The sequence below is a fragment of the Paenibacillus sp. FSL R7-0163 genome, from assembly GCF_037969975.1.
In the GTDB taxonomy this organism is placed as follows: domain Bacteria; phylum Bacillota; class Bacilli; order Paenibacillales; family Paenibacillaceae; genus Paenibacillus_AQ; species Paenibacillus_AQ odorifer.
In genome coordinates, this window is the sequence record NZ_CP150224.1 from 692058 (window position 1) to 807400 (window position 115343).

Genomic DNA, 115343 nt, shown 5'->3' on the forward strand with positions numbered 1-115343 from the left:
CGGGGAGTGAAGGGCATGACGCGTTATTTACCCATAATGCTGGATTGTGAAGGGCAGCACTGTGTGGTTATTGGCGGTGGTGTCGTGGCTGAACGTAAGGTGAGCGGGCTGTTGGAAGCTGGAGCGGCGGTTAAGGTGATTAGTCCTTCTTTGACAGATCCGCTTGATTCTCTAGCTGAAAAAGGTCTTCTGATCTGGATGGACCGTACTTATGCTCCCGGAGATCTCCGTGGGGCCTTTCTCGTATATGCAGCCACTAACGATAGGGCGGTTAATGAAGAGGTTGCGCGGGAGTCTAGACGGCTTGGAATTCATGTGAATGTGGCCAGTCATGCGGAAGCGGGAAACTTTATCACGCCCGGAGTGGTTCGGAGGGGACGTTTGACGGTAGCTGTATCTACTTCGGGTGCTGGCCCGCTTGCGGCAACGAAGATCAAAAATGTGCTTGAAAAAGCGCTGGATGCGGCGTATGAGCCATATTTGGATTTTGTGCATGCCATGCGTACCCGGATTAAGGAAAAAGAACCTTCTACTGAAGTTCGTGGAAGGCTTTTGCGGAAGCTTGGCACGCTGGATGTGTTGAACGAGATGAGTAAGGGTACCTTCATAGCGTGGAGCCCGGAGGATATGGACGCTTGGATTGCTCAGCAACGGGTGGAGTAAAAGTGCGCGTGGACACTGTAAAGATTAGAAAATTGGGTTAGATTAAGATATGAAGTGATGAGCGGTTGTTTGGGTAACCATAATGAATAGCTGAATTGGCTCGTAGTGGCTAGCATGGCGAAATGTACGGTATAAATACTGTTAAATTGGGATGAAGTAGCTGGAATGGCGGAATGTGCGGTATAAATACTGTTGAATTGGCTCGTAGTGGCTAGGATGGCGAAATGAGCGGTATAAATACTGTTGAATTGGGTTGAAGTAGCTAGTTTGGTGAAATGAACGGTATAAATCCCGTTGAACTGGGTTGAAGTAACTGGAATGGCGAAATGAGCGGTATAAATACTGTTGAATTGGGTTGAAGTAGCTAGTTTGGTGAAATGAACGGTATAAATCCCGTTGAACTGGGTTGAAGTAGCTGGAAGGGCGAAATGAACGGTATAAATCCCGCTGAATTGGCACGTAGTGGCTAGGATGGCGGAATGAACGGTATAAATACTGTTGAATTGGCTCGTAGTGGCTAGGATGGCGAAATGAGCGGTATAAATACTGTTGAATTGGGTTGAAGTAGCTAGTTTGGTGAAATGAACGGTATAAATCCCGTTGAACTGGGCTGAAGTAACTGGAATGGTGAAATGAACGGTATAAATCCCGTTGAATTGGGTTGAAGTAGCTAGTTTGGTGAAATTAACGGTATAAATCCCGTTGAATTGGGCTGAAGTAACTGGAATGGTGAAATGAACGGTATAAATCCCGTTGAATTGGGTTGAAGTAGCTAGTTTGGTGAAATGAACGGTATAAATACTGTTGAATTCGGCTGAAGTGGCTTAGAGGGTGGAATGAACGGTATAAATCCCGTTGAATTGGACTTAAGTAGCTGTGATGGCGGAATGAACGGTAACAATGCCCTCTAAACGAGCCACAGTCGCCGAAGGAGCCAAATGAAAGGCAAGAATGCCTCAGGTTGGTGGGAGTCATCCGAAGTAGCGAATTCAAAGGCAATAATGCCTTTTTTAGAGTGAGAGTAGTTAATTGGTTAGTTTGGGTTTGGATTTCTAGTGCAAGGTTCTGTGGTGAAGAGTAAGAGGCGAACGTTACCAGGAGGAATGGACAATGCGTAAGGTTATAGTGGGGAGTAGACAGAGCGCGCTTGCGTTGACGCAAACGGGACATGTGATTGCTGATTTGGAGCGACTTAGCGAAGAGCATGGTTTTGGATTTACTTTTGAAGTGAAAAAGATCGTCACCAAAGGTGACCGCATTCTTGACGTTACTTTATCCAAGGTAGGCGGCAAAGGGTTGTTCGTGAAGGAAATCGAGCAAGCGATGCTGGAAAAAGAAATCGACATGGCGGTGCACAGCATGAAGGATATGCCATCCGAGTTACCGGATGGGCTGATCAATGGTGCTGTGCCGAAGCGTGTCGATCCGCGTGATGTTTTGATCTCTAACGGAGGCGTCTCGCTAGACGAGCTGCCTCGGGGTGCACGCGTAGGCACAAGCAGCCTACGCCGATCCAGCCAGCTCGCTGCGCTGCGGCCTGATCTGGTCATTGAGCCCGTGCGCGGCAACATTGACTCGCGGCTGCGCAAGCTGGAGAGCGGCGAATACGACGCAATCCTGCTGGCAGCGGCGGGGCTGTCGCGCATGGGCTGGCAGGATCGCGTGAGCGCCTACCTGCCGCCGGAGGTTTGCCTGCCCGCAGTAGGGCAGGGTGCACTCGGCATCGAGTGCCGCGCAGATGACGCTGACCTGCGGAAGCTGCTGGCGTTATACAACGATGCCGATACGGCGTTGACGGTAGCGGCGGAGCGCACGTTCCTTGGCGTGCTGAATGGCGGCTGCCAAGTGCCGATTGGTGCTCATGCGGTGCTTGACGCAGCCGCCAAAGCTGCTACCGCTGAGCACAAAGTAATCTCGTTAACGGGGATGGTGGGAACACCGGACGGTTCAACGATTTTGAAAGAAACTTGCACGGGGGTTGACCCGGTACAGCTCGGCGAAGAAGTCGCTAAAAAGCTGATTGCAAGAGGAGCGGAGAAGATACTGTCAGACGTTAGGGGATGAGTGAATTGACGGGGAAGGTTTATTTGGTAGGTGCAGGTCCCGGGGACGCAAAGCTGATTACTGTGAAAGGCCTCGAGTGTATCCAAAAAAGCGACGTACTGGTGTATGATCGCTTGGCAAGTCCTAGATTGTTGAAATGCATGAAACCCGGCGGGGAGAAGATTTATGTAGGCAAGCTGCCGGATCGCCACACGATGAAGCAAGAACAGATTAATCAATTGTTAGTTGATTTGGCTTTACAGGGGAAAACAGTGGTGCGGCTTAAGGGTGGGGACCCTACGATTTTTGGCCGAGTGGGTGAAGAAGCGGAGCTGCTGCGCAAAAATGGGATCTATTACGAAATCGTACCAGGCATCACGTCAGCGATCAGTGTACCTGCCTATGCGGGTATACCTGTTACGCACCGCGATCATGCCTCTTCCCTGTCGATTATCACCGGGCATGAGAGTCCGGATAAACTGGATCATTCCATACATTGGGATAAAGTAACGAACGCCACAGGCACGTTAGTGTTTCTGATGGGCGTAGCTAAAATAGGTTATATCAGCGCTCAGCTGATCAAGCACGGGCGGCCGCCAGAAACACCAGTGGCACTTGTGCGCTGGGGCACCCGCGCGGATCAGGAGACGCTGACGGGAACCCTCGCCGATATTGAGGCGAAGGTGAAGGCGGCGGATTTTCAGCCGCCGGCAGTCATCGTCGTCGGCGACGTGGTGCTGCAGCGTGAGCAGCTGAAGTGGGTCGAGGCGATGCCGTTATTCGGCAAACGCATCGTGGTGACACGGGCTCGCAGCCAAGCAAGCGAGCTGGTGGATAGAATTGAAGAACTCGGCGGGGAACCCTACGAGTTCCCGGTGATCGAGACGATCATGCCGGAAGGGGCAGAGAAGAAGGCGAAGATTGCAGCGGCGTTTGGCGCGCTGGAATCGTACGACTGGGTATTCTTCACTAGCCCGAATGGCGTGGAGTTTTTTTGGCGCCACTTGGCGGAGCTGGGGGCGGACATTCGCGGGCTACATCGCGCGCGTATTGCAGCGGTGGGGCCAGGCACAGCCGCCGCGCTGGCGCAGCGCGGGGTGATCGCTGAGGAACTTCCGGCGAAGTTTCAGGCGGAAGGTCTGATTGAGACGTTCGGTCCCCAGCTGCTGCCGGGGCAGAACGTGCTTTTGCCGCGCGGCGATCTGGCGCGGGACTGGCTGCCGGACAAGCTGAGAGAGCTTGGCCTTCAGGTGACAGACGTGGATACTTATGAGACGGTTGTCACTGGTGAGGATGACGACGAGTTGTTGAAGCTGCTAGAGGAAGGTCGCGTACACGCGGTAACCTTCACCAGCTCGTCAACCGTGCGTAATTTCTTACACATCCTGAAACGGATGGGACTTGTAGATCCGCTCCCGCTACTTGCAAACGTGAAAATCGCCTGTATCGGCCCGTTAACGGAGCAGACTGCGGTAGACGCGGGACTGACACCAGGACTCTTGCCTGAAGAGGCAACCATAGATGGTTTGGTGCAGGAGCTCTGCCGCTGGAATGCGGAGACTCAGCTGCAGTAGCGCTCGGATCGAGGATAGAACGAAGCAATAGTTTACTGGTGAGCTTGGCTTGTTTAGCTTACTTTCTGGTGGGAAGGTAGAAGCTGATTACTCTGCGGGGAGAGTAGTAGCTGTTCAACGGAGAAAGGCAGTGCCTGCTTAGAAATATAGCGCTCAGCTTATAATTAGTTACATTACAGGCTAGAGTTTTGTTCGTAGTTACTAAATAGTTCGTAGTTACATGTGAGTTGGTAGTTACTAAATAGTTGGTGGTTACATGTGAGTTGGTAGTTATTAATGAGTCTGCGCTTACATTTACTAATTGCATGTGTTGGTTTGCTCGCCGTTATATCTACGCTCAAAAGTGCCACATCGCAACCTTCAAGTAACATATAAATTGAACTCCGAAAGTAGTTACTTATGGAGTTCGGAGTATAATATTTGGTTGTAAACTAACTGGTATGTAGAGAATATGTCGGTAGGTTAATTTGAACAGGTCTGCTTGAGGTTTAGGTTTAGTTGTACTTCATACAATTAAATTTCCTATATATCAGCTAAAGTCGAGTTTAGTTGTAGTATGTACAATTAATTATCCGCTAAATGAGGAATCTTCGCTCTTTTGTAATAAATAACTGTAGAGAATGCAACTAAAGCTTACAATTAGGACAAAACATCGAGATAGTTGCACAAACTACAACTATACGCAGTTAGCCAGTGGTCGGCGGTTTGGTTGCGGCTAATTTGGACTTGGCTGCGGCTAGTTGTGGTTTGCTGCCAGACACATAATTTGGTTTTATATTTTATTTTTCAGGAGGATGAACAAATGAGCTTTCCAATTACACGTCACCGCCGTTTGCGCGGTTCTGCTGGAATTCGTGGCATGGTGCGGGAGACGATACTGAATGTGCTGGATATGGTACAGCCTATTTTTGTGACTTATGGAACAGGTGTGAAGAATGAGATTAGCTCGATGCCGGGCGTGTATCATTTTTCGCTGGATACGTTAAAAGCAGAAGTGGACGAGATCGCCGCACTAGGCATCCCGGCTGTATTGTTGTTCGGGATTCCTGAGACGAAGGATGCTATCGGTTCTTCCGGTTTTGCAGAGGATGGAATTGTGCAAGAGGCTACTCGCTTGATCAAGCACTGGTACCCAGAGCTGTTGGTCGTTGCAGATACCTGCCTTTGTGAATTTACGGATCACGGACATTGTGGAATGGTGCATACGCATACGGTGAATGGTGTGGTACATGGCGATGTTATCAACGATGCTTCGCTGGAGCTTTTGACTCGTACGGCGGTATCCCAAGCAAAAGCTGGAGCAGATATTATCGCCCCTTCCAACATGATGGATGGATTCGTTCACGCGATTCGTGCGGGACTTGATGAGAACGGTTTTGAGCATGTGCCGATTATGTCGTATTCGGTCAAATATGCTTCGGCATTTTATGGCCCTTTCCGCGAAGCAGCGGATTCAGCGCCACAATTCGGGAATCGCAAAACGTATCAAATGGACCCTGCCAATCTGCGCGAAGCGCTCCGTGAAGCAGAATCCGATGTGTTGGAAGGCGCGGATATGTTAATGGTGAAGCCAGCCCTGGCTTACCTAGATGTGATTCGTACGATTCGTGATCAGTTTGATCTTCCTTTGGTGGCTTATAATGTGAGTGGAGAATATTCCATGGTAAAAGCAGCGGCATTACAAGGCTGGATCGACGAGCAAGCCGTTGTGCTGGAAATGCTGACGGGCATGAAACGCGCTGGTGCGGACATTATTATTACTTATTTTGCAAAAGATGCAGCCCGCTGGCTGCGCGGCTAATCTTCATCACACCGACATCGCGGCAGCTAATATATGTTTGTACAAGCTTGTGTAACCAAGAAGAGAATAGGAGTGAAGATACATGAGTAATGTGCCAACGGCGCGTAAAGAGGAAGCGTCCCGGAAGGCTTTTGATGAAGCAAAACAATATATTCCCGGCGGGGTGAACAGCCCTGTACGGGCGTTTAAATCCGTAGGTCTGACTCCGATTTATGTGGATCATGGGATCGGTTCGCGTATTTTTGATATCGACGGCAACAGCTTTATCGACTATGTGCTCTCATGGGGACCACTGATTATGGGTCATGCGCATCCTGAGGTTGTGAAGGCATTGCAGGAGACGGCGGTAAAAGGGACAAGCTTTGGCGCCCCAACGCTACTCGAAACGGAAATGGCAAAAACCGTTGTTGAACGTGTGGCATCTGTAGATATCGTGCGCATGGTTAACTCCGGAACGGAAGCTACGATGAGCGCGATTCGTTTGGCACGTGGTTACACTGGACGCAGCAAGATCTTGAAGTTCGAAGGCTCCTACCACGGTCACGCGGATAGTTTGCTTATTAAGGCTGGCTCTGGTGTAGCTACATTGGGATTGCCGGATAGCCCGGGTGTCCCAGAAGGCGTTGCAATGAATACCATTACGGTTCCTTACAATGATTTGGAGTCCACTCAGATTGCTTTCGAACGTTTTGGCAATGAGATTGCGGCAGTGATCGTAGAGCCAATTGCCGGCAACATGGGCGTTGTTCCACCGCTTCCAGGCTTCCTGGAAGGGCTTCGTAAATTAACCTCTGACAATGGTTCGCTGCTTATTTTTGATGAGGTTATGACAGGCTTCCGTGTTAATCGCGGCTGTGCTCAAGGCTTGTTCGGGATTACTCCGGATATTACTTGTTTTGGCAAAGTTATCGGCGGCGGACTTCCAGTGGGTGCTTATGGCGGGAAAAGAGAGATCATGGAGCAAATCGCTCCTACTGGACCGATTTATCAGGCGGGCACACTAAGTGGTAATCCATTAGCGATGGCAGCCGGATATACTACGCTCAAGCTGTTGACACCGGAAGTATATGACCGACTGGAACAGTTGGGTGCACGTCTGGAAGCGGGTTTGAGAAAGAATTCAATCGAGACTGGCATTCCGCTCACGATCAACCGGGTAGGATCAATGGTTTGTCCATTCTTCACTGAAGGACCTGTAATCAATTTTGAAACGGCTAAGACGAGTGACACGGATCTTTTCCGTCGTTATTTTGGTCATATGGTGAGCCAAGGCATCAGTGTGCCACCTTCACAGTTTGAGGGGATGTTCGTATCGGCTGCACATAGTGAGCAGGATATTGATGATACCATTGAGGGCCATTATAATGCCCTGAAGGCCCTTTGAGCATCGGAGCCGGAGAAACAACCGGTGGTGGCGCTTGGACTCGGCGTGGAGAATGGCTGGAGGTAACACCCGGCAAAATCATTACTGGAGCTGAGGATACGCAGGCGACGATTGATAAGTGGCTGCGAGAAACTGTGGGCATGCCCGAGAAACTTCATCTGCGGTTACGCCGCGAGGGAGGCATTCAGTGGAAAGGTGACCGGCTTCGGCTGGCACTTTTTCCCGATCGTGAAGTGGGGATTGAACCGATATGGGAAGAGCTTGAGGTGCTGTACGAGGATGATTTTTGCCTGGTAGCTCATAAACCAGCTGGGATGGCGGTTCATCCAGATGGCAGTGGAACAGGTGTAACTCTGGATCACCTCGTAGCTGCGCATTATATCACTTCCGGCGAGAGTGTGGCTGTGCGCCATATTCACCGCTTGGACAAAGATACAACGGGTCCGGTGATGTATGCGAAAAATGAGTTCGCACAGTTAGTTCTGGACGAGAATATGCGTGAAAAAAGCATCTCACGGCACTACGCCGCGATCGTCGAAGGCACAGTGCCGCCTGTACTTAAGGTGATCGATGCCCCGATTGGGCGCGATCGGCATCACGCTGCGCGCAGACGCGTCTCGCCCGGCGGACAATCTGCCGTGACGCGAATCATCGAGCGCGAGGCACTGCATGGCGGAAGCCTGGTGCATGTGCAGCTGGAGACCGGGCGGACGCATCAGATTCGCGTCCATCTCAGCCATATGGGTCATCCCTTGTATGGGGATGAACTATATGGCGGCCCGGTTTGGGCTTCCAGCGCTGCCGGCCGCCATGCCCTGCATGGTGAGTCGTTGTCCTTCCGCCATCCTTGGAGCGGAGAACAGCTGGAAGTCAGCGATCCGTGGCCGGAGGATATGCTGCAGCTGCGAGAGCTGCTGTCTGAAGCACCCTGACGGATACGTAAGCAACTAAAGAACAGTAGAATCAGCAAAAGCTGGTTCTGCTGTTCTTTTTCTATTTTTTTCAGAAAAAAAACATCTATCCATGTCTTATTAATAAAAGCAGCATATAATACTTTGTTCTTACGAAGTAGTGCATCTATCAGCAGGCTGAAGGTTTGATGAGCTCTTAAATTCATGAAATTTATTAGCATCCTGTCCGGTTAGTACTACCAAAGTTGTCATGCCTCTCTGTTTGAAGCATATACATGTGGGGAGTAACATTTTGGGCTTATGCTCTGGGCCTGTCTCAGGGTTAGATTATGCCAAGAAGGAGGACATATCCCGTGTTTGATCAGTCCCACGGCTTGCGGTTTGATATTTACGAACGCATTCACCTTTCGGAAGAGCTTCCGGGAATAGCTGAGCTGGAGGAGGTTGAACTACTTCCGGAAATTCAGGTGATTCAGCGGGAGGATCGGGCCGAGTTATATGGTCAGCTGTTGCTTACCGGGCTTTACCGGAGTGAAGATGACCGAACACAACGTCTGGAGCATGCCATTCCCGTCGAAATCACTGTTCCGCTTACACGCGTCAGCTCGATTGAAGATATTGGGGTGGAGATCGAGAATTTTGATATTGATCTGCTCACGATGCGCACTGTGAATATAACAGGCGTACTATCGCTGCGGGGGATCGGTAGTACGGATCCTCAACCTCAACCGGCCTGGCAGCAAGAGGAGTATACAGTCGCCTATTCTCCTGTTAATGATGACAGGGTGATAGAAGCAACTGCTGAGCACCAAGAACACGAAAATGATACCCTTTATGAAAATTCACAGTGGACCTTTGGTGAAGATGCATCACAGGTTGCTGTAGAAGAACATGAACAGGCCGATGCGGCTGAGGACGCACAGGAGTTACTAGTCTCAAGCGGAGCGGCTCATACGTCCCCTGTAGTCAATTTCTCATCCGCTCAGGAGAAGGACAAGGGCGCAAAAGCCCGGACACATAGTCTAGAGTCACAAGCAGAGGATGCCAAAGCGGGTTTATCCGATTACTGGTTTAAAGCCGAGCCACAGATCAAGGAAGCTGAAGTGTCCCAGCTGAATCAAGCAAGTTATGTGAGCGAAGAGAAGCAGCAGCCGGAAGAGGAATATTCTTTTGCTTCTAGAGAGACCGTTGTTCCAACGGCTAGTGCAGAAGCGAATCAAGATATACCTGTATTTGCTTCTGAGAGTGAGGCTAATCATGAGCTTCATGAACAGGATGAGAATGCTGAACCCATCCATGAGAATGTGAACGAAGTTTTTGTTTCACAAGAGAGTGTGGCTTCTCATGAGGAGAAACAAGATCTTAAGATCGCCTTGGGCAGTAAAAAAGAAGCAGAGGTTCCGGAAAAAGAACATCTCACCTTCTCCTCTTTACTAAGCTCCAGTCGTGTCCGTAAAGAGCAGGAAGCTCTGCAGTCGGAAGGAAACACATCTGCAGCAGTGGACGTTCCAGAGGTTGGTAATAATACGGAATGGAAGAGCAGATTCATTGCCAGCGCGGACGGAGCTAACATGTTCCGCAAAGTTCGGCTGTGTATTGTACAGCGTGAAGAAACACTGGATACCATTGCAGAGAAGTATCAGCTAAGTGCGCGGGAGCTGGTGATGTATAATCGCTTGTCCGGGCAGAGTGTAGAGGAAGGCCAAGTGTTGTACATCCCGTAATCGAATCGTGATGCGTACACACATGAATAGGTGAATCCCGATCAGGTATTAGGGTCGGGATTTTTGCTGTTTCATTGTTGGAATGAATGCTTCAGAAGAAATAAGTCGAAATTCAGCCTAAAGTCCCGCTGCAAAGGCGTATCCAGGTTGACTAGGGGGGGCTCAAAATGTATTATGGAGTAAGCAATATCTAAGTAAAGACTGGGAACGGGAAGAGTAGGCGGTCAGCCCTTCAGAGAGCGGAATTGCAAGTGCTGTGACATTCCGTAGGAAACAGCCCCCGAAGTCGCCCCGGAGTCGCCCTTCTGAGCTTATCTTCATATCTATGAAGGATAAGTTAGGTTGTGGCCGGTAGCAGCCGTTATCTGTACGAGTGTCGCGCTAAGCTTCTGAATCCGTTGGGTAAGAAGTGTAGTTTTATTTTTCATTGGCGCGAAACAAAGGTGGTACCGCGAAAGAATGACCTTTCGTCCTTTGAGACGAGGGGTCTTTTTGTTTTTTTCAGAGACCTGTGCGCTCTATACAGCAACTTTATTAACAACTATAAGCAACTACAAGTAAACTAGTGGAGGTATCAGAGAATGGCTGACCAAAACCATCTAACAGCGGCAGATGCTGCCGCTACGAATGAATCTAAAAACGAGATGCCAACAACGTATGATCCGAAGGCAGCAGAACAGAAATGGTATTCCTACTGGACAGAGGGCGGATATTTCCGTGCAGGCCAGCGTCCGGATGCTCAAGCCTATAGCATTGTGATCCCGCCGCCAAACGTAACAGGAATGCTGCACATCGGGCATGCGCTCGATTTCACATTACAGGATATCCTGATTCGTACCAAACGGATGCAGGGCTTCGATACGCTTTGGTTGCCAGGTACGGACCACGCAGGTATTGCAACACAAACGAAGGTAGAGCAGAAGCTGCGCGAGCAGGGGATTTCTAGACATGACCTCGGACGTGAGAAGTTCCTGGAGCAGGTGTGGGATTGGAAAGACAAATACGCAAACACCATTCATGAGCAGTGGGCTAAAATGGGACTTTCCCTTGACTACTCCCGCGAGCGTTTTACCCTCGATGAGGGTTTGTCGAAGGGAGTTCGCGAGGTATTTGTTAAGCTTTATAATAAAGGCTTGATCTACCGCGGTAAACGTATCATCAACTGGGACCCGGCGGCTCGTACGGCGTTGTCGGATATCGAGGTTGAATATAAGGAAGTTAACGGTCATCTGTACCATCTGCGTTACCCACTTAAAGATGGCAGCGGACATATCACTGTAGCGACCACACGTCCGGAGACGATGTTGGGTGATACGGCAGTTGCTGTTCATCCTGAGGATGATCGTTATAAAGATCTGATTGGCAAAACGCTGATCCTGCCGATTATCGGCCGGGAGATTCCAATTATCGCTGACGAGTATGTAGATAAAGAGTTTGGCAGCGGTGCAGTTAAGATCACGCCAGCTCATGATCCAAATGACTTCGAGGTAGGTCAACGTCATAATCTGCCGCAGATCAACGTAATGGATGAGAGCGGCACAATGAACGAAGAAGCAGGACCTTACCAAGGTCAAGACCGGAGTGAATGCCGTAAGGCCATCACGGCGGATCTGAAGGAGCAAGGCGTTCTGATCTCTATTGAAGATCATGTGCATCAAGTTGGACACAGTGAACGTTCAGGAGCGGTTGTTGAGCCGTACCTGTCCACACAATGGTTCGTGAAGATGCAGCCGCTCGCCGAAGCTGCCATCAATGCACAGAAGGATGGTAATGGGGTTAACTTTGTACCTGAACGGTTCGAAAGAACCTACCTGAACTGGATTGAAAACGTACGCGACTGGTGTATTTCCCGTCAGCTTTGGTGGGGACATCGTATTCCGGCTTGGTATTCTGAATCTACCGGTGAGCTGGTTGTGGCGAATGATGAGGAAGAAGCGCGCCGGATCAGCGGCCTAACCGACTTGAAACAGGACGAGGATGTTCTGGATACTTGGTTTAGCTCCAACCTCTGGCCGTTTGCAACCCTAGGCTGGCCGAATGAAGACAGCGCAGATTTCAAACGTTACTATCCGAACGATGTGCTCGTAACGGGCTACGATATTATTTATTTCTGGGTAGCGCGGATGATCTTCTCGGCACTGGAATTCACGGGAGAGAAACCATTCTCCGACGTATTGATGCATGGTTTGGTACGGGATGCTGAAGGACAAAAAATGTCCAAATCACTCGGCAACGGCGTAGATCCGCTTGAGGTTATCGAGAAGTACGGGGCAGATGCTATGCGTTATATGATTTCTACCGGCAGCACAGCGGGTCAGGATTTACGATTCCGTTGGGAAAAGGTAGAGCAGGCGCGTAATTTCGCTAATAAGATCTGGAATGCGTCACGCTTCGCCCTTATGAATCTTGAAGGAGTTAGCTTCGAGAATATTGACATTACTGGTGAGCTAAGTACGGCTGACCGTTGGATTTTGCACCGCCTGAACGAAACTTCTCGTGAAATTACGCGTCTAATTGACTCGTACGAGTTCGGCGAGACCGGCCGCCAGCTGTACAACTTCATTTGGGACGATTTGTGTGACTGGTATATTGAGTTCGCGAAGCTGTCGCTTTACGGAACGGATGCCGCAGCCAAAGCGAAGACACAGTCCGTACTTGCTTATGTACTCGACCGCACGATGCGCTTGATTCATCCGTTTATGCCGTTTATTTCGGAGGAAATCTGGCAGCATCTGCCGCATGAAGGAGAGACAATTACTCTGGCTGCATGGCCTGAGTATGATGCTGCTCTGGAGAACCCGCAAGCGGTAGCGGAAATGAACCTGCTGATGGATGTAATCCGGGCAGTTCGTAATATCCGTGCTGAAGTGAACGTACCGATGAGCAAGAAGGTTGAATTGATTATTAAAGCGAGCAATGAAGAAACGCTGAGCATCATTACTCGTAACGACAACTACATTGGACGTTTCTGCAATACCTCTTCTTTCGAAGCTGGTCTGAATCCGGAAACGCCAGACAAGGTAATGTCCGCTGTAGTAACGGGAGCGGAACTGCTTCTGCCTTTGTCGGGGCTGATTGATATTGAACAAGAAATCGCTCGTCTGGAAAAAGAAGTGCAGACGCTGAACAGCGAAGTAGAACGCGTAGAGAAAAAGTTGAGCAATCAGGGCTTCGTAGCCAAAGCTCCCGCAAAAGTTATCGAAGAGGAGCAGGCGAAGCAGGCGGATTACTCCGCCAAACGTGAGAAAGTACTTGCCCGCATAGCAGAGCTGAGAGGATAAGAGACATGGATGACCTAAATCGGGGCGGGAGCACCGCCCCTCTTGCGACATATACCGAAGCGGTTAACTGGATCAAGGGCCTGATTCCGTTTGGAATCCGGCCAGGTTTAGACAGAATTGAGATGTTGATGGACAAGCTGGGAAACCCGCACCGTCGGCTGAAATTTATTCATGTGGCGGGTACGAACGGCAAAGGCTCTACCTGTGCCTTTTTGACAAGCGCACTTTTGCAAAGCGGCTATTCCGTCGGCACCTTCACGTCTCCGTATATTACGAAGTTCACGAACAGGTTCCAATATAATAATACGGACATTCCTGAAGAAACTCTTCTTGAGCTAGTGAATACCCTTCGTCCTTTGGTAGATGAGATTGCAGAAACGGAATTTGGCTCACCAACGATGTTTGAGGTAACTACAGCTGTGGCTATTCTATTTTTTGCGGGTGTTTCTTGTCCGGATGTTGTCGTATGGGAGACTGGGCTTGGGGGAAGGCTGGATGTAACGAACATCGTTACTCCGATCGTGTCGGTGATTACAAATGTTGGCCATGACCATATGGATATTTTGGGAGATACGCTTGAGAAGGTTGCAATGGAGAAAGCCGGAATTATCAAACCCGGTGTACCCGTTGTTAGCTGCGTAAATCAACCGGAAGTCGTGGCTGTACTCAAGGAGAAAGCGGCGGCTTGCCGCTCTACTCTTTATCTTGCCGGAGAAGATTTTAGCTATGAAGCTACTGGAATCCATGCGGATGTGCAGACTTTTAACTTTAAGGGTCCCTTCCGTTCGCTTGAACTTGGGATTGTGATGAAAGGCGAACACCAGATTAGCAATGCGGCGGGAGCCATGATGGTTCTTGAAGTTTTGCGCCAGTATATGGCGTTCATGCTAGAGGATGAAGATGTTTTGGAAGGATTGCGTCATGCATTTTGGGCTGGAAGGCTGGAAGAGGTAAGTAAATCTCCGAGGATCGTACTGGATGGAGCACATAATCCGGAAGGCGCGGAGAGCCTTGCCAAAAGCCTGCCACAGCTCTATAAATACGGTAAATTAAATTTACTTATGGGAATGATGGCAAATAAGCATCATGAATCCTACTTTAAGCATATACTGCCTATAGTGGATACGCTCATCCTGACCGAACCGGATTTCCAGAACAAAATGGACGCGGAGCATCTGCAGGTTATCGCAGAAAGTCTGCGGGATAAATATGCCAAGGAAAACTTGGTAATCATAGTAGAACATAATTGGGGAAAAGCGCTGCAACAACTGAAGTCGATTACAGCGGAGGATGACCTTGCCGTCGTATCTGGTACGCTGTATTTGATTTCTGACGTGCGCGGTACACTTTTGCAGCAACCCGATACTGAAAAAGGCTGGTGACGACTGTTGGATACTACTGAACGTGTGCATTTTATAGGGATCGGCGGCTACGGTATGAGCGCGATTGCCCGAGTAATGCTAGAAATGGGATATACGGTTACGGGCTCCGATGTGGCTGCCCAAGAATTGACGGATAAATTGATTGCTAAAGGTGCCAAGATTTATATTGGGCATACAGCAGAACAAGTAAAAGGTGCGGATCTGGTCGTGTACTCTACGGCTTTGTCCAGCGATAATGTGGAATGGGTGGAAGCAGAGCGTCTTAAGATTCCAATTCTGCACCGCTCACAAATGTTAGCCCGTTTATTGAACGAACGTAAAGGGGTAGCCGTTGCCGGAGCGCATGGTAAAACAACTACCTCCTCCATGATCGCGCTTGTAATGGAAGAGTGTGAAGTTGATCCTACGTATATTATCGGCGGAGAGATTATGAATGTCGGTACGAATGCAAAGGCAGGACAAGGCGATTATGTAGTGGCGGAAGCGGATGAGAGCGATGGCTCTTTCTTGCACTATCATCCTTGGCTTGGAATTGTCACGAATGTGGAAGCAGATCACTTGGAGAATTACGGCGGAGATTTTAACCGTCTCAAGGCTGCTTACGTACAGTTTATGAACCAGACACGTGAAGACGGCACTGCGATTGTGTGTGCAGATGACGAGAACGTGATTTCTTTATTGCCTGAAGTGTCAGGTAAGGTGATTACTTACGGCATCAAGTCGAAGACAGCAGATTATATTGCAACAGACATCGTTCTTGGCGACCGTCAGGTTTCGTATACGATGAACCATAATGGCGTAGTATTGGGACAAATTGAACTGTCCGTGCCAGGTCAGTACAATCTGTATAACTCAATGGCTGCGGTTATCGCTTGTTTGAAATCAGGAATCTCTTTTGAGAAAATCGCTGAAGCGATAGTGAAATTCCATGGTGCGAAGCGCCGTTTTCAAGTGCTCGGAGAAGTCGATGACATTCTGGTCATCGATGATTATGCGCATCACCCAACTGAAATTCAGGCGACAATCAGTGCTGCTAAGGCAACGGGGAAACGGATTATTGCCGTATTCCAGCCTCAGCGGTATACACGTACGTTCTTCCTGCTAGATGCCTTCAGCCGCGCCTTTAGCGAAGCAGATGAAGTGATCATTACCGACATCTACTCTCCGGCAGGTGAGAAGCAGATTGAGGGGGTTACATCTGCGAAGCTGGTTGAGCTTATTGTGCAGAACAGTAACGCTGGCGCAAGACATCTGCCAACCAAAGAAGATGTGCTTGCTGATCTGAAACCTCGTATTGCCCCAGGTGACCTGGTGATTACGATGGGCGCAGGCGATATCTGGAAGGTTGGATACGCATTGGCGGACGGCTTGAAGAAGCGTTAATACAAACACAGGCCTACACGAGAATATTCATATTCTCTTGACCATAGCACTTCCCCCGAGCTCCGTGCAGGGGGAAGTGCTTTTTTGTATACTTAAGCGGTGTATGTACATTCTAAAAAATGAAATAAATAGGGTATTTGCTGAACCGGCCATTGAGTGCTATAGTGCTGTCAGTAGAGGATCAATTTTTCCGTGTAGGTGGTGACTCATGGACTCCCAGCTTGATATCAAAACGTTAGTGTATTTATTTATTTTTGGAAACCTATTTATATTGGTGCTGATAACCAATTACCGGAGGAGCGCTCCTAAAGACAGGGCATCCACATTATTCATACGCTCTAAGGCGGTGCAGCTGCTCTTCTGGTGTTCATTATTATTATGGGGCCATATTCCCCGTGCGTTATCCATTCCACTTAGCAACGCTTTGATTCTTCTAGGCTGCTGTCTGGAGATTATTGCTTTACTGCTGATGATGGGCATTCTTGGGCAGCGGATAAAGTTGTATTACATAACGCTTTCCATACTTAGTTCGATTACTTTTAGTATTGTTGCCGTCTTCTTCCATCATTCCAGCTGGCGCATAGCCTGCACCTCACTATGGTCGATACTTTTTATTGTCTATCCAGCTTACCACCTCACGGTGAACCCCAAAGGCACCCCTCTTCAGAAGATACTCGGAATATTATTTTACGCTTTTGCAGGGATTATGCTGCTCCGCGCGATTGTTGCACTGATCTGGGAGCCAGAGATGAACGTGTTCACAACTAATCTTTCGCAGTATTTATATTACCTGGGGATGTATTTATTATTGATTGTGGGAGCCGCAGGCTTTATTCTACTTTCTAACGAGCATTCCTTTGTAAAACTGAAACGAATCGCTAGCTACGATGATCTGACTGGAATCCTTAACCGTGGAGCATTTCTTTAGGAAGCTGAGGTACGGCTTGAGAAGGCAGTTGCTGAGCAGGAGTACTTTTCGTTTATGCTGCTGGATTTGGATCACTTCAAAGAAATCAATGATACATACGGCCATGATACCGGTGATGTTGTTCTGGAAGAATTCGCATTGACGATTAAGGACAACCTCGAAAACAGCGATTTATTCGGCAGGCTTGGCGGCGAGGAATTTGCAGTTATACTTTGCGGGCTTGATGAAGCTAGCTGTGACCGGAAAGCTGAAGCGTTACGAGAGGCAGTAATGAAGACGTCCACACAAAAACTCTCACAAGGTTATACAGTTAGTATAGGTGTAATTACGATCATGCCGGATCAGGAGATCTGGATAAATAAGCTGTACAAGCTGAGCGATAAAGCGTTATACCAAGCCAAACAAGAAGGAAGAAACCGAGTGGTCAGATACAATTATATTTATTGAGCTTAGAGAATACAGGGGGTGAAATTCACTAACATGCATCTGGATCTCAAGACACTGCTGGTCTGCCTCTTTATGTGGCAATCATTCACGGTATTGCTTATTGTTGTCTATCGTTTGCGTTACGCGCAGGAACGGACTTCTACCTTGTTTGTCACGGCAAAATATTTGCAGCTGGCAGCTTTAATTCTCCTTTTGCTGAACGATTTCACAGACTCGCGACTTCCCATTCCAATCAGTATGCTGCTTGCTTTAGCTGGAGGTACGCTGGAAAGCTTAGCGCTTCTGATGCTTCTCAGGGTTTTTGGGAGCTGGGTTGAACGATATTATACGATCCTGTTCGGAGTGTCCATTGTCGTTGTAGTCCTACTGCATTTAATTATGCCAGATGAGCGGTTCGTTATGGCTGCAACTTGTCTATTTGGGATTATGATCATAGCTTTACCTGCTTACATATTAGCTGTGAAGATTAGAGAGACCTCTCTCCAGCAAACCATGGGATTGTTGTACGGTGTTGTGATTTTAACGCTGGTTGGCAAGGGACTTGAACCGTTATTCGATGTTAGGACTGAATGCACTGACCTCTCACTGGCTGCAGATATTTTTTTATCTGGGGATTTATTTGCTTATGTTTTTAGGAACTGCGGGAATCATGCTGCTATATAGAGAGGAGTCCTTTACAGAATTGGAGCGGGTGGCCACTTATGATGTGCTGACAGGTATTTTGAATCGCAGATCCTTTGTTCAGCGTGTCCGACCTTTAATAGCTGCCTCAGCGATGAAGAAGCTGCCATATTCTTTTTTACTGCTGGATGTTGATCACTTTAAACGTATAAACGATACCTACGGCCACAATACCGGCGACCACGTTCTGAAGGATCTGGCTCATAAAATAAAACAGCAGCTTGGCAATGGCGATCTGTTCGGAAGATTCGGCGGTGAGGAGTTCACTGTGCTGCTGCATAGAGCCGATGAACAAAACAGTGATATGATTGCAGAGCGGATGCGCACAGCGGTTACAGGGGCGATCATTCATGGTGTACCTCTGCATTACACGATAAGTATTGGAGTCATCACGGTGGATTCAGGTGAACGATACTCATTGAGCACTCTTTACAAACTTAGTGACATTGCATTGTATCAGGCTAAGAAAAAGGGCCGGAACTGTGTAGTTAGAAGCTACGACAACTAAAGTGTCTTCCTTTCGACATTATACGAGGGAGACGCTTTTTTTGTATGCAAAGAGGATTAGTACATAATACCTAACGATTACAACTTCTATTAATAGAGCAATTCATGATTATGTATGTCGTGAAAAAAGGGGGATTAGTCTGTTTTTTAGAAAAAGCGGCGGTTTATAAGGGAAAATTGTAATCGAATTCTGAGGAACCAGAAAAAAACTTAAAAAAATTTAGACTTCCCCTATAAATCGACAAAACTTTTAAGTGAAATGAGTTACTATTGAACTGCATCTAAAGTTTCAGTTGGTAGATGGGGGTTTTTATTACAAAATACAAGGAGCCAGAGTCATGCGAGAAAGAATGCTGTTCCTATCAGCCCAGAATCAAAGCGCAGAGGATCTAGAAGGAGAAATGAGAACAGGGAGTATTCTCGAGATTTTGCTTGGGAAATTTGATATAGATTTGCTGACGTACGGAAGTGCCAACCAAACCGTGTCTATAAATGAGCGGACGGCACTTACGGTTCATAACATTAACGAAGATTATACGACCTGGAGGCCAATGTTGCGCCCCTTACATAAACTGCGGAATTTCTCAAATTTAAGTCATATAGATAAAGATATGAAAAACACTATTTTGGAGCTTTGCCGTTCCAATAATTATAAGCATGTATTTATATCGCATGTCCTATTGGGAAAATGTATTGATATGGTGAGGAACTTGCTTCCAGAAGCCAGTGTGATCACAGATACCTATAGTTTTGCAAACGGAAGCGGAGGATCTTCCGGAGAGACAGGGAAGTTAAGCAGGAAGAATCCTTATAATAAACTCAATGCTGCATGGGATCGTAGGAATAAACGGCGATTAATGAATAAAACGGGTCTGCTTTTAGCAACCTCGGAATGGGATGCACTAGCGTTCAAATCTCTATCATTTGCCGATGCCCGTAAGGTTCATGTTGTCCCCCATTTCATCAAGATGAATGAGTATGAGACTTTTGCAGAGCCTGTGACTAAAGAAAATTCAATTGTGCTGCACTGGAATATGAATATGAGACTGGGAATAGATGCAGCCCGAGTATTCTTTAAAAAAACCTATCCCATGATTAAGGAGCAAGTGCCAGATATCAAAAGTTATATTATCAGCTCAGAGGTTCACCCGGAGGTCATGACTTTGATTAAGGAAGATGAATCGGTCATAGTCACTGGACCAGTAAATTCCTCTACTGAATACATACGACGGTCTAAAGCTGTTCTGGTGCCTATCCTTGAAGGCTGCGAAGTTTCTAGAAATATACTGGAATCCTGGGCGCTTAAAACGCCGGTGGTTACTAGCTCTATCATGTGTGAGAAGCTGAATTGTGAGCATAACCGAAATATTTTGCTGGCTAATACCTCGGTTGAGGTTGTTGGAAGTGTATTGAATTTACTGAAAAATCCTGAGCTTGGCGCTATTATTGCGGATCGTGCGCATGAGACTTTATTAAAGAATTATGAAATGAATCATGTTAAGAGTAAGATTCTTAGTCTTGTATAGAAGGTTGTCTGACAAGATGCTTGCTGCTCTGGACAACAAATAACCCGCGAGGACCATTAAAAGTCCTACGCGGGTTATTTGTTGACAGGATTTTAGAGCAAGTTGCGGCGCAGTTCTTCTGGTGATTTCGGAGACAACGTTCCAAGTGGAATATCGAATACAGTACGCGCTCCGCTTTGACCTTCTTGACTCATACGCTGAGCAGCTCTGGCATAAGCCACAAGCACACTAGCCGTAAATTCAGGATTGCTCTCCAGCTTCAGGCCAAATTCAACAATTTGTTTCGTGCCTTCTCCTGTTACACCACTGCGAATAACAAACCCGCCGTGCGGAATACCGCTATGCTGAGCTGCTAGTTCTTCTTCAGTGATGAAAGTAACCGTAGTATCATAATCTGCAAAATAGTTCGGCATATTCACGATTTCTTCGCGAATGCGCTCTTGATCTGCACCTGCCTCAGCTACTACAAAACACTCTCTAAGATGTTTTTCACGAGTAGTAAGTTCTGGTGTTTCACCCGCACGGATAGCCTCGATAACCTCTTGTACTGGAACCGTATATTGTACGCCACCTTTAACGCCTTCTACTCTGCGAATGGCATCGGAGTGACCTTGGCTGACGCCTTTACCCCAGAAAGTATATTCTTTACCTTGTGGAAGAATAGCTTCAGCTAGCAGACGGTTCATGGAGAACAGGCCTGGATCCCAGCCCGTAGAAATTACGCTGAGTGTTCCGCCTTGTTTAGCTGCGGCATCAACGGTCGCAAAGAACTCAGGGATTTTGGCATGAGTGTCAAAGCTGTCCACGGTATTAAACATCCGGGCAATAGCTGGTGTCTGTTCTGGCAGGTCGGTAGCCGATCCTCCGCACAGAATCATAACATCCACTTTTCCCTTATATTGTTCGACGGCAGAGATATGCTCGAATTTCACACCGGTTTCACCGGCTTCCAGTTGTCCAGGCTCTCTGCGCGTAAAGATCGCAACCAGCTCGATATCTTCACTTTGGTTAATAGCCTTACGTACACCTTTTCCTAAATTACCGTAGCCCACAATTGCTGCTTGAATTTTTTGTTTCAGAAAAAGCCCTCCTAAACTGTAATGAACTAAAATCCTATTTCTAGCTTAACTAGTATAGTGCACACTTTTAGCTCTTTTTATATAGTATATAAAAGTTACATGTAATGTAAACTGAATCCGTATAACTTTCATTATTCATTTGGCTATAAAAATAGCATATCTCTCTATTGTCTATCATATATTTCCATATAGATTAGATGAGGTGAGGTGTTACTGTTGAATAACGGAAGAATGACATTCCGATTTGACGTGAATAAGGACGAGCCTAAGCCAAAACCGCAGGTAGTGGAGCGCTGGTCCAGTGGCGGACTGGGCACAGCTGAAGAATATGCAGAGGAGTTGCGCAAGGAGGTCGGTCCAGCACAGCAGCATACTTGGGTGCAAGAACCTAATTTACGCTCTACGCGTGAGGCACCACCGGAGGATGCTTACGACTACTACTCAGGAACTGTAGATCCACGCCAGCAAGAATGGGACGAACAGGATAGAGATTTCAGAAATACGCAGCAATCGTATCTGCTTTCAGATTTGGTACTGGATGACAGAGATAAATCAGCAGAGGTTTACACGGGAGGTTATGGGGGCTCATACCATACTCGTCGTCCATCGTATTGGTGGAAATTATCCCTGTCTGTGGTGGGGGCGATCGGCACGGGTCTACTATTAGGATATGCGGCACTTTCCTTTTTTTATGGAGGAAACATGGACAGTAGTTCAGGAACCGGGATAACAGATACGTTGGCTACTTCAGGGCAGACTTCCGGAGCTAATGATCCAGCAGGTGTAGGAACCTCGGGATTGCCGGTTACGGGCACAGATGATGCCGGCAAAAACAGTATTCCTGTTCAAGTGGCTGCGCAAAGCTACTACCTGCTGCAGTATGGCGTATTCAGTACGCCGGCAGGCGCGGAACAAGCTAGACAAGAGCTGTTGGACGCTGGCTTGGCTGCGGGCTTGGACCCTGCTGACGGAAATCGTGTATATGCCGGAATGTCCTCTGACCGTGAACAAGCTAAGCTGCTCAGCAGTGGTCTGAAGAATCAAGGGATTGAGCTTTATGTAAGAGAGGTGGAGCTTCCCGGAGTGGAACGATTAGGATTTGCCGGAAATGCGGAGGCTGTGAATAGTTATTTTGCGGTGAGTGGACAGCTGCTCAGTGAACTAAGCAGTCAATCCGCTTCTTTACTCAGCGGAGGACAAACGGATGCGGCAGCTAATACCTCAGCTGTGAGTGATCTTCATCTCCAATGGAGTGAAGCTGTTAAAGCTCTGGAGCAAGGCATAACGCCTGAAGCCAAAAGCATTTGCGCAGCGCTAGAGAAATCTATGAGCCAAGGAATTTCAGCACTGAGTGAATATAACAAGAACAAGGCGCAAGCCCTGCTTTGGGAAGTGCAGGAATCCATGCTGAGCTTCTTGACCAGCCAAAAACAGCTGCTGTCTGCTATGAATTGAATGCTTGGATTGCGGATTCAAAATAACAGCAAGTCTCCGGGGAATTGGGGGCTTGTTGTTTTTTTCGGAGAGGGGTATCGTTCCGCAACTTTTAGGGCAAAAGGTGGTAAACATTACCGTAGGGGATTTTACGTTTGTATTGATCACCGTTTCACCGTATAATAATTAGGGTGTCAAAAAATGGCGAGGGAAGACTGAGATGAAGAAGAAAAATGTAGGAACACTGCTGTTATTTCTAATTCTAGGCTGGCTGGCTGGAGCCTGGATCGCCAAGCTGCTGCAGCCCGTAAAGGCTCTGTCTTTTCTAACAACATCGACTGTGCTCAAATGGTCTCCGCGAGCCGATTTAGACATCATAACCTATGACATCACTATTCATTTGAAATTGTGCATGCTTAGTCTCGCCGGTATTATTACAGCTGTATGGCTGTACCGCAGACTGTAACTCTCGTTACTGAGCAAGAAGGGACGTTTACAACGTGGACAACTCACCACTCATTATTCTAGCCTCAGGTTCACCGCGTCGACGTGAGCTGTTATCCTTACTGGGTTTGCCCTTTGAGGTCATTACCAGCGAAGCTGATGAGAGCACACCGCCGGATTGGACGCCGGAGAGAATCGTGCGCAGTCTAGCTTTGCGAAAAGCAGAAGCCGTAGTAGCTGCAGCCGGAGAGCGTAACGCAGTCATTATAGGAAGCGACACAATTGTTGTATTAGATAATACTGTGCTAGGCAAACCGGTGGACAAGCTGGACAGCAAAGCGATGCTTACCAGACTTCAGGGCCGAACTCATAAGGTATACACGGGTGTAGCCTGCCTCGGACTCCCGAATGGGAAGACTATAGTGGAGCACCGTGTTACTTCCGTAACGATGAGGGCAATGACTGAAGAGGAAATTGCTGCTTATATTGCTACGGGAGAGCCTGCTGATAAGGCTGGCTCATATGCGATACAAGGGCTTGGGTCCATTTTGGTGGAACGAATTGAAGGCTGTTATTTCAATGTAGTCGGATTGCCTTTGTCGCTTCTTGGCGAAATGCTATCCGAGTTCGGCATAACGGTATTGAGCCGGTAGGAAGCCTGGGGAAAGAGGGATAGGGATGGAGTCGCAACCAATTATGCTGCGGGACCTCCCCCATGAAGAACGACCTAGAGAGCGCATGATGCATTATGGGGCGGAATCATTAAGTCAAGCGGAGTTGTTAGCCATTCTGCTGCGTACGGGAACACGCCGCGAGTCGGCTATTCATATTGCACAGCAGATGCTGGGGAAGATCGGTGGCCTGCGTGGGCTAGTTGACCTTAGCATCGAAGAACTGACCAAAATCAACGGTATCGGTCCTGCCAAGGCCGTACAACTAAAAGCAGGCATCGAACTGGGAAGGCGCCTTGCGAATTCCAGGTTCAATATGCCGGTCATTATCCGCTGTCCTGGGGACGCTGCAGAGATTCTGACTGAGCAATTGCGTTATTTGCAAAAGGAGCATTTTGTCTGTCTGTTTCTGAACACGAAGAATCATGTGATTGGACAAGAAACATTGTCCATAGGCAGCCTGAATGCTTCGATCGTTCATCCTCGTGAGGTATTCAGAGCAGCTATAAAATGCAGTAGCGCCTCTATTATATGCGCGCACAATCATCCTAGTGGTGATCCAACACCTAGTCCGGAAGATATTTCCCTAACCGCTAGATTGCTTCAGGCAGGTGAGATTATCGGAATAGATGTGCTGGACCATCTAATTATCGGAGATAGCAGTTTCGTAAGCTTGAAAGAAAAAGGACATATGTAATATAAATGTAGATTTACTTAGGAAAAGGAGAAATTAGCATGTTGGGTGGTTTCACAAAAGATTTAGGAATTGACTTGGGGACAGCGAATACGCTTGTCTACGTACGCGGTAAGGGCGTTGTTGTAAGAGAGCCTTCCGTTGTAGCCATTAACACTGATACTAAGACGATTGAAGCCGTGGGTGAATCCGCCAAAAAAATGATCGGTCGTACACCTGGGAATATCCGTGCGATCCGTCCGATGAAAGATGGCGTTATCGCTGATTTTGATACAACGGCTACGATGATTAAATATTTTATTCGTCAAGCACAGAAACAGCGTTCTATGTTCCAGCGTCACCCTAATGTAATGGTCTGCGTACCATCTGGCATTACTGCTGTAGAGCAACGTGCGGTAGAAGATGCTACCAAACAAGCTGGCGCTCGCGAAGCTTACATTATCGAAGAGCCTTTTGCTGCTGCTATCGGTGCGGATCTGCCAGTATGGGAGCCTACAGGTAGTATGGTTGTAGATATCGGTGGAGGTACAACTGAAGTTGCCGTAATCTCGCTCGGCGGTATTGTTACTAGCCGTTCAGTGCGTGTTGCAGGTGATGAAGCGGATGAGTCCATCATTCAATACATCAAACGTCAATACAATCTGATGATCGGTGAACGTACTTCGGAGCAGCTCAAAATGGATGTTGGCTCGGCCCTTCCTCTTGAAAAGGCTGAAACCATGGAAATTCGCGGCCGTGATCTCGTAACAGGTCTGCCAAAAACACTTACAATTACTTCTGATGAAATCTGTGAAGCTTTGTCTGACACAGTGAATGCTATTATTGAAGCTGTTAAAGTAACATTGGAAAAATGTCCGCCAGAGCTTGCAGCAGATATTATGGATCGTGGAATTGTTTTGACAGGTGGGGGAGCTTTGCTTCGCAACTTGGATAAGCTGCTTGCACGTGAGACGGGAATGCCGGTTATTGTTGCTGAGAATCCACTGGACTGTGTAGCTATTGGAACCGGTAAGGCACTTGAGAACATTCATTTGTTCAAGAGCCGCAGCGGATCCAGTCTTCGTTCGAAGAGATAAGATGATGTTCTACCACTTGTGTAAGTCAACCCCTGTTATGGGAGAAATACTGTTGTTAGAGGGTGTTGAAACTGTTTAAACTCTTAAGCAATAAACGTCTGTTTATTCTGTTGATTACACTGGTGCTGTTCATTGTGGTAATGGGCTTCAGCTTGGCAACAAGGAAAGGCTTGTCCTGGCCGGAGAACTTTCTCAGAGATTCGACTGGTTTCGTGCAAAAAATGTTCTACAAGCCCGCTGGATATGTAGCGGGCTTGTTTGAAGATATTGGAAATCTGAGTGATCTTGCTAAAGAAAATGAACAGCTTAAAATTATGGCTGCCCAGTATGCACGTGATAAAGCCCAGTATAATTTCGTCAAGGCGCGGAATGACGAGTTGGAGAGAAATTGGAATTTCACTGAAGAACAGAAAAATTTGTATAAATATGAATATCGTATTGCACAGGTAATTAGCCAGACAACAGAGCCAAGCAATAGTACGATTGTTATCGATTTGGGCTCCAAAGATGGGGTTAGACCTAATATGTCCGTGATTTCAGTGGATGGTCTAGTTGGTGTTATCAGTAAGGTGAGCAATTTCACCTCCACGGTGAAGCTGATGACAATGATGGACACCAATGATCCTAATTCCCAGCCGCCTATTGCGGCAACTGCCTTAAATAAAGAGGGTAAATCCTTTGGGATGATTGAGAGTTATAATCCAGAGACGAACAGACTGCTGATGACTAAGATTCCTCCGGGTGATCCTATTGCAGCGAAGGATACTATTCTGTCTTCCGGTATTGGAGGATTGTATCCAAGGGGATTGACAATAGGCACAGTTGAAAGCGTCGATGTTGGTGAATTTGGATTAACCTCCACAGCAGTGATTAAGCCTTCAGCAGAATTTCAGGACTGGAAGCAGTTGATTGTTGTGTTTACGGAGGAGCGTGCTGAATAGTGAATATGCGCAGATCAGTTCTTGTTCTGTTACTGTTCCTCTTATTTATTGTGGAGGGGACCATTTTACCTTGGCTGATTCCAGATGTTTGGCAGATGCGAATCATTCCGAATCTGGTTTTTGTAGTGTTATTGTTCGTGACTATATATCATCATCGGCATACAGCACTTATATTGGGATTGTGTTTTGGAATGCTGCATGATGTCGTTTTTTACGGCAGAATTCTTGGAGCACACTCTTTTGCGATGGGATTGTCGGCTTATTTAATCGGCCTTTTATTTCAGATTCCACGTGCTCCGCTACCCCTTATGATGACTGTGGTTCTGCTTGGAAGTCTACTTGAGGATAGTATACTATTTGGTATCTATAGTGTATTTAATCTTAATCAAGAACCTTATAGCTGGGCGATTTTGAATCACATGCTGCCGACGATGCTTTTCCATTTTGCCATCGGGCTACTCTTCTACATACCGGTTCGGCGCCAGCTTGAGCTAATCAAGAAAGAAACGAATAAAGAAGAAGCGGCTTAAATAGCTTCTATTTTCTTTCTATACAAAGCAGGAATTTAAGGGGCCCGGCACGAATGAATGAGGATAGGGGGCCAGGCATATGACAGTAAAATCCAAGCATGTAAGGATTAAGGGCATCAAGGATGGCCTGATATTCCTGCTAGACGACAAATGTCCCTTTGAAGATCTTCTGAGCGAGCTTCGCTATAAGCTGGAGCACAGCCATCAAAATATTTTAACTGGACCGATTGTACATGTGGACATAAAGCTGGGCAATCGTACCGTAACTGAGGAAGACAAGGAAGCTGTGCTGGAGATTCTTAAGGGACAGGGAAATCTGTTGATTCGATCTATAGAGGCGCTTCCAGCGCCCGGCAGTGAGGATAATGACGCATTGTTTTTGATGAGTGGAATTCTACGTTCCGGTCAGGTGCTGCACCATAACGGAAATCTTCTATATCTGGGGGATGTGAACCCGGGGGGGACCATAACCTGTTCAGGCGATATTTATATACTAGGTTCGCTAAGAGGGATGGCGCATGCTGGAGTAGACGGGAATGAGGAAGCGATTATAGCTGCTTCTTTAATGTCTCCAACGCAGCTGCGAATTGCCGATATTATTAGTCGTCCGCCCGATGAATGGGAAACCCGAGAAAGCAGTATGGAATTTGCATATTTAACAAACGGAGCTATGCAGATCGATAAGATTCATAATTTGGTCAAATTACGTCAGGATTTAAATGTGTTTAAAGGGGTGTAGCCTCCATGGGAGAAGCGATAGTCGTAACCTCGGGCAAAGGCGGAGTTGGCAAAACAACCACAACAGCCAACATTGGAACCGCACTTGCACTGCAGGGCAAAAAAGTATGTCTCGTCGATACCGACATTGGACTGCGTAATCTGGATGTAGTTATGGGGCTTGAGAATCGTATTATTTATGATCTTGTGGATGTAGCGGAAGGACGTTGCCGCCTTAATCAAGCGCTCGTTAAAGACAAGCGCTTTGATGAATTGTATATGCTGCCTGCAGCTCAAACAAAGGATAAAACGGCTGTCTCTCCTGAACAAGTAAGAGATATCATTCTTGAACTAAAGAAGGAATATGAGTATGTTCTGATCGATTGTCCAGCAGGAATCGAGCACGGCTTCCGCAATGCGATTGCCGGTGCGGATAAAGCGATTGTGGTTACCACACCAGAGCATGCCGCTGTGCGGGATGCCGATCGTATAATCGGACTATTAGAACAGTCGAGTGTGGAATCGCCGAAATTGGTGGTAAACCGTATTCGCCCAGGTCTTGTGAAGTCTGGCGATATGCTTGATATTGAGGATATATTACAGGTGCTGAACATTGATCTTATCGGAATTGTTCCGGATGATGAACTAGTCATTAAAGCCGCAAATAACGGAGAACCTACAGTTATGAATCCCGATTCGTCAGCAGCTATTGCCTACCGCAATATTGCACGCCGAATTTTAGGTGATGCTGTACCCCTGATGCAGCTTGACCGCAAACCGGGAGCATTTAAGAAACTTAAGAAATTTTTCGGTATGGCTTAATTTTTACTAAGCAATCCTATTATAAGAAGCATACACGGGTCCCACGAGTAGAGAAATCTATGGTGGGGCTTATTTTTTTTGAATAAATATGAATGTATGGCATTTCCGGGATTTAAATGGTCTGTCTTGGAGGGGCTTGTTCTAAAGAGACTTCCGTGCTTCATAAAATGGAAGTAAAACAAGCCCGTCCGGAGGGATAAATATGGATCAGAAATCAGATATCAAGAATCGCCGCAAGGAGCGTATTCGTAGTTTATTGGAGGAACTCCCGGAAGTCTCAGCAGTCTCAGGAGTTTCGGAAGTCCAAGAACTAGAAATAGCGGAGACTCCCCCTTTATTTATTATGCCGGATAAGAGTACGAGCTTTAAGGAATGGGGAACAGGATTTAAGAATGCGGATCAATCCTCTGTAGAGCCCGATCCAGAGGTGATGTGGAAAAAGAGTCGTGGAGGCTGGGAGGATGATGGCGGTGGAGGCTCGAATTTTGCTGCCGGTTTTATTCGGCGCTTTGTTGCTAGTGTTCTTGTGTTTGGAGCAGTGTGGGGGGTCTTTGCGGTACATCAGCCATGGTCGTATAAGATGCAAGCTTTTATTAGTGATGCGTTAAGCAATGACATGGATTTCACGGCTGTGAGAGTTTGGTATGAGGAGAACTTTAACGGAGCTCCAGCGTTCATTCCGATGTTTGGAGATAAAGATGAGCCTGCTCAAAAAGTGGCCGCTCATCATCAACTCACTGCGCCGATTGCTGGGAGCATTGTCCAGCCTTTTGCTTCTACGCTAAAAGGGGTGGAAATTATGCCTCAAATCGATTCAACCTTAAATGTGACGGTGAAAAGTATAGACATGGGACGTATTCTCTCCATCTCTAAAGAGCTGGAAGGGGGCATTCGAATTGCTGTTCAGCATTCAGGCGGTGTCACCGCAGAATACGGACATTTGAGCGGCACCAAGCTGGAGGTTGATGACTGGGTGCAGAGCGGGGATTCACTCGGTTGGATGATGGAGAAGGACGTATCCTCAGCTTCCACACTGTTTTTCGCAGTGATGAAAGACAAGACTTATATTGATCCTACAGAAGTGGTATCGTTTGATTAGGATCTTTGGTATCGAACTGTCACTACATCCACTGTTCGTGATCATTATGTTATTCTCCGTGATCACGGGACAATTTCTAGAGCTGCTCACCTTATTTACGATTGTCTTCATTCATGAAATGGGGCATGTCGTTGCGGCTCTTTTGGCTGGTGTTACAGTTAAGTCGGTTCAGCTTCTTCCGTTTGGCGGAGTGGCTGTTATTGAAGATCATGGGCGGCTTACAGCCAGTCGTGAGATCGGAATTGCCCTTGCCGGTCCACTGCAAAATGGAATTATGATTGTAATTGCTTTGGGACTTCAACAAGCCGGTTATGGCAATCAGGAATTTCTGACCTATTTTATTCATGCCAATGCCATGATTGGACTTTTTAATCTAGTGCCAGTGCTGCCGCTTGACGGAGGTAAAGTGCTTCAGGCCACTATTAGTTTAGTGCTTCCTTATTACTACACTTTGTTATGGACTGGACGGGTGAGTGTAGCCGCAAGTGTCCTTGTGATTATATATGCGCTGCTGCCTCTTGGAGCGGGTGGAGGCCTTAGGCTGAATATGGTCATGATCGGAGCTTTTTTGCTGTATTCGAATTTTACCGACCATCGTAATTTACCGTACCGGTTTGTTGCTTTTTTGATGAATCGGGAGGCTGTTTATGAGTATCATTTGCGAACAGGAAGCGTAGCTCGTCCAATAGTTGCATTATCTGCGAAACCTTTAGATGATATATTGCGTCTATTTAAACGTAATCAATATCATTTTATCTATGTGTTAAACGGTAAAGGAAATGTTGTTGCTGTTGTGCCGGAACAGCGCTTAATATCAACCTACTTCGGAATATAGTGTATTTATGCAGAGAATGTGAAGGAATGAACGAACGAAACCAGAGGTGAAGCCATGAAACAGATGATCGTTCACTGCACGCAGCACATTACCCGAATGGCTCTTCTGGAAAACGGAAGGCTGGTGGAGTACGCGGCTGAACGCGATCAGCAGCAAGGGTTGGTCGGCAGTTATTACAAAGGCCGTGTGATTAACGTACTTCCAGGTATGCAGGCTGCTTTTGTTGATATCGGACAGAAGAAGAATGCTTTTTTATATGTTGATGATGTATTGCACCCTAATTTGGATAAACAGCCTGATGTGAAGCCCTCTATCGAGACGCTTTTGCAGCCGGGACAGGATATCGTTGTTCAAGTGCGGAAAGAGCCAAGCGGCGGAAAAGGCGCGCGTGTAACGACTCATTATACGTTGCCCGGGCGCTGGATGGTGTACATGCCCTTTGCAGAATACGTCGGTGTCTCCAAAAAAATAAGCCGGGAAGCAGAGCGCAGCCGTCTCAAAGGAATCGGAGAACGTCTGCGAATGAAAGAAGAAGGGCTTATCATGCGGACAGTTTCTCAGGACGAGCCACATGAAGCTGTGGAGGGCGATCTTTCCTTTCTGCGTGCCCAATGGGAGAATATTACACGTAAAGCACAGACGGTAGAGGCTCCCGCTTTACTACATCGTGATCTTAGTATTGTCCAACGCTTTATAAGAGATGCCTTTAATCCGCAACGGGATCAGTTGATTATTGATTCATCTGCCGCAGCTAGAGAAGCAACAGCCTTTCTGGACGACATGGCTCCTGAAGGGTACAAGCCAGTCTGTCTTTATAATGGAGCGGAGTCTATTTTCGCTGCTTATGGTATTCAGGATCAATTGCTTAAGAGCTTCAGCCGCAAAATTACGCTGGAGGGCGGAGCAACAATGATCTGGGATGAGACAGAGGCGTTAACCGTAATTGATGTCAACACCGCTCAATACATTGGCGGAGCATCGCTTGAAGAGACGGTTACCAATACGAATTTGCTCGCAGCTGAGGAGATCGGTCGTTTGATCCGGTTACGCGATACTGGTGGAATCATTATTGTCGACTTTATTGATATGGAACAAGAGCTTCACCGCAAGATGGTCACAGAGCGATTAGAGAAAGTGATCTGCAAGGATCGCACCAAAACACATATTTTGGGGTGGACAAGACTCGGGCTGCTCGAGATGACCAGAAAGAAGGCAAGGCATGATTCAGCCAGCTTTGCACCTGTGATTTGCCAGTGCTGCGGGGGAACCGGAAAAGTTGGAGAATGGCTGGAATGAGTTGACGATAAGTCATAAGTATGATACTATCTTCAAGTATGTGTTTGATGCAGTTGATCCTGCACATGCTGTAACCGCTCCGATCGGGTACATAAGTGCAGTTCCTACGGGAATTCTGCCACCTAGACTAGGCGAGTCTGAGACATGAGGAGGTGCAAGTAAAATGTATGCAATTATCGAAACTGGTGGTAAACAATACAAAGTCCAAGAGGGCGACGTTTTGTTCATTGAAAAGTTGGAAGCTGAAGACGGCGCAAGTGTAACTTTTGACCGTGTATTGGCTGTTTCTAACGATGGTGGTCTGACTGCAGGAACTCCGCTAGTAAGCGGCGCGTCTGTAACAGCTAAAGTCGAGAAACATGGTAAAGGCGCTAAGGTTGTAGTTTACAAATACAAACCTAAGAAGAACTACCACAAGAAACAAGGTCATCGTCAACCGTACACGAAAGTAACTATCGAGAAGATTCAAGCGTAAGAAGGTGCGTTAATGATTAGCGTGCGGATTACACGATTATCGGATCTAGGAACTATCGTTGGCTTTGAGGTTAAGGGGCATGCGGGTTATGCGAAGCGTGGCGAAGATATCGTATGTGCCGGGGTATCCGCTGTAACAGTTGGAACCGTCAATTCGATTGAGACCTTGACCGGAATCTCCATGGATACATCCATGAAGAACGGATTCTTAAGTGGAACATTAAGTTCTGTTGAAGATTTCGATACTTCCGCGAAGGTACAATTGCTGCTTGAATCCATGGTCGTGATGCTGAATGATATCGCAGAATCATACGGGAAGTATATTCAAATACAGCAAGTAAATATTTAAAGAAGGAGGTTGACAACATGTTGAAATTGAATCTTCAATTGTTCGCATCGAAAAAAGGTGTAGGTTCCACAAAAAACGGACGGGATTCCCATTCCAAACGTCTTGGCGTGAAACGTGCTGACGGTCAAGCAGTAACCGGCGGTAACATCTTGGTTCGTCAACGCGGAACAAAAATTCACCCAGGAACTAACGTAGGCATCGGTAAAGATGATACTTTGTTCGCAATGGTGGATGGCGTAGTGAAGTTCGAACGTTGGGGCCGCGATCGCAAAAAAGTGAGCGTGTACCCAGTTGATGTCGCTCCGGTAGCAGCGGCACTGGAAGCGTAAGCTTACGGACCATATGAGCAAGTAGAAGCCTCCGGCATGAGTGCCGGAGGCTTTTTTGTAGAATATTCATAATTATTTGTGATGCAAAGTTGGAATGGTTAGATAGATGTGAAATTCTCGTTATTATCTCTGGTGAACTACAGTGAACGCGTGTGTTATACTAGGAAATGGTAAATGATACTAACAAAACAAATTATCTAAACGAAGTCATGAATTTTGCGAACTGAGGGACGGGGAGAAAGAATGAAATCCTGGAAAAGTGCAATCTGGGCAGTCATGTTATCCGTAATGCTTCCTTTAGGTCTTTTGTATTGGCATACTTCTCTTCTGACGTGTCTATTACTCGGAGTCTGGGTAGTGGCAATCGTTGCTTTCAGTTTTATCTGGAGCCAGCGTCATTATGAACGGGAGCTGCGTATACAAGAGAACACTCTGCAACAGGCGGCGATTCGGACACTGAATCATCATCGACATGATTGGATGAACGATTTGCAGATTCTATACGGATATATTCAGCTTGGAAAGCCTAATAAATCCGTGGAGTGTGTGGAAAGAATAAAGGAACGCATAGCACTTGATAGTCGTATCGCTAAGTTGGGCATTCCTTCATTGGTTTTCTATATCCAATCCTTCCGAACTAACAGGTCTAGTCTGGAATTGGAAGTTCAGGTGGAGGAAGGGTTGCAGCTAGAGGACAAGCTAAATCCAGAAGCAGGAGATGAGCTGACTTCAGTGATTATGCAGACCATACGGGCTTATCAGTACAACGGGCTGGCTCCTCAGGGGGAGACGCGCAAGCTGCGCCTTGGCTTTTTTCAGGATGGAGGAGACATTCTTATCTCCTTCGAAGGCGAGGGGGAGCATGGCAATCCCGAGCTGCTCAAAGGGCAAATTTATAATATAGTACAAGGAAAAATCATGAAAGCAGAGCAGTTTAAGCCTAGCAGGGCTTATGTAGAGCTGCGATTACCGCTTGAAATGTGAGGAAGGTGAACATTTATGTTCGTAGATAAAGCTAAGATTTATGTTAAAGGCGGTGACGGCGGGGATGGTCTCGTTGCGTTTCGCCGGGAGAAATATGTACCGGAGGGTGGTCCTGCCGGTGGTGACGGAGGCCGTGGAGGCGACGTTATTTTCCGTGTAGATGAGGGACTGCGCACGTTGATGGATTTCCGTTATCAGCGCCACTTCAAAGCTGACAAAGGGATTAAAGGACGGAACAAAAGCCAACATGGAGCGAATGCGGATCATATGATCGTTCGTATTCCGCCAGGAACCATTCTGATTGACGATGATACGCAAGAGATCATTGCCGATATGACGCGTCATGGACAACAGGTTGTAGTTGCACGTGGAGGCCGTGGAGGCCGGGGTAACACCCGTTTTGCCACAGCTAATAATACTGCACCAGAGCTTGCGGAGAACGGTGAAGAAGGCCAAGAGCGTTATGTTGTTATGGAACTTAAGGTAATGGCTGATGTAGGGCTTGTAGGCTTCCCGAGTGTGGGTAAATCTACGTTGCTGTCGGTTGTGTCCGCAGCTCAGCCCAAAATCGGAGCTTACCATTTCACAACAATTACACCGAATTTAGGGGTAGTGGATGTTGGGGATGGCCGAAGCTTTGTGATGGCGGATCTGCCTGGATTAATCGAGGGAGCTAGTGAAGGCATAGGTCTGGGTCACGAATTCCTGCGTCACGTTGAACGCACGCGTATCATCATTCATGTAGTTGATATGTCTGGCTCTGAGGGCCGTGATCCCTTCGAGGATTGGGTTCTAATTAATGATGAGCTGAAGCAGTACAATGCTAGTCTAATCGATCGTCCGCAGATTGTGGCGGCGAATAAGATGGATATGCCTGAATCAGAAGAGAATCTTATTTCTTTCCGTGAACGCGTAGCTGAGGTGCGGCCGGATTTAGAAATCATGCCAATTTCATCCCTTACCCGTCAGGGTGTTCAGGAGCTCTTATATCGTGCAACGGATATTCTCGACAGTATTCCGGTTGCTCCGGTGGTTGAGGAAGTTGCTGAAACTACTGAACGTAAGGTGTATAAGCTGGAAGCAGAAGAGGATAATTCGTTTACTATTACACGGGATAACGAGGCGTTTGTGGTCACAAGCCCACGTATCGAACGTATGCTGAAGCGCATGCAGCTTAGCACACATGATGCGATTCTCAAGCTGGCACGGACTTTGCGTCATATGGGTGTAGATGCAGAGCTTCGTAAACGCGGTGCTGTAGAAGGAACAATTGTCCGTATCGCTGATTTCGAATTCGAATTCGTTGAGAACAGCAGCTACTATTAATCTTTAGCTGACTATGAAGCGCCAACTATGGTTTTCCTGTAAAGGGATGGCATAGTTGGCGCTTTTTTTGTGAGGAGATCAGTAATTTTTTTCAATAAAAGAACCCAAAACACGATATATATCGTATACAATAAATATCGAAATACACTAATTCCCATTTGGGAGCATACACGTTATTTATATATAAGATAATGAAAGAAGGAATAGCAGATGGCAATTATAGAAGTGGTGAAGTATGACGGTCCTCCAGGTATATTTGCATGGAAATATCCTAACCAGGAGCTGGGAACATGGACACAACTAATCGTTAATGAATCCCAGGAAGCGATTCTATTCAAGGGCGGACAAGCGCTTGATTCCTTTACAGCTGGGCGGCACACTCTAAGTACCGCTAATATACCTATTTTATCCAATATCGTTAATCTTCCTTTTGGTGGAAAATCACCATTTACGGCTGAAGTATGGTATGTGAATAAGACGAATTCGATGAATGTCAAATGGGGAACAAGCTCGCCTTTACAGCTTCAGGATCCTAAATACAAAATCATGATTTCTGTTCGCTCTTTTGGGCAGTTTGGTGTAAAAATCGATGATCCGCGAAAATTCTTGCTGAAGCTCGTAGGGACACTCCCGCAGTTTGATCATGAAACGCTTATCAGTTATTTCCGCGGACTGCTGATGTCGAATATAAATGAACTTATTTCTTCTTACCTTGTGCACAAGCAAATCAGCATACTGGAGATTAATGCTTATGTTGCAGAGATCTCCAAACATATTCAGGGCCGACTAGCCTCGGCTTTCTTGGATAATGGCATTGAGCTGAATAATTTCTATATTGATTCGATCAATATTCCAGAGGATGATCCGGCAACGATTCGTTTGAAGGAAGCTTTGGCTAAAAAAGCAGAAATGGATATCATCGGATTCACCTATCAGCAGGAGCGTGGTTTTGACACGATGGAAGAAGCGGCAGGTAATCCCGGCAATCTTGGAGTGGGCATGATGAACACCGGGATGGGGCTTGGACTTGGAATGGGATTTGCTGGACCGGCTATGGATATGGTGAACCGTATGACTAGAGGGATGAATTTGGATTCAGGGACTACAGTTATACGTCAAGAGCAGCGTTCCTGCTCTAAGTGTGGAGTTATGAATCCAGTAGAGGGACGGTTCTGCAGCGGTTGTGGGCAGGCGCTTGGAGGCAACCCGCAAGGTTCTCCGTCTGCGAACAAGATCAAATGTTTTGAATGTGGGCATGAACTAAATGCGGGAGCTAAGTTCTGTCCAGGTTGCGGAAATCCTTATCGTGCTTGCCCATCCTGTAAAGCAGATAATCCTGAGGGAGCGGCTTCTTGTGTCTCCTGTGGAAAAGAAATGCCTAAAGCTTGCGGTAAATGTGGGACTATGGTAGCGCCAGGGGTGAAATTCTGTCCTCATTGTGGAGACAGCATGGTGATTAAATGCAGCGGCTGTGGACATGAGCTGAAAGCTGGACAAAAATTCTGTGCAGAGTGCGGAACAAAAGCAGGCTAAGGAGGACCTAATGAACAAAAGCAGGAGATATATATACATTATTACCGTCATTTATGCGGTAGCTATAGTACTGACAGTGTTCTCGTTTATTGGATTAGGTTTCTCCGACTCACTGTTTCGGTTCATAATTTCTTTATCCGCGGTTCTGCTAGCAGAGAGTGTAATCTATGGCTATTGTATTTTTTGGCTCCGAACTGCAAGTAGCATTCAGCAGACTCCGCCTGTTCTTATCAGCGGTGCAATCATTACGGGAATCTATGCAGCGATCGTATTTGTATCGGCCTTATTATTCGATTGGCTGCTGGAGTTACCCGCCTTGTGGTACGCAGCCGAACAACTGCTGATTCTTGTGTTAGGGGCGATCACTTTGGCCGCGATAGGGCTTTACGGGTGGAATGCCGGGGCAGGGGAACAGCAAGCTAATAAGTCTTTACAAAAGTTTCGGCGGTATCAGAACGAATTAACTGAAATGAGTGAGCTGGCTAGTAGCTGGAAGAATTCCGAATCTGGGCAGCTAGTGAACGTGCTAGATATGTTGGAGGAAAAATTTAAGTACAGTGATCCGATATCAGAACCGTCTTTATATGCTACAGAGGATATTCTGCAGCAGCAGATTTCCTTGTTACATGATCACGTGAAGCTACTGCTGGCGACCCAAGAGCCACATGAGGGCTGGCAGGTAGAAATAAATGAGATGTCAGAGAGCATAAAGTCTACACTTCAGCGGCGTAACCGTGAATTAGCGGCACTTAAATAGGAGGAGTTTACTACATGAACAGTTTGAACCTACAAGAGCCGTCACCGCTCCCGAGAGGAAATGCAGCCGTTCCCCGGCTTAAATACGAACGTACCGGGTTTGATTATGTTATTCTCGCGGCGGCTTATCTGCTGATGCCCGTTGGACTTGTGCTTGCCTTGTTACGTTTGATGACAACGCATTACAAAAATTACCGCAGACCGACTAACCTCAACCTGCTGATGCATGTATTTATTGGTGGGTTTGTTGAACTTTCTATTGCCATGTTTTCTAGTGCGCTCAATGGGGAATTTGGAACTTCTGAATTAGTATCAACGCTTATTTTAATTGCAATCATGTTTTTGACTCCAGCTTTTATACTGGCCAGTGTGACAGCGAAAGCTAAATATACCCTTTCTAAGCTTAACACTTCTTATATAGAGCTGATTCAAAATAAGAATATCCGGCATATTGGCAGTATATCTGAACGAATAGGCCAAAGTGAAAGTGATGTACGAAGAGATGTCCAGTATCTGAAGGATAAAGGACTGCTTGATATTGATATCTCGTTATCCGAAGGGCGCCAGACGCCAGAGTCATCAGCAGCTAATCAAGGTTACCCTGGAAGTACTTCGGGCTTCGAAGGAACGGGGAGAACCCAAGCATCGGGGCAGCAGATACCTGCGCAGCCTCAGTCTCCACCGCAACTGCCTAAGTCTATCCGTTGTCCGGGGTGCGGAGCCCAGAATACTGTGCTCCCAAGCCAATCTAAAAGCTGTGATTACTGTGGAACGAAGATCCCGTACAATTAATGCCGTCAACCAATAGATTAGCTGCATCGCATATAGGATTACATAAATAAGGGGATTAAAGACAAAATGAGTGGATTGGATATACGCAGACAGCCGCCGACATCGGGAAAACCCGTGTACAAGCATGAATATGAGCGGACGGCGTTTGATTATACGACTATTGTGTTTGCGTATGTATTTGCTCCGGTTGGCTTTATATTGGCTGCCATTCGGTTATTATCTACACATTCCAAGAGACAGCGCAAAGCAAGCAATATTAACCTGTTTTATCATGCGTGTATGGGTGCCTTTGTAGAATTGGCGATCTATTTCATTATTAGCAAGCTACTCGGTCAAATCGATTATGTCGCACTCTTGATCAGGCTGGTGATTATCTACGCATTGTTTAGGATTCCCGCCATCAAATTATCCGTTAGAGCCGTAGGATGGAGAGAGGGATTCACCTATCTTTGCAATGACTATATCGCATTGGTTCTTGTGGACGGCATAAGGCATATCGGCAGCCTATCCGATATTCGCGGATTCAGTGAAGAGAACGTCCGCGAGGTTTTGGAATATTTAAAAGATCAGGGAGTACTTTCTCCAGATATTGTTTATTATGAAGGACGTGTAGATAACCCATTTGTAAAATTGCCGCCGAAGCTTATTTATTCTAAACGGGCACAAGCACTGGTGCGTGCGCCTGAGAATAACCTTCGCTATCGTAACAAGCGAGACCGGACAGTGTTTGATCGAATCATCATGGCGATTGCCTATTTGTTTGCTCCGCTTGGGTTTGTACTTGCGATGCTTCGTTTTGTAAGCACTCATTATAAGAATGAGCGGAAATCATTTAACTATAAATTGCTCTATCATGTATGTATGGGAGCTTTTATGGAACTTGCCGTCCTCTTCGCCGTGGGGACCTACAAAGGGGATTTTAAGTGGTTCACTTTATTGATCATTCTGGTGGTCCTCTACTTGATCTTTATAATTCCGGCGGACAGCTTTGCAGGGAGGGCTACCTTCGCAACAGAAAACTTTGATTTTCTGTGCAAGAAGTATCTCATGCTGATCATAGTGGATGATGTTAGACATATCGGTAATTTAGCTGATATCACGAAACAAAGTGAAGATGATGTACGTAGAGACCTACGGTATTTAGTGAGATGGGGGTTACTTGCTTCTGATCTTGTCTATTATGAAGGACGTGTTAAGCTCTTAGATAAACAACCGCCCAATCTTGTGCATCCTGACCGGGCACAGCCCTCCGCGGCATCAGAGAACCAGCCATCATCTGGGCGGCAGTCATTGCCGGAGAATAGGCCTAAACCACCTGTCCAACTGCCCAAATCCATCGTTTGTCCGAGTTGCGGTGCTAAGAGTAGAGTACTTCCAGGGCAGGATAAAATCTGTGACTATTGCGGGACGACGATTCCATACAGTTAGTGTACATACGATTGCCAACTGCCCCCGGGAATCCGGGGGTTTTATTGCGTCTAACTCCCCGACCTCAGAGTATCCAGATAAAGTTATTGCAATTTACAGGCTTTTTCCGATATAATGTCCACTAAGAAAACACAAAAGTCTTTGAGGTGAGGACGTTCGTGAAAGAACGCTATTATTTGGTCCGGGAGGACATATTACCTGATGCTGTACTTAAGACTATGCAGGTTAAACAATTGCTTGAGGCCGGGGATGCGAAGACCGTAAATGAAGGTGTAGAGCAGGTGGGATTAAGCCGAAGCGCTTTTTATAAATACAAGGATGGAATTCATTTGATCCATCAGCTCGAACGGGAGCGGATCGTTACGATTTCCATGGATTTGGAGCACGAATCTGGAATGCTTTCCAAGGTACTAGGCTCTGTAGCGGGACATGGGGCTAATGTGTTGACGATTCACCAGAGTATTCCGCTGCAAGGGCGGGCAAATGTGGTGATCTCCGTAGAAATTTCACACTTAAATGAGGAACTCGGGGAGATGCTGGATAGTCTGAAAGAGATTCCAGGAGTGAAGCGAGCTTTAATCGTTGGACAGGGATAGGAACTATATTCGTAAACTTTTAGGAGGAGACAGATGAAGCCGGTTAAAGTGGGGTTGCTGGGCCTGGGAACAGTAGGCACAGGTGTAGTTCGTATCGTGGAAGGGAATCAAGAGGATTTAAGCAGCCAGGTAGGCTCTTCAATTGTCATTGAACGTATAGCTGTGAATAATTCTAATAAACCACGCGAAATCGAGGTTGATCCTGCTAAAATAACGACAGATCCATGGGATGTGATTCGTGATCCTGAAATTGATGTCATCGTTGAAGTTATGGGTGGAATCGCGGGAACCAAAGAATATATTCTTGAAGCTTTGGAACGCGGTAAACATGTCGTAACTGCGAACAAGGATTTGATGGCGCTGCACGGATCAGAGATTCTTGCTAAGGCGCAGGAGAAGCAATGTGATGTCTTTTATGAGGCTAGCGTTGCAGGAGGCATTCCGATTATCCGCACACTTATCGAGGGCTTTTCCTCGGATAAGATTATGAAAATTATAGGTATCGTGAATGGAACGACTAATTACATACTAACCAAAATGAGCCAAGAAGGCGCATCCTATAATGATGTGTTAAAAGAAGCGCAGGATCTGGGATACGCAGAGTCTGATCCAACCTCGGATGTGGAAGGACTGGATGCAGCCCGCAAAATGGCGATTCTCGGAACCTTAGGTTTCCGTACTAACGTGGAGCTGCATGATGTAAGTGTGAGTGGGATTTCTCAGGTGAGTAAGGCGGATATCGCCTTTGCGAAACGTCTCGGATATGAAATTAAGCTGTTAGGCATCGCTGAACGTCAGGATGAAGAATTCAGCATCAGTGTTCAGCCAACCTTGATTCGGGCTAGTCATCCCTTGGCTTCCGTCAATGGCGTGTTCAACGCAGTTTACGTATACGGGGAAGCAGTGGGAGAGACTATGTTCTACGGTGCGGGTGCGGGCGCTATGCCAACTGCAACCTCAGTGGTAGCTGATTTGGTAGCTGTCATTAAGAACCTTAAACTAGGTGTTAATGGATTGAAGCAAAAAGTACCTTACAAGCAGAAAAAGCTTAAGAGTGATGAAGCTATCTTTTATAAAAACTTTTTACTTCTGCATGTTGATGATAAAGCAGGGGTATTGGCTAAGATTACTCAAGTGTTTGCCGAATATGATGTAAGTTTGGATTCAGTAGTTCAGCAAGCCAATCCCAATAATCCTGATGCGGAGATCATTATTGTCACTCATAACGCTAGTAAAGCAAGCATGAACAAAGTGCTGCGCCATTTCGAGGAGCTGAAAGTCATCCGCCGGATCAAGAGCCATTATCGAGTGGAAGGTTAACCACGTCACTGAACTAATACTTTCATATTTCAAAACATAGTAAGGAGATTGTACCTGTTATGAGTATTTACGGAAGAGCTAGGGTTAAAGTGCCTGCTAGTACTGCCAATCTTGGTCCGGGCTTCGATACTCTAGGTATGGCTTTGCCGCTATATGCCTGGATTGAGATGGAGGAAGCAGAGGAGACTGTTTTTCATCTATATGGTGATGAGATGAATGGAGTGGCTCAGGATAAGAGCAATTTACTCTATAAGGTCGCTCAAATGGTATTTGCAGAGGCAGGCGTTACGGTGCCTGAATTATCGATATCGATGTACTCGGAGATTCCCCTTACGCGCGGACTCGGCAGCAGTGCCTCAGCTATTATTGGCGGCATGGCTGCGGCGAACACAATGATTGGCTCTCCGCTGGATAATGGCAAGCTATTTGATATGGCTACCCAGCTTGAGAAACATCCCGATAATGTGGGTGCCTCCTTGTTTGGCGGCATTATTACTGCTGTGTGGGATGGTGAACATGCGGATTATGTTCGGCTAGAACCACCACAAAATCTTGAGGTGCTGGTGGTTATTCCTGAATTCGAACTGGAAACCACAAAAGCGCGGGGATTGCTTCCAACAGAAATCTCAGTTAGTGATGCTGTGTACAACATCAGCAGAACCTCTCTATTGACGGCTTCGCTGGCATCAGGTCGGCTTGATCTGCTTAGCAGAGCGATGCAGGATCGCCTGCATCAGCCGTATCGTGCACCGCTTATACCGGGCATGGAGAAGCTGCTTGCAGAAGCTCCTGAACACGGTGCTTTAGGGATCGCACTTAGCGGTGCTGGACCGACTCTGCTATGTTTAGTGGATCGCCAAGAGACCCGCAAGAGTGAGCTTGAGGCCTTCTTGAAGAATACGATGCAGGAACATGGCATTTCCGCTCGGACCTGCTGGTTAACACCTTGTGCTTCTGGAGTTACTACAGAGCTGCTCGAAATAAACGAGATGCAAAACGTATCATTTTTGGATATGATAAAAGGAGTAAGGTCATGAAATCAATAGCGGTATTGCCGCAGGGCTCGGTATCCCACGAAGCGCTGCTGCATTTGTTTAACGGTGAACCTGTAAAGCTTGTGCATCACAAGTTAATTTCCGATGTATTTCTCTCTACGGCGGGTGGAACCACCGATTACAGCGTGATTCCGATTGAAAATACCATTGAAGGCTCAGTTAGTCTTCACATCGATTGGCTCATCAATGAAGTGGATCTGCCAATGCAGACGGAATGGATTTTTCCATCGATACAGAATCTTATCGGTAACCCAAGGGAATTCACAGATACAGACGGCAACAAGGATTTCACCAAGATGGTAAAAATCCTTTCGCATCCAGTAGCAATGGCACAATGCATGCAATTTGTTCGTAAGCATGCCCCTTGGGCTGAACTGGAGTCGGTCGGAAGCACCTCTGAAGCTGTGGAAATCGTCAAAAACAATCCGGGTAAGGGCTGGGCTGCTATCGGTACCGCTCTTGGCGCCGCTACGCATGGGCTGGAGATTGTAGATCGGCAAATTACAGATCACAACAACAACTACACACGGTTTGTCCTGGTTGGTCCACAGAAGATAGATCTTCCGCGGAGCAGCACAGGAGTAAAGACGAGTGTTCTAGTAACGCTGCCAGAGGATTTTCCAGGTGCCTTGCATCAGGTGCTTGCTGCTTTTTCCTGGCGGAAACTGAATTTATCGCGTATTGAATCACGACCAACGAAGAAGAAGCTGGGTACTTATTATTTTTATATTGATGTGCTGGAACCGATAGAATCTGTTCTGCTGCCAGGGGCTATTGAAGAAATTAGTGCTTTAGGCTGTCAGGTAAGGATTCTGGGCTCGTATCCCACATACACCTATGAGGAAGAGAAAGCGGAGGTGCAGTAAATTCATGGCTGAGCAATGGATCTATTTGGATGGACAACACGTAACGAAGGAAAATGCAAAGGTATCCGTTTTTGATCACGGTTTTTTGTATGGAGACGGTATTTTTGAAGGTATCCGTATCTATAACGGCAATATATTTAAATGTAAAGAGCATTTGGACAGACTGTATGATTCGGCAAAATCGATCATGCTGGACATTCCGCTAACGTATGATGAGATGCTGGAGGCTATGGCTGAAACGATTCGTCTTAACGACATGCGTAACGGCTATATTCGACTGATCGTCTCCCGGGGACCAGGGAACTTAGGTCTTGATCCGCGCCGTTGTCCAAAAGCTAGTGTAATTATTATCGTTGAACAACTGGCTATTTACCCAGAACAAGCGTATTTGAACGGACTTCGTGCAGTTTCTGTATCCCAGCGCCGTAATATTCCGGATGCACTCAATCCAAAGATCAAATCGCTTAATTACCTAAACAATATCCTAGTAAAAATCCAATCCAACTTGGCAGAAGCCGACGAAGCAATCATGATGAACGCTCAAGGTTATGTTACTGAGGGATCGGGCGATAACATTTTCATCATCAAAAATGGTGTAGTTTTCACTCCTCCATGTTACTTGGGAGCCCTTGAAGGAATTACCCGTTTGGCGATTATTGAGCTCTGCGAGAAATTAGGTATTAAACTGAAAGAAGAACCGTTCACAATGCATGATGTTTATATAGCGGATGAAGTGTTCTTCACTGGCACAGCTGCTGAAGTTATTGCTGCACGTGAAATTGACGGCCGGATCATTGGTGAAGGACAAGCGGGTCCAATCACTTTGAAGCTGCTCGAAGAGTTCCGTAATGTGGTTGATAAAGATGGCTATAAGGTTTGGGAATAAAGACTAATCATACAACGTAAATAGCATTGAATACGCATCAGAAGTCCTTTTATGCATACATGCAGAAGAAAACGGGAGTCTCCGGTTAATCTTTTCATGGATCATGAAAGGATTTTTTTTATTTCGGGGATGTCATTCGCCCATGGGCTGCATAAGATGTAGTAACGAAGGAGGCGGCTGTACCGCATATAACTTTGTAAGAGAGCAATGTTCCATGAAAAGGGTGTTTGCTTTCGAAGTCAGTTTTGCTGTGTAGCTGTAAAGAAAGCAATACTCCACAAAACTTTTAGGAGGTTAATGCTACGTGAAAATACACATTGTCAAACAAGGCGATAGTTTGTATGCCTTATCGCAAAAGTACGGAGTGCCGTTACAAAAACTTATTGAAGCTAACCCGCAGATCAGTAATCCGAACGTATTAGCGGTTGGAGACAAAGTAAAAATACCTACGGCCCCAGTATCCGTACCGGAGAACAGTGAAGTTTACTACAAGCACACCGTTAAACAAGGAGATACCTTGTGGAAATTATCTAAAGCCTGGGGAATTCCTTTAAAGGATATGGTTGAGGCCAATCCCCAATTAAAGAATCCAAATGTACTTATGCTAGGGGAAGTAGTTAATATTCCTAAAAAAGTATCCAATACCTCACCCACACAGCCTGGGTATACACCTTCTAACGCCTCAGAGAAAACACAAGTGGGTGGCAAGGAATATACAGGTCCCAAAGAACAGCCTGCTGCTGAAGTAGTGCCTGCACCTAAACCAGAAACTAAACCAGAAGTAAAACCAGAGACCAAGCCAGAAGCTAAACCTGCACCCAATCCTGCGCCTAATATGCAAATGGAAGTTGCTCCTGTGCAAGAAATTGAAATGCAGAGTTTATTTGTTCAGATTACGGTTCCAAATCAAGAACCGATTGCTCAACAAGAAGCACCTAAAGCTGAGAAGAAAGCAGACAATGATTGCACATGGGATAATTCCAACGGATACCCGGGCCTGGGAGGAAATCCTTATCTCTATGATTCATATCAAAACAGCCCTAATATGAACATGAACTGGGCACCAAGTTATGTTCAGCCAATGGCTTATGCACCAGAATGTATTTCACCATGTTATTTTTCGGGCAATATGTATTCTAATATGAGTCCAGAACAGTGGAATCCCAATGCCGCGCCAAACATAAGCCCGGAACAGTGGAATCCCAATGCCGCGCCAAACATAAGCCCGGAACAGTGGAATCCCAATGCCGCGCCTAACATAAGCCCAGAACAATGGAGTCCCAATGCTGCCCCTAATATGAGTCCAGGACAGTGGAATCCGATGGAGGCTAATGTTGCTGGCATGAACGTAGGCGGGGATTTCTCCCCGTATGCTGTTCCTCAATATGGAGGACAGACGCCGAACCTTCCTTGGCCAACTTGTGGGTGCGGAGGCGTGCATATTCAACCAGTGCAAACTTATTCATATGACATGCCTGTATACAACACCTATCCTGAATATGGGAATCCAAACGCTTTTTCTGCATATGGAGCAGGAATGCCTAATCAGGGAATGGTTCCTACTTCTACGCTTGGAGCATTTGGCGGACAGGATAACTCTAATATTCCATCCAATCCGCAGTATCCAGGGATAGGTAATTATTCGCAGCATAATCGGGTGCCGGAAATTCAAGAACCTGAAGTGTTCGTGCAGGAATCTCCTGAAGCGGCTAGAACAGAGACTGATGAGTCAACTTCTAACGCTTCTCTCAAGAATAAGGGGAGTGTAGCAAAGGAAACAGCAACAGGCAAAAAAGCAAAGACCTCAGGTCAACCTAGTAGCAAGAAAAGCAAAACTGCTACGAAATCTCAAGGTTCAGCAGCGAGTACTAAAAAACGTAGAAATCCTTGGATTTCAAACTAATAAATTTATATAACAAGTCGCTGTCCGGACACACGTGTAGATTCTGTATCCTTAGAATCTACACGTTTTTTATAGGTAAATAGGGATAAAAGATGTTAAATAAAGTGGGGCAAAAGCACTTATTTATAAAATATAAATTTTTAAGTATTGTTTTTATATAGGGATATATGGTACATTATAAATCCAGTCGCAAAGAGGATCTATAAAGCTTTCGGTTGGTGAATGTTAATCTGAATTAGATTGCAAAAAACTTTGAAAAAAAGAGTTGCAATAAATCAGAAAGCATGATATATTATAAGAGTTGCTGCTGAGATATTAAACGGCGTCAACGAGAACTTGATCTTTGAAAACTGAACAACGAGTGAGTAGGAAATCACGCAAGTGATATCCAAAATTAGAGAATTAATTTTCTCGTCAGATGTTTCAAAATGAGCATATCGCTCTTTTCAATACTAATTGGAGAGTTTGATCCTGGCTCAGGACGAACGCTGGCGGCGTGCCTAATACATGCAAGTCGAGCGGAGTTATTTTGAAAGCTTGCTTTCAAAATAACTTAGCGGCGGACGGGTGAGTAACACGTAGGCAACCTGCCCTTCAGACTGGGATAACTACCGGAAACGGTAGCTAATACCGGATAATTTCTTTTTTCTCCTGAGAGAAGAATGAAAGACGGAGCAATCTGTCACTGAGGGATGGGCCTGCGGCGCATTAGCTAGTTGGTGGGGTAACGGCCCACCAAGGCGACGATGCGTAGCCGACCTGAGAGGGTGAACGGCCACACTGGGACTGAGACACGGCCCAGACTCCTACGGGAGGCAGCAGTAGGGAATCTTCCGCAATGGGCGAAAGCCTGACGGAGCAACGCCGCGTGAGTGATGAAGGTTTTCGGATCGTAAAGCTCTGTTGCCAGGGAAGAACGTCCGGTAGAGTAACTGCTACCGGAGTGACGGTACCTGAGAAGAAAGCCCCGGCTAACTACGTGCCAGCAGCCGCGGTAATACGTAGGGGGCAAGCGTTGTCCGGAATTATTGGGCGTAAAGCGCGCGCAGGCGGCTATTTAAGTCTGGTGTTTAAACCTTGGGCTCAACCTGAGGTCGCACTGGAAACTGGGTGGCTTGAGTACAGAAGAGGAAAGTGGAATTCCACGTGTAGCGGTGAAATGCGTAGATATGTGGAGGAACACCAGTGGCGAAGGCGACTTTCTGGGCTGTAACTGACGCTGAGGCGCGAAAGCGTGGGGAGCAAACAGGATTAGATACCCTGGTAGTCCACGCCGTAAACGATGAGTGCTAGGTGTTAGGGGTTTCGATACCCTTGGTGCCGAAGTTAACACAGTAAGCACTCCGCCTGGGGAGTACGGTCGCAAGACTGAAACTCAAAGGAATTGACGGGGACCCGCACAAGCAGTGGAGTATGTGGTTTAATTCGAAGCAACGCGAAGAACCTTACCAGGTCTTGACATCCCTCTGAATCTGCTAGAGATAGCAGCGGCCTTCGGGACAGAGGAGACAGGTGGTGCATGGTTGTCGTCAGCTCGTGTCGTGAGATGTTGGGTTAAGTCCCGCAACGAGCGCAACCCTTAACTTTAGTTGCCAGCAGGTTAAGCTGGGCACTCTAGAGTGACTGCCGGTGACAAACCGGAGGAAGGTGGGGATGACGTCAAATCATCATGCCCCTTATGACCTGGGCTACACACGTACTACAATGGCCGGTACAACGGGAAGCGAAGCCGCGAGGTGGAGCCAATCCCATCAAAGCCGGTCTCAGTTCGGATTGCAGGCTGCAACTCGCCTGCATGAAGTCGGAATTGCTAGTAATCGCGGATCAGCATGCCGCGGTGAATACGTTCCCGGGTCTTGTACACACCGCCCGTCACACCACGAGAGTTTACAACACCCGAAGTCGGTGGGGTAACCCGCAAGGGAGCCAGCCGCCGAAGGTGGGGTAGATGATTGGGGTGAAGTCGTAACAAGGTAGCCGTATCGGAAGGTGCGGCTGGATCACCTCCTTTCTATGGAGAATCGTCTTCTGCAATGAAGACATTCAAATCGGAAGCTTAGCTTCCACAATCTCAGGTTTAGGCCTGTTACTCACTCGTTGCTCAGTTTTGAGAGTTTAAGCTCTCAAGTAAGACTTGATCCTTGAAAACTGGATACCGAAACGAATTTGCGTTTTAGAACATCTTTTAGCAACTTGTGTAAACAAGTAAATGTTATTAGTGAGATTTTTCTTCGGAAGAATCAAGGTTAAGCTAATAAGAGCACACGGAGGATGCCTAGGCGCCAGGAGCCGACGAAGGACGTGGCGAACAACGAAACTGCCTCGGGGAGCTGTAAGCAAGCTTTGATCCGGGGGTGTCCGAATGGGGAAACCCAGCTGTGGTAATTCGCAGTTACTCATTTCTGAATACATAGGAAATGTAGAGGCAGACCAGGGGAACTGAAACATCTAAGTACCCTGAGGAAGAGAAAACAATAGTGATTCCGTCAGTAGCGGCGAGCGAACGCGGAACAGCCTAAACCAAGGGGCTTGCCTCTTGGGGTTGTGGGACGTCTCACATGGAGTTACAAAGGAATATGGTAGGTGAAGAGGTCTGGAAAGGCCCGCGATAGAGGTAAAAGCCCTGTAACCTAAACTGTGTTCTCTCCGAGACGGATCCCGAGTAGTGCGGGGCACGTGAAACCCCGTATGAATCCAGCAGGACCATCTGCTAAGGCTAAATACTACCTGGCGACCGATAGTGAAACAGTACCGTGAGGGAAAGGTGAAAAGCACCCCGGAAGGGGAGTGAAATAGAACCTGAAACCGTGTGCTTACAAAAAGTCAGAGCCCGATCTATGGGTGATGGCGTGCCTTTTGTAGAATGAACCGGCGAGTTACGTTTAACATGCAAGGTTAAGCCGAGAAGGTGGAGCCGCAGCGAAAGCGAGTCTGAATAGGGCGACTTAGTATGTGGACGTAGACCCGAAACCGTGTGATCTACCCCTGTCCAGGGTGAAGGTGCGGTAACACGCACTGGAGGCCCGAACCCACGTACGTTGAAAAGTGCGGGGATGAGGTGGGGGTAGCGGAGAAATTCCAATCGAACTCGGAGATAGCTGGTTCTCCCCGAAATAGCTTTAGGGCTAGCCTCGGTATAAGAGTAGTGGAGGTAGAGCACTGATTGGGTGCGGGGTCCGCAAGGATTACCAAGCTCAGTCAAACTCCGAATGCCATATACTTATTGCCGGGAGTCAGACAGTGAGTGCTAAGATCCATTGTCAAAAGGGAAACAGCCCAGACCATCAGCTAAGGTCCCCAAGTGTGTGTTAAGTGGGAAAGGATGTGGAGTTGCACAGACAACCAGGATGTTGGCTTAGAAGCAGCCACCATTGAAAGAGTGCGTAATAGCTCACTGGTCGAGTGACTCTGCGCCGAAAATGTAACGGGGCTAAACACACCACCGAAGCTATGGCTAGATACGTATGTATCTGGGGTAGGGGAGCGTTGTGTAGGGGTTGAAGGTGTACTGAAAAGAGCGCTGGACACTACACAAGTGAGAATGCCGGTATGAGTAACGAAAAGATCAGTGAGAATCTGATCCGCCGAAAGCCCAAGGTTTCCTGAGGAAGGCTCGTCCGCTCAGGGTAAGTCGGGACCTAAGGCGAGGCCGAAAGGCGTAGTCGAAGGACAACAGTTTGAAATTACTGTACCACCGTAATCCGCTATGAGCGATGGGGTGACGCAGGAGGGTAGTGACGCGGACTGATGGATGTCCGTCTAAGCAGTGAGGCTGATGTGTAGGCAAATCCGCACATCATTAAGGCTGGGCTGTGATGGGGAGCGAAAATTATAGTAGCGAAGGTCATGATCTCACACTGCCAAGAAAAGCCTCTAGCCAGGAGAAGGTGCCCGTACCGCAAACCGACACAGGTAGGCGAGAAGAGAATTCTAAGGCGCGCGGAAGAACTCTCGTTAAGGAACTCGGCAAAATGACCCCGTAACTTCGGGAGAAGGGGTGCCCCGGTAGTGTGAATAGCACGAGGGGGCCGCAGTGAAAAGGCCCAAGCGACTGTTTAGCAAAAACACAGGTCTGTGCGAAGCCGCAAGGCGAAGTATACGGGCTGACGCCTGCCCGGTGCTGGAAGGTTAAGGGGAGTGGTTAGGGGTAACCCGAAGCTATGAACCGAAGCCCCAGTAAACGGCGGCCGTAACTATAACGGTCCTAAGGTAGCGAAATTCCTTGTCAGGTAAATTCTGACCCGCACGAATGGCGTAACGACTTGGGCGCTGTCTCAACGAGAGATCCGGTGAAATTTTAATACCTGTGAAGATGCAGGTTACCCGCGACAAGACGGAAAGACCCCATGGAGCTTTACTGCAGCTTGATATTGAATTTGGGTACGATCTGTACAGGATAGGTGGGAGCCGTAGAAATCGGAGCGCAAGCTTCGGTGGAGGCGCCGTTGGGATACCACCCTGATCGTATCTAGGTTCTAACCTAGTACCCTTACCGGGTACGGGGACCGTGTCAGGCGGGCAGTTTGACTGGGGCGGTCGCCTCCTAAAGAGTAACGGAGGCGTTCCAAGGTTCCCTCAGAATGGTTGGAAATCATTCGCAGAGTGCAAAGGCATAAGGGAGCTTGACTGCGAGACCTACAAGTCGAGCAGGGACGAAAGTCGGACTTAGTGATCCGGTGGTACCGCATGGAAGGGCCATCGCTCAACGGATAAAAGCTACCCTGGGGATAACAGGCTTATCTCCCCCAAGAGTCCACATCGACGGGGAGGTTTGGCACCTCGATGTCGGCTCATCGCATCCTGGGGCTGAAGTAGGTCCCAAGGGTTGGGCTGTTCGCCCATTAAAGCGGTACGCGAGCTGGGTTCAGAACGTCGTGAGACAGTTCGGTCCCTATCTGTCGTGGGCGCAGGAAATTTGAGAGGAGCTGTCCTTAGTACGAGAGGACCGGGATGGACGTACCGCTGGTGCACCAGTTGTTCCGCCAGGAGCATGGCTGGGTAGCTACGTACGGACGGGATAAGCGCTGAAAGCATCTAAGCGTGAAGCCCCCCTCAAGATGAGATTTCCCAATTAGTAAGACCCCTTGAAGACGACGAGGTAGATAGGTTGGAGGTGGAAGTGCAGCAATGCATGGAGCTGACCAATACTAATCGGTCGAGGGCTTATCCTATACTTAGAATGCAAATTCGTTTCGGATTCAGTTTTCAGGAATCAAGCTCCGATTTATATAGTCCAAGTGACTGTTTGATGATGAATTTGTTTTCAGCATTTGGCGATGCTGAGACCTGAATAATGCATTTGTACCGCAAATGCCCGTTTGGTGGCGATAGCGGAGGGGTTCCACACGTACCCATCCCGAACACGACCGTTAAGCCCTCCAGCGCCGATGGTACTTGGACCGAAGGGTCCTGGGAGAGTAGGACGTTGCCAAGCACGCAAGACCACTGTTGAGTTATCGACAGTGGTCTTTTTGTTGTATGATATTTATCCGCTTATTATAAGGATAGGCAATCATTGTGAGTGATTTCTTCGAATGAAAATTAGTTCACGGAGGCAAATGATCATGATTATATGGATCAATGGTGCTTTTGGTTCAGGGAAGACACAAACCGCATATGAAATGTATCGAAGAAAAACATAGCTAGCGAATATGATGGAATAATTATCGTGCCTATGACCCTAATGAATCCGGATTATTGCAGGGAAATCATCGGCAAGTTAATGGATGGAGGTATAGAGCTTTATCATTTTAGTTTGTGTGCCTCCCGAGAGACCTTGCTTAAGAGATTAAGCGTTAGAGGTGAAGGAAAAGACTCTTGGGCTGCTCAGCAGATCGACAGGTGCATCACAGGGCTTGATCACGAGGTGTTTAAGCAGCATCTAGACACGAATGATAGAACTACGGGTGAAATCATTGAGATAATAGCTCAAAAGCTTCATATCAATCTATTACCTAGTGAAGAGTAAAAAGAAAAATAATCAATTTAGGTATTGCTATACTTAATAATACATGATATAATCTTTTTTGTTGTCAAAACAATTTGTTTTTAAAACGGCCCGTTGGTCAAGGGGTTAAGACACCTCCCTTTCACGGAGGTAACATGGGTTCGAATCCCATACGGGTCACCATTTCTTCTTGAAACAGCATTAGACTTCTAGAAAAAATGGTTGCATTACAGATTTGATTATGTTATGATAATTAAGTTGCTTCTTTACATGGAGGCTTAGCTCAGCTGGGAGAGCATCTGCCTTACAAGCAGAGGGTCGGGGGTTCGATCCCCTCAGCCTCCACCATAACACATCCCCAAAAGTGAAGTTAATGCTTCACTGAGGAATCCGGATACTTTCCGAGGAATCCAAGGGAATTAATACTTTTTACTGACGCGGGGTGGAGCAGCCCGGTAGCTCGTCGGGCTCATAACCCGAAGGTCGCAGGTTCAAATCCTGCCCCCGCAACCAATTTTCATTAAGCAATTATTCTTCTGGAACCGTGGTGTAGTTGGCCTAACATGCCTGCCTGTCACGCAGGAGACCGCGGGTTCGAATCCCGTCGGTTCCGCCATTTTCTTGCTTTATGAGCCATTAGCTCAGTTGGTAGAGCACCTGACTTTTAATCAGGGTGTCGAAGGTTCGAGTCCTTCATGGCTCACTTCTTTAGTGAGTCGGACATCAATACATATCGTGTGCGGACGTGGCTCAGCGGTAGAGCATCGCCTTGCCAAGGCGAGGGTCGCGGGTTCGATTCCCGTCGTCCGCTCCATATAAATTTTGCGCCCTTAGCTCAGCTGGATAGAGCGTTTGACTACGAATCAAAAGGCCGGGAGTTCGAATCTCTCAGGGCGCGCCATATTTTAACTTAATACTTTGCCGGTGTGGCGGAATGGCAGACGCGCTCGACTCAAAATCGAGAGGGAAACCGTGGAGGTTCGAGTCCTCTCACCGGTATATCGAAAAAGACTTGTAAGATTGCTTCCAGCAATTTTACAAGTTTTTTTTATTTTCTAAATATAGCTATTTAGAGTGGTCTTTTTGTTTCGCTGAATGCTTCTAGTAGCATATATTGTGAATCATACATCACTTCCATAATAAGGTGGATAAACTATTATTATGTATTATAATGTAAATTAAAGGGAGTGAGAATATTCATGTTCTTCACCATCCTATCTACTGTAGAAGTTAACGAGGATGTTGTATTTCTAACAGAGCTATACGATAGGTATTATCCTATTATGAAAAAGAAGGCTTATGAGATCTTGCAGGACTATGATGTTGTTGATGATATGATACAGGAGTCCTTTGTCAGACTAATCAGTAAAGCCGCATTATTGCGTTCCCTAGACCTGCATAAACAAGTATCCTATCTGGTCCATACCGTACATAATACTAGTATTAATCATGCGAAGCAGCGCAAAAGACATCTGAATCATACCTCTTCAGGGATAACCGCTGACAGTATAGAGCAAATAGCCGACAAGCAGCCTAGCATCGAGGAGATGTATAGCCTCAAGGAGGATTACACAGAGATTGCCAAGATACTCAGTGAGTTATCAGAACGGGATCAGACTTTATTGTATAACAAGTACATTCTTGAATGGAGTGATCACAAGCTTGCTGCTTCTATGGATGTCCAAGCGGTGAATATTAGATCTTATTTGACCAGAGCCAGGCGCAGAGCAATGAAGCTGCTTCTTAAGAATGGCGGAAGTGGAGTATGAAGAAACATCTGAATAAGAAAAAAATAGAGGGGAATTACGAAGAAATCTTTATTTGCATGACCTTAGAGAGTAGAATATGCTGAACCTGCTGTACAGGAGAAGATAATAATACCCTTTATAGTATATCTCGGTGACATCTGTTTCGCTGACTATCGAGAGTGGGAGAACAATAAAGATTTATACGGATTATGATACTTCTATTACTCTCACCCTACAAAAGAGGTAAAACAGCAGCAATCAATGGTCTGATGTGAAGTCTTGGACCTAGTCTTTCTCGAGCATGGGCTCACATGCTTCGAACGGGTTTAACTATGTCAATTCCGGGAATACCTACCGGGTGGTACATATAACAAAATTTGTGGAAAATAGTACGGTTCTGGAGACAATAAACTCCTATTCGTATGAATTCAAGTATTAAGGCTCCGATTCTAGCCTAGCAAAAAAGAGCAGCGCTTATGCTGCTCTTTTTTGATTTAGAGTGTTGCAGGTTTCTATGCGAAGTTGTCTATTAAAATATGGGGCTCGGTTTAGTCTTATCAAGTAGAGTTTTCGCCTACTAAACTTCATAACCTAGATGTGGTAAGACCGAAAGTAACATATTAAAAAATTAATGTGTTGATATTTTTTTAATATGTTACTATAATAATATTCAAGAGTTGTATTTTAATGGCAGGAGGTAATGAAATGGATCTATATAAAGATAACTTCGAAAACTTTTCAGAACTCTTTAATTACATCCAAGAATACAAAAAAGAAAAACCAGCACAAACAGCACTTTCCATAGGGAAGATATTCTCTGAACATAACTTTTACTACTTCTACGATAGTGGTACAAGTAAGGTTGTGATGCTTGACAATGATATAGCTCAGTTATTTGAATTGTTAATTTCCTCTAATAAAAGCTTAGATGAATTAAATCAATATATTTATGCTCACAACGTTAATGTAGATGAATTAATGACTTCAATTAATGAGGAGGATTTATTCAAAGGATTCAAAATTAAGCACTTATATAATGACATATCCCTAGAGTATATAAAAAATGAAATGAATACAGGGACAACGCAACTCATTTTAGAATTAACTGGAAAATGCAACATGCGTTGTCGCTATTGTATATACCATGATGGGTATCCTCACAATCGGGCGTTTACTTCAAAAAGAATGTCATCTGATACGGCGCTTAAATCTATTGATTACATGAAACTTTATGGGGATCAGCAGGAAGTTTCTATTACTTTTTACGGTGGAGAGCCTTTACTTGAATTCGAGCTATTAAAAGAAGTTATTGAATACTCGAAGGTTGCTTTAGCAGGAAGGACTATACAATTTTCTTTTACTACTAACTTGTCTGTATTAACCCCCAAAATGGCTGAATATTTTTCTACCGTTGACAATTTATCTATTCTTTGTAGCATTGATGGTCCCAAAGAAATACATGATATGTATCGAGTCTATAAGAATGGCTCAGGCTCATTTGATGACGTTTTCAAGAAATTCAAATTATTAAATAGTGTAGCTAGAAAAAATGGTAAGGAAATGCACATAAGTGCAAATGCGGTGTACATGCCTCCGTTTAGCGAAGAAAAGGTTTCTCAAATAGATGACTTTTTTACAAATTTAGATTTTACTCATGAAGATTTCCGATATCAATTAGGTTATGCCGGTCCTGGTACTGTGCCTGAAGAATTGCTTAAAAGCTCCGATTATAATGACCAATCGCTACGACAATGGCAGGATAAGCAAATCAGTATTACTAGCAATTTGGAAGAAATTAAAGAACAAACTATCTTTAATTCACTTGATAGAATTCATAAAAGAAGCGTAACAAAAAGAGCTACTAATTTTGTGCCAATGAACGGTTGTTGTGTTGTTGGATCCCGACGATTATTTGTTTCCGCAGATGGCGATTTTCTCGCATGTGAAAGGATAGGAAACAGTCCTTCAATAGGAAATATAAATCAAGGGATTATTGAGGAAAAGATTTATAAAAAATATGTTTATGAATTTTCCGAAGTTTGGGAAAATATTTGCTCTGATTGTTGGGCTGCTAAACTTTGTAGTAGTTGTTATGTAGACAGAATGGATTCTTCGGGAGTCAGGGAACCTGATCTTGCAGAGTGTGAATATTATAGAAGTACAACAGAACGTAGTTTAAGGAATTATCACAACTTACTTAGGACATCACCGGAACAATTAGCAATCTTTAACGAAGATGTTCTTTTATAACAATTAATTTCTCGGTTTAATTGTTCTCATTTAAACCTGGATAAATACATAATGAAAGGAGGTGAGAATATGCTGAAAATTATGAATCCATATCAACAGCAAGCTATTGACAATGAGAGCATAGCTTTTCGTGCGCCATGTGTGTGTAACTCTAAATTAGCGAACCAAGCAGCTACTAAGGTTTCAGGAACTGGTTGTCAATGCTCTTGCATCGGTTCTGTAAATGAAGCGGCTAACCAAGACGCAGCAAGAAACTAGTTTTACAAACCAGCAGTATGTGTAATTCTCAATTAACGAACTATTCAGTTAAATAAAATTTCAGAACCTGATTGTAATTGCTCTTGCGTCGGTTCTGTAAACAACGCGTATAACTCCGACGCGGCAAGAAATTGAGTTTCACAATACAACAGTGTCTTCGTCCAATACCGACGAAGACACTGTTGTATTCAAATCTAAGGTTGTTAGACTGGAGTTACTCTTCAGAAGGCTATGACCTATATTGAAATACAATATCCATACCACATTATTCTTCAGGGTTTAGTCACGTCCTTAGTACTTAGAACACAATTAATACTGGAGGATAATTGAGATGAAGAAATTCAACAATTTTAGACACTTTAGTAACTACTTTGCTATTATAAAAACTACTCTAAGCGTATTATTCGCCTCTTCAAAAAAATACTTCATATTAATTTTAGTTTTAAGTTCTGTTATGGCTTTACCTGATATCATAAACTTAATTGTATGGCAGCATATAATAGATCAAATAGGTTCTCTTTTAATAAATGACAACAAAGATTATATTATCATAATATATCTCTTTCTTCTTCATTTCATTATTGTACTAATAAAATTAATTATTAATAAAACTACAAATTATGTAAAGGAAATTTATACTGTATTAGTTGATAAGTATATAACAAATAAAACTATTGAAATTGTAGACAGCATGGAAATGCAAGATTTCGAAGATCCAAGACTACATAATGACATCCAAAAAACAAATGACGAGTCAACAGTGAGAAGTATAGGTATTTTGAATAACATTGTTGAGATTATCATGAATATGACTTTATTCGTTGGTACAATAAGTATATTGGCATCTTACCAGATAAGTATAGTGATTATCATCATACTATCAATAGTCCCAAGTACAATAATTAATTTAAAATCTATGTCAAAGTTATTTGAAGTATATGATAAACGATATGAAAAAACTAGGTACTATAGTTCTTTAAAGGATATGATAGTTACATATGAAAATTTCAAAGAAATGAAATTATTTTCCAACATATCTTTTATACAGAATATCATTAATAATATTTTTGAAAAGATAATTGAGCAAGATAAAAATGTAAAAAGAACTTTGACTATAAAATCTACAGTAGGTGATTCTATTCAACATTTACTGACCTATTTATTGAAAATAATTATAGTTGTTAATGGTATTATGAGTAAACTGTCAATCGGTGTGATCATAATGAGTATTGAAACTGCTACCAAGCTGCAAAATGCTTTGATCAATTTAATAAGCTGTGCTTTGACACTATATGAAAATTGTTTGTATTTATTGAGCTTTGAGAGGTTAAACAAAATAAATTCAATAAAAAGCGAGGAAGTTAGGGAGGATTTAATAAAGGATTTTGTCGTGGATTCAATTGAGTTTATAGGAGTTTATTTTAAATATCCAAGCTCATGTAACCATATATTAGAAGATATAAATTTGACATTAAAAAAGGGATTTGATTATGCAGTTGTCGGATATAACGGAAGTGGAAAAACTACGTTGATCAAGATCATTTTAGGGTTATATGCACCAACAAAAGGCGAGATATTAATCAATGGCATTAATAGAACTATGTACGACAAGAAAGCCTATTTTGAGAAAATGAGCGCGATGTTCCAGGATTTTGTGAAGTTTCCGCTTACAATAAGAGAAAATATTGGAATTTCAATGGTTGATAATATTAACAATATGCCAGTTATAATAGAAGCTTCCGTCTTAGGTCAAGCACATGATTTTATTAATGAATTAAATAGGAAATTTGATACAAATTTATTGATTGGATGGGAAAATAGTGAGGATATTTCAACAGGACAATGGCAAAGACTTGCTATCTCAAGAAGTTTCGTCCGGGAAGCAGACGTTATGGTATTTGATGAACCAACAGCAGCTTTAGATGCTAAGACAGAAAGTGAAGTCTTTGAAAATATGGTAAATAAAAAAACAGAGAGGATTAATATAATTATTACTCATAGATTCACTAATATAAAAAATATTGATCAAATAATTGTAATACACGAAGGAAAAGTAGACGCTGTGGGTGATCATGATTTTCTGATTAGCAATAATAAAATATATGCGGAGCTGTATGACATTCAAGCAGACAACTATAAAGGATTCATTAAAGAGCCTGCTCTTGCAGGTGAGTTGTTGAAATAATATAAAGAGCTCAAAGCAGTAATCAGTGCTTGACAAAGTGTCCAAAAGGTGAAAATGGAAAAACATCTGATACTCCTGTATTGTTGTAATTCTCGAAGAAGGAATAAACAGATGTCTATATAATATATCAACAAAATGCTTGACATACTTAATTTTTCAGTTTTCATACTCGTCCTATATGAATTTTATCTTTAACTACGGTGAGATTAAACTTGGATTTATATAACTACTTCAATTCTTTTAAACAATCTAACTCATTATTTTCTTTAAAATGTTCTACAAAGTTCGATACTGAAAAATTCTTAGCATTTATTTTTAAAATTTGCAACTGATATGCAGCATATTGTTCTGCACTTATAACAGGCTTATAACTTCTTGTTAGTACGGTGCCACTATATACAATGTCAGAAATTTCAATATATTCCTTTTTCAATAAATTCCGAACCGCTGCTTGAACGGTATTAATACCCAATCCATCCCCTTTATCTGCGATGGCTGATGCGGTTAAATTTCCGCCATCTCGCCAAAAAACCAATAACACATCTTGTTCTTTTTGACTGATTCTAGGCAGTTTTTTCATTTCATTCACCTTTCATATAGTAGGTTGTGTTTATTATAATTGCTAAATTGCAATATATCAATCTTAAAATAGTGACATCATATTTTTTTATTCTTAAAATTTACTGGTTTGTTATTAGAGCATATTAAGGGATATATGAGTGATTTACAAAGAAAGAATCAACGTTAGGCAATACCAACATTGCAGTAAAATATTTAGATGATATTTTTTTGATGTCACTATTTATTTGAAACATTATATATATAACGCTCGGTTGAAGTTCGTGTACGGCAGGATACTAATGAAGCAGAGAAGAATAGCAAAGCCAAACCATTTATTTAAGAAAAATTTAAGATCTACACACCTAGATTTTTAAGGTGTTGAATCTATACTTTGTACCAAGAAGAATAGGGATAAAATGGAAATGGAGAAAGGTGAACGTAGCAAGCTAAAGAACAGGAAACCCAAGTTAGTAAGAATATCAGTATTCACAATTGTTCTTCTCGGAGTGCTAATAGGAACAGCAAGTAAACTGAATTTAGATTCACAAAAGGTCTTGCCATTCTTTGGACAGAACACTTATGCCAGTCCATATATTTATGTCTATGACAGAGAGTCTGATCAAGCCATTTACGAAGAAAGTGCGGGAGCCAAGGTTTATCCTGCTTCACTGACAAAAATTATGACCGCAATTGTCACCCTTGAGCATGTTGATGACTTATCTGTAATCGCGCCGGTAGACCGGAGAACGTTCGGCGAGCTTCTTGCAAGTAACTCTTCTATGGCCGGATTTTGCGAAGATGAGGAGGTTACCTACCAAGACTTGTTATATGGGACGCTTCTCACTTCTGGCGGTGAAGCGGCAAACACTTTAGCTGTCCATGTTGCGGGAAGTGTGGAAAATTTTGTTCTGATGATGAATGATAAAGCCGCTGAATTCAGCTTAAATGGTACACATTTCACTAGTCCTGAGGGCCTTCATGATGACAATCAGTATACAACCGCTTCAGACGTGGGAAAGCTTTTGGATTATGCATTAGCTAACGAGGATTTTAAAAAGATGTTTACTCAAGAGACATACCTGACGACATCAACAACAGACCATCCAGAAGGGATTCTGTTAGAATCGACGGTACTGAAGTACCTTAATGAAGATCAGCAAATCGGCTTCAAAATTATTGGAGGTAAATCGGGAACTACATCTGCTGCTGGACAATGTTGGGCAACACTTGGGTTAGTGAATAACCGTGAGTATATAGTCATCGTCATGGGGGCGCCATTAGAGGACATTAGTCATCCAGATCAGGCTCAGATTAGGGATACTTTAAATTTATACGGAAAATTAAGTCAGTTGAAATAAACGATAAAATGTAGAATTACATATTAAAAATGGAGGTGTCTTAGTGAAAAAAATCATAATGTTTGTATTAACTATAACCATTTTGATTGGAGGAAGCCTCTACTTCCAAAATCGAAGCAGCTACTCAGAATATGCAAGCATACAGGATGATAAAACCATCTCAGAGGATTTAATTATCTTAGATAATAATCCGAAGGATGTAAAGTCAGAGAATAAGAGTCCGGGCAATGAGGAAACTCCAAAGGATGCAACGCTAGATGATAAAAGGACTTTTGAGGATATTGCCTTGGACAAACGTCTTGATGAAGGGAGGAAAAAAAATGAAAGAACTTATCGGGAGCAAGGAAGAAAAGAGTCATCAATTAGGCCAACAATAGAAGTTCCATCTCTTTCTATCGAGGATATAACAGGCATCTACAAAACAGTTGATGCATACATGAGAGAAAATTCAGATCGGTTTCCCGAACCAGCGGACAATGGCACTAGGGGAAACACTGATGATCCAAGAATCCAAAATATTCTATACAAGGAAGAAAAAACAGGTATCATAGCAGGATTCGAAAATGAAAATCTGTTCGCATGGGAAGTGAAAAAGCTGGACGGAGAATATACCAACCTCCTGTTAGGTAGAAAGTCTACGGGAGAAGAATGGAAAGTTCTCTCGGAAGGAGACGTATATCAATTGAGAGAGGAAATTAGCGATGGAAATTAAAGCGGAGAATTTAACAAGAACATTTGGAATGAAACGGGCAATCAGTGAACTAAATTTTACATTGCCTGAAGGTGTGTATGGGCTTTTGGGTGATAATGGGGCAGGGAAAAGCACCTTGATGAGAATTCTTGTGGCAGTTGACCATCAAACTAGTGGTAAGGTTACCTTTAACGGCAAGGATATCTTCCATATGAACGACGACTACCGGAATCTTGTGGGATATATTCCCCAGGATTTCGAGGTTTATTCCGCGTTTACAGCAACAGAATATCTGGAATATATGGGAGCACTGAAGGGGTTGTCAAAAAAAGAACTGAAGCACAAAGTTCCAGAGGTATTACAGTTTGTCAACCTGGAGAATGTTGCTAATAAAAAGGTCAAAACCTTTTCCGGAGGGATGAAAAGGCGGGTGGGCATTGCCCAAGCCATTATTAACGATCCGAAGATATTAATTTTTGACGAGCCCACCGCTGGGCTTGACCCCCATGAGCGAATCCGTTTTTCAAACATCATAAGCGAAATGGGACAGGACAAGATCATCTTGTTTTCTACCCACATTATTTCGGATATCGAAGCAATTACCACCAATGTGATCATCCTAAATCAGGGGAAAATTAAAGAGCAAGGTAATGTGCAAAAGATGTTATCCGGGATTAAAGGAAAAGTATTTACTGAGGAGATGGACAGAGAGCGACTGGCCTCCTTTAAAAAGAAGCACCTGATCGTACGGATCCGGCAGGAAGAAAACGTTGTTAATGTCCGTTACTTGGGAGAAAAGGAATCAGGCGCAATCGTATGCGAGCCCACGCTGGAAGATTACTACATCTACTTAGGGAGTGGGAGCCATGCGTAATTTCATTCCATTAGAACTGAAAAAAATATTAAATAAAAATACAGTAATTATCAGCCTACTCTTTCTCACTATTATTCTGATCCCCTGGATTCAAACCGCCAAGAGTATAGATGTCTTGGATGATGAGGGAACCATACATAGCGGTCTTGGAGGCTGGAAAATTTTAAGGGAGCGCACGGTTGAGGGCACGATGACGACGGATTATTTATTACAAATGAAACAAAACTACGAAAACAGCGTGGACAAACCTTATATTGAAGGCGAAGTGGATACAGATCGCAAGTTGGGAAAAAGATTAACTTTTCCTCACGATGCGCTGAACTGGGAACTGAACTTTCCATATATAAAGTACCGTGTTCTCGATAACAGCTTAAATTTAACGGATGAGCAGCTCGCCAATTTTTATGTAGATTGGAAGGGCAGTTTTACCGAATATTTATCCACTGAACAAAATCTATTTCCTTATACAGAGAAACAAATCGAAATCATATCCCAGAAAATGCAAAAAGTACCCACCCCATTTTTATTCAAATACGATAGTGGCTGGGAGTACCTGAAAATAGGTTTATTAAATACGATCTACCTTTTCTTCATGTTCTTGGCCTTTATCCTATGCGAGGGATTCTCCAAAAACAGCAGCAAAGGAATTGACAAGGTGACCTTATCCACCAAGGAGAGCAGGAGGAGGCTGCTCAGCTACAAGCTTGGTGCCGCTTGTGTGTTTTCTACGATAGCCTATTTTGTGTATATTGCGATCATACTGCTGTTTATTACCGCAGTGTATACGCTGCACGGCTGGGACTCTTCGGTTCAAATCGGAACAATTACATTTTATTCTATGAATCAGCTTCAAGAGGGGTTACTCTATATTTCCATGGGATACTTTTCCACACTTGTCGTGACGCATCTTATCCTGTTTTTGTCCGTGGTTTTTAAAAGAGGGAAACTGGTATTAGCACTTTCACTGATTTATTTTTATCTCGTAAATACTTATCAGATGGGGAGGGGGGCGCTGACTGAAAAAGTGATGGTCTTCATGCCTCAGAACTTTATCAATAATCTTATAGGCATAGAGAAATTATATTTTGTGGGTAATACTGTATTTCCTTATGTTTTTGTCGCCCTGTTTCTGGGTACTGTGTACATTCTCTTATCTCGAATCGGTATCTCTATATGGATGAGAAGATATTATTTACAGTAGAGGAAGGTAGGTGAAATCATGAGCTATTTATCAAAAGTAAACAGAAGTAAAATCCTAAACATAAACATATTCGGTTTTTTGTTGGCATTGTTTCTGATACTTACCTTTTACAACTTAGACACCATCAAAACAGGTTATTTAAATCAGGCAAGATATGAGGTAACAGATGGGACGGAATACCGGTATTTCTATCAACCGGAGGTATTGGATGAAGTTGAGATTAATAAAATTTTGGAAAAATACAGAGAACTTAGCCTACCAGAAGACAGGAATAAAGCGGATGTTGCAGATTTGCCAGCCTTGGATATGCTTATCCAAGTGTATGGCTGGAACTGGACTGGAATACGGGATGTCTCAGCAGAACAATTTTATCAGGACAGGGCAGACATCATCAAAAGTGCACAGAAGGAAGCGGGGAGTTCTAGGGAAGGAATCAGCAACGGGAATTTTGCAGCGGCTTCTCTCTCCGAACCTATCCGGATGGGTTATGCCGAGGGATGGAAGAACGTTAACTCAGGGATGAGCCAGTGTGTTTTTATTGTCCTGGTTCTCATTTCCATTCTACTGGTCCCAATTTTTAATGAAGACGAGACCTTGGGCGTGGACGGACTGGTCAAATCCACGAGGTTTGGAAAACGTAAGCTGAGTAGGATACGGATTATCAACGCCTTCCAGCTCTCTTTATTGCTTTATCTGACGGCGGTAGCGATTTACATTACGCCTATATTCTTTATGTACGGTTTACAAGGAGCGGATTTGCCTATACAAAGTAGTCCACAATTTTTTTTATCAATGGTTGCGGTGAATTATTTCGAGCAGTTTTTAATCAACCTGGTTATTGGATATGTGGCAATCTCACTGATGACAGGGATTACTTTATTGATCAGCGTATTAGTCACACAGATTTATACTGGCTACGCCCTGTTACTATTCACCATAGCCATATCTTACGCCATTCAGATGAGCGAGGTATTCTTTCTGAAACATTATGTGGGCAATTTTCTGCCCATGCAGATAGCCAAGTTCAATAGCTATTACACAAGTTTTGAACCCTATGGAGGTATTTCTAGAATTATTGCCGTTCCTTCCATTACTGTTGCAGTTTTATTTATACTCCTACTATTTTTGCCAAGATGGATTAATAAAATGAGGTTTACTTCTTAGATTGAGCATTACGCATAAAGTTAAAACACATCAAGGATAAAAAAATGAAGTGAAGTTCGGAAAGAAGGTAGATGATGTATTCATTTTTTATTTTATGCGAAGCTGGATCAGAAAAAGATGGTATTAGCAACAACGGTTTAGCTCACGTTCTAGAGCACTTTGTTATACTGGCGATGCTCAAAGATTTTTTCACAGAGAAAGAAAGTAATTTGAGAGGACAAACAAGTTACTGCTATTGCTTATATAGTTGGAGCAATGCGAAGTACCAAGTAGGTTTAAACCTTATCTTTGAATTTGAAAACTATGTGGGGAGGATATTAGATAATAAAAATGAATATTATGACTTAATGTTAATGGCCATTAGAGAGGTCGAGGAAGAAATACTATCGAAACACAATGAGGTGGCAAAGATCAATGTAATGATTCATTTTTTAAATAAAGATATTGTTTCTCGACCAATAGGCCTACTTGAGGACGTAAAAAGTTTGAACGTTGACCAATTATTTGAGACTTTAAGTAGTATTTATGTAGCAGGAAATTTAAGATATTTCATTTTTAATCATGAAAAAAATGAGTTTGTTATTTCTGACTTGCCTCAAAAAACAAAGCGAAGAGGTTGTGTGGAAAAGCAAGAATTCCATGACAAAGAACTGGAACGGATAGCATCTAATTTATATATAGATGTACAAATATTTAAATTATTTTGTAATAGTGATAAAAAAGTTGCACTTTCTAGTACTTATTTTTCTAAGATTTTTAACAAAGAACAAACGATTCTCAATGAATTGTACTTGATAAGTATTTGCAAATTATTAGATAAAGCTTATGGTGTCAAAAATAACTGTAAATTTGAAATTATATTTTTTAGTAATGAGGACTCTACTAGAATTTACTATATATTTGAATTAACGAGCAGCAATGATATTTACGAGACTCCAAATAAGATAACCATAGATGTGGAACAGATAATAAATTTCATGCTTGAAAGTGTAAATTTCCACGAGTTAAAAGAGGAGTTAAGGATAAATGTATACAGTAATAGATTTAGTCCAATAAGTCGAAGTGAATGCGAAGCAGAGATATTGAATAAAGTTTACTTTAATAATTTTCAAGTAATAAAAGATTATGAAGATTTTGCTGATATTTTACGGAATGTTACGATTGATAAATTCAAAGGATTCTTGTATTTTGCGTTAGGGGAGATAGATGACTTAATTATTTTTGAATAACGTAAAAGACAGGCCGACAGTTTTCCTCGCTTTGGAGTCTAGAGTCCATTTTCATTGATCAAAATAAACTTGCCGGACGACTGACTTCTATGATACACCACACTTTCACTAGACGAATGGTTTCATTATATAAATTGGTACGGGTGTCGCACCTGGTCATCAAGTCGCCCTCAATGCGAATATGTGGATTGATTCGCTTCTTTACCTTCACAATGATCTGAGCAGTTGAGTGCTACCAAAGCATTGATATTGAGTAAGCCAAGTGTTGCTAGGAATCAGGTCAATGTTACCTTGAGAATGAATGCACTCATCGGGCGATGGAAGCGGTTCGTCCGTCATCATCGCGTTCTTGATGTTGAACATAGAGTAAGGGAGTTTATCAGGTTGTTCGATACCAAAGTACATCGTTAGATTCCCTTGAGGATCAAAATCAATCAGTAATATCTTTTTTCCTTCATTATATAAGGCGTAAGCCAGGTTATAAGCGGTGGTGGTTTTACCTGTACTGCCTTTTTGATTAGCGATAGTGTTTAATGTTGTTTTTCTCATATCAATTCCCCTCCCTGAAGCCAAAGCTTCGATATTATCTGTCAATGATAGGGAGCGGGCTGATCTGTTATAGTTCTCTCCGAGTTCTCTCATTTGTGCAAAAGCGACTACTATTTGAGAAGATTCTCGGAAGCCTTGCGGCGTTTAAATCTAACGAAAGAACCCGCAAAAAACTTGATCTTACAAGGATTTTCGCGGGCTTTAGATTCCTTTTCTTTGACTTAGTTTCTGCTATCTTCCCGATAGCATGAGCGACTCAAAATCGAGAGGGAAACCGTGGAGGTTCGAGTCCTCTCACCGGTACCAACTAAATCAACTCAAAGTTCATTAGATACTATATCTGATGAACTTTTTTGTTTGTTTTTTTACAATTCCGTTCATGCCTGTGCCGGAAAACTTTTGATACATCCTTCAAGTGTGAATAAGAAATTGTACTTAGTTGTACTGAGGAAGATTAATGTAAGCGGATATGTGAATGAGATAGAGGCATTCCTGAGGAAGCTCCATTTCGAAAGCTATAAGCAATCATGATACTAAACAGCGATTGACAAAATAGAGGAACTACCTAATACTAATTGATAATCATTATCATTTATTGTGAAATATAATTAATTCAAATAGATTGTGGAGCAGATCGGAGTGTATTGCAAAGATGAGGCTGGAAGATCATATTTTCGCATGGAATTATGCCGCTGTTAAAGTACTTGATATTCGACATGCTGTGATGAAGCCTGGGGACAAGCTGCAAGGCTATGTATTACCAGCATGTGGATTTATCTACTGTGTGCGGGGTACGGCCAGCTTGAATCTCAACGGCATAGATTACGAGGCAGACCGTCACTTTATTGTGCATGGTGGCAAGGGCATGAGACTAAGTATAGAGACAGGGAAGTTGTTTGAATACTATTTATTATTCTATAGAGCCTCCTTGCCAGGAAGAAAGGATTTAGCAAGACTTTTAGAACGCAGCAATCCATTTCGGATGCAGTATAGCTTCGAGTCTTTGGAGCCATTACCACTGCACTATCAACTAATGGCAATGGAACAACTTTGGGCACAAGGAAGCCAATTGGAAAGAATTCAAGTTAAAGGCTTGTTCTATCAGTTTATACATGAATTATTAAAGCAGTTCACAAAGGATGGAATTAACCTCAGGCAACCGGATGTCATTGGGCAGGTTGTCCGTTATATTGAGGAGCATTATCGTCATAATTTATCACTAGAATCTATAGCGGAGCAATTTAATTACAGCCCTCGTCATTTATCAACCCGCTTTAAAGGGGAGACGGGGTTTAGCTTGATTGAATATTTGATACGATTCCGGCTTAAACATGCAGAAGAGCTATTACGATGTACCGATGCTCCACTTCGCGAAATTGCAGAAGAAGTTGGATATAGCGATGTATATTACTTCAGTCGTATGTTCAGTAAATACAATGGTCAATCTCCCATCCGGTTCCGCAAGGAAAGCAGGCAGGTGAGCTCATCGGACAATCGTCCATTTACCACCGCCAAATTCTCCATTGGCGAGCACATATCCTCCCGATATAATGTTATTGAGTATGATAATCATTATCATTACTATTGCCAAAATGAAATAACCGGAGGGTCTTCACCTATGAGATTAACAAAGACGTCAAGTTTTATTGTAGCGATGCTGCTTAGTTTTACCTTGCTTTTAAGTGCATGTGGATCTGCAAGCGTTGGTTCTAATGCCACAAATTCTAATGGATCCAAAGCTTCTGAAGTTACATCATCACCAGCAAATAATTCAATTGCAGCTGACAATGTCAATAAGGAGGCTCAGACAAGAACTATCTCTACAATAAAGGGAGATATTGTTGTTCCAGCTAATCCAAAGAGGGTTGTCGTGTTATACCTTCAAGGGGATCTTGTGGCCCTCGGCATTAAGCCAGTAGGTACTTCGAGTGTTTTTGAAGGAGCGGCCTTTGCAGAAGAGCTGGGGGGGATTGAAGATCTAGGTTCATGGTATGAGCCTAATCCAGAGGCTATTATGGCAGTAAAGCCGGACTTGATCATAGCTGCTTCTGAAGAAACTTACGAAATCCTTAAGGATATTGCACCGACCGTTCCAATTCCCTATGAAAAAATGGCGACGGATGAACGTGTAATGAAGATTGGCGAGGTATTTGGTAAGGAGCAGGAGGCACAAGCTCTATTAGATAATTTCCACGAGAAGTTGGAGAAGAGCAAGCAGCAGCTTGATGAACTTGGAATTTTGGATATGACAGTAACCATTATCGAAGGCGGAAAAAAAGAGATGGCGGTGATCGATAGCAAGCTTTATGGAAGGGGCTCTCAGATCATTTATGAATATTTAGGGCTAAAAGCACCAGAGATTCTTCAGAAAAAGATTGATGGCAGAGAGAAGGCTACTGGAGGGTTTGTTTCCTTAGAGGTGTTACCAGAGTATATAGGAGACTTCGTGTTCCGCTCTGTATGGGATGGTGCTGATGATTTGTCGGACAATCCAATTTGGAACAGCATTCCAGCAATTAAAGAAGGTAGATTGATCGAAATTGGGTTTGATTTTTCATATTATTCCGATATCTACTCTCTTGATAAGCAACTAGATTTTGTAGTAGAGAAGCTAGTGTCAGCGTATGAAAAAAAATAGAAGGCTAGATGATAGAACAACCGTTATCCCTGATTTAAGAGGGAAATCGTATTTCGGTCTGTTTCTACTCCTAGGGATACTGCTGCTGCTGCTTTCAGTAGCAGCTTCTATCTCATTTGGCTCTGCTTCCATGAGCCTGAAGATGGCATGGACAGCGATTTTTAATTTTGATCCTGAACTGACCGAGCATCAGATTATTCATGCCCTTCGTATTCCGCGTACAGCAGCTGATATTATTGCGGGGATGTGTCTCGCGGTAGCAGGAGCGGTTATGCAGGGCTATACGCGAAATCCCTTAGCAGATTCCGGATTAATGGGAGTGAATGCAGGAGCAGCTCTTGCAATGGCCGTTACACTGGTTTTTCTTCCAGGGCAACTGCAGACAACAACCCTGCTGGTTAGCTTTATTGGCGCAGGACTTGGAGCAGGATTAACGTATCTTGCCGCTTCATTGAATCGTTCAGGAATGACACCTCAACGACTGGTGCTAGCTGGAATATCAATTACAATGCTATTTGGAGCTGTGGGGTCATTTATCTCATTAAACTATGGAATTGGTCGTGCCCTTGCTTATTGGACTTCGGGTAGTGTGGCTGGAGCAACATGGGTGGAAATTAGGCTAGTTATACCTTGGTTCTTAGGTGGACTGGCTTTGTCACTATTCATTGCACGCTCTATCACTGTTTTAAACTTGGGGGAAGAGATTGCGAAAGGCTTCGGGCAACGGATCGTTCTCGTTAAGATGATAGCTACGCTTGCGGTCCTTTTACTAGCGGGTGTAGCTGTTGCACTTGTAGGGCCAATCGGCTTTGTAGGGTTGATTATTCCGCATATTATGCGTTTTTTTGTAGGTGTAGATTATCGTTATATTATTCCGGCATCAGCCATTTACGGCGGCGCACTTATGGTTGTAGCGGATATCGCAGGAAGGCTGATTAATCGTCCGGCAGAGACAGCACTGGGCATTATTTTTGCAATGATTGGTGTTCCTTTCTTCTTGCTAATTGCGAGCAAAGAGAGGAGAGCCTTCAAATGAAAGTTGTTAAATCGCATAAGGCTACAATATGGATTCTATCTCTTTTAATACTGCTTATTGCAGGAGCTATTCTTAGTCTTAATATGGGAAAGGTGTCCCTCAATCCACTTGAAGTATTTCAAGTATTGCTTGGACAAGGTCCAGAGGAGCATAATCTCGTTGTTTATAAGTTTCGTCTTCCTCGGATCGTATTAGCGATACTTGTTGGATTTGGGATGGCACTGGCAGGTGCAGTTATGCAGGCTTTGCTGCGCAATGATCTGGCTGATCCCGGCATGCTTGGTATTAGCTCAGGTTCAGGTCTTATGGTGTTGCTGATTATCTCAACGGTAAGCATTCAAGGCGCCGCTATAACATTATTACTGCCGTCTATGGCATTCTTAGGTGGTCTGCTGGCAGCAGCTCTGATCTATGTTCTAGCCTATAGAAAACGTCGTATGATTTCTTCTACACGACTTGTCTTGACTGGTGTTGCGATCAATATGGGGTTTAGTGCGCTATCGCTATTCCTGACTTTAAAGCTTGATGACCAGAAGTATGAGTTTGCGCAGCGTTGGCAAGCAGGATGTTTATGGGGTGACAAGTGGTCTTATATCAGCTTGTTGGCACCTTGGGTATTGCTGCTATTCGCATATATTCTTTCTAATTTCAGGACATTGAACGTCTTGGTGCTAGGCAACGAAATTTCGATAGGATTAGGAGTCGCTGTAAAGAAGAAATTTTTGCGCTTGGCGATTGCGGCTGTAGGCATAGCTTCTGGCTGTGTAGCGCTCGGGGGCTCGATCTTCTTTATTGGATTGATTAGTCCGCATGTGGCTCGCAAGCTGGTAGGTCACGACTACAAAGTGCTTCTACCTACTTCAGCGCTTATTGGTGCGCTATTGCTGCTTGTAGCGGATACGATTGCTCGAACGGTCAGCTTTAAGTCAGATATTCCCGCAGGAATTATTGTAACAATGCTGAGTGTGCCTTATTTTCTATATCTATTAATGCGTTCAAAATAAATATCGATAGGTTCGAGCCTCTCACCGTATACTAAAAAGGTCTATAAGATTGCTTAATAAGCGATTTTATAGACCTTTTTCATTTTCAGAGCTTATTGAATTTCTAATAGGAGCATTAGGTTTTCCTCTACTACTACTTCTGAATTACCCTATTTCCAAAGTTCTAGTGTATACCGTTAGCTTCGCATTCGATGATTTAGCATTGATACTATAAAGTGCAAACCTTTTCCTACTTTTCAACGTCTCTAATTTATAGAAACAAAAGAAAAGATGACTTGCATTTTATTTATACAGTTGTATAATAGAAGCAGTTATACAACTGTATAATATGGAGGTTGATTCATGATTAATGAAATTAAGAAGCTACCTGATGCAGAGTTAGAAATTATGCTTGTCATTTGGAAAACTGGGAATCCAGTGAGTTCTTCCTACATATCGAATCAATTACGTAATAAACGAAATTGGGCTTTGGCTACTTTAATGACGGTACTTTCGCGACTCGTTGATAAAGGATTTCTGTATTGTGAAAAGGAGGGACGGAGCAATAGTTATCGTGCAGCCATCTCAGAAACGGATTATAAGGAATGTGAAGGGAAATCTACTCTTGAAAAACTATTCGGTAATTCTATTCAAGATATGGTGATGTCGCTGTACAATGGCAAGGCTATCGATAAAAATGATCTTGCAGAACTGCGTGAAATGCTTGACCGGGTAGAAAGAGAGGATTCCTGATAATGACCAGCCTTTTTTTGGATTTTTTAATAATTTCAGTAACGACAAGTCTAATGATTTTCATTTTAATGTTCTTGTCTCCATGGTTAAGCAAAAACTATTCGGCAAAATGGAAATATTGGATATGGATGATTTTGACTATACGCTTGCTACTTCCATTTAACATTTCGTTTGCCAATAATGTCGTACGGATTCCGCTTCCTGATAGCTCAAAGATAAGTACAGTGTTTCAAGACATTCCCTCCAACAGCATACAAATTGATGTGTCAGGGATTTCTCATCCTGTTCAGCAGGCCGCATCGTTAAATCATATACCATCTCTTATGGACATCTTAACTTGGCTCTGGTTTTCCGGGTTCGTACTTTTTTTGCTTTATCATTTTACCAGTTACTACTTTTTCAGAAAACAGTCTCTTCGTTGGAGTAATTCTCTTTTAAGTGACCAGATGGTATTGAAAATAAACCAAGTTTATAAAGAAATGAAAATAAAATTATCCATCACCGTTTTAATTAGTGAAAAGGTTCCAAATCCAATGTTAGTTGGTTTTTACAAGCCGATTCTCTTCTTGCCGCATGATCAATATAACGATGAAGAGCTTGAATTTATCTTCAAGCATGAGTTAGTTCATTATAAGAGACATGACATTATATATAAGATACTCCTCTTAATTGTACATGCAATTCATTGGTTTAATCCTTTCGTGTGGTTCATGGTACGCCAAGCAGGACGTGAAATTGAAATTTACTGTGATGAGACGGTAGTGGGTACACGAAGCTTATCTTACCGTAAAAAATATTGTGAGGCTATCTTATCTGTCATACAGAATTCGGATCCCCGCTTTTTGGCTTTATCAACTAACTTTTCAGGAGGGGAAATTTCTATGAAAGAGCGATTTATATCTATTCTTAATACGAAGAAAAAACGAAACGGCATCACTCTATTTTATACCGTCCTGCTTTTGATCGGGGTAATCAGCGTGTTGGCGTCGTGCACTAATATAAAAGGCACCGAATTCATCAAACCCGGCACGATCTATTCCATTGGCTTTGATGGGGAGCAAGTTGTTGTTAATGATGCTGGCAATTCGTACTCCATAGATGCAGAGGGGAATGTTTCTGTTTCATATCGGAATGGAGATGTTAAAGCAAATGTGCCATTAAAATTGGATACGACCGGAGGGGTTCTGGGAATGGGGCAAGAGAACACCGGTTATTTTATATCCGAGGATAAAACAGCTATTGTTTATGGTTTTGCAGATGGAAAATCATTGCCGCTGCATGTTTTAATCAGTAATGATAAGGGACAGACATGGAATGACTATCCTATTCCTGGAGCAATGGGATATGAAACAAAATTTATCGGTTTCACGAATAAAAATGATGGTTGGCTGGTCAGTGGTGCTTCACAAGGAGTTGGGAGTGCGCTGAATTATGTATATCAAACCTCTGACGGAGGTAAGACGTGGAAAGAGATAGGCAATCCAAATGATATTTATTCGGAACATTTGACCGGCGTGGGATTTTCTAGTTCGGATATCGGGTTTTTAGGGTACAGATATTATATGGATGAGGGTCCTGTAATTTATTGGACCAAAGATCAGGGGCAAACTTGGGAAAGGCTTGCTGTATCGCTTCCAGAAAAGTTTGATAAATATAAAAAAAATCCCCTTTCTCCTATCTTTAATAGAAAGGAAGGACTGTTCCCTATCTCGTTAATTGATCAAGATACCGGTGTGGCAGGAACTATATATCTTACCAGTAAAGATGAAGGAATCACTTGGGTTTATGATGAAGCTTATGATAAGCTTCTAAATCCTTAAAAAAAGCGGCCATTGGAATGGCCGCTTTTTGATTGTCCAATGGGATCTCAGATAATGGAAAAATAGATACGATGAATACTAATTCCCGAACTAAAGTCAAAAAGGCTTCTATCCTAAAGTATGCCTAAGGATAGAAGCCTATGAGAGAAATATTCGAAAAGAGTATTAGCGAATTGTAAGGGATCCAATTTTGCAACGTTCATTGATTAAAAAATAACATGAATCCAATGAATTAATATGTTGTATTACAGATGCAACTTCTTATAGGATATTATAGGGTATCAAGCGGTACATGCAGCAGTGAGAAAATTCGGAGGCTAAAGGATCCCTTCTATTTGTTTCTCAATTTGAATAAAATAGGTTACTATTTCCAACCCCCTCCTCCATGAGAAGATGACTCTACGTAATCAATCTTAATCTGACCGTTGCCTGAGCCAAGCGTGGTGTTAAAATTATATTGACGTAAGTTCCAATCATTGAAAGTCCCTGCCCAGCTATTATCGACGATAAAAGTATAACGTGTCGTAGCTGAGAAGGAGCCGCGGATGTAGGCACAAACAGCTCTTGAACCGTAGATTCCCACTTTATAACCGTTAGGATTTTGAGTGCTGCTGTTTAGAACTGACATTATCCCTTGGAAATAAGGCACAACATTTCCAGTAATTTGAGTAGTGGTCATATCGCGATCCACGGCGAAATAAATCGGAGTGGCATTCGTTTGTCCGAAGTCATTTGCCAATTCCACAGCATCTTTCGCATCACTAACACCCTGTGCATTCGTAAAGTAACTGACAGTTGTTCCACCTTTGTTTTCATAAAGGGATACTATGAACAGCCCAGCATTAGAAATTCGTGTAATCTAAGCATCTGTAAGTCCGTCATGAGAACCTTCTACACGGTTCAGGTATCGTCCAACAAATGTAAAGTTATTATTTTGAAGTGTCATCAATCTTGCTGAAGTAACGTTTGTTGCAGTATCACAACCCAGTACCAATGTGGTTTCCTTCTTTCAAATTATTAGATAGATTTCTTTAAACTGCATTCATAAGACCTCTATGAGAAAGATTGGCGCCAACCTAAAATAGTATATGAGAAATAGTTCACAAGTTCTTGGGGGAATAAATTAGTAGATATAAAAGAGGCAATTGACTTTAGTTGGATATGAGGTACAACCGTGCTAGATTCATTGTTTGAGGAGTAACTAGCATATTTATAAATCTAATTTAGAAAAAGAAGAACAGATCTGCATTTTTATTGAGATTTTTATTAAATTTCGCTTAAGTTTGTTAGGGGAGAGTTGGTTTTCTCCTAGTGCATTTCGTTCTCTTTCTAATGTCCAACTGTGGAGGTTCGATTCATCTCACTGTTAACTAAAAAAGAACAACCTATTGTACTTACGATAGGCTGTTCCTTTTTTTACAGGCGACCATAAAAAGAACAATTTCGACTTGAAATAGATTATTGTTATATGAAATATCTACTAAGCCATTACTATCCTCTACGACCTTCTGGATACTTTTTAAGCCTATACCATGACCGGATTTATTAGTTTTTGTGGAGCAGATGTCGCCAAAACGATTCGTATGAATTTCATTCACATAAGGATTCTGAATCCGGATGAACAAGCTTTCATTAAGATAATGCATATGTATGGTTATATAGCACTCTTCATTTCTTTTATCGCAACAAGCTTCAATGGCATTGTCCAGTGCATTTCCTAAAATCACACTGATAACTGTGGTGTCGAGCGTCAGCTGTGCAGGGATGTTCAAGTCTAACTTGAAGGGGATCTGATGCTTTTCAGCGACCTGCTGCTTGTAGTTGATAATGGAATCAATAATCGTATTCCCGCTATTACTAACGCCTATTGGATTGTCTATTTGCCCCAGTAAGTTGTCCAACTCATTCAGATTGTCAGCTTCACCGGATTGTACCTTTGCGCGTAAACCTATGAGAATATTTTTAATATCATGCTGGAACTTAAAAGATTCTTCCTGTATTTCTTTTGTCAAAAGATATTGATTTACATAGTAAGCATTTTGTTGCTCAAGTAAATAACTTTGGTTCTGCGCAGATTGGATAACTAACATACGGTCGCATAAGATAAATATCAATAAATTTATAATGAGTAGCCCTGTGGACAGGATTGGAACAAGGGTAGGGAAGGACTGCATATAAAGGCTGGATGCGAAGCTGTAGATCCCTAGTGTGCTTATAGAAGGGCAAATAAATAATAGAACCCAATACCATTTAGATAACCCGCCATTTCCAAAGGCTTTAGCTACGCGCACGGATACAAAAGCTAATATAAACATCAGCAGCTTGGAAAGAAACTGGTTCAGAATATATCCCTTTGTCGAGTAAAATAGGGGTAATGATAACTCACTAAGCGTAATAAGCGCAACCAGAAAAAGAGCGGCAACGATCCGCCATTTGATATTTCCATTGTAAAAAAAAGATAAGAGAGCAATCAGGCCAATATTGAGCGTGAGTAGGATTGAGCCTGGCAGTGAGCTATAGTGCAGAAAGACAATACAGAGGAAATATAGGGAGTACACGATAACAAGATTGGCTTTGGTGGTAAGTCGGCTAACGAAACAATGCCTGTAGAAGTAATGAATAATGATAGGTAAAAGTGGAAGCGTTACTAGATAAAATAACTCCTCCAGAAAGATATTATCCAACAAGACTCCCCCTGAATTTCAGATATTTTTTCTTAAAATCGGCACTGTATTTTGCACTAATGGGTAAGGCTTCGCCATTTAGGAGAATTACTCCCTGGTTACTGATTTCTTTAATAAAGTAAAAGTTAACGATGTAGGATTGATGGATTCGAACAAAATCGCTCACCGGAAGCTTCTGCTCTTCCTCGTTTAGTGTACTGTAGTAGTCATGTTGATCGTTGCAGGAATAAAGAATAATTCTCCGCCGGTTGCTTTCCAGATAGATGATATTTCGATAGGGGATTAGAATTTCTTTTCCTTTTTGCTGTAGTGATAAGAAGTTTTTTTTGCCTTGCTGGAGCTTGCGAATTACTTTTTCAATCGTAGAAATCAGTTTGTGCTTAAATATCTCTGAATCGATAGGTTTCTTGATAAATCCCGAGGGCTGAACATCGAAGAGTTGCAGATGATATTCATCATGACTAGAGACATAGATAAGCTGCACTAGATCATTTTCATCATTTCCCCGCAGTACATACCCAGCTTTTATTCCATCCATATCCGCCATTTCAATGTCCATAAAAATAATATCAAACGCGCAGGCCTCTTGAATGGCCTTAGTGAAGCTTTCGCCGGAATAAAAGATCGAGACCTCTATTTTCCTTGTGAAATTAGGTTGAGTCTCCAGAATAAGTCTCTCTATTAATTCAGTAGTGGGAAAGTCATCATCACAGACAGCAATACGTATCACTTTATCATTCCTTTCGACAAGAATTGTCCAAAATATCCAGGAATTTGTCGACCATATAAGTCACATTATACAAATCCTTCTTAATAATTACATTAACTAACTTGATTGTTACAGTTTGAATGTAGTGTCCATGGCAACATGTTAGGATGTGGAAAAGTGAAAAGAGGAGTGTTTGATTTGACGCAAACGATCTTTGAGGCCAGAGGTTTAAGCAAACAATACGGAGAGTCTTTTGCGCTTCAGGATGTCTATATGACAATTGGGGTAGGAGATATTTATGGGTTTGTTGGCGAAAATGGGGCAGGTAAAACTACATTAATGAAAATTATAGGCGGATTGGTACATCCGACACATGGTGAAATCTCTCTTTTTGAAAAAAAGGACAAAAAAGCTGTTCACGAGGCGAGGCGAAAGGTTGGATTTCTAATTGAAAGGCCAGCGCTTTATCCTAATCTAAATGCCAAGCAAAATCTTACGTTTTATTGTCGTGCGTTTGGGATTAAGGATAAGAGCAGAATTGCGGAAGTATTGCAGGCAGTTTCTCTGGCAGATGCCGGTTCTAAGCTAACCTCAGAATACTCCCTTGGGATGAAACAACGTTTAGGTCTGGCTATCGCTCTACTTAACGATCCCAAATTTCTGGTATTGGACGAGCCTATTAATGGTCTTGATCCGTCAGGCATTGTAGAAGTGCGAAAGATCCTGGAGAAGCTTTCCAAAGAACAAGGAGTGACTATACTGATCTCCAGTCATATTTTAAGTGAGTTGCAGCTATTAGCGACCCAATACGGTTTTATTCATAAAGGAAGGTTAATCAAAGAAGCTTCTGCGGAGGAACTCTTACATACGGCGGAAACTAAGATCTGTATTCGAACGGCTGATCCCGCAGCGACGCTTCAGATTTTAAAAAGTGAACTCCAACTAGAAACCATTACGATCACCGAAGCTGGAGAAATTCAAATTCCTAAAGAGAGTACAAATCTGGAAGAGCTGATGTCTCTTTTTCTGACGCAGGGCATCCATATTGAAGGGATTAACCTGTCGGCTCCAAATCTTGAGAACTATTATATGGATCTAATTGCTGGAGGTAACGAATGAGGAATTTTCTTAAGGCTGAAGCTTATTATGTAACCAAGGATCCCATGTTCAAGGGGATAAGTCTTCTTTTGCTGTTTGGAAGTGCCTTATTACTGGTTTGGACGGGGGTACAAGTAGGATTTGATATAGATGGTCCTTTAGAGCCTTTAATCACTAGCATTCAGTTATCTTTTTTTCTGTATTTCATCATTCCAATTTACGTTTGTTTTTTTGCTACCGAGGGATTTGAGTATGGGTCGGTCCAAACCATTATCGCTTCGGGTCAGCGCAGGTCATTATATTTGTTGGGAAAATATCTAACCGAATTAAAAGTTGTAGTATGGTGGGTAATTCAATTTTTTGGTCTTTTTTATGTATTGTACATGCTGGCAGCGTTTGTTACGGGTTCCCATATCGGAAATGAAAGCTTAGAGGGGAAGTTTATCGTTGCTATGGGGGCTATTGGATTCAATATTTTGTATCTCGCAGCTTATTCCGCTGTCGTGCTGTTGTTAGGAGTATTGATGAAAAAATCGGCTACTGCTGTCATTGCCACGTTTGTTTTTGTATTTGGCGATTTTCTGCTCAGTGGTTATCTTAAAGACTCTTCGTATGTATATCTGCGAGTGATTTCTGAAAATACGCTAACGACGCAAATTTTTAAATTCTCTGCTGTAAATTCAGATGAAATATATACCCTAAACGAGAGTGTTCGTATGATCCTAATCCCTGTTGTAATCATAGGAGTTTGCTTGAGCGTTGCTTTAATTTCTTTTGAAAAGAGAGATGTGCATCTATAGAAAGGAAGGATGGATTATGAAAAAGCATAACAAAAGAATCACTATGATCTTAAGTATTTCGGTAGTAGTTATTATTTTTTGTGTTCTTTTTGTGAGTATACGAATATCTTGACGCTGTCTATCTAGTTTAACTAGAACGTGAAGATTGAATCTCTCCGTCATATCCTATGAATACGGAAGTGATTTGTGATAAATAATAGAGCATATTTATTAAGGAGGGATTGATACGAAGCTTCATCTAGAAGGAAAAACAACATTAGTTACCGGATCCACCTCCGGCATCGGAAAAGCGATCGCAAAATCTCTGGTACGGGAAGGTGCCGCTGTACTTGTGAATGGTCGTCATGCGGATAAAGTAAAACAAACTATAGAAGAAATACGCGCAGAGCATCCGAAAGCAGCGCTGTATCCGGCTGTGGCCGATCTGGGAACCGAGGAAGGATGTCGCAAGCTTATCGAGGAATACCCAATGGTCGATATTCTTATTAATAACTTAGGGGTTTTTGAACCCGCTGAATATTTTGATATTCCGGATGTAGAATGGTTTAAATTTTTTGAGGTTAATGTAATGAGTGGGGTCAGACTTAGCCGCCATTATCTGCAGCGCATGCTTGAAAAGAATGAGGGTAGAGTGATTTTCATAGCCAGTGAAGCAGCAATTATGCCTTCTCAGGAAATGGCGCACTATAGTGCGACTAAGACAATGCAGCTATCACTCTCCCGCAGTTTGGCCGAATTGACCAAAAGTACCAAGGTAACTGTGAATACCGTCATGCCGGGCTCCACATTAACTGAAGGTGTAGAAACCATGTTGAATACCTTGTATCCAGAGGAAAATCTGACGATTGAGGAAGCGGAGATCCGATTTATGAAGGAGAATCGTCCGACCTCTATTATTCAACGTTTGATCCGGCCAGAAGAAATCGCCGATTTAGTCGTCTTTTTAAGTAGCCCTTTATCATCGGCTATCAATGGTTCAGCCTTTCGGATTGACGGAGGATTAGTGCGAAGTGTATTCTAACTTTTAAATTTAGCGAGTTATGAAACTGCTGTTGCTATAAAGCCAATGCATAAGGATCGCATAAAAAAAGCCACGGCGTACGTTATTAACGTACGCCGTGGCTTTAGGTGTTGTGCGCCCGGCATGGGCGATAACTTGGCGGTGAGAGTCCGTTACAGGCTTGGTAGTAGGAATTGTTAGCCAAAGGCAAGGGTGTCCGCCGCTAGGCAGAATCTGAAGGAAGCCGAAGGCAACCCTCGGGCTGACGAACAGAAATCACATACAAGGCATCATGGCCGGTTGAACCGCTGTATACCGAACAGTACGTACGGTGGTGTGAGAGGTCGGCTACCCTATTTATGGGTGGCCTCCTACTCGATTAAGCATGTGTCTATACTGATAGCTGAAAAAGTTTATATCATTTACAAAGATTTTATAAGGGAGAATAATGAGTTGAAAAAAGGGGGCCGCCTTGATGTTTTGTCTGTCTGCAATCCCATGATTAATTTTATTGATTGTGATATTATAGCAATTAGTGGGAAAAGTAGGAATATTTTATTTTGGATAGAAATGATAAAAAATATGGCTTGGCTGTTGTAATCATAATGCTGAGGAAACGGAGGAAGGGAGTTTATTAAACAAACTATTAAAGACGTAGAGATTTATGCTGTTAAATTACCCGTAAAAATGAACGATCAAATGGTTCTAAAACTTATCTCCACTCTCCCTGCTGAAAAACAAAAACGTATCAACCGTTTTGTGAGGAAAGAGGATGGAATACGGACGTTGGCGGCCGAGATCCTTTCTAGACTTTTAATCTGTCGCAGGCTGAGTATTAAGAACAGTGCGATTGAGTTGGAATATAATCATTATGGAAAGCCACTAATAAAAGGTAATATGAATCTGTATTTTAATAACTCCCATTCTGGTGAGTGGGTGGTCTCCGCAATTTCCGATACACCAGTGGGGACAGACGTGGAAAGGATAAGCGAAATAAATATTGGAATTGCTGAACGCTTTTTCTCACCGTGTGAATTTAACGATCTTATGCAAAAAGAAGGAGAAGATAGACTAAAATATTTTTTTGATTTATGGACCCTCAAAGAGAGTTATATCAAAGCTATAGGCATAGGGCTATCCCTACCTCTCTCATCCTTTACTATTAGTCTAAAAGGTGACAAGGTTTCAATTAATACACAAAATGAGTTGAATTGTTTCTTTTTTAGGCAGTACATCATAGATTCGGGTTATCGGCTGGCATTGTGTTCGGCGTATGATAGATTTCCAAATCAAGTTGAAATTGTAAACTTTAATGAAATAGCAGAAGTATTCTTGAATTATTACAATTAAAATAATTTATTAGAGCCGGAAAAGTTAAACCTGCTTCCATGGATTATTATCCCTCAAAGTTTCTTCCGGCTCAATGGTCTTGTAAACATGTGTTGAGTTCTTTTTCTCTCATTATATTAATGTACATTTAAATCTCCTTAATCAAGTTTTTTCTCTTTTGTGAGTATACGAATATCTTGACGCTGTCTATCTAGTTTAACTAGAATGTGAGGATTGAATCTCTCTGGTAAAAAAGCCACGGCGTACGTTAATAACGTACCTCGTGGCTTTAAGTGTTTATGGAAGGACATTGCCGGCAGCACGGTAGATTTCATACCATTCTTGCCGAGTGAGAGTTATATCGGAAGCTTTGGCAATATCACGCAAGCGCTGTGTATTAGTTGTGCCAACGACAGGCTGCATATTTGCCGGATGTCTGAGAATCCATGCGATGGCAATAGCTGTATTGGTTACGTCTTTTTCTGCTGCTAAGCGGTTAATGACCTCGTTCAATTCAGAGAACTTATCGTTATCTAAGAATACGCCTTCAAAGAAGCCATATTGGAAAGGCGACCAAGGCTGAATGGTCATGTCATGCAGGCGACTGTACTCCAAAATCCCGCCATCATGAACAACTGAACCGGAGTTAGTCATATTCACATTGAAACCCGTATCAATCATGCCAGTGACCATAATGCTCAATTGCAGCTGGTTGAACAGCAGCGGTTGCTTTACATTTTTCTTCAGCAGCTCGATTTGCAACGGGTTCTGGTTGCTGACACCAAAGTGTTTGACCATACCTTTGCTTTCCAGAATATCAAAAGCCTCAGCGACTTCTTCTGGCTCGAACAGCGTATCAGGCCGGTGAAGCAGTAGGACGTCGATATAGTCTGTTTTCAAGCGCTTAAGGCTGCCTTCAACGGATTGCAGGATATGTTCCTTGGAGAAATCAAAAAAACCGTTGCGGATTCCGCATTTGGTTTGGATCATCATTTTATCACGCATACCCGGATTGTTCTCCAGTACGCCTGCGAATACTTCTTCGGCTTTGCCAGCTGCGTAGATGTCAGCGTGGTCAAAAAAGTCTATTCCGAGCTCAAGGGCACTATGTACATGTGTATCTGCTTCTTTTGCAGATAGATCAGCAATCCGCATACAGCCAAGCGAAATTTGTGACACCTCAAGTGCGCCGTTTGCTACACTAATTTTTTTAACCAAAAGTGACTCACTCCTTTGAATGTTAGTAGAACATGCAGTATTCAATCAAACCATATCATAAAGAGGGGAGGTAAGCCAATGTCTGTCTAAAAGAGAAAGAGGTTATCTCATCAGTAGAATTCACTACTTCAGAGACAACCTCATTTGTCTATAGGTCAGTTATTAATACATATTTGGAATGTCGACATTAGGATCAATGTCAGCTTCGTAGTCTACACCCTCTGTTCTAAAACCAAACAGGTTAAAGAAATCTTGGCGGTAGCCTTCAAGATCAGCAAGCTCACCTGCATTGTCGGTTGTCAGCTCGTCCCAACGTTTCATAACCTCAGTCTGAACATCCTCACGCATTTCCCAGTCATCAATTCGGATCAAGCAGCCCCCGTCAGCAGTAGCTTCGCCCCCACTGTAAAGATGCTCAGAGAATAAACGGTACATTTGTTCAATACAGTTCTCGTGCAGCCCTTTTTCCTTCATTACTTCATACAATGCAGAGATATAAAGCGGGACTACAGGAATTGCGGAGCTGGATTGGGTTACCAGAGCTTTGTTCACGGAAACAAAAGCACGTCCACCTTGAGTGGACAGGCGATCATTCAGTTGGATCGCTGTTTGTTCCAGATCATGTTTGGCTTGACCAATCGTTCCGTCGCGATAGATAGGGTGAGTGATTTCAGGCCCGATGTAGGAGTAAGCAACGGTTGTAGCTCCATCGGCAAGCACGCCAGCTGCTTGAAGCTGATCGATCCACATTCTCCAGTCTTCGCCGCCCATAACAGCGATGGTCTGACGTACTTCCTCTTCTGAGGCAGGCTCAATAGTGGTCATGGAAACTTCACCTGTGTGGAAGTTCAAGGTTTTGTTCGAATAAGCGGTTCCCACCGGTTTAATGACGGAGGAGAAGGTTTCTCCTGTTACCGGATGAGTGCGGCGTGGTGAAGCGACACTATAGACAACTAAATCAACTGTGCCATATTCAGCTTTAATCAATTCAATGGTCTTCTCTTTGATAGCATCGGAGAAGGCATCGCCAACTATGCTGTGAGATTTAAGTCCAAGCTGCGCTGCTTGTTGTTCAAAAGCTGCGGAGTTGTACCAGCCAGCAGAAGCTGTACGTTGACCTTCAGCAGCTTTATCAAAGAAAACACCAATAGTGTTGGCTCCAGCACCAAAAGCGGCTGAAATTCTGGAAGCTAGTCCGTATCCGGTAGAAGCACCAATGACTAGTACATTAGCGGGTCCCTCAATTTTCTTTTGTGCTTTTACATATTCAATTTGTTGTTGTATTTGTTTGGCGCATCCCTCTGGATGGGCTGTTGTACATATAAATCCGCGAGTTTTAGGTTGAATAATCATCAAGGAATTCCCCTTTTTATAATAATTAAAGTCCAATGTTACTTCAGAGAAAGTATAGCAAACAATATTTACTAATACAAAGAATTTAGGATATTGGAGAAGAATGACTGCTCTCCACTACGATCGACTGCCATCCGCTGCCGCTTACGGACCCAGATGACGTTATATGCAAATTTATCGCCTTTTCAGCAGGGTTTCGGACCCCAGAGACGTTATTGCTTAGAAAAAGGTTCATATTAGGTGTATTTTGTGCCAATAGAGGATATGAGGTCCGTTGGAATTCCAAATGTGCAATAATACTGCGTTACGGGTCAACTGTGTCCGATAGGGCATTGTGCGGGGAACTGTGATAGGTCGATCGAACGAACGTACGAAGGAAATAAAACGAACGAATGACGAATCTTACGAATCATGGCAATCGAACTATCTAACCCGAATCATCGGATGAACCAAAGCACAAAAGGGGCTGCCCCAGCAGCCATTTCGTGGCCATGGGACAACCCCTTAATCTAATGAGGCTAGATTACGCCTTAAATATAGAATCTATAGTTTTGATCTCTTCTGGGGTCAGCTGCACCTTCAGCGTCTCTAAGTTGGAAACGATTTGCTCAGGACGTTTGGCGCCCGGAATAAGCGCATCGATGGAAGGTACGGTCAAATACCAGGCAAGTACGACATGTGCGACTTCGACACCTTTAGCATTGGCAATCTGGCGGACCTTGTCCACCTTCTCCAGATTCTTGGCAAAGGTCTCCCCTTGAAATAGCGGGTCATTTTTTCTAATGTCGCTGAATGTATCGCCTTGCTTATATTTGCCGCCCAGCAGGCCCGACGCAAGTGGGAAATAGGGCACGAAAGAAATGCCATGCTCCTGCGTATAAGGCAGCAAATCTTGTTCCGCATCACGATGCAGCAGATTGTAGTGGGATTGAAGAACATCCACATGACCGTCTTTGTTGGCTTCTTTCAGCTGATCAATGGAGAAGTTAGACACCCCGATGGCTCTAATCTTTCCTTCATCCTTCAGCTTCTTAAGTTCACCTACAGCTTCGTCCTTAGGTGTGTTTTCATCAGGGAAATGAATATAGTAAAGATCAATATAATCGGTCTGGAGGCGTTTCAAGCTGTCTTCCACAGACTGTCTTAGAAAAGCTGGAGAGTTGTCGAGTGTAATCTTGTCACCGGTAATCACGTGAGCGCCTTTAGTAGCAATGACCACATTGTCGCGGACGCCTCTTTCCTTCAGCACTTCGCCAATCAGTTCCTCGGATCTTCCTGGTCCATAAATAAAGGCGGAATCAATAAAATTAATCCCATGATCCAGAGCGCTGCGCACGATATTTCTGCCGGTTTCATCATTTAAACCCGGAAATAAATTATGCCCGCCAACAGCATTGGCACCCAGACCCAGTGGGAGAACCTGCAGATTGGTTTTTCCTAAAGTTATTTTATTAGCCATAATCAATAGTCAGCTCCTTAAAATATAATACGTACTATATTAAGTATAGAGAATAACTGAGGTCAGGACAAATTTTCGCCTTCCAGCTTTATACATGAATATTTAAACCGGATAAGTTATGATAGTAAGAAAATTTTATATTCGCGTTCGTGCAATCATGATGAGGAGAAGGAGGTCCGTCTTATGCTAGTCATTAATCAAAATGAAGTGGCTGAACTATTAGCTATGGAATCTTGCATCTCTGTTATGGAGTCTGTTTTGAAGGATCTGTCTGCTGGACAAGCCGTGCAAAGCTTGAGACAAGTGCTTCCTTTACAAAAGAGCAATCTGCTCGGCTTAATGCCGGGATATTTGCAGCATGAAGAGGTAGCTGGTGCCAAAATCATCAGTGTATTTCCCAGCAATCACGGTTCAGGCCTGCCTTCTCATCAAGGTCTTGTTACTCTATTCGATTCATCTACGGGTGTTCTGAAAGCTATAGTGGATGGACAAAAGATTACAGCCATTCGTACGGCGGCAGTCAGTGCAGCAGCAACCCGATATCTGGCCAGAGAGGATGCCGAAATCCTTGCTCTTCTTGGAACTGGGGAACAAGCAAAAAGTCATCTGGAAGCGATGTTGCGGGTTCGACCCATCCGTGAGGTAAAAGTATGGAGCAGAACACTCGCAAAGGCGCAGGATTTCCAAACGGAGATGAGCCAAAAATATAATGTACAGATCATTGTTGCTGAGACAGTTCAAGCGGCAGTCAGCGCAGCGGATATCATTTGTACCGTGACAGCATCCACCGAACCTGTGCTCAAGGGAGAATGGCTGAAACCGGGTGTACATATCAATGCAGTCGGCGCATGTAGACCCAATGATCGTGAGCTGGATTCGGAGACCGTCCAATTAGCTAAGTTATATGTAGATCGGCTGGAATCCGCTCAGAATGAATCTGGGGATTATTTAATCCCGCTGAACGAAGGCAAAATCACAGCAGATCATATTGTCGGGGAGATTGGTGAGCTGATCAGTGGCACTATCGAGGGCAGAAGGTCCGCGGCTGACATTACTCTTTTTAAAGGATTAGGGCTGGCCATAGAGGATTTAGCAGCAGCTAATTTTATATATAATGAAGCTGTTAGATTACATAAAGGCACTGAAATTGCATTCTAAGGAGCGACTACACGATGAGCACTTATGAAGGTCTGTATGATTTCAAGTTGACGGAGCAAGAGGAGGAGCGGGCTAAACGCTTGCATGAGCAGAACATTATTATCGATTTGCTGTTTCAAGGCCCCTTATCTCCAAGCGCGATTCCAGACTCTATCTCTGACAGAATCAAAGAATTATGTGAGCCTTATAAAGATGAGCCAATGGTATACAGCAGTATGCCTGCAAAAATCATCACAAAGCTATCTGCGAGCGGAGAGATTCCCGAGTATAAGGAAGAATGGTACAAGTCCGGAGTTACAGCAGGGAACCGTGAACTTCATTTAGAATCCTTGGACAGCATCATTACAAGCATGGCAGAGGTGCAGCTGCAATTCGATTCCGCAGATTGGTTAATCAAAGCCTTAACTGCCGAAGACATACGTGCTGCCAAGCGTAATGGTCATAAAGCGGGCATTATCACAGCACAAGAAACGGATGGTCTGGGCACGAATCTCGATCAAGTAGATGTACTTTATAACTTCGGTTTAAGAATTCTACAATTGACCTACAACAATCAGAACCAGATTGGGGCGGGCTGCGCAGAACAATCGAACGCCGGTGTCACTAATTTTGGAAAAAGATTCATTGCGCGCTTGAACAAGCTGGGGATCATTGTAGATACGGGGCATTGCGGGAAACAGACTACATTAGATGCCTGCGCTTATTCCACAACTCCGGTGATTGCTTCACATACGGGTGTAGAGGCGATCTATCCGCATATGCGCTGTAAAAGTGATGAGGAGATTATCGCGATAGCCAAGACGGGTGGAGTTATTGGTATTTTTGCTATGCCTTGGTTTGTTCATGAAGATCCTAAACATACAACTATTGACCATGTGCTGGATCATATCGAATATGTAATCCGGCTTGTAGGCGTGGATCATGTCGGAATTGGAACGGATTGGCCGATGAGCGATGTGCTCTGGTCATTGGTTTATTTTAAAGAACATATCGCACCCAAGCTTGGATTCGCCAAAGGAGACGGACCTTCTACTGAAACCGTTGCTGGACTTGAGAAATATAGTTATTTTATTAACTTTACTAGAGGTTTGGTTGCCCGCGGTTATGCGGATGCAGATATTGCTAAGATCATGGGCGGCAACTGGCTGCGCGTATTTGAAGAAATTTGCGGATAGGGGATAAACAGATGACAACCTACTTACACACAACTACATTTAACGTCTACTTTTCTGGTGTTTATACTGGCAAAATTCATTTTACAGAGCAACAGATCATGCTCGCTAAGGTCGATCCGCGCAGAAGAACGCAAATGCAGGACAATGTGCTGGATGGACAGTTCAAGACCGTACTTCCGCTTCAAAAAATCCACAAACATTTGGATGCTTACGCTAAAGCAGAATGGGCAGAAGACGAGATAGTGCTGAGTAATGGCGATATCTATCAAAAGCATATCCAGTATCAGGCGCGGATTGAAGGCCGCGAACTGACCTCACAAGTATGGGCGCTGCGCAAAGAGACGGCTCTGGACATTGTGACTTTGGACGGGGAGATTATCGCTTTTTTAACGCCGAATCGGTATGGTATTGAGCTTATGGTTAAAGCGGGTTATGAGAAGCTGACTCCGTTAGTGGTCTACGATGATCCTCTTCTATCCAAGGCAGAATATGGTGTAAACGATCTGGGCACTGATCTGATTCCGATGCGCGATGGGGTGAAGCTGGCCACAGATGTTTTTTTACCAGAGGGTATTAAGCCGGGAACTAAGCTGCCAACAATTCTCGTAAGAACATGTTATGACCGCAACGGAAAAAAAGAGATTTTTATGAGATGGGCCAATAAAGGTTATGCAGTAGTATCGCAGGATGTTAGAGGTCGGGCGGATTCGGAAGGCGAACTGATTCCTTTTTACAATGAACGGGAGGATGGCTATGATACGATTGATTGGATTATTGCTCAGGACTGGTCGGATGGCAACGTCGGCATGTGGGGCGCATCCTATCTAGGCTTTGTTGTTGTGGCGGCGGCCACCAGTGGGCACCCGAATCTGAAGGCGGTTGTGGATGAAGTGAATGTGGGCTCTCCATTTGTTGATACCGTTCGCAAAGGGGGAACCCTTTGTTCTTGGCCGTTGCTCTCTTGGACTCTTGCTCAATCTGTGGGTACTCGGACGGATTTTGATATCTTTGGAGGCATTACGGTGAATCCGGAAGCAGCCGTTGATGCAAGACCGATTAAAGAGATCCCTCAGCAAATGATTGGCAAAACATCAGGTCCATGGGATCTGTGGAGCCAGCATCCCGAGTATGATGATTTCTGGAAAAACTGTACTTTTACCGAGCGCGGAGATCAGGTGCAGGTGCCTATGTATGTCATCTCAGGCTGGTATGACGGCGATAGCGCCGGCGTATCGGAAACATGGAGAATGCTGACAGAACATGATGTGCCTAATCGCAAAATCCGTCTGGGCGCTTGGGAGCACGGGCCGAACAGAGCCAGAGACTATGAAGGTGTGAGCTTCGGCAATGATGCCGTAGTCTATGATTACGATGTTTCTGTGCTGCGCTGGTTCGACCGCTTCCTCAAAGGCATTCCAAATGGAATAGATCAGGAGCCTAGAGCCTCTTATTATGTTGTTGGTGAAAATCAGTGGAGAACGTCCGCGGATTGGACACCTGCCGAAGCCACAGTTTCTTCCTTCTACCTTTCCAGCGGTGGGCGAGCGAATTCAGGACATGGGGATGGGCAACTGCTCGCAGCGCCTGAGGAACATTCTCCTGAAGATACTTATGTCTATAATCCTCATGATCCTATGAATGATAGCGGTGAACGAGAGCCTGAAAATTTGCGGAAATACGAGCTGCGCAATGATATCCTTGTCTACACTAGTGATATTCTGACGGAAGAGCTGACTGTGGCCGGAGAACTGTCTGCTGTTATCTACGCTGCCAGCACTGGCAAGGATACGGATTGGGTAGTTACGCTTAGTGATGTGAATGAACAAGGGGACTCCATCCGGTTATCCAATTATATTGTCAGAGCTAAATATCGTCATGGATTGGAAGCACCTGAGCTGCTGATTCCTGGGCAGGTGGAGAAATATGATATTTTCATGCCGAATATAGCCCATAGATTTGCTGTTGGACACCGAATTCGGTTCTCGGTTACTTCGTCCAGCAAATTCGTTGCTTTCCCTAATACAAATACAGGTAATAATCCATATGAAGATTCAGAAGCGATTACTGTGCTGCAGACCGTCTACCATAATCGTGAGTATCCGAGCCATGTGAAGCTGCCGGTGGTTCCTAACGCTTAAATATGACTTTAATACGAAGAAGATGCTTAACAAAGGTAAAGGGAATTAACACTTGAAGCTGAAGCTGCATTTGATGAGCAATGATTATAGAGCGATTAGGGAATTTCTCCCTGAAATTCTTAGGATTCTGGTCGTCAGACATATAATGGGGGAAAAACTCCCTAATTATATGTCTGATTCCCGGGAATTAAGGAAAACAGCTTATTTATTAGGGAGTAATTCCCTGATTTCGTTCATTTAGAGCGAATATATGCTATTTTCAGGGATTTTTTCCCTGCTATGAACGAATTAGTCAATTCCCCTGTTTTCCCCTTTAACTAGAGGGTTTTCAATCCCTTGGGCACAGAGACAAAATGCGAGTCGTCGGCTGGCAATCTGCTATCCGTGGGTTGGTTACCACATATTATGCCTACGTCGAAGGAGCTTCCGTAAACTAATTTCGCACGTTAGATCAGGGATCCTGTGCACAGGGAATTCACGGATTCTCCTCGAACCTTTCTCTTTGTCTCCATGCCCCAAGGATTCAAATCTTTTGGGTATGTTTTTATTTTTTTTCGTTTCACCTACGCCATTTTTCGTTCTGCCTCTACCGCAATCGACCAGATAAATCCAATTAACTCACGACCCACTGCTGCCATGGTTAAATTTCGGTGTTTCCCGCGTCTGACTAATTTTAAATACTTGCTGTGTAACCGTTCTTGGGCTTTCCACGACGTTTCATGGACATGAATACTCTGGCCCTCAAGACGCACTGCTAAATCTCCCTTGACGGCAGGGCGGTGACGGTAACTCCATGCGGACTCCACCAGTGCGCGCCGCACTCCGGAATTTCCGACTTTTGTAAGACTCCCTCTTTTGGTACTTGCTCCCGAGGAATATTCCCGTGGCACGAGTCCCAGGTAACTCATGAGCTGAGCCGGTGAACGAAAACGTTCGAAATTTCCAATCTCGACAACTAAAGTCATAGCTGTCAGCAGGGCGATTCCCCTCAGGCCTTGCAACGCTTGAATGACAGGTGCGTAAGGGCAGATCTGTGCTTCTTCTCGCATTGCGGCTTCAAGTCGCTTGATTCGCTCCTCCACTTCCCGGAGCTGTTGCAGGGATTCGGTAAATACCCGTTCTTGAGCTACATTATTAAACTTCAGCATAGAGAGCCATTCCCGGTACCTTTTGGTCCAGCGTTTTTTCATACCCTCTGGCTTGTGAATTTGGTGGCGCAATAGAAAATGAATGAGCCGTTGCCGAGCCCGATGTAGGTCTTGCCTAGCATCTTCTCGTGCACGAATGAGATCTCGTAAAGCTTCGAGTTCTGGCGTTGGCACATAGATCGCAGTCAATTCTCCAGCCCGGTGTAACTGAGCCAGTTTTTCTGCATCCCGTCGGTCGGTTTTTATGGCATCTCCGGGACGCTGTGGCATACGCGAAGGTGCAATTACCACACAGGAAATTCCCATCTTCGTCAACCAGCGGTATAAGTCGTACCCCGTAGGCCCGGCTTCATAGCAGACCTCCAGTGTAATCCCTGAACCTTTGAGTTTCCGAATCATTCGAGCCACTGCATCTGGGGTATGGGGGATGGCTCCATAATATCGTGCGGGTTCCCGACCCTCATCTGCAATCGCCACCGCAATTTTTTCTTTAGACACATCCAAACCGACGTATTTTATGGTATTCTTCATAGTAACAGCTCCTTTCGCATGTAGCTCTGTAATGGTTGTCCTTTTAACTTCCATTTTAACCTACGGTGTGCGAAACAGGGGCTGCCTTTCGTTCATCATAACTAATTAGTTTTAGATCCACTCCGCACAACGCGCAAACGCAGAACGCATCCCCCCATCACGCAAACGCAGAACGCCTACATCGCCACCATCCCAAACGCCCAATTCAATGGCATAGCACACTAAGAACTAAATAGTCTATTGGCAAAGCAAAAGCTTTGGTGGAAAAAATGGTCGATCGTCATGAAATAGGTATCACCTAAGGCCGGTATGTGAAACCTCTCCCCAGAATCGCCCTTCCAGACTTACACCATAAACCTTGAACCATACTGCAAGGTCAACCTTGTATTTTTGGAGAAATGTCGATTATTCACAGAAAAGCGCATAAATGCTCCCTTCTTAGGTCACAATAGGGAAAAACCAGAATGAAGGGATTAACGTGAACGCGTTTCGCTTAAAAAAACAACTTTGGCGGCGATGGAGACGTTGGAAAAAGGCGCTTTGGGTAGGAGCTGCTTGTATAGCTTTTACTGTACTGGCTTGGCGCAGTATGCAGGTACCTGAGGAAATCAGTGGACTGCTGACGAATTCTAGCTGGGCGGATAGTGCCGATAGTGAGTTAGCCGCAGCTGTCTTTAAAGTAGGCGAGGACAGTGATGAGGCAAAAGAGAAGGGCACTTTAAATAACGAACAACTGCTGCAAACCATCTCCCAAAGTGGGCTCAGCAGAACCGTTCATTTAAAAACAACCTATGTGTCCGGAGAAGAGATTCAGACGTTGCCGGGCGTAAAGAACCCGCTTCAGCTGAAGACTATAATCAATGAACACCCTGAATGGAGCGGTTGGATTAGTTCAGAAGGGGATTTGTGGCTGGAACAAAAAGTGAATGATTTATCGACAATGATAAAAAAAGAAGCCTATATTGGTGTAGATGCGTTTGGGAATTTGACCTTGTTTAAAGGTCCGCCAGTTCAGGAAAAGGTACTGAAGACTTTTTTTCAAATGGATATGGGTTCCCTGAAATCCTCATTGCCGGAAAATATTTGGAAAGAGCTTCACGAGGGGATTCGTGTTCAGGATATTGAAGAGTACAACAGTGTGCTGTCTACCTTCAGTGATTATGCCCGCGAAGCTGCTGAGCATGTCATGCAGAACAAGCAATAGATTTGATAAGCTGTCCAAAAGTCATTATTAATGGCTGAGGGCAGCTTTTTTGTGTGAAATGAAACGGGGAAGAGTCTAAGCTGTAGGCCTAAAGTTGCCATTTCGCTGCAAACGGTAAACTTTTTTTCTCCCGCAAGGGGGATTTTTGCTATAATGGTTAGAAGGAATACATATGTTCGCTTCATGGCGGAGGAATGGATGAAAACGGTGGAATAATCTGCCTGTTATAGAGGAGAGATCATGTTTGCGTATTTTGGGAATTGATCCGGGGCTGGCGATCGTCGGCTTTGGCTTTGTAGATAAGGAAGGACATAAACTGACCCCCGTCCAATATGGTTGTATTCAGACTGAGGCTCATACGCCTGAGGAAGAACGACTGCTGCATGTCTATGAAGGCATGGGTCAGCTCATTGATAAATATAAACCCGATGCTGTGGCGATAGAAAAGCTGTTTTTCGCTCGCAACGTTACTACAGCATTGCCAGTGGCGCAGGCCCGCGGTGTGACTATATTAGCTGCAGTACAGCGGGGTCTCCCCGTCTCGGAATATACACCTATGATGGTAAAGCAGGCTGTTGTGGGTTATGGTAAGGCTGAGAAACGGCAGGTCCAGGAAATGGTGAAGCTGCTGCTGAAGCTATCGGCGATTCCGAAACCCGATGATGTGGCGGATGCGCTGGCGGTAGCGGTATGTCATGCCCATTCGAGCAGTCTTAATTCTAAATTAAATGAGGTATTGCGAAAATGATAGATTTCTTAAGAGGACCCGTTGTTCATTTGGAGTCGGAATATGTGGTGCTGGATGTGCAGGGAGTAGGATACCGGGTATTCTGCCCGAATCCTTATGCTTTTGCCAAAGTAGAAGGACCTGTAACGATCTATATTCATTACCAAACACGTGAGGACGCTACGCTATTATTTGGGTTCCCGACTCGTGAGGAACAAAAATTGTTCCGCAAGCTGATAGAGGTATCTGGCATCGGTCCTAGGGTTGCGCTTGGAATCCTGACAGGTGGAACACCGGATCAGTTGATTTCAGCGATTTATCAAGAGAATATAACGTTCTTAACGAAACTGCCGGGCATTGGCAAAAAGACAGCACAGCGTATGATCCTTGATTTGAAGGACAAGCTGGACGGACTCAGTATGGCTTCAATGCAAACGGGATTGTTTGCAGTGCCAACGGAAGAGGCAACGGACGGATTGGCCTGGCAAGAGGCGCGGGATGCGCTTAAGGGGCTGGGTTATACCGAAAGCGAATTGGACCGCGTGTGGCTCGCTTTGAAGAAAGAGGGAGCAGAGACAGGAACTGTAGATGTGCTGATGAAGAAAGCACTAGGGCTGCTATATATAGCTAAGTAAAGCCGTACACATCCTAAAGAAAGGGAGCGATAGGAAATGGATGACCGGATTATATCCGCGAATTTGATGATGGATGAGCAGGCGGTAGAACTAAGCTTGCGCCCTCGTTATCTGGGAGAATATATCGGCCAGACTCAGGTGAAAGAAAACCTGAAAGTATATATAGAAGCGGCCAAAATGAGAAGCGAAGCGCTGGATCATGTGCTGCTGTACGGACCTCCGGGTCTCGGCAAAACAACGCTCGCTAATATTATCGCCAATGAGCTGGGTGTGAACCTGCGAACAACTTCCGGCCCTGCGATAGAGCGTCCAGGCGATCTTGCCGCTCTGCTGACGAATCTGCAGGAAGGCGACGTGCTTTTCATCGATGAGATTCACCGTTTGCACCGCACGGTCGAGGAGGTTATGTATCCTGCGATGGAGGATTTCGCGCTGGATATCATGATCGGCAAAGGGCCAAGTGCCCGTTCGGTACGATTGGATTTGCCGCCGTTCACACTGATAGGTGCCACAACCCGGGCAGGACTATTGTCTGCGCCACTGCGTGATCGTTTCGGAGTGGTCAGTCGCCTGGAATTCTATAACATAGATGAGCTGAGTTACATTGTATCTCGAAATGCGGATCTTCTAGGCATTGAGATTGTTGGCGATGCAGCAGAAGAGATTGCACTTCGTTCGCGGGGAACGCCGCGGATTGCCAACCGCTTATTGAAGCGGGTCCGTGATTTTGCTCAAGTGCGCGGAGATGGAATTATAACTCCTGAAATTTCTGGGGAAGCATTGAAGATGCTTCAGGTGGACCCGCGTGGGCTGGACAGTATTGACCACAAGATGTTAAGTGCTATGATTTCAAGCTTTCGCGGCGGTCCTGTAGGACTGGATACGATTGCAGCTACGATTGGTGAGGAAAGTCAGACGATTGAGGACGTATATGAGCCGTACCTGCTGCAGATAGGTTTCTTGCAGCGGAGTCCGCGTGGAAGAATTGTAACCCCGGCCGCTTATCATCATTTAGGGCTTCCGCTCCCTCCGGAGCAGCACTAGTTCGTCACTACAATTATAAAGGAGGATGCTGGATGAAGCATACGAAGAGGAAATGGAGAGGGGTCGCCCCGCTAAGCAAAGGATTGCTTGCGGCTGCGCTTGCTGTAGGAAGTTTCCTGATCCCTGCGGGTGCCAGTCATGCCGATTCTAATAGCACGATACGAGTTGCTCTTTATGCTGATATTGGAAGTAAATATAAATCCACTGTGCCAGCAGTAACACTGCAATCAACGCAAAGCTTTACTTTGCTGTCGGATCAAGCAGGAAGTGCTCCTTTGGTATCTGTCCCAGGACAGAAGCAAATTCGTATAAGTCTGGACGGATATAGAGTTAAGGTGATGGAGGCTTCAAGCTGGCAGACAGCAGCGGATGCAGCTAAAAAGCTCCAATCCACCTCCGATAAACCGCAGATTTTTGCAATCTCCAGAAATGGAGCGACTGTGTATCAGTTGTACACGGGCGTCTATGCTAGTGAAGCAGCTGCCAAGGATGGGCTTACCCGTGTAGTCAAAGCAGGGCTGAGCATTCCTGCTGACCAAACCCCAGCGGTGAAAGGCAATAAGCATCTATCAGCTGGCCGCTATTCTTCGGAGCAGGAAGCAGATGTGGCGCTTAATAGCCTCACTGCAGCTGGTTTAGATGCTTGGAAGGTGTTTCTGGCAGGAAACGACGGCAGTGCACAAGTAGAGGTATGGGTAGGCGAAGCTGCCAACGATAGTGATTTAACAGCTGTTCAGGCCGCTGTGTCTACTGCTGCACCACAATTTACGGTTTCTGTGGCCACCTCGCCCGGATTAATACTGCGTAAGGATGCCGGGCTGGATTTTAGCAGTGAAACTCAAGCCGATCATTATCTGGTTTCTGGAAGCAATGCTAAATTTCTTGCGGCAGGCAGCGAGGCTGGGATTCAGTTAGTGGAAAGATCCAAGCGTACATATCGCGGAAATTTGGAACTGAGCAATTTGAGCGGATCGCTGGCTGTAATTAATGTAGTGCCGCTGGAGCAATACTTGTATGCCGTAGTGGGAGGAGAGGTTTCCTCCAGCTGGCCGGAAGAAGCGCTAAAAGCTCAGGCTGTCGCCGCCCGCAGCTATGCGCTGTCGCAAGGCAACCGTTTTGATGTAGCGAATGTAGTAGATACTACTCTTAGTCAGGTATATAACGGAATCGGGTCTGAAGCTCCCTCCATTATCAAAGCTGTAGATACTACTGCTGGTGAAGTGCTGATGAGCGGTGGTAAAGTTGTTGAGGCTGTATTTTCTTCCAATAGTGGTGGTGTGACAGCTGACCCTTCAGAGGTTTGGGCGAATGGTGGCGATGTATTTGCTAGTGTTCCAAGCGTTGAAGATGTTTCGGCTGCTGCTGCTAAGAAGTGGTATTATGTTCTGCTTGCGAATGGTACCTCTGGTTATGCACGTGAAGATAATATTAAATTAACGGGCAGCAAAACTGCTGCCGGACTCGATATAGTTACGGCTACAACCAAAGATGTGAATATACGTCCTCTGCCAGTTATTGAGAGCAGTGTTAGTGCGGTCGGAAAGCTGAATCCGGGTGAGAACGCTGTGGCTCTGGATAAAGTATATGAGTCCGGCAGCTATAGCTGGTTCAAAGGGCCGTATACCTCTGCTGAACTTCTAAAAAGCTTGCAGGGTAAAACAACAAGCACGCTCCCTTCCAGCATCTCTAACCTGCAAGTTACTCAGCGCGGTCCTTCTGGAAGAGCGATTCAGGTGAAAGCTAATGGTCAGGCTCTGAATGTGAAATATCCTGATATGTTCCGCTCCGCGTTTAATGGATTACCTAGTACTTTGTTTGATATTGTGGCACCCGGAAGTTATACTGTATTAGGCGCTGACGGCGCTACCGCCACAATTAGTAGCTCGCAAAGTGCTGGTGTGCTTTCCGCATCGGGGAGGGTTAATGTGAATGGCAGTGGAACTGTAGTGATGGGTGGAGATTCTGCGGCCAGAGTGATCACTAACAGCTCGGGCTTTCTGTTCATTGGGCAAGGCAACGGCCATGGTCTAGGCATGTCGCAGTGGGGCGTGAAAGGCATGGCAGACAGCGGGTATGATTACAAGCAAATATTGCAACACTATTATAAGAACGTTACTATAGTTAAGGAATGAAGACAGACCATGAATGTAGATGCTTATGATTTTCATTTGCCGGAAGAATTGATTGCCCAGACACCTCTCGCTGATCGCAGTGCTTCTAGACTGCTTCTAGTGAATAAGGAGGATGGAGAGCTGGCTCACCGGCATTTTACCGATATTATTGATTATTTTAATCCCGGAGACACGCTTGTTCTAAATGATACGAGAGTCATTCCAGCTAGATTGTTTGGAGTGAAAGAAGATACTGGTGCTAAGGCGGAAGTGCTCCTCCTGAAGAATCTTGGGGATGATCGCTGGGAAGCACTTGTAAAGCCAGGGAAAAAGCTCAAGACAGGCGCAGTGATCATCTTTAGCGATGAGCTTCGTGCCGTTATCGAGGACGAAGCTGATATGGGCGGCCGTACGCTTCGTTTCATATATCAGGGTATTTTTCAGGAGATTCTGGACAGGCTGGGAACGATGCCGCTGCCACCTTATATTAAGGAAACACTGGATGATCGTGAACGATATCAGACTGTGTATGCTCGGCATGAGGGATCGGCCGCTGCGCCTACCGCAGGGCTTCATTTTACCCAAGAATTGCTGGAACAGATTGAGGCTAAGGGTGTAAATATCGCTTATATCACCCTTCATGTAGGTCTCGGTACTTTTCGTCCGATGTCTGTAGAGAAGGTTGAAGAGCATGTTATGCATTCTGAGTACTTCGTAATGTCTCAAGAGACGGCAGATACCATAAATGCTACTAAGGCACGAGGTGGCCGTATTATTGCAGTTGGCACAACGTCTTGTCGGACACTTGAAACGGTCGGAAGACAATGTGAAGGTGGGCCGCTTGTGGAATGCAGTGGCTGGACGGATATTTTTATCTATCCAGGGTATAAGTTCAGTGTAGTAAATGCGCTAATTACCAATTTCCACCTGCCAAAGTCTACTTTGGTTATGTTGGTTAGCGCATTGGCAGGTCGGGAACATATTCTAGCTGCTTATGAAGAAGCGATAGAGCAGAAGTACCGATTCTTTAGCTTTGGAGATGCAATGTTTATTTATTAAGGTAAGAGGATGGGTTAACTTATGGCAGCAATTACTTATGAGCACATCAAAACGTGCAAACAATCCGGAGCCAGACTTGGAAGAGTCCACACTCCACATGGTGTGATTGAGACACCAGCATTTATGCCAGTCGGCACACAAGCTACAGTCAAGACTATGAGTCCTGAAGAGCTGAAAGAGATGGATGCCCATATTATTTTGAGCAATACTTACCATCTGTTTCTAAGACCAGGCCATGATATTGTTCGTGAAGCTGGTGGACTGCACAAGTTCATGAACTGGGATCGTCCGATTCTGACAGACAGCGGCGGGTTTCAAGTATTCTCGTTAAGCGACATGCGCAAGATTACGGAAGAAGGAGTTCATTTCCGTTCCCATCTAAATGGGGATAAGAAATTCCTGTCTCCGGAAGTAGCGATGGAGGTTCAGAACTCCCTGGGTTCAGATATAATGATGGCATTTGATGAATGTCCTCCATTCCCGGCTGAGTATGATTATGTGAAAAAATCACTGGAGCGCACCACGCGCTGGGCAGAACGTTGCCTGAAAAGTCATGCTCGTCCTAACGATCAGGGTCTTTTTGCTATTGTGCAAGGGGGCATGTATGAAGATCTGCGCCGTCAGAGCGCGGCTGATTTGACTTCCATGGATTTCCCGGGGTATGCTATTGGGGGGCTCAGCGTCGGAGAGTCCAAGCAGCTAATGTATGAAGTGCTGGATTATACAGTTCCCCTGCTGCCACAAGGCAAACCTCGCTATTTGATGGGCGTGGGTTCACCGGATGCGCTGCTGGAAGGATCAATCCGAGGAGTGGACATGTTCGACTGTGTCTTGCCTACTCGTATTGCCCGTAATGGAACAACGATGACCAGTCAGGGAAGACTCGTTGTACGCAACGCTAAGTATGCCCGTGATTTTGGGCCGCTTGATCCGGAGTGCAATTGCTATACATGCCGGAATTATTCCCGCGCTTATTTGCGCCATCTAATCAAAGCCGATGAAACCTTCGGACTTAGATTGACGACATACCACAATTTGCACTTCTTGTTGGATTTAATGCGTAAAGTGCGTGAAGCCATCAAGGAAGATCGGCTGCTTGATTTTCGCGATGAGTTTTTTGCCAAATACGGATTATATGATAATCTTAAAGGCTTTTAGGGTTTGATTTATGAGTCATGCTTTAATGTACTTTGAAAGGGGGGAGAAATATGATTCAATCGTTTCAATATGCAGCTGGCGCAGGTGGTGGAGGTAGCATACTAGGCCTGGTAGGTCCCTTTGTCCTTATGTTTGTAGTATTCTACTTCTTGCTGATTCGTCCGCAACAAAAGAAGACCAAAACTCGTAACGCAATGTTGAAAGCTCTGAAAAAGGGCGATAAAATCGTTACTATTGGAGGACTTCACGGTACGATCATGGAGATTTCCGATGATATTGTGGTTCTGCGGGTCAACGATGTAACTAAGCTGACTTTTGATCGCGGTTCCATCAGCCACGCTGTGGCGACGGATGTCGAAGAGAAAGTATAGACTTGTTATTTAAGTACATAAAAAGCGGTGTCTTCTCATTGGAGAGGACACCGCTTTTTTGATCTTTAAGGTTATTACGATTTAGCAGTTTAACTTTAACGTACATTTGTTACGCGGCTCGGAACGGTAAGCGATTCTTCACGTCCCCGCAAAGTTAATTTGGCGAGTTGAACGCCAACTGTAGAGGCTAGCACAGCTAGCAAGGTTCCACCAATCATATCTGTAAGCCAATGAATGCCCAGATAGAAGATTCCAAAGACGATTACAACTGCAGAAATGCTAGTGATGACCATCCAGCGGCGGTTCCCTGAACGGAAGGCCAGAAGTGCCATTGTAACAGATATGGACGTATGTAGACTCGGGAAGCAGTTATTGAGACCGGATAGCGGTCTATATTCCTGTTCGAATTTCGGAAATACATCCAGCATAGTAAATTTGACGCCTGCCGGCAGATAGGACCATACCTCGTTTACCGGGAAGTAAAGATAGAATGGAATCGCCAAGGCATAGTTGATAATAATAGCATAACAGGTTGCGTATAACATCACCCGGTTTTTATCTAACAGATAGACCCCTAATGAAGCTGCTAGAACGGATTGAAGCATGAAAATGTAGAAAAAGACGATAATCGGTGTTAACCATGGACTGTAGAATATATCCTGAACGGCTTGGACAAAATGACCCTCTAGGCCAAATATAAATGGCGTATAATCAGAGGTAAGATGCATTTTTTGTTCAATTTGCAGTTCATATTTATTTATGGCTAATACGCCAAACATTCCTGCAATCAGCAACAAAAACTTATAAGATCGCAGCATCTCTTTCCCAATTTCAACCAATGCCATGATTGGATTACGTTTAGAGCCAATCCATACTAATATCACTACTAATGCAACTGTGTACAAAACAATATGGTTCATTGATTGGTAAAACAAAGCAATCGAAGCCTCCTTGATCTCTTAATGAAGTCAGATGATCACAGTTTAACATATTTTCAAGGAATGTTTCGAATTTAATGGAATTATAATTTTAGCTTTTTTGTAAATTAACGCCAAACATTCCGCCGAGAGCGCCAATTGCTGCAGCTGCGAGAACCCATAGCAGATCTACGCCAGATGGTGCGCTATCCAGTGCCAAAAAACCGATTAACAGAACGATAATCCCATAAAATGCTCCTGTAAGACTTCCTTGATACCAGCCTTTGCTCGTGGCTCTGCGACCGGCGGTTAGTCCTCCGAATGCTGCAGCTATGCCGTGTACAATGTATGTGTACATTGAGAGATCCTGCTCCTTCAGACTGCTGCCCCATAACAAAAGAGAGAGGACAAACGCACCCATCAGCATCCAAAGGAATGATCGACATAGGCCAGATAACACAGGATTGGCTATTCTCCACGAGAACATGCGCCGGATTAAATACATGGTACAACCTCCTAAAGTTTTTTTGAGAAAAAAGAATCAACATAGTTATTATTCATTGTATGGGATGGCTTGCCCCAATAGTACAAGAAAGGGCATTGCAGCCTTTTTACCATTAATTAATATGCCGGCTTCCGAATGTTCCCTGCACAGAGCGGTCAGAATAGGGTTACATTAATCCACCCGAGGAAACAAGTCTGCGGGTGAGAATGGAGGGGAGCGAAGCTATATGTTCCAGCATATCTCTACCCATATTTTCTTGACCGTGCTGATGTATTTCTTCATATTCCTGTGTATGCGCATCATGGGGAAGAGGGAAATAGGTAAGCTGTCTGTATTTGATTTAACGATCTCCATCATGATTGCCGAGATTGCTGTTTTTGTGCTTGAGGATATCAATCGGCCGATCTATGAAGGAGTCGTTCCGATGGCAACATTGGTGTTGATACAGGTAATTGTGGCTCAACTCAGTCTTAAGAGCAGAAAGCTCAGACTTTTAATGGACGGCAAACCGAGCATACTCATTTCTGGAGGCAAGCTGCACCGGGGCGAAATGCGTAGGCAGAGATATAATATTGATGATCTGCTGCAGCAATTGCGTGGACAGAACATCGCCAGTCCTGCTGACGTGGAATTTGCGATCCTGGAGCCTAGTGGACAGCTAACCGTATTCGAGAAAGAGAAGGGGAGTTCATCCTCTAACCAATCAGGCAATAGCAGTGCAGCTGCTGAGCATAAAAAGAGTGACGATAATAAAGGGAACAAGAACCGTAAGATAGAACTGCCGAAGAATAAGATCAGGTATGAAGGACTTCCAATCCCTCTGATTATGGATGGAAAGGTGCAGGATCAGAATTTAGAGATGATTGGAAAAACCAGATTTTGGCTAAGAACTCAAATTCGCCAAAAGGGAGTATCTGATTTCAAAGATGTATTTCTATGCTCCATAGATCATAAGGGCAGAATTTATGTCGACCGTTTGGACAACAGATAACCTTTTAGAGCCTGCGTTTGATAAACGGCAGACGGTCCAAATCACGCAGTGAGATAAGGCCAGCTAACAGACTGATTCCAAAATACAGGACCATTCCTATCGCAGAGGCAAATAAAAATTGAATCCATTGTACATCTGCAATGGGAATGGAAGTGTATACATAATGCACGCCCGCTCCCATAATGAGCATTGCACATAAGGTTTTTACGGTTTCGGTTACTCTTAAAGATAATGATATGAGACTGACTACACTGTATCCGTGTAGTAACGTAACCAAAATGCTGTTCACAATAATGGCTATGATAGCGCCGTAAATTCCATATTCAGGTTGGGATGCCAGTATTACAATCAGAATTATTTTGACTACTGCTCCAATCAAGGTGTTGATGAGTGCCCTGCCCGGTCGATCCATAGCTTGCAGCGTAGCTTGTAAGGGAGCTTGAACATAGATGAACAAGGCGAACGGAGCCATAAGCTTCAGCATAGGGGCTGTATCCGCGTTGCCATATAACAAATTGCAAAGCGGGACCGCCAGGATATACATAAGAACAGCAAATGGGGCACCTGTTACCAGCGCAAGCCGCAACGCTTGATGCATACGCTTGTGAATGGTAGGCAAGTCCTTTCTTGCGGCAGCTTCTGATATGGAAGGAACCAGAGATACAGCAAGTGACGAGGTCAGTGCCCCGGGCAGCAGCAATAAGGGAATAACCATCCCTTGTAAAGACCCGTACTGGGCTGTAGCGGCAGAAGTGGCTATACCTGCCAAGGCGAGACTGCGCACTGTAATAATAGATTCCAGCAGATATGAAAAAGAGCCCACAAGCCGACTTGCTGTAACGGGAATAGATATGCCTAATAAGCGCCGTAATATGGGGATGTTGGCTTTCACACCATCTGGATCAGATGGGATAACCTCTGACTCAAGAACGGGTTGCTCTGGAGTCGGATTTGTCTGCTTTTTATCTTTTTTAGTAATGACATAATATTGCCACAGAATCGCTAACATTCCGCCAATTTCTCCTACCGTCACACCTAACATCGCTCCAGCCGCCGCCATAGCAATACCCTTGGGAAGCAACAACCAGGAGAACCAGAGCATAAAGAATATTCGAACTAAAGATTCGAAGATGGAGGAGAGCGCCGATGGAATCATGTTTTGCTTTCCTTGGAAATAACCACGGTAGATTGCAGATACGGCGACGATCCCAATCATTGGGATCATGGCAATAAACGTATAATAAACTCTATGGTCTGTTAAGATAACATTAGAGACCCATGAGGCGCTTATCATAGCAACCAATGTAAAGAAGATTGCAAGTCCAACACTAAGGGCAAGTCCAGTACGTAAAATCAGCCGTGATTTTTCTGGCCGATTCTCTCCTTCTGCTTCCGCTACCATCTTGGCTATCGCCAGTGGAATCCCGCCTGTTATCACAGTAACCAGCACGAGAAAAAAAGGATATGCGAGCTGATACAGTCCCACACCTTCTGCTCCGATAATACGTGGTAAAGCAATCCGGGGAATAAATCCAAGCATCCGATTAATGATGCCGGCGGCTAGCAAGATTAAAGTTCCTTGTATAAAGCTCTGTTTCTTCAAAGGTCACGCCTTCTTCCCAAAATGAAATAAAACGCTGGCGAACTTGTCTATTCTTATGGATATGCTATACCCCTATCTCGGCATGCCTTGTTTTAGTAGCTTTAACTTTTTGTGACGGAAGAAGGAAAGCGAAGAACAAGAGTCGAATATCTATGGTGAGCATACGAACATGAGCGATCTTTGGAGGTGTCAACACGTGGAATCGGAACAGTGGAATCATGATCAACATAGTGAAGAAATCGAAGCCATGTGCCGCAGCAAAGCTGAAGAATTCCGGCTCCTCGGCTATGAGTATGTAACCAGCAAGGATATTTGGGATTGCATCAGCCGTAATTATGATAAGGAAGGCTTGCCTCCCCTACATAAGCTGGTAAACGACATTTATTCCTTGAAAGCCAATAGTTACATGAATTATTTGACTATTGCGGCCTATCGGGGGTTGAACTGAACAATAAACCACATATTTCTTTTTGCGAACTGCCTGATAAAGCAGTAAAGTAAGAGAATAATAACTCCACATCTCCTATTAAAACGGATGTCTTGCTGATTTAAGCAGGGGCGGCCGTTTCTTTGTGTGAGTATAGCTCTATCAATGCTGTGAATTGACGGTCATTTCGCGTGTAGCTATAATAGGAATATTGAGTTAATGAAAGGGGAACTAGCTAGAGCATGAAGAGACTAATGGGCTTTTTTATTACCGTGCTCGTTTTGACAGGCGTTATGGCATTTACTACTCCTGGACTGCTGGACAAGGTTAGACTTGGTCTTGACCTGAAAGGCGGATTTGAGATTTTGTATCATGCTGAGCCTATGGAAGCGGGAGCAGCATTGTCCCGAGCTTCTCTGCTGAAGACAGCGGAAAGCTTAGAAAAACGGGCGAATGCGCTCGGAACAAGTGAACCAGAGGTAACTACTGAAGGTACGGACCGTATCCGTTTGAAAATTGCGGGCGTAACGGATGAAGCCGAGGTTCGTAAAAAAATGAAGGAACCTGCAGTTCTGACTTTCCGTAGTGCTGCTGAAGGTGACGCTGAGGGAACTTACAGCAAAATCGAACTGGTAGGTAGTGATTTTGTTGAAGGTGCTGCAGAAGTTGGACGGGATAACCTGAATCAGCCAATCATCAGCATCAAGATTAAGGACAAGGACAAATTTGCAGAGATTACTAAACGTCTCTTAGGAAAGAATCTCGCAATTTACTTGGATGAGAACAAATTATCTGACCCTACGGTACAAGCAGTACTTACCGATGGCAGTGCTTCTATTTCGGGTAACTATACAATTAAGGAAGCACGTGAACTTGCAGACACTATTAACCTAGGTGCATTGCCACTGAAGCTGACGGAGAAATATTCCCAAAGTGTGGGTGCTACCCTGGGTAAGCAATCGCTTGATCAAACGATTCGAGCAGGTCTGCTGGCTTCTGTGATTATCCTTATTTTCATGATCGGAATGTATCGTTTGCCAGGTCTTTTGGCTAGTTTTGCCTTGCTCTTGCATACATGGGCGCTAATTGCGGTCTTCGTCTTCGCAGACTTCACCTTGACGCTGCCTGGTATAGCCGCATTTATTCTGGGTATAGGTATGGCGGTCGATGCCAATATCATTACCAACGAACGGATAAGGGAAGAAATGCGCAGTGGAAAAAGTATACTGTCCTCCGTTAAAGCGGGGAATAAATCCTCTTTCCGGACAGTAATGGACTCCAATGTGACTACTATTATTGTGGCAGCAGTTATGTTTGCCTTCGGTACAGGTGCGGTCAAAGGCTTTGCATTGGTGCTGATTGTAGAAATCGTGCTGAGTATCGCCACGAATCTTTATTTCTCCCACTGGTTGCTTAGCCAGCTTGTCAAAGCGGGTAAGCTGAACAAACCGAAGAGCTTCGGTGTTAAGGAGAGTGAAATCCGTGCGCTTTAAGAAAGAGCTTGATTTCGTACATTTGAGTAAATATTTCTATATTTTCTCTATCGCATTGACAGTAGCAGGATTGATATTCCTGGCGACATTTGGCCTGAATTACAGCGTTGACTTCAAAGCTGGATCTAATGTGGACATCTCCCTATCCAAGAATTTGAACTTGGATCAGGTTAAGACTGCAACTAGTGCAATCGATGTCGATCATGAACCAACGATTTCGTTTGGTGATCAGCGTGTGAATATTCGCTATGACGAAGTTCTTGATGAGGCTCAAGATGAGTCTCTAAAAGCTGAAATCCTTAAGCTGGATGACAAAGCATCGTTTGAGATTAACACCGTGGACACTGAAATGGCTAAAGAATTGGCACGTAATGCTATTTATGCAGTTCTGATTTCTTGTCTGGGGATTATTATTTATGTAAGTATTCGTTTTGAATGGCGTTTCGCCGTGGCATCGATTGTGGCCTTGCTCCATGATGCCTTTATCGTAGTCGCGCTCTTCTCTATCTTCCGTTTGGAAGTGGATTTGACTTTCATTGTAGCGGTGCTTACGATTATCGGTTATTCCATTAATGATACGATCGTTATTTTTGACCGTATCCGTGAGAATTTACGTTTTGGTAAACAGAAAACTTATGAAGACTTGAAACACCTTGTGAATAAAAGTGTGGCTCAAACGCTTATGCGTTCTCTCTATACCGCATTTACCGTATTCATTGCGGCGTTCTTCCTGTTATTGTTCGGAGGCGAGTCGATTAAGATGTTCTCGCTTGCGATGGTAATCGGCTTGCTCTTCGGAGCTTACTCTTCCATCTTTATTGCCAGTCCACTCTGGTTAGTGCTTAAAAAGCGTGAGAAGGTTAAAGTGAAGAGCAGCCCGAATAAAGGTTAGAAGAAATTAGCATCGAAGTTCTACTTTTCTTATACGTTTAAGAAAGCCGCGTCAAATGCGACGCGGCTTTCGAAATCTTTAGGGTCATGTCATGTGTATTGAATCATCATGAGATTACTTGCTATTGGTAAGGAGGGCCTCGTATGAATAAAGAACGATCACCGCAAAGCGAGACGGTTGCTTGGACAGGGATCATTAGCGATGTTACTTTGGCAGTAGCTAAGGGGAGTTTTGGCTATATTTCAGGGAGCAAGGCATTAATGGGGGATGCTTTGTATTCCGGAGCAGACGCAGCAGCCAAACTGGCGGATATTCTTCCGTGGCGCTCTGAGCAAGGGAGAAAGAGTAAGCAACGGATCGAAGAACGGCGGGGCACTAAGGAGCCGCTGTTGGCTATACTTTTTTCGGTATTTATTCTTATGGGGGGACTGCAGATCGCATTCTCTGCAATCCGCGACTTAACGGATGGAAAATCATCTACACACGGACAGCTGGCGTTTGTAACCGTCTTAGTATCTATAGTTTTTAAAGAAGCTGTATTTCAATATCAATATCGCTACTTTAAAAAAATAGGTGATGGCAGTCACGCTGCATATGTTAATAGTCATCGTTTCAGCTTATATACATCTATCACAGTATTAGTCGGAATTTCGTTATCCATGGGTGGCACCTATTGGCATCCTCTATCTTATATGGATCCTATTGCCGCACTCTTAACCGGAGTTTTAATTCTTCGTAAAGGTTATTCACTCATTGCTAGCTCTATTAACACTAAAAATGCGCAGGAGCTTCCTTCGGAGGAAGCCGCTAATTTTATTGAAACGGTGCAACGTGTTCATGGCGTCATTCGCGTAGAACATCTGAAGGCACTTGAGCAAGGGAATTATGTGAATCTTCAAATGAAAATCAGTGTGAATCCGCGGATTACGGTGATGGAAGCACAGGATATTTCGGAATGCGCTAGGAAGCTGCTGCAGCACCGGTTTGTTCATGTCGGTGAGGTGCATATGGACGTTGTTCCTTATGATCCCGGCTATCCGTACAAAAGCAATTATGAATTGCCGGATAATGATATTCCTACGTTGCTTCAGTAGTTTGCAAGGTGAGAGAAAGGTGAGTCCTATTGCTTTATTCAAAAACAAGATGGCAATCTCCGGCAGCCAATCCCGACACAGTTAGGGATATGGCCCGGAGCCTTTCTATTTCTCCACTCTTATCCTCACTATTAGTAAATAGAGGAATGAACACGCCTCATGAAGCTCTAAGCTTCATGGATGGCAGTGAGGAAGAACAGCATGATCCGTTCCTACTTAAAGGAATGGCTGAAGCGGTTCCTAGAATTAGAAAGGCTTTAAAAGATGAAGAACATATTCTTATTTATGGCGATTATGATGCCGACGGGGTGTCCAGCACAGCACTTATGATTCATCTGCTGCGCTATTTAGGCGCTTCCTTTGATATTTATATCCCACACCGCTCTAATGAGGGTTATGGGCTGCATAATCATGCCCTGGATTGGGCTTTACAGCAAGGTGTCTCCTTAATCATTACAGTAGATACTGGCATTAGCGCTTATCATCAGGTTGCTTACGCTAATGAACTGGGGATCGATGTGATCGTTACGGATCACCATGAACCCCCTGAGCTTTTGCCAGAGGCCTATACGCTTATTAATCCCAAGCTGCCAGACTGCCCTTATCCGTTCAAAGGATTAGCGGGTGTAGGTGTGGCTTATAAGCTTGCTCAGGCTATTCTAGGGGAAGAAACTCCCACAGAATGGGCAGAGATTGCAGCGATAGGAACGGTTGCGGATTTAATGCCGCTGCTTGGCGAAAACCGTGAGATTGTTAGAAATGGCTTGGAAAGTATGCGGCATTCAAGTTTCCCGGGGATTCGTGCCTTACTCGCTGTCAGCGCTGTGAACATGAGCACTGTGAGTGCGGTCAATATCGCTTTTGGCATGGCGCCGCGCATCAATGCCAGTGGTCGCCTGGACCATGCTGGACGGGCTGTGTCCCTCCTCACTACCGAGCATGCGGCTGAGGCAGAGCAGCTAGCTGGAGAGCTGGACCTGCTTAACAAAGAACGCCAATTGGTGGTAGAAAGAATTGTTGTTGAGGCCACTGCCAAGCTGGAGCAGATGACACAGGGGGGCGAAATCCCAGACATCATTGTTCTTGCTGATCATGGCTGGAATGTAGGTGTGGTAGGTATAGTGGCTTCCAAACTGCTGGAGCGTTATTATCGGCCAGTGATCATTCTGGATATACATCCAGAGACCGGAATGTGCAAAGGTTCTGCTCGCTCCATACCTGGACTTGATATCTACGCTGCACTTTCTTCTTGTTCTGATTTAATGGATCATTTTGGAGGTCATCCAGCCGCTGCGGGAATGAGCCTGCATCGGGATGGATTAGAAGCCTTTGCTGCAGCATTAAATGAATATGCGTCCGGGGTGTTAACGCCAGAGCATTTCGTTCCTGTTGCTTCCGCTGATGCAGAGGTGTCAATCTCAGATTTATCACTGCAGACCGCGTTAGAATTGGAAAGGCTTGCACCTTTCGGAATGTCTAATCCGTTGCCGAAGTTTATTATTCGTGGGGCTACCGTGAAAGAGACTCGTACAATGGGTCAAGATGGAAAACACCTGAAGATTGTATTGCAGCAGGGGAAAAACAGCATTGAAGCCTTGGCGTTTGGTAAAGGCGCTTTATCCAGGCTGCTACCGGCGGGTACTACGATCAACGTGTTAGCTGAGCTGTCGATCAATGAATGGAATGGCTCACGCAAATCACAGCTGATGCTGCAGGATTTATCTGTGCAGGATGCTCAGTTATTCGATCTTCGTGGTGCTGCTGACGCCGTACGGCAAGCCGCACATATTAGAGAACTACTTCTTCCTTATAGTGGTGCGGGTCCGTATCGAGCTGCTGCAGTGTTTCAGAACGGACGTAGTTCGCCTGCAAGTGAATTGATAGGAATGTCTTTATGGGTATATGATAAAGAAGCTGGCATTAGCGCTGCTGTTAAGGATGAGCCCCTTCAGGAATCAGGGCATGTCTCCCTGTTATGCTTACTGGATATGCCGGAGACTCCTGAACAACTGGATGCGCTGCTCGAAACCTTCCCTAATGCTGATAATATTGCGTTATTGCATTCTATCAAGGATGGCCGAGAACGACTTATTACTCCGACACGGGATCATTTCAAAATACTATATAAACTGTTGGCTTCGATCACCTCAGTTGCAACACCTGAGAACGAAGTTTTGCTGCGGTTAAGCCGCCAGTCCTCGTTAAGTATCCGCATGCTTAACAACATGCTTGATGTGTTTGAGGAGCTTGATTTTATTAAAAGAAGTCAGGGAAGTGTGGCGTTTATTACTCAGCCAGTAGCTAAAAGTCTGACAGCATCGAGTCATTTTGTCCGACTGGGACAGATGGCGGAAATGGAGCAATACTTCATGGAGGGCAGCCTGTCAGAGTTACAGGACTGGATGTTATCGCGTCGTTTAGGCGTATCATAATCCATGCAAATATGAGCTGCTGAGCGTACCCAACGGTGTATAAAAATGCAACGCTCAATATAACAAAACGTATGCTTACGAAGCAAGTTTTGTCGATCTGAATCAAAGCAGCTATGCTAACAAAACTTATAGGAGATGATAAATTTGGATTTTAAAGATAGTATTCGTGTGATTCCTGATTTCCCTAAAGAAGGTATTAGTTTTAAAGATATCACCACATTGCTTAAAGACGGGGAGGCTTACCGCCAAGCGATTGACGCGTTGAAAGCTCTCGTAGCGCACTTGGAAATCGACGTTATCGCTGGACCAGAAGCACGTGGCTTCGTAGTTGGAGCACCTCTTGCTTATGCGATGGGAGTAGGTTTTGTGCCGATTCGTAAAAGCGGCAAGCTTCCATATGAGACTATAGAGGTAGGTTATGATCTTGAGTATGGCAAGGACACACTTGCTGTTCACACGGATGCTATCAAGCCTGGTCAAAAAGTATTGATCGCTGATGATTTATTGGCTACTGGTGGAACCATTGCTACTTCGGTTAACCTTGTAGAACAGCTTGGCGGTAAAGTGGTAGGCGCTGCTTTTCTGATTGAGCTGGTTGAGCTTGCTGGACGTAATAAGCTTTCTGGAGTTGAAGTTCTTTCCTTGGTGAATTACGAGGATTAATCTTGTAAAGTTTGTCTTTTCCCGGGAAATAAACGGGGATTCGGCTCTCGAATTATGCTGAAAAGTGCAAAGACGCAAAGTGTGGAAGTTAAACATTAATTGGAAAATGTAAGATAATAACAGCAGCTGTCTGCCTTTTGGCGGAGAGTTGCTGTTTTGTATCTGAGTCAATAAAAAAAGCTGCCCAAGTCCATAAATGGACGTTGGAGCAGCTTTTTTAAAATTCTATTTTTTATAACCGATTAATGGGCAGTTTTATCACTTTCTCCGCCTTCATTAGACAATCCGAGCACTTCAATGAGTTTGAAGAACAGAGCCAGAACGATACCAACAATTGTAGCCAGCGCCATACCACTTAGTTTAACGTTGCCCATGGTAAGGGTTGTACCACTGATTCCGACAACGAGTACCAACGTAGCCATGATCATGTTAGTAGCTTTGGAAAAATCAACTTTTTGCTCAACGAAAATACGTAATCCGGAAGCCGCAATTACACCGAACAGCAGCAGGGATACACCGCCCATTACAGGGGTTGGAATATTAGCGATAACAGAGGAGAAAGTACCAGAGAATGAAAGCAGAATAGCGATCACCGCTGCGCCGCCGATTACATATACCGAATATACTTTAGTCAACGCCATAACCCCGATATTTTCACCGTAGGTTGTATTTGGAGTAGAACCGATAAAACCGGAGATAATTGTAGATATCCCGTTCCCCATCAGGGAGCGGTCAAGTCCAGGATCTTTTGCCAAGTCTCTTCCGACAATATTGCTTGTTACAAGTAAATGTCCAATATGCTCAACGATAACAACTAATGATACCGGGATAATAGTGAATATTACATTCCAATCAAATGAAGGAGTAACAATGGAAGGATGCGCTAAAAATTTTGCATTAGAGATAGCAGCGGTATCCACCATTTTCAAAATATATGCTAAACCATAACCAGTGACGATACCAATAAGGATGTGAATGATTTTTGGAAAACCGCGGAAGAGTACAGCTCCAATTACAGTTACACCAAGCGTCACCATAGAAAGTGCGATTGTTTTGCCATCTGGCGTCCAGTCTGCAACTGCAACGCCTTCAGGAGCAATAAGTCCTGCCATTCGTGCGGCAACAGGTACAAGTTCAAGTCCGATCGTAGCTACGATAGCTCCCATTACTGCTGGAGGGAAAACAACATCAATCCATTTGGTTCCTGCATAACGAATGATCAATGCCACGAGCACGAATATAATACCAGTGACGATAAAAGCACCCAAAGCAAGCGAGTATCCTTTCATGTGATCATTTGGGTAACGACTGAGTACTGATAATACCGGTGCAATAAAGGCAAAGCTGGAACCAAGGTACGCAGGGATTTTACCGCGACAGATCCAAATGTACAGCAATGTACCGATACCATTCATAAGCAAAATCATTCCAGGGTCGACCCCGAACAAGTTAGGCACTAGCACTGTACTGCCAAACATGGCAAACAAATGCTGGAGACTTAATAGAAAGCCTGGGCCCCATGGAAGTTTTTCGTTAACTTGAATTTCGCGTTGCAATGGAGTTCACTCCTCTTTCTTATCTGATATTATGTTGTCCGGCGAAAATCCGCCTTTACTAGATTAAATAGAACTTGGCTTTTTTACAACAACATTTTCACAAGTGTTATTAATTTGTCCGAATTTAATTACTTTTACTTCTGGAATCCCATGAGATGGCAAGTGTTGACGTAATCCTCCTTAAGCCTCATAATTATAGACAACTTTGAATAAGGGCGTAAGTAAGCTTGGACAAATGAAATGATTGGAACCTGCAGATTTTTGAACAGTTGCGGGTTCATTTTATTATAGAAAGGAATCGGATACGACGAGAATGGGCATTGAGCGATTAATTGATAAGGCTGGCGCCTATATAAAAGATAAAGATCTTCTCCGCATCCGGGAAGCTTATGAATTTGCCGATCAGGCTCATCACGGGCAGATCCGCAAGTCGGGGGAGCCATACATTCTGCATCCGCTGGCGGTGGCAGATATTGTCGTCAATATGCAAATGGATGTTATATCTATTGTTGCAGCGCTTTTGCATGATGTGGTGGAAGATACGACGGTCTCACTGGAACAAATCCGCGCTAAATTTGGCGATACCTGCGCAATGCTTGTTGACGGCTTAACGAAGCTGGAACGCATTCGCTTTCGCTCAAAGGAAGAGCAGCAGAACGAGAATTACCGCAAAATGTTTATTGCTATGGCTCAGGATATCCGGGTTATTGTCATTAAACTGGCGGACCGTCTGCATAATATGCGAACGTTAAAATACCAATCTGAAGAGAGCCAGCGCCGTATTTCTTATGAGACGTTGGAGATTTTCTGTCCTGTAGCTGACCGGCTGGGGATTTCCGCGATTAAGTGGGAGATGGAGGATATTGCGCTTCGTTACTTGAACCCGCAGCAGTATTACCGGATTGCTAATCTGGTGCATAAGAAGCGGGCCGAGCGTGAGCAATTTATCGACAGCGTAATTGGCCGTATTCGTGCCAAGCTGGATGAAATGGGCATTGAAGGTGATCTTTCCGGCCGCCCGAAGCATATTTACAGTGTTTATAACAAAATGAGCACAAAAAACAAGCAGTTTAATGAAATTTATGACCTGCTGGCCATTCGTATCATTGTGGATAATATCAAGGACTGTTATGCAACCCTTGGAATTATTCATACCTTATGGAAGCCAATGCCGGGGCGTTTTAAAGATTATATAGCTATGCCGAAAGCCAATATGTATCAATCTCTGCATACTACTGTGGTAGGACCAGGCGGAGAGCCTACTGAGGTGCAAATTCGCACCTGGGAAATGCACCGCACGGCAGAATACGGGATAGCCGCACACTGGGCATACAAAGAAGGCAGCAGTAATAATGCTAATCCGGAGAATCGGATGCCTTTCTTTCGCGAAATATTGGAGCTGCAGCATGAAGCTAAGGATGCCGAAGAGTTCGTAAAATCACTGAAAATGGATTTTTTCTCAGACCTCGTGTTTGTATTTACTCCTAAAGGTGAGGTTATCGAGCTTCCTGCCGGTTCTGTGCCTCTTGACTTCGCGTTCCGTATTCATACAGAAGTGGGCAATCGTACAATTGGTTCCAAGGTGAACGGGCGGATCGTGCCGCTTGATCACAAGCTGAAGACGGGCGATATTGTTGAGATTTTGACGTCTAAGCATTCTTACGGACCTAGCCGTGACTGGCTCAAAATTGCACAATCCTCTCACGCAAGAAGCAAAATTAAGCAATGGTTCAAAAAAGAAAAACGTGAGGAAAATGTCGAAAAAGGTCGCGAAGCGATTGAACGTGAGCTGAAGCGCCTGAATGTCGAAGTTTCCGAGTGGATTTCTGATGAAAAACTATTGGAAGCTGCGAAAAAATTTGCCTTTAATGATGTAGAGGATATGTTGTCTGCCGTTGGTTTTGGTGGGATTACCGCTTCGCAAATTGCCTCCCGCTTGACGGAGAAGCTGCGCAAGGAGCAGGAAGAAGCTGCTAATCACTTGGAGCTTACTTCAGAGATGAAGGAGATCAAGTCTTCCGGCGAGAGACGTAATCAACCTACCAATGGTGTTAGTGTAAAAGGAATTGAAAACTTACTTGTTCGTTTTGCACGATGTTGCAACCCGGTTCCGGGTGACGACATTGTAGGTTATGTTACACGGGGCCGGGGCGTATCTGTACACCGCCAGGATTGTCCTAACATTCCGGGTGAAGGTGACGGAGAAGAAGCAGCTAGAGTGATTGAAGTGGAGTGGGAAGGCACGATGGAAGCAAACTACAGTGTGGATATTGAGATTACAGGCCATGATCGCAATGGACTGCTCAATGAAGTACTGCAGGCAGTGTCCGAGAGCAAAACGAACATTTCAGCGGTCACTGGGCGCTCTGACAAGAATAAGATGGCAATGATTCATATGACCATCCTTATTCGTAATACGGAGCATCTGCAATCCGTTGTAGATAAAGTGAAACGAGTCAAAGATGTATATACAGTGAATCGGATCATGCAATAAGGCAAGGAGCGAAGTAGTGCGATGAGAGTTGTAGTACAGCGTTGCAAGGACGCCAAAGTAACCGTGGATGAGACAGTGACCGGAGCGATTGGCAATGGTCTGATGCTGCTTGTCGGCGTTACCCATGAAGATACGGAGAAGGATGCCAAATATTTGGCGGATAAAATAGCTGGACTGCGTATTTTTGAAGATGATGCTGGCAAAATGAACTATAGTGTCACGGATACTAACGGAGCTATTCTTTCAGTGTCCCAGTTTACTTTATACGGAGATTGCCGTAAGGGAAGACGGCCGAATTTCATGGGAGCTGCAGCTCCTGCGGAGGCCGAGCGTCTTTATGATTATTTTAATCAAGAGCTTAGAGCTGGAGGTCTTCAGGTGGAGACGGGCATATTTGGAGCGATGATGGATGTGTCGCTGACCAATTGGGGCCCAGTTACTCTCATTCTGGA

Annotated in this window: 97 protein-coding genes, 8 tRNA genes, 3 rRNA genes, 1 pseudogene and 2 other annotated features (2 of these 111 cut by a window edge); of the genes and pseudogenes, 95 read left to right on the plus strand and 14 right to left on the minus strand. The window is 44.4% G+C overall.

Going from position 1 to position 115343, the window contains the following annotated elements:
- From ccsA to NST45_RS02985, 16 genes and pseudogenes are all read left to right on the plus strand, one after another.
- Positions 1 to 10 carry the 3' end of a cytochrome c biogenesis protein CcsA gene (gene ccsA / locus NST45_RS02910; RefSeq protein WP_036685126.1) on the plus strand. It extends 818 nt beyond the left edge of the window, so only the last 10 of its 828 coding nucleotides appear in the window; its start codon lies off the left edge, out of view; its stop codon occupies positions 8 to 10.
- Positions 11 to 15: 5 nt separating this feature from the next.
- Entirely contained in the window at positions 16 to 663 is a 648-nt protein-coding gene (locus tag NST45_RS02915; RefSeq protein ID WP_076317204.1) for an NAD(P)-dependent oxidoreductase, read from the plus strand.
- 1110 nt (positions 664 to 1773) lie between these two features.
- Positions 1774 to 2727, plus strand: a complete 954-nt coding sequence (gene hemC / locus NST45_RS02920; protein WP_339824859.1) for a hydroxymethylbilane synthase — start codon at positions 1774 to 1776, stop codon at positions 2725 to 2727.
- Positions 2728 to 2732: 5 nt separating this feature from the next.
- The gene (cobA, locus tag NST45_RS02925) at positions 2733 to 4280 is read left to right on the plus strand and encodes a uroporphyrinogen-III C-methyltransferase (RefSeq protein WP_339824862.1); all 1548 of its coding nucleotides are present in this window, start codon (positions 2733 to 2735) and stop codon (positions 4278 to 4280) included.
- An 802-nt stretch (positions 4281 to 5082) separates the two neighbouring features.
- On the plus strand, positions 5083 to 6081 hold the full coding sequence (gene hemB / locus NST45_RS02930; protein WP_038573042.1) for a porphobilinogen synthase: 999 nt from the start codon (positions 5083 to 5085) through the stop codon (positions 6079 to 6081).
- An 82-nt stretch (positions 6082 to 6163) separates the two neighbouring features.
- A complete protein-coding gene (hemL, locus tag NST45_RS02935; protein WP_038573041.1) occupies positions 6164 to 7465 on the plus strand; it encodes a glutamate-1-semialdehyde 2,1-aminomutase in 1302 nt (433 codons plus the stop codon).
- The gene (locus NST45_RS02940; RefSeq protein WP_244886386.1) at positions 7462 to 8397 is read left to right on the plus strand and encodes an RluA family pseudouridine synthase; all 936 of its coding nucleotides are present in this window, start codon (positions 7462 to 7464) and stop codon (positions 8395 to 8397) included. The genes hemL and NST45_RS02940 overlap by 4 nt, the downstream gene beginning before the upstream one ends.
- Before the next feature lie 332 nt (positions 8398 to 8729).
- Entirely contained in the window at positions 8730 to 10100 is a 1371-nt protein-coding gene (locus tag NST45_RS02945; protein ID WP_036685134.1) for a LysM peptidoglycan-binding domain-containing protein, read from the plus strand.
- A 194-nt stretch (positions 10101 to 10294) separates the two neighbouring features.
- Positions 10295 to 10578: a binding site (T-box leader), on the plus strand.
- 103 nt (positions 10579 to 10681) lie between these two features.
- Positions 10682 to 13381 (plus strand): valine--tRNA ligase, encoded by a 2700-nt coding sequence (locus NST45_RS02950; protein ID WP_051491372.1) that lies wholly within the window; start codon positions 10682 to 10684, stop codon positions 13379 to 13381.
- Positions 13382 to 13386: 5 nt separating this feature from the next.
- Positions 13387 to 14763 (plus strand): folylpolyglutamate synthase/dihydrofolate synthase family protein, encoded by a 1377-nt coding sequence (locus tag NST45_RS02955; protein WP_036685135.1) that lies wholly within the window; start codon positions 13387 to 13389, stop codon positions 14761 to 14763.
- A 6-nt stretch (positions 14764 to 14769) separates the two neighbouring features.
- Positions 14770 to 16146: a UDP-N-acetylmuramate--L-alanine ligase gene (gene murC, locus NST45_RS02960; RefSeq protein WP_036685137.1), complete on the plus strand. Its 1377-nt coding sequence runs from the start codon at positions 14770 to 14772 to the stop codon at positions 16144 to 16146.
- A 208-nt stretch (positions 16147 to 16354) separates the two neighbouring features.
- A complete protein-coding gene (locus tag NST45_RS02965) occupies positions 16355 to 17074 on the plus strand; it encodes a hypothetical protein (protein WP_339824867.1) in 720 nt (239 codons plus the stop codon).
- 24 nt (positions 17075 to 17098) lie between these two features.
- Positions 17099 to 17521 (plus strand): annotated as a pseudogene (locus tag NST45_RS02970) (GGDEF domain-containing protein); the annotation flags it as partial.
- A 33-nt stretch (positions 17522 to 17554) separates the two neighbouring features.
- Entirely contained in the window at positions 17555 to 18184 is a 630-nt protein-coding gene (locus tag NST45_RS02975) for a hypothetical protein (protein WP_339824870.1), read from the plus strand.
- Positions 18171 to 18710, plus strand: coding sequence for a GGDEF domain-containing protein (locus tag NST45_RS02980; protein ID WP_339824873.1), 540 nt, complete (start codon positions 18171 to 18173; stop codon positions 18708 to 18710). The genes NST45_RS02975 and NST45_RS02980 overlap by 14 nt, the downstream gene beginning before the upstream one ends.
- Positions 18711 to 19047: 337 nt before the next feature.
- Positions 19048 to 20235, plus strand: coding sequence for a glycosyltransferase (locus NST45_RS02985; RefSeq protein ID WP_036685141.1), 1188 nt, complete (start codon positions 19048 to 19050; stop codon positions 20233 to 20235).
- Positions 20236 to 20327: 92 nt separating this feature from the next.
- On the opposite strand, the gene NST45_RS02990 is transcribed toward NST45_RS02985, so the two are convergent.
- A complete protein-coding gene (locus NST45_RS02990; protein ID WP_036685143.1) occupies positions 20328 to 21314 on the minus strand; it encodes a diaminopimelate dehydrogenase in 987 nt (328 codons plus the stop codon).
- 216 nt (positions 21315 to 21530) lie between these two features.
- Between NST45_RS02990 and NST45_RS02995 the strand changes: the two genes are divergently transcribed.
- The 44 genes from NST45_RS02995 to NST45_RS03210 all read left to right on the plus strand — a co-directional run bounded on the left by NST45_RS02995 (position 21531) and on the right by NST45_RS03210 (position 58858).
- Positions 21531 to 22769, plus strand: a complete 1239-nt coding sequence (locus tag NST45_RS02995; RefSeq protein ID WP_339824876.1) for an SPOR domain-containing protein — start codon at positions 21531 to 21533, stop codon at positions 22767 to 22769.
- 199 nt (positions 22770 to 22968) lie between these two features.
- On the plus strand, positions 22969 to 23214 hold the full coding sequence (locus NST45_RS03000; RefSeq protein ID WP_036685144.1) for a DUF4321 domain-containing protein: 246 nt from the start codon (positions 22969 to 22971) through the stop codon (positions 23212 to 23214).
- Between the two features lie 34 nt (positions 23215 to 23248).
- Complete coding sequence (locus NST45_RS03005) at positions 23249 to 23845, plus strand: Maf family protein (protein ID WP_036685146.1); 597 nt, start codon at positions 23249 to 23251, stop codon at positions 23843 to 23845.
- A 25-nt stretch (positions 23846 to 23870) separates the two neighbouring features.
- On the plus strand, positions 23871 to 24560 hold the full coding sequence (gene radC, locus NST45_RS03010; RefSeq protein ID WP_339824879.1) for a DNA repair protein RadC: 690 nt from the start codon (positions 23871 to 23873) through the stop codon (positions 24558 to 24560).
- Between the two features lie 38 nt (positions 24561 to 24598).
- Entirely contained in the window at positions 24599 to 25633 is a 1035-nt protein-coding gene (locus NST45_RS03015) for a rod shape-determining protein (protein WP_036685150.1), read from the plus strand.
- 62 nt (positions 25634 to 25695) lie between these two features.
- A complete protein-coding gene (gene mreC / locus NST45_RS03020) occupies positions 25696 to 26574 on the plus strand; it encodes a rod shape-determining protein MreC (protein ID WP_036685152.1) in 879 nt (292 codons plus the stop codon).
- Entirely contained in the window at positions 26574 to 27104 is a 531-nt protein-coding gene (gene mreD, locus NST45_RS03025) for a rod shape-determining protein MreD (RefSeq protein ID WP_080742577.1), read from the plus strand. Before mreC ends, mreD begins: the two co-directional genes overlap by 1 nt.
- Positions 27105 to 27183: 79 nt before the next feature.
- The gene (gene minC / locus NST45_RS03030; protein WP_036685154.1) at positions 27184 to 27843 is read left to right on the plus strand and encodes a septum site-determining protein MinC; all 660 of its coding nucleotides are present in this window, start codon (positions 27184 to 27186) and stop codon (positions 27841 to 27843) included.
- A gap of 5 nt (positions 27844 to 27848) precedes the next feature.
- On the plus strand, positions 27849 to 28643 hold the full coding sequence (minD, locus tag NST45_RS03035; protein WP_036685156.1) for a septum site-determining protein MinD: 795 nt from the start codon (positions 27849 to 27851) through the stop codon (positions 28641 to 28643).
- Between the two features lie 202 nt (positions 28644 to 28845).
- Complete coding sequence (locus NST45_RS03040; protein WP_076317207.1) at positions 28846 to 29742, plus strand: M23 family metallopeptidase; 897 nt, start codon at positions 28846 to 28848, stop codon at positions 29740 to 29742.
- The gene (locus NST45_RS03045; protein WP_076317208.1) at positions 29735 to 30577 is read left to right on the plus strand and encodes a M50 family metallopeptidase; all 843 of its coding nucleotides are present in this window, start codon (positions 29735 to 29737) and stop codon (positions 30575 to 30577) included. Before NST45_RS03040 ends, NST45_RS03045 begins: the two co-directional genes overlap by 8 nt.
- A gap of 54 nt (positions 30578 to 30631) precedes the next feature.
- Entirely contained in the window at positions 30632 to 31873 is a 1242-nt protein-coding gene (locus tag NST45_RS03050) for an Rne/Rng family ribonuclease (protein WP_038573035.1), read from the plus strand.
- Positions 31854 to 32021, plus strand: coding sequence for a hypothetical protein (locus tag NST45_RS03055; RefSeq protein ID WP_155288184.1), 168 nt, complete (start codon positions 31854 to 31856; stop codon positions 32019 to 32021). The genes NST45_RS03050 and NST45_RS03055 overlap by 20 nt, the downstream gene beginning before the upstream one ends.
- Positions 31936 to 32022, plus strand: a sequence feature (ribosomal protein L21 leader region). (Overlaps the previous gene by 86 nt.)
- Before the next feature lie 14 nt (positions 32023 to 32036).
- Positions 32037 to 32348: a 50S ribosomal protein L21 gene (gene rplU / locus NST45_RS03060; protein WP_036685166.1), complete on the plus strand. Its 312-nt coding sequence runs from the start codon at positions 32037 to 32039 to the stop codon at positions 32346 to 32348.
- 12 nt (positions 32349 to 32360) lie between these two features.
- Entirely contained in the window at positions 32361 to 32696 is a 336-nt protein-coding gene (locus tag NST45_RS03065; protein WP_036685168.1) for a ribosomal-processing cysteine protease Prp, read from the plus strand.
- A 17-nt stretch (positions 32697 to 32713) separates the two neighbouring features.
- Positions 32714 to 33025, plus strand: coding sequence for a 50S ribosomal protein L27 (rpmA, locus tag NST45_RS03070; protein ID WP_036685171.1), 312 nt, complete (start codon positions 32714 to 32716; stop codon positions 33023 to 33025).
- Positions 33026 to 33268: 243 nt separating this feature from the next.
- Positions 33269 to 34009: a Spo0B domain-containing protein gene (locus tag NST45_RS03075; protein WP_076105522.1), complete on the plus strand. Its 741-nt coding sequence runs from the start codon at positions 33269 to 33271 to the stop codon at positions 34007 to 34009.
- Between the two features lie 15 nt (positions 34010 to 34024).
- Positions 34025 to 35335 (plus strand): GTPase ObgE, encoded by a 1311-nt coding sequence (obgE, locus tag NST45_RS03080; RefSeq protein WP_036685174.1) that lies wholly within the window; start codon positions 34025 to 34027, stop codon positions 35333 to 35335.
- Positions 35336 to 35545: 210 nt separating this feature from the next.
- Positions 35546 to 36868: an SPFH domain-containing protein gene (locus tag NST45_RS03085; protein ID WP_036685175.1), complete on the plus strand. Its 1323-nt coding sequence runs from the start codon at positions 35546 to 35548 to the stop codon at positions 36866 to 36868.
- A gap of 10 nt (positions 36869 to 36878) precedes the next feature.
- Positions 36879 to 37625 (plus strand): hypothetical protein, encoded by a 747-nt coding sequence (locus tag NST45_RS03090; RefSeq protein WP_036685177.1) that lies wholly within the window; start codon positions 36879 to 36881, stop codon positions 37623 to 37625.
- 14 nt (positions 37626 to 37639) lie between these two features.
- Entirely contained in the window at positions 37640 to 38416 is a 777-nt protein-coding gene (locus NST45_RS03095) for a hypothetical protein (RefSeq protein WP_036685179.1), read from the plus strand.
- A 66-nt stretch (positions 38417 to 38482) separates the two neighbouring features.
- Entirely contained in the window at positions 38483 to 39844 is a 1362-nt protein-coding gene (locus NST45_RS03100) for a hypothetical protein (RefSeq protein ID WP_076224592.1), read from the plus strand.
- Positions 39845 to 40002: 158 nt separating this feature from the next.
- Positions 40003 to 40440: an ACT domain-containing protein gene (locus NST45_RS03105; protein WP_036685183.1), complete on the plus strand. Its 438-nt coding sequence runs from the start codon at positions 40003 to 40005 to the stop codon at positions 40438 to 40440.
- Positions 40441 to 40473: 33 nt separating this feature from the next.
- Positions 40474 to 41760: a homoserine dehydrogenase gene (locus NST45_RS03110; protein WP_036685184.1), complete on the plus strand. Its 1287-nt coding sequence runs from the start codon at positions 40474 to 40476 to the stop codon at positions 41758 to 41760.
- A gap of 59 nt (positions 41761 to 41819) precedes the next feature.
- A complete protein-coding gene (gene thrB, locus NST45_RS03115) occupies positions 41820 to 42797 on the plus strand; it encodes a homoserine kinase (protein WP_036685186.1) in 978 nt (325 codons plus the stop codon).
- Complete coding sequence (gene pheA / locus NST45_RS03120; protein ID WP_076101002.1) at positions 42794 to 43681, plus strand: prephenate dehydratase; 888 nt, start codon at positions 42794 to 42796, stop codon at positions 43679 to 43681. The genes thrB and pheA overlap by 4 nt, the downstream gene beginning before the upstream one ends.
- Before the next feature lie 4 nt (positions 43682 to 43685).
- Positions 43686 to 44567, plus strand: a complete 882-nt coding sequence (gene ilvE, locus NST45_RS03125; protein WP_036685189.1) for a branched-chain-amino-acid transaminase — start codon at positions 43686 to 43688, stop codon at positions 44565 to 44567.
- A 304-nt stretch (positions 44568 to 44871) separates the two neighbouring features.
- Positions 44872 to 46470 (plus strand): LysM peptidoglycan-binding domain-containing protein, encoded by a 1599-nt coding sequence (locus NST45_RS03130; RefSeq protein WP_339824884.1) that lies wholly within the window; start codon positions 44872 to 44874, stop codon positions 46468 to 46470.
- A gap of 453 nt (positions 46471 to 46923) precedes the next feature.
- Positions 46924 to 48481, plus strand: a 16S ribosomal RNA gene (locus tag NST45_RS03135).
- A gap of 233 nt (positions 48482 to 48714) precedes the next feature.
- Positions 48715 to 51641, plus strand: a 23S ribosomal RNA gene (locus tag NST45_RS03140).
- Positions 51642 to 51787: 146 nt separating this feature from the next.
- Positions 51788 to 51904: ribosomal RNA gene (gene rrf / locus NST45_RS03145) — 5S ribosomal RNA — on the plus strand.
- The 16S, 23S and 5S rRNA genes sit together here, the layout of an rRNA operon.
- A 234-nt stretch (positions 51905 to 52138) precedes the next feature.
- Positions 52139 to 52438: a hypothetical protein gene (locus NST45_RS03150; RefSeq protein WP_339824887.1), complete on the plus strand. Its 300-nt coding sequence runs from the start codon at positions 52139 to 52141 to the stop codon at positions 52436 to 52438.
- A gap of 87 nt (positions 52439 to 52525) precedes the next feature.
- Positions 52526 to 52600: transfer RNA gene (locus tag NST45_RS03155), tRNA-Glu, on the plus strand.
- A gap of 89 nt (positions 52601 to 52689) precedes the next feature.
- Positions 52690 to 52765: transfer RNA gene (locus NST45_RS03160), tRNA-Val, on the plus strand.
- Between the two features lie 88 nt (positions 52766 to 52853).
- Positions 52854 to 52930, plus strand: a tRNA-Met gene (locus NST45_RS03165).
- Between the two features lie 25 nt (positions 52931 to 52955).
- Positions 52956 to 53033: transfer RNA gene (locus NST45_RS03170), tRNA-Asp, on the plus strand.
- A 14-nt stretch (positions 53034 to 53047) separates the two neighbouring features.
- Positions 53048 to 53120, plus strand: a tRNA-Lys gene (locus tag NST45_RS03175).
- A 36-nt stretch (positions 53121 to 53156) separates the two neighbouring features.
- Positions 53157 to 53231, plus strand: a tRNA-Gly gene (locus tag NST45_RS03180).
- 10 nt (positions 53232 to 53241) lie between these two features.
- Positions 53242 to 53318: transfer RNA gene (locus NST45_RS03185), tRNA-Arg, on the plus strand.
- Positions 53319 to 53337: 19 nt separating this feature from the next.
- Positions 53338 to 53416 (plus strand) — tRNA-Leu (locus tag NST45_RS03190).
- Between the two features lie 200 nt (positions 53417 to 53616).
- On the plus strand, positions 53617 to 54186 hold the full coding sequence (locus NST45_RS03195) for a sigma-70 family RNA polymerase sigma factor (RefSeq protein ID WP_036687464.1): 570 nt from the start codon (positions 53617 to 53619) through the stop codon (positions 54184 to 54186).
- A gap of 684 nt (positions 54187 to 54870) precedes the next feature.
- Complete coding sequence (locus tag NST45_RS03200; protein ID WP_076130852.1) at positions 54871 to 56415, plus strand: radical SAM protein; 1545 nt, start codon at positions 54871 to 54873, stop codon at positions 56413 to 56415.
- A gap of 69 nt (positions 56416 to 56484) precedes the next feature.
- Positions 56485 to 56673 carry a hypothetical protein gene (locus tag NST45_RS03205; RefSeq protein WP_036687467.1) on the plus strand — a complete coding sequence of 63 codons (189 nt, stop codon included), beginning with the start codon at positions 56485 to 56487 and terminating at the stop codon, positions 56671 to 56673.
- Between the two features lie 331 nt (positions 56674 to 57004).
- Positions 57005 to 58858 (plus strand): ABC transporter ATP-binding protein, encoded by a 1854-nt coding sequence (locus NST45_RS03210; protein WP_036687469.1) that lies wholly within the window; start codon positions 57005 to 57007, stop codon positions 58856 to 58858.
- A 226-nt stretch (positions 58859 to 59084) separates the two neighbouring features.
- Here the strand turns inward: NST45_RS03210 and NST45_RS03215 are convergent, their stop codons facing one another.
- A complete protein-coding gene (locus NST45_RS03215) occupies positions 59085 to 59438 on the minus strand; it encodes a BlaI/MecI/CopY family transcriptional regulator (protein WP_051491512.1) in 354 nt (117 codons plus the stop codon).
- Between the two features lie 397 nt (positions 59439 to 59835).
- Here NST45_RS03215 and NST45_RS03220 point away from each other — a divergent pair, with 397 nt between their 5' ends.
- The 6 genes from NST45_RS03220 to NST45_RS03245 all read left to right on the plus strand — a co-directional run bounded on the left by NST45_RS03220 (position 59836) and on the right by NST45_RS03245 (position 65936).
- Positions 59836 to 60777, plus strand: coding sequence for a serine hydrolase (locus NST45_RS03220; protein WP_244886385.1), 942 nt, complete (start codon positions 59836 to 59838; stop codon positions 60775 to 60777).
- A gap of 43 nt (positions 60778 to 60820) precedes the next feature.
- The gene (locus NST45_RS03225) at positions 60821 to 61489 is read left to right on the plus strand and encodes a hypothetical protein (protein ID WP_038573024.1); all 669 of its coding nucleotides are present in this window, start codon (positions 60821 to 60823) and stop codon (positions 61487 to 61489) included.
- Positions 61479 to 62342 carry an ABC transporter ATP-binding protein gene (locus NST45_RS03230; protein ID WP_038573023.1) on the plus strand — a complete coding sequence of 288 codons (864 nt, stop codon included), beginning with the start codon at positions 61479 to 61481 and terminating at the stop codon, positions 62340 to 62342. The genes NST45_RS03225 and NST45_RS03230 overlap by 11 nt, the downstream gene beginning before the upstream one ends.
- Positions 62335 to 63543, plus strand: a complete 1209-nt coding sequence (locus tag NST45_RS03235; RefSeq protein ID WP_339824896.1) for a hypothetical protein — start codon at positions 62335 to 62337, stop codon at positions 63541 to 63543. Before NST45_RS03230 ends, NST45_RS03235 begins: the two co-directional genes overlap by 8 nt.
- Positions 63544 to 63561: 18 nt before the next feature.
- Complete coding sequence (locus NST45_RS03240) at positions 63562 to 64707, plus strand: hypothetical protein (RefSeq protein ID WP_036687476.1); 1146 nt, start codon at positions 63562 to 63564, stop codon at positions 64705 to 64707.
- A 71-nt stretch (positions 64708 to 64778) separates the two neighbouring features.
- Positions 64779 to 65936 carry a hypothetical protein gene (locus NST45_RS03245; protein WP_143762761.1) on the plus strand — a complete coding sequence of 386 codons (1158 nt, stop codon included), beginning with the start codon at positions 64779 to 64781 and terminating at the stop codon, positions 65934 to 65936.
- Between the two features lie 207 nt (positions 65937 to 66143).
- Here the strand turns inward: NST45_RS03245 and NST45_RS03250 are convergent, their stop codons facing one another.
- Positions 66144 to 66485, minus strand: coding sequence for an AAA family ATPase (locus NST45_RS03250; RefSeq protein WP_076130415.1), 342 nt, complete (start codon positions 66483 to 66485; stop codon positions 66144 to 66146).
- A gap of 652 nt (positions 66486 to 67137) precedes the next feature.
- Between NST45_RS03250 and NST45_RS03255 the strand changes: the two genes are divergently transcribed.
- The 5 genes from NST45_RS03255 to NST45_RS03275 all read left to right on the plus strand — a co-directional run bounded on the left by NST45_RS03255 (position 67138) and on the right by NST45_RS03275 (position 73715).
- Positions 67138 to 69123, plus strand: a complete 1986-nt coding sequence (locus NST45_RS03255; protein ID WP_339824899.1) for an AraC family transcriptional regulator — start codon at positions 67138 to 67140, stop codon at positions 69121 to 69123.
- Positions 69110 to 70159, plus strand: coding sequence for an iron ABC transporter permease (locus tag NST45_RS03260; protein WP_339824902.1), 1050 nt, complete (start codon positions 69110 to 69112; stop codon positions 70157 to 70159). Before NST45_RS03255 ends, NST45_RS03260 begins: the two co-directional genes overlap by 14 nt.
- Complete coding sequence (locus tag NST45_RS03265; protein ID WP_036687482.1) at positions 70156 to 71163, plus strand: iron ABC transporter permease; 1008 nt, start codon at positions 70156 to 70158, stop codon at positions 71161 to 71163. Before NST45_RS03260 ends, NST45_RS03265 begins: the two co-directional genes overlap by 4 nt.
- A gap of 342 nt (positions 71164 to 71505) precedes the next feature.
- On the plus strand, positions 71506 to 71895 hold the full coding sequence (locus NST45_RS03270) for a BlaI/MecI/CopY family transcriptional regulator (RefSeq protein ID WP_036687483.1): 390 nt from the start codon (positions 71506 to 71508) through the stop codon (positions 71893 to 71895).
- A gap of 2 nt (positions 71896 to 71897) precedes the next feature.
- Positions 71898 to 73715, plus strand: coding sequence for a M56 family metallopeptidase (locus NST45_RS03275; RefSeq protein WP_036687485.1), 1818 nt, complete (start codon positions 71898 to 71900; stop codon positions 73713 to 73715).
- A 364-nt stretch (positions 73716 to 74079) separates the two neighbouring features.
- Here NST45_RS03275 and NST45_RS03280 read toward each other — a convergent pair whose 3' ends face one another.
- The 3 genes from NST45_RS03280 to NST45_RS03290 form a co-directional block, all read right to left on the minus strand.
- Complete coding sequence (locus tag NST45_RS03280) at positions 74080 to 74574, minus strand: DUF1906 domain-containing protein (RefSeq protein ID WP_081383761.1); 495 nt, start codon at positions 74572 to 74574, stop codon at positions 74080 to 74082.
- A gap of 535 nt (positions 74575 to 75109) precedes the next feature.
- Complete coding sequence (locus NST45_RS03285) at positions 75110 to 76399, minus strand: sensor histidine kinase (RefSeq protein WP_036687488.1); 1290 nt, start codon at positions 76397 to 76399, stop codon at positions 75110 to 75112.
- The gene (locus NST45_RS03290; protein WP_076142382.1) at positions 76392 to 77129 is read right to left on the minus strand and encodes a LytTR family DNA-binding domain-containing protein; all 738 of its coding nucleotides are present in this window, start codon (positions 77127 to 77129) and stop codon (positions 76392 to 76394) included. Before NST45_RS03290 ends, NST45_RS03285 begins: the two co-directional genes overlap by 8 nt.
- 156 nt (positions 77130 to 77285) lie before the next feature.
- Here NST45_RS03290 and NST45_RS03295 point away from each other — a divergent pair, with 156 nt between their 5' ends.
- From NST45_RS03295 to NST45_RS03310, 4 genes are all read left to right on the plus strand, one after another.
- Positions 77286 to 78227 carry an ABC transporter ATP-binding protein gene (locus tag NST45_RS03295; protein WP_170914311.1) on the plus strand — a complete coding sequence of 314 codons (942 nt, stop codon included), beginning with the start codon at positions 77286 to 77288 and terminating at the stop codon, positions 78225 to 78227.
- Positions 78224 to 79006, plus strand: a complete 783-nt coding sequence (locus NST45_RS03300; protein ID WP_076142384.1) for a hypothetical protein — start codon at positions 78224 to 78226, stop codon at positions 79004 to 79006. Before NST45_RS03295 ends, NST45_RS03300 begins: the two co-directional genes overlap by 4 nt.
- Before the next feature lie 220 nt (positions 79007 to 79226).
- Entirely contained in the window at positions 79227 to 80027 is an 801-nt protein-coding gene (locus tag NST45_RS03305; RefSeq protein WP_076142385.1) for an SDR family oxidoreductase, read from the plus strand.
- Positions 80028 to 80693: 666 nt separating this feature from the next.
- Positions 80694 to 81356, plus strand: coding sequence for a 4'-phosphopantetheinyl transferase superfamily protein (locus NST45_RS03310; protein ID WP_076142387.1), 663 nt, complete (start codon positions 80694 to 80696; stop codon positions 81354 to 81356).
- Positions 81357 to 81632: 276 nt separating this feature from the next.
- Here NST45_RS03310 and NST45_RS03315 read toward each other — a convergent pair whose 3' ends face one another.
- From NST45_RS03315 to NST45_RS03325, 3 genes are all read right to left on the minus strand, one after another.
- On the minus strand, positions 81633 to 82553 hold the full coding sequence (locus NST45_RS03315; protein WP_254924656.1) for an aldo/keto reductase: 921 nt from the start codon (positions 82551 to 82553) through the stop codon (positions 81633 to 81635).
- Between the two features lie 162 nt (positions 82554 to 82715).
- A complete protein-coding gene (gene fabV, locus NST45_RS03320) occupies positions 82716 to 83906 on the minus strand; it encodes an enoyl-ACP reductase FabV (RefSeq protein WP_036687496.1) in 1191 nt (396 codons plus the stop codon).
- 523 nt (positions 83907 to 84429) lie between these two features.
- Complete coding sequence (locus NST45_RS03325; RefSeq protein ID WP_339824911.1) at positions 84430 to 85365, minus strand: aldo/keto reductase; 936 nt, start codon at positions 85363 to 85365, stop codon at positions 84430 to 84432.
- 183 nt (positions 85366 to 85548) lie between these two features.
- On the opposite strand from NST45_RS03325, the gene NST45_RS03330 reads away from it, so the two are divergent.
- From NST45_RS03330 to NST45_RS03340, 3 genes are read left to right on the plus strand one after another with little or no spacing between them, the layout of a single operon-like run.
- On the plus strand, positions 85549 to 86523 hold the full coding sequence (locus tag NST45_RS03330) for an ornithine cyclodeaminase family protein (protein WP_076317336.1): 975 nt from the start codon (positions 85549 to 85551) through the stop codon (positions 86521 to 86523).
- Positions 86524 to 86537: 14 nt separating this feature from the next.
- Positions 86538 to 87698, plus strand: coding sequence for a membrane dipeptidase (locus NST45_RS03335; protein ID WP_051491515.1), 1161 nt, complete (start codon positions 86538 to 86540; stop codon positions 87696 to 87698).
- An 11-nt stretch (positions 87699 to 87709) separates the two neighbouring features.
- Positions 87710 to 89836: a CocE/NonD family hydrolase gene (locus NST45_RS03340; protein WP_051491516.1), complete on the plus strand. Its 2127-nt coding sequence runs from the start codon at positions 87710 to 87712 to the stop codon at positions 89834 to 89836.
- Positions 89837 to 90399: 563 nt separating this feature from the next.
- Here NST45_RS03340 and NST45_RS03345 read toward each other — a convergent pair.
- Positions 90400 to 91515: an IS110 family transposase gene (locus tag NST45_RS03345; RefSeq protein ID WP_036683961.1), complete on the minus strand. Its 1116-nt coding sequence runs from the start codon at positions 91513 to 91515 to the stop codon at positions 90400 to 90402.
- A gap of 478 nt (positions 91516 to 91993) precedes the next feature.
- Between NST45_RS03345 and NST45_RS03350 the strand changes: the two genes are divergently transcribed.
- The 8 genes from NST45_RS03350 (at position 91994) to yajC (ending at position 99824) form a co-directional block, all read left to right on the plus strand.
- On the plus strand, positions 91994 to 92719 hold the full coding sequence (locus NST45_RS03350; RefSeq protein WP_036677682.1) for a BofC C-terminal domain-containing protein: 726 nt from the start codon (positions 91994 to 91996) through the stop codon (positions 92717 to 92719).
- A gap of 244 nt (positions 92720 to 92963) precedes the next feature.
- Positions 92964 to 93467, plus strand: coding sequence for a crossover junction endodeoxyribonuclease RuvC (gene ruvC / locus NST45_RS03355; protein WP_036677679.1), 504 nt, complete (start codon positions 92964 to 92966; stop codon positions 93465 to 93467).
- Positions 93464 to 94081, plus strand: a complete 618-nt coding sequence (gene ruvA / locus NST45_RS03360; protein ID WP_036677675.1) for a Holliday junction branch migration protein RuvA — start codon at positions 93464 to 93466, stop codon at positions 94079 to 94081. Before ruvC ends, ruvA begins: the two co-directional genes overlap by 4 nt.
- Before the next feature lie 36 nt (positions 94082 to 94117).
- Positions 94118 to 95125 (plus strand): Holliday junction branch migration DNA helicase RuvB, encoded by a 1008-nt coding sequence (gene ruvB / locus NST45_RS03365; RefSeq protein ID WP_036677672.1) that lies wholly within the window; start codon positions 94118 to 94120, stop codon positions 95123 to 95125.
- Positions 95126 to 95157: 32 nt separating this feature from the next.
- The gene (locus tag NST45_RS03370) at positions 95158 to 97257 is read left to right on the plus strand and encodes a SpoIID/LytB domain-containing protein (protein WP_339824919.1); all 2100 of its coding nucleotides are present in this window, start codon (positions 95158 to 95160) and stop codon (positions 97255 to 97257) included.
- 9 nt (positions 97258 to 97266) lie between these two features.
- Positions 97267 to 98295, plus strand: coding sequence for a tRNA preQ1(34) S-adenosylmethionine ribosyltransferase-isomerase QueA (queA, locus tag NST45_RS03375; RefSeq protein WP_038573001.1), 1029 nt, complete (start codon positions 97267 to 97269; stop codon positions 98293 to 98295).
- 21 nt (positions 98296 to 98316) lie between these two features.
- Positions 98317 to 99453 carry a tRNA guanosine(34) transglycosylase Tgt gene (tgt, locus tag NST45_RS03380; protein ID WP_036677666.1) on the plus strand — a complete coding sequence of 379 codons (1137 nt, stop codon included), beginning with the start codon at positions 98317 to 98319 and terminating at the stop codon, positions 99451 to 99453.
- Positions 99454 to 99503: 50 nt separating this feature from the next.
- Positions 99504 to 99824, plus strand: coding sequence for a preprotein translocase subunit YajC (yajC, locus tag NST45_RS03385; RefSeq protein ID WP_038572999.1), 321 nt, complete (start codon positions 99504 to 99506; stop codon positions 99822 to 99824).
- Between the two features lie 95 nt (positions 99825 to 99919).
- On the opposite strand, the gene NST45_RS03390 is transcribed toward yajC, so the two are convergent.
- Positions 99920 to 100759: a phosphatase PAP2 family protein gene (locus tag NST45_RS03390; RefSeq protein ID WP_254924631.1), complete on the minus strand. Its 840-nt coding sequence runs from the start codon at positions 100757 to 100759 to the stop codon at positions 99920 to 99922.
- Positions 100760 to 100853: 94 nt separating this feature from the next.
- Positions 100854 to 101246 (minus strand): TIGR04086 family membrane protein, encoded by a 393-nt coding sequence (locus NST45_RS03395; protein WP_036677660.1) that lies wholly within the window; start codon positions 101244 to 101246, stop codon positions 100854 to 100856.
- A gap of 226 nt (positions 101247 to 101472) precedes the next feature.
- Between NST45_RS03395 and NST45_RS03400 the strand changes: the two genes are divergently transcribed.
- Positions 101473 to 102237: a DUF421 domain-containing protein gene (locus NST45_RS03400; protein ID WP_036677658.1), complete on the plus strand. Its 765-nt coding sequence runs from the start codon at positions 101473 to 101475 to the stop codon at positions 102235 to 102237.
- Positions 102238 to 102241: 4 nt separating this feature from the next.
- On the opposite strand, the gene spoVB is transcribed toward NST45_RS03400, so the two are convergent.
- The gene (gene spoVB, locus NST45_RS03405) at positions 102242 to 103840 is read right to left on the minus strand and encodes a stage V sporulation protein B (protein ID WP_076141539.1); all 1599 of its coding nucleotides are present in this window, start codon (positions 103838 to 103840) and stop codon (positions 102242 to 102244) included.
- Between the two features lie 196 nt (positions 103841 to 104036).
- Between spoVB and NST45_RS03410 the strand changes: the two genes are divergently transcribed.
- From NST45_RS03410 to NST45_RS03435, 6 genes are all read left to right on the plus strand, one after another.
- Positions 104037 to 104288 (plus strand): post-transcriptional regulator, encoded by a 252-nt coding sequence (locus NST45_RS03410; protein ID WP_036677655.1) that lies wholly within the window; start codon positions 104037 to 104039, stop codon positions 104286 to 104288.
- Positions 104289 to 104509: 221 nt separating this feature from the next.
- Positions 104510 to 105760, plus strand: a complete 1251-nt coding sequence (gene secD / locus NST45_RS03415) for a protein translocase subunit SecD (protein WP_036677653.1) — start codon at positions 104510 to 104512, stop codon at positions 105758 to 105760.
- Entirely contained in the window at positions 105750 to 106652 is a 903-nt protein-coding gene (secF, locus tag NST45_RS03420; RefSeq protein WP_051490986.1) for a protein translocase subunit SecF, read from the plus strand. Before secD ends, secF begins: the two co-directional genes overlap by 11 nt.
- A 143-nt stretch (positions 106653 to 106795) precedes the next feature.
- A complete protein-coding gene (locus NST45_RS03425) occupies positions 106796 to 107746 on the plus strand; it encodes a cation diffusion facilitator family transporter (protein ID WP_339824924.1) in 951 nt (316 codons plus the stop codon).
- A gap of 29 nt (positions 107747 to 107775) precedes the next feature.
- A complete protein-coding gene (recJ, locus tag NST45_RS03430) occupies positions 107776 to 110178 on the plus strand; it encodes a single-stranded-DNA-specific exonuclease RecJ (protein ID WP_339824927.1) in 2403 nt (800 codons plus the stop codon).
- A gap of 144 nt (positions 110179 to 110322) precedes the next feature.
- Positions 110323 to 110841, plus strand: coding sequence for an adenine phosphoribosyltransferase (locus tag NST45_RS03435; RefSeq protein ID WP_036677647.1), 519 nt, complete (start codon positions 110323 to 110325; stop codon positions 110839 to 110841).
- 242 nt (positions 110842 to 111083) lie between these two features.
- On the opposite strand, the gene uraA is transcribed toward NST45_RS03435, so the two are convergent.
- Positions 111084 to 112397: a uracil permease gene (gene uraA, locus NST45_RS03440; protein ID WP_036677645.1), complete on the minus strand. Its 1314-nt coding sequence runs from the start codon at positions 112395 to 112397 to the stop codon at positions 111084 to 111086.
- Between the two features lie 313 nt (positions 112398 to 112710).
- Here uraA and NST45_RS03445 point away from each other — a divergent pair, with 313 nt between their 5' ends.
- Together NST45_RS03445 and dtd are read left to right on the plus strand one after the other, a co-directional pair.
- Complete coding sequence (locus NST45_RS03445; RefSeq protein WP_036677643.1) at positions 112711 to 114891, plus strand: bifunctional (p)ppGpp synthetase/guanosine-3',5'-bis(diphosphate) 3'-pyrophosphohydrolase; 2181 nt, start codon at positions 112711 to 112713, stop codon at positions 114889 to 114891.
- Positions 114892 to 114912: 21 nt separating this feature from the next.
- Positions 114913 to 115343: the 5' portion of a D-aminoacyl-tRNA deacylase gene (gene dtd / locus NST45_RS03450; protein WP_036677641.1), read on the plus strand. 13 nt of this gene lie beyond the right edge of the window; the window shows 431 of its 444 coding nt (coding positions 1-431); the start codon lies at positions 114913 to 114915; its stop codon lies off the right edge, out of view.

Excerpts from the sequence above, each read along its gene's own strand:
- NST45_RS03050 (WP_038573035.1), top strand. The coding sequence starts at position 30,632 with ATGAAACAGATGATCGTTCACTGCACGCAGCACATTACCCGAATGGCT.
- rplU (WP_036685166.1), top strand. The coding sequence starts at position 32,037 with ATGTATGCAATTATCGAAACTGGTGGTAAACAATACAAAGTCCAAGAG.
- hemB (WP_038573042.1), top strand. The coding sequence starts at position 5,083 with ATGAGCTTTCCAATTACACGTCACCGCCGTTTGCGCGGTTCTGCTGGA.
- hemL (WP_038573041.1), top strand. The coding sequence starts at position 6,164 with ATGAGTAATGTGCCAACGGCGCGTAAAGAGGAAGCGTCCCGGAAGGCT.
- NST45_RS03075 (WP_076105522.1), top strand. The coding sequence starts at position 33,269 with ATGAAATCCTGGAAAAGTGCAATCTGGGCAGTCATGTTATCCGTAATG.
- NST45_RS03220 (WP_244886385.1), top strand. The coding sequence starts at position 59,836 with ATGGAAATGGAGAAAGGTGAACGTAGCAAGCTAAAGAACAGGAAACCC.
- thrB (WP_036685186.1), top strand. The coding sequence starts at position 41,820 with ATGAGTATTTACGGAAGAGCTAGGGTTAAAGTGCCTGCTAGTACTGCC.
- NST45_RS03330 (WP_076317336.1), top strand. The coding sequence starts at position 85,549 with ATGCTAGTCATTAATCAAAATGAAGTGGCTGAACTATTAGCTATGGAA.
- NST45_RS03345 (WP_036683961.1), bottom strand. The coding sequence starts at position 91,515 with ATGAAGAATACCATAAAATACGTCGGTTTGGATGTGTCTAAAGAAAAA.
- queA (WP_038573001.1), top strand. The coding sequence starts at position 97,267 with ATGAATGTAGATGCTTATGATTTTCATTTGCCGGAAGAATTGATTGCC.
- NST45_RS03300 (WP_076142384.1), top strand. The coding sequence starts at position 78,224 with ATGAGGAATTTTCTTAAGGCTGAAGCTTATTATGTAACCAAGGATCCC.
- NST45_RS02975 (WP_339824870.1), top strand. The coding sequence starts at position 17,555 with ATGCATCTGGATCTCAAGACACTGCTGGTCTGCCTCTTTATGTGGCAA.
- NST45_RS03095 (WP_036685179.1), top strand. The coding sequence starts at position 37,640 with ATGAACAGTTTGAACCTACAAGAGCCGTCACCGCTCCCGAGAGGAAAT.
- NST45_RS03250 (WP_076130415.1), bottom strand. The coding sequence starts at position 66,485 with ATGAGAAAAACAACATTAAACACTATCGCTAATCAAAAAGGCAGTACA.
- NST45_RS03260 (WP_339824902.1), top strand. The coding sequence starts at position 69,110 with ATGAAAAAAAATAGAAGGCTAGATGATAGAACAACCGTTATCCCTGAT.
- minC (WP_036685154.1), top strand. The coding sequence starts at position 27,184 with ATGACAGTAAAATCCAAGCATGTAAGGATTAAGGGCATCAAGGATGGC.
- NST45_RS03230 (WP_038573023.1), top strand. The coding sequence starts at position 61,479 with ATGGAAATTAAAGCGGAGAATTTAACAAGAACATTTGGAATGAAACGG.
- NST45_RS03245 (WP_143762761.1), top strand. The coding sequence starts at position 64,779 with ATGATGTATTCATTTTTTATTTTATGCGAAGCTGGATCAGAAAAAGAT.
- NST45_RS03090 (WP_036685177.1), top strand. The coding sequence starts at position 36,879 with ATGAACAAAAGCAGGAGATATATATACATTATTACCGTCATTTATGCG.
- NST45_RS03270 (WP_036687483.1), top strand. The coding sequence starts at position 71,506 with ATGATTAATGAAATTAAGAAGCTACCTGATGCAGAGTTAGAAATTATG.
- NST45_RS03265 (WP_036687482.1), top strand. The coding sequence starts at position 70,156 with ATGAAAGTTGTTAAATCGCATAAGGCTACAATATGGATTCTATCTCTT.
- pheA (WP_076101002.1), top strand. The coding sequence starts at position 42,794 with ATGAAATCAATAGCGGTATTGCCGCAGGGCTCGGTATCCCACGAAGCG.
- NST45_RS03040 (WP_076317207.1), top strand. The coding sequence starts at position 28,846 with ATGGATCAGAAATCAGATATCAAGAATCGCCGCAAGGAGCGTATTCGT.
- NST45_RS03015 (WP_036685150.1), top strand. The coding sequence starts at position 24,599 with ATGTTGGGTGGTTTCACAAAAGATTTAGGAATTGACTTGGGGACAGCG.
- fabV (WP_036687496.1), bottom strand. The coding sequence starts at position 83,906 with ATGATTATTCAACCTAAAACTCGCGGATTTATATGTACAACAGCCCAT.
- ruvB (WP_036677672.1), top strand. The coding sequence starts at position 94,118 with ATGGATGACCGGATTATATCCGCGAATTTGATGATGGATGAGCAGGCG.
- NST45_RS03275 (WP_036687485.1), top strand. The coding sequence starts at position 71,898 with ATGACCAGCCTTTTTTTGGATTTTTTAATAATTTCAGTAACGACAAGT.
- NST45_RS03235 (WP_339824896.1), top strand. The coding sequence starts at position 62,335 with ATGCGTAATTTCATTCCATTAGAACTGAAAAAAATATTAAATAAAAAT.
- NST45_RS03255 (WP_339824899.1), top strand. The coding sequence starts at position 67,138 with ATGAGGCTGGAAGATCATATTTTCGCATGGAATTATGCCGCTGTTAAA.
- ilvE (WP_036685189.1), top strand. The coding sequence starts at position 43,686 with ATGGCTGAGCAATGGATCTATTTGGATGGACAACACGTAACGAAGGAA.
- NST45_RS03100 (WP_076224592.1), top strand. The coding sequence starts at position 38,483 with ATGAGTGGATTGGATATACGCAGACAGCCGCCGACATCGGGAAAACCC.
- NST45_RS03335 (WP_051491515.1), top strand. The coding sequence starts at position 86,538 with ATGAGCACTTATGAAGGTCTGTATGATTTCAAGTTGACGGAGCAAGAG.
- NST45_RS02985 (WP_036685141.1), top strand. The coding sequence starts at position 19,048 with ATGCGAGAAAGAATGCTGTTCCTATCAGCCCAGAATCAAAGCGCAGAG.
- NST45_RS03240 (WP_036687476.1), top strand. The coding sequence starts at position 63,562 with ATGAGCTATTTATCAAAAGTAAACAGAAGTAAAATCCTAAACATAAAC.
- yajC (WP_038572999.1), top strand. The coding sequence starts at position 99,504 with ATGATTCAATCGTTTCAATATGCAGCTGGCGCAGGTGGTGGAGGTAGC.
- radC (WP_339824879.1), top strand. The coding sequence starts at position 23,871 with ATGGAGTCGCAACCAATTATGCTGCGGGACCTCCCCCATGAAGAACGA.
- NST45_RS03445 (WP_036677643.1), top strand. The coding sequence starts at position 112,711 with ATGGGCATTGAGCGATTAATTGATAAGGCTGGCGCCTATATAAAAGAT.
- NST45_RS03215 (WP_051491512.1), bottom strand. The coding sequence starts at position 59,438 with ATGAAAAAACTGCCTAGAATCAGTCAAAAAGAACAAGATGTGTTATTG.
- NST45_RS03310 (WP_076142387.1), top strand. The coding sequence starts at position 80,694 with ATGAACGATCAAATGGTTCTAAAACTTATCTCCACTCTCCCTGCTGAA.
- NST45_RS02915 (WP_076317204.1), top strand. The coding sequence starts at position 16 with ATGACGCGTTATTTACCCATAATGCTGGATTGTGAAGGGCAGCACTGT.
- NST45_RS03400 (WP_036677658.1), top strand. The coding sequence starts at position 101,473 with ATGTTCCAGCATATCTCTACCCATATTTTCTTGACCGTGCTGATGTAT.
- NST45_RS02980 (WP_339824873.1), top strand. The coding sequence starts at position 18,171 with ATGCTGCTATATAGAGAGGAGTCCTTTACAGAATTGGAGCGGGTGGCC.
- NST45_RS03000 (WP_036685144.1), top strand. The coding sequence starts at position 22,969 with ATGAAGAAGAAAAATGTAGGAACACTGCTGTTATTTCTAATTCTAGGC.
- NST45_RS03210 (WP_036687469.1), top strand. The coding sequence starts at position 57,005 with ATGAAGAAATTCAACAATTTTAGACACTTTAGTAACTACTTTGCTATT.
- NST45_RS02965 (WP_339824867.1), top strand. The coding sequence starts at position 16,355 with ATGGACTCCCAGCTTGATATCAAAACGTTAGTGTATTTATTTATTTTT.
- NST45_RS03340 (WP_051491516.1), top strand. The coding sequence starts at position 87,710 with ATGACAACCTACTTACACACAACTACATTTAACGTCTACTTTTCTGGT.
- NST45_RS02950 (WP_051491372.1), top strand. The coding sequence starts at position 10,682 with ATGGCTGACCAAAACCATCTAACAGCGGCAGATGCTGCCGCTACGAAT.
- NST45_RS03085 (WP_036685175.1), top strand. The coding sequence starts at position 35,546 with ATGGCAATTATAGAAGTGGTGAAGTATGACGGTCCTCCAGGTATATTT.
- NST45_RS03425 (WP_339824924.1), top strand. The coding sequence starts at position 106,796 with ATGAATAAAGAACGATCACCGCAAAGCGAGACGGTTGCTTGGACAGGG.
- secD (WP_036677653.1), top strand. The coding sequence starts at position 104,510 with ATGAAGAGACTAATGGGCTTTTTTATTACCGTGCTCGTTTTGACAGGC.
- hemC (WP_339824859.1), top strand. The coding sequence starts at position 1,774 with ATGCGTAAGGTTATAGTGGGGAGTAGACAGAGCGCGCTTGCGTTGACG.
- NST45_RS03205 (WP_036687467.1), top strand. The coding sequence starts at position 56,485 with ATGCTGAAAATTATGAATCCATATCAACAGCAAGCTATTGACAATGAG.
- obgE (WP_036685174.1), top strand. The coding sequence starts at position 34,025 with ATGTTCGTAGATAAAGCTAAGATTTATGTTAAAGGCGGTGACGGCGGG.
- NST45_RS03395 (WP_036677660.1), bottom strand. The coding sequence starts at position 101,246 with ATGTATTTAATCCGGCGCATGTTCTCGTGGAGAATAGCCAATCCTGTG.
- minD (WP_036685156.1), top strand. The coding sequence starts at position 27,849 with ATGGGAGAAGCGATAGTCGTAACCTCGGGCAAAGGCGGAGTTGGCAAA.
- ruvA (WP_036677675.1), top strand. The coding sequence starts at position 93,464 with ATGATAGATTTCTTAAGAGGACCCGTTGTTCATTTGGAGTCGGAATAT.
- NST45_RS02955 (WP_036685135.1), top strand. The coding sequence starts at position 13,387 with ATGGATGACCTAAATCGGGGCGGGAGCACCGCCCCTCTTGCGACATAT.
- tgt (WP_036677666.1), top strand. The coding sequence starts at position 98,317 with ATGGCAGCAATTACTTATGAGCACATCAAAACGTGCAAACAATCCGGA.
- NST45_RS03110 (WP_036685184.1), top strand. The coding sequence starts at position 40,474 with ATGAAGCCGGTTAAAGTGGGGTTGCTGGGCCTGGGAACAGTAGGCACA.
- rpmA (WP_036685171.1), top strand. The coding sequence starts at position 32,714 with ATGTTGAAATTGAATCTTCAATTGTTCGCATCGAAAAAAGGTGTAGGT.
- NST45_RS03370 (WP_339824919.1), top strand. The coding sequence starts at position 95,158 with ATGAAGCATACGAAGAGGAAATGGAGAGGGGTCGCCCCGCTAAGCAAA.
- NST45_RS03065 (WP_036685168.1), top strand. The coding sequence starts at position 32,361 with ATGATTAGCGTGCGGATTACACGATTATCGGATCTAGGAACTATCGTT.
- NST45_RS03200 (WP_076130852.1), top strand. The coding sequence starts at position 54,871 with ATGGATCTATATAAAGATAACTTCGAAAACTTTTCAGAACTCTTTAAT.
- NST45_RS03325 (WP_339824911.1), bottom strand. The coding sequence starts at position 85,365 with ATGGCTAATAAAATAACTTTAGGAAAAACCAATCTGCAGGTTCTCCCA.
- NST45_RS03195 (WP_036687464.1), top strand. The coding sequence starts at position 53,617 with ATGTTCTTCACCATCCTATCTACTGTAGAAGTTAACGAGGATGTTGTA.